The organism is Novosphingobium sp. 32-60-15, assembly GCF_002280675.1.
Classification (GTDB): Bacteria; Pseudomonadota; Alphaproteobacteria; order Sphingomonadales; family Sphingomonadaceae; genus Novosphingobium.
In genome coordinates this window covers 1-85,765 of record NZ_NCEN01000014.1, presented here as the reverse complement: position 1 = coordinate 85,765, position 85,765 = coordinate 1, and the positions used below count along the sequence as shown (strand labels likewise).

General features: G+C 57.6%; 59 protein-coding genes, 1 tRNA gene and 2 pseudogenes. 33 read left to right on the top strand and 29 right to left on the bottom strand.

Annotation, left to right across the window (positions count from 1 at the left end; genetic code table 11):
- Nucleotides 1-286, top strand: a 286-nt coding sequence (locus B7Y89_RS11705; protein ID WP_292938682.1) for a UDP binding domain-containing protein, incomplete at its 5' end; no start/stop codon positions are given.
- Here the strand turns inward: B7Y89_RS11705 and B7Y89_RS11700 are convergent.
- The 4 genes from B7Y89_RS11700 to B7Y89_RS11685 all read right to left on the bottom strand — a co-directional run bounded on the left by B7Y89_RS11700 (nucleotide 283) and on the right by B7Y89_RS11685 (nucleotide 9,398).
- On the bottom strand, nucleotides 283-3,186 hold the full coding sequence (locus B7Y89_RS11700; RefSeq protein ID WP_292938681.1) for a glycosyltransferase: 2,904 nt from the start codon (nucleotides 3,184-3,186) through the stop codon (nucleotides 283-285). The genes B7Y89_RS11705 and B7Y89_RS11700 overlap by 4 nt on opposite strands.
- 173 nt (nucleotides 3,187-3,359) lie before the next feature.
- On the bottom strand, nucleotides 3,360-4,493 hold the full coding sequence (locus tag B7Y89_RS11695; RefSeq protein WP_292938680.1) for an acyltransferase: 1,134 nt from the start codon (nucleotides 4,491-4,493) through the stop codon (nucleotides 3,360-3,362).
- Nucleotides 4,494-4,521: 28 nt separating this feature from the next.
- Nucleotides 4,522-6,342: an ABC transporter ATP-binding protein gene (locus tag B7Y89_RS11690; RefSeq protein WP_292938679.1), complete on the bottom strand. Its 1,821-nt coding sequence runs from the start codon at nucleotides 6,340-6,342 to the stop codon at nucleotides 4,522-4,524.
- Complete coding sequence (locus tag B7Y89_RS11685; protein WP_292938678.1) at nucleotides 6,321-9,398, bottom strand: trifunctional glycosyltransferase/class I SAM-dependent methyltransferase/polysaccharide deacetylase; 3,078 nt, start codon at nucleotides 9,396-9,398, stop codon at nucleotides 6,321-6,323. The genes B7Y89_RS11690 and B7Y89_RS11685 overlap by 22 nt, the downstream gene beginning before the upstream one ends.
- Before the next feature lie 361 nt (nucleotides 9,399-9,759).
- On the opposite strand from B7Y89_RS11685, the gene B7Y89_RS11680 reads away from it, so the two are divergent.
- Nucleotides 9,760-10,887: a glycosyltransferase gene (locus tag B7Y89_RS11680; RefSeq protein ID WP_292938677.1), complete on the top strand. Its 1,128-nt coding sequence runs from the start codon at nucleotides 9,760-9,762 to the stop codon at nucleotides 10,885-10,887.
- Here the strand turns inward: B7Y89_RS11680 and B7Y89_RS11675 are convergent.
- Complete coding sequence (locus B7Y89_RS11675; protein ID WP_292938676.1) at nucleotides 10,884-12,245, bottom strand: glycosyltransferase; 1,362 nt, start codon at nucleotides 12,243-12,245, stop codon at nucleotides 10,884-10,886. The genes B7Y89_RS11680 and B7Y89_RS11675 overlap by 4 nt on opposite strands.
- A 10-nt stretch (nucleotides 12,246-12,255) precedes the next feature.
- Between B7Y89_RS11675 and B7Y89_RS11670 the strand changes: the two genes are divergently transcribed.
- Together B7Y89_RS11670 and B7Y89_RS11665 are read left to right on the top strand one after the other, a co-directional pair.
- Nucleotides 12,256-13,518, top strand: coding sequence for a glycosyltransferase family 2 protein (locus B7Y89_RS11670; RefSeq protein WP_292938675.1), 1,263 nt, complete (start codon nucleotides 12,256-12,258; stop codon nucleotides 13,516-13,518).
- 23 nt (nucleotides 13,519-13,541) lie between these two features.
- The gene (locus B7Y89_RS11665; protein ID WP_292938674.1) at nucleotides 13,542-14,453 is read left to right on the top strand and encodes a glycoside hydrolase family 16 protein; all 912 of its coding nucleotides are present in this window, start codon (nucleotides 13,542-13,544) and stop codon (nucleotides 14,451-14,453) included.
- Here the strand turns inward: B7Y89_RS11665 and B7Y89_RS11660 are convergent.
- Nucleotides 14,405-16,639 (bottom strand): glycosyltransferase, encoded by a 2,235-nt coding sequence (locus tag B7Y89_RS11660; RefSeq protein ID WP_292938673.1) that lies wholly within the window; start codon nucleotides 16,637-16,639, stop codon nucleotides 14,405-14,407. The genes B7Y89_RS11665 and B7Y89_RS11660 overlap by 49 nt on opposite strands.
- A gap of 117 nt (nucleotides 16,640-16,756) precedes the next feature.
- Between B7Y89_RS11660 and B7Y89_RS11655 the strand changes: the two genes are divergently transcribed.
- The 9 genes from B7Y89_RS11655 to B7Y89_RS11615 all read left to right on the top strand — a co-directional run bounded on the left by B7Y89_RS11655 (nucleotide 16,757) and on the right by B7Y89_RS11615 (nucleotide 32,023).
- On the top strand, nucleotides 16,757-17,593 hold the full coding sequence (locus B7Y89_RS11655; protein WP_292938672.1) for a metallophosphoesterase family protein: 837 nt from the start codon (nucleotides 16,757-16,759) through the stop codon (nucleotides 17,591-17,593).
- A gap of 86 nt (nucleotides 17,594-17,679) precedes the next feature.
- Nucleotides 17,680-18,243, top strand: coding sequence for a polysaccharide biosynthesis/export family protein (locus B7Y89_RS11650; RefSeq protein WP_292938671.1), 564 nt, complete (start codon nucleotides 17,680-17,682; stop codon nucleotides 18,241-18,243).
- 156 nt (nucleotides 18,244-18,399) lie between these two features.
- Nucleotides 18,400-19,581 (top strand): O-antigen ligase family protein, encoded by a 1,182-nt coding sequence (locus B7Y89_RS11645; protein ID WP_292938670.1) that lies wholly within the window; start codon nucleotides 18,400-18,402, stop codon nucleotides 19,579-19,581.
- A gap of 162 nt (nucleotides 19,582-19,743) precedes the next feature.
- Nucleotides 19,744-21,966: a fused MFS/spermidine synthase gene (locus B7Y89_RS11640; RefSeq protein ID WP_292938669.1), complete on the top strand. Its 2,223-nt coding sequence runs from the start codon at nucleotides 19,744-19,746 to the stop codon at nucleotides 21,964-21,966.
- Nucleotides 21,967-22,513: 547 nt separating this feature from the next.
- Complete coding sequence (locus tag B7Y89_RS11635) at nucleotides 22,514-23,758, top strand: Calx-beta domain-containing protein (RefSeq protein WP_292938668.1); 1,245 nt, start codon at nucleotides 22,514-22,516, stop codon at nucleotides 23,756-23,758.
- A complete protein-coding gene (locus B7Y89_RS11630) occupies nucleotides 23,689-26,730 on the top strand; it encodes a Calx-beta domain-containing protein (RefSeq protein ID WP_292938685.1) in 3,042 nt (1,013 codons plus the stop codon). Before B7Y89_RS11635 ends, B7Y89_RS11630 begins: the two co-directional genes overlap by 70 nt.
- 183 nt (nucleotides 26,731-26,913) lie before the next feature.
- The gene (locus B7Y89_RS11625) at nucleotides 26,914-29,292 is read left to right on the top strand and encodes a M1 family metallopeptidase (protein ID WP_292938667.1); all 2,379 of its coding nucleotides are present in this window, start codon (nucleotides 26,914-26,916) and stop codon (nucleotides 29,290-29,292) included.
- Nucleotides 29,289-29,792 carry a DUF6702 family protein gene (locus tag B7Y89_RS11620; RefSeq protein WP_292938666.1) on the top strand — a complete coding sequence of 168 codons (504 nt, stop codon included), beginning with the start codon at nucleotides 29,289-29,291 and terminating at the stop codon, nucleotides 29,790-29,792. The genes B7Y89_RS11625 and B7Y89_RS11620 overlap by 4 nt, the downstream gene beginning before the upstream one ends.
- Before the next feature lie 131 nt (nucleotides 29,793-29,923).
- Entirely contained in the window at nucleotides 29,924-32,023 is a 2,100-nt protein-coding gene (locus B7Y89_RS11615; protein WP_292938665.1) for a TonB-dependent receptor, read from the top strand.
- 19 nt (nucleotides 32,024-32,042) lie between these two features.
- Here the strand turns inward: B7Y89_RS11615 and B7Y89_RS11610 are convergent, their stop codons facing one another.
- From B7Y89_RS11610 to B7Y89_RS11555, 12 genes are all read right to left on the bottom strand, one after another.
- Complete coding sequence (locus B7Y89_RS11610) at nucleotides 32,043-33,326, bottom strand: cation:proton antiporter (protein ID WP_292938664.1); 1,284 nt, start codon at nucleotides 33,324-33,326, stop codon at nucleotides 32,043-32,045.
- A complete protein-coding gene (locus B7Y89_RS11605) occupies nucleotides 33,323-34,627 on the bottom strand; it encodes a sugar MFS transporter (RefSeq protein WP_292938663.1) in 1,305 nt (434 codons plus the stop codon). The genes B7Y89_RS11610 and B7Y89_RS11605 overlap by 4 nt, the downstream gene beginning before the upstream one ends.
- An 18-nt stretch (nucleotides 34,628-34,645) precedes the next feature.
- Nucleotides 34,646-37,096: a glycoside hydrolase family 3 protein gene (locus B7Y89_RS11600; protein WP_292938662.1), complete on the bottom strand. Its 2,451-nt coding sequence runs from the start codon at nucleotides 37,094-37,096 to the stop codon at nucleotides 34,646-34,648.
- Between the two features lie 99 nt (nucleotides 37,097-37,195).
- Nucleotides 37,196-38,380, bottom strand: coding sequence for an MFS transporter (locus tag B7Y89_RS11595; protein WP_292938661.1), 1,185 nt, complete (start codon nucleotides 38,378-38,380; stop codon nucleotides 37,196-37,198).
- Nucleotides 38,370-39,428, bottom strand: coding sequence for a LacI family DNA-binding transcriptional regulator (locus B7Y89_RS11590; RefSeq protein WP_292938660.1), 1,059 nt, complete (start codon nucleotides 39,426-39,428; stop codon nucleotides 38,370-38,372). Before B7Y89_RS11590 ends, B7Y89_RS11595 begins: the two co-directional genes overlap by 11 nt.
- A 161-nt stretch (nucleotides 39,429-39,589) precedes the next feature.
- Entirely contained in the window at nucleotides 39,590-41,086 is a 1,497-nt protein-coding gene (locus tag B7Y89_RS11585) for a tryptophan halogenase family protein (protein WP_292938684.1), read from the bottom strand.
- A 20-nt stretch (nucleotides 41,087-41,106) separates the two neighbouring features.
- Nucleotides 41,107-42,117, bottom strand: a complete 1,011-nt coding sequence (locus B7Y89_RS11580; RefSeq protein WP_292938659.1) for a cupin-like domain-containing protein — start codon at nucleotides 42,115-42,117, stop codon at nucleotides 41,107-41,109.
- Entirely contained in the window at nucleotides 42,114-42,836 is a 723-nt protein-coding gene (locus B7Y89_RS11575) for a SapC family protein (RefSeq protein WP_292938658.1), read from the bottom strand. The genes B7Y89_RS11580 and B7Y89_RS11575 overlap by 4 nt, the downstream gene beginning before the upstream one ends.
- The gene (locus B7Y89_RS11570; protein WP_292938657.1) at nucleotides 42,833-44,380 is read right to left on the bottom strand and encodes a tryptophan halogenase family protein; all 1,548 of its coding nucleotides are present in this window, start codon (nucleotides 44,378-44,380) and stop codon (nucleotides 42,833-42,835) included. Before B7Y89_RS11570 ends, B7Y89_RS11575 begins: the two co-directional genes overlap by 4 nt.
- Nucleotides 44,381-44,499: 119 nt before the next feature.
- Nucleotides 44,500-47,445: a TonB-dependent receptor gene (locus B7Y89_RS11565; protein WP_292938656.1), complete on the bottom strand. Its 2,946-nt coding sequence runs from the start codon at nucleotides 47,443-47,445 to the stop codon at nucleotides 44,500-44,502.
- Nucleotides 47,446-47,767: 322 nt separating this feature from the next.
- Nucleotides 47,768-48,370, bottom strand: coding sequence for an HTTM domain-containing protein (locus B7Y89_RS11560; protein ID WP_292938655.1), 603 nt, complete (start codon nucleotides 48,368-48,370; stop codon nucleotides 47,768-47,770).
- A 131-nt stretch (nucleotides 48,371-48,501) separates the two neighbouring features.
- Complete coding sequence (locus B7Y89_RS11555; RefSeq protein ID WP_292938654.1) at nucleotides 48,502-48,924, bottom strand: hypothetical protein; 423 nt, start codon at nucleotides 48,922-48,924, stop codon at nucleotides 48,502-48,504.
- A 276-nt stretch (nucleotides 48,925-49,200) separates the two neighbouring features.
- On the opposite strand from B7Y89_RS11555, the gene B7Y89_RS11550 reads away from it, so the two are divergent.
- Nucleotides 49,201-52,662, top strand: a complete 3,462-nt coding sequence (locus tag B7Y89_RS11550) for a glycosyltransferase (RefSeq protein ID WP_292938653.1) — start codon at nucleotides 49,201-49,203, stop codon at nucleotides 52,660-52,662.
- A 119-nt stretch (nucleotides 52,663-52,781) separates the two neighbouring features.
- Here the strand turns inward: B7Y89_RS11550 and B7Y89_RS11545 are convergent, their stop codons facing one another.
- The gene (locus tag B7Y89_RS11545) at nucleotides 52,782-53,774 is read right to left on the bottom strand and encodes a glycosyltransferase family 2 protein (protein ID WP_292938652.1); all 993 of its coding nucleotides are present in this window, start codon (nucleotides 53,772-53,774) and stop codon (nucleotides 52,782-52,784) included.
- Between the two features lie 41 nt (nucleotides 53,775-53,815).
- On the opposite strand from B7Y89_RS11545, the gene B7Y89_RS11540 reads away from it, so the two are divergent.
- From B7Y89_RS11540 to B7Y89_RS11525, 4 genes are read left to right on the top strand one after another with little or no spacing between them, the layout of a single operon-like run.
- The gene (locus B7Y89_RS11540) at nucleotides 53,816-54,940 is read left to right on the top strand and encodes a glycosyltransferase (RefSeq protein ID WP_292938651.1); all 1,125 of its coding nucleotides are present in this window, start codon (nucleotides 53,816-53,818) and stop codon (nucleotides 54,938-54,940) included.
- Entirely contained in the window at nucleotides 54,940-56,196 is a 1,257-nt protein-coding gene (locus B7Y89_RS11535) for a glycosyltransferase (protein WP_292938650.1), read from the top strand. The genes B7Y89_RS11540 and B7Y89_RS11535 overlap by 1 nt, the downstream gene beginning before the upstream one ends.
- Nucleotides 56,197-56,253: 57 nt before the next feature.
- Nucleotides 56,254-57,471 (top strand): polysaccharide pyruvyl transferase family protein, encoded by a 1,218-nt coding sequence (locus B7Y89_RS11530; protein WP_292938649.1) that lies wholly within the window; start codon nucleotides 56,254-56,256, stop codon nucleotides 57,469-57,471.
- A gap of 50 nt (nucleotides 57,472-57,521) precedes the next feature.
- On the top strand, nucleotides 57,522-58,988 hold the full coding sequence (locus tag B7Y89_RS11525; protein WP_292938648.1) for an oligosaccharide flippase family protein: 1,467 nt from the start codon (nucleotides 57,522-57,524) through the stop codon (nucleotides 58,986-58,988).
- A 188-nt stretch (nucleotides 58,989-59,176) separates the two neighbouring features.
- Here the strand turns inward: B7Y89_RS11525 and B7Y89_RS11520 are convergent, their stop codons facing one another.
- The 3 genes from B7Y89_RS11520 to B7Y89_RS11510 form a co-directional block, all read right to left on the bottom strand.
- Nucleotides 59,177-59,839, bottom strand: coding sequence for an isochorismatase family protein (locus tag B7Y89_RS11520; protein ID WP_292938647.1), 663 nt, complete (start codon nucleotides 59,837-59,839; stop codon nucleotides 59,177-59,179).
- A gap of 513 nt (nucleotides 59,840-60,352) precedes the next feature.
- Nucleotides 60,353-60,517 carry a hypothetical protein gene (locus B7Y89_RS11515; RefSeq protein WP_292938646.1) on the bottom strand — a complete coding sequence of 55 codons (165 nt, stop codon included), beginning with the start codon at nucleotides 60,515-60,517 and terminating at the stop codon, nucleotides 60,353-60,355.
- 277 nt (nucleotides 60,518-60,794) lie between these two features.
- Nucleotides 60,795-60,887, bottom strand: a tRNA-Ser gene (locus B7Y89_RS11510).
- Between the two features lie 260 nt (nucleotides 60,888-61,147).
- Here B7Y89_RS11510 and B7Y89_RS11505 point away from each other — a divergent pair.
- Nucleotides 61,148-61,933: an EipA family protein gene (locus B7Y89_RS11505; RefSeq protein WP_292938645.1), complete on the top strand. Its 786-nt coding sequence runs from the start codon at nucleotides 61,148-61,150 to the stop codon at nucleotides 61,931-61,933.
- Between the two features lie 111 nt (nucleotides 61,934-62,044).
- Nucleotides 62,045-63,217: an amino acid aminotransferase gene (locus B7Y89_RS11500; RefSeq protein ID WP_292938644.1), complete on the top strand. Its 1,173-nt coding sequence runs from the start codon at nucleotides 62,045-62,047 to the stop codon at nucleotides 63,215-63,217.
- A 301-nt stretch (nucleotides 63,218-63,518) separates the two neighbouring features.
- On the opposite strand, the gene B7Y89_RS11495 is transcribed toward B7Y89_RS11500, so the two are convergent.
- Entirely contained in the window at nucleotides 63,519-64,439 is a 921-nt protein-coding gene (locus B7Y89_RS11495; protein WP_292938643.1) for an SDR family NAD(P)-dependent oxidoreductase, read from the bottom strand.
- On the bottom strand, nucleotides 64,436-65,368 hold the full coding sequence (locus B7Y89_RS11490) for an SDR family NAD(P)-dependent oxidoreductase (RefSeq protein ID WP_292938642.1): 933 nt from the start codon (nucleotides 65,366-65,368) through the stop codon (nucleotides 64,436-64,438). The genes B7Y89_RS11495 and B7Y89_RS11490 overlap by 4 nt, the downstream gene beginning before the upstream one ends.
- Before the next feature lie 164 nt (nucleotides 65,369-65,532).
- Here B7Y89_RS11490 and B7Y89_RS11485 point away from each other — a divergent pair, with 164 nt between their 5' ends.
- The 6 genes from B7Y89_RS11485 (at nucleotide 65,533) to B7Y89_RS11460 (ending at nucleotide 72,949) form a co-directional block, all read left to right on the top strand.
- Nucleotides 65,533-66,960, top strand: a complete 1,428-nt coding sequence (locus B7Y89_RS11485) for an MFS transporter (RefSeq protein ID WP_292938641.1) — start codon at nucleotides 65,533-65,535, stop codon at nucleotides 66,958-66,960.
- A gap of 88 nt (nucleotides 66,961-67,048) precedes the next feature.
- On the top strand, nucleotides 67,049-67,789 hold the full coding sequence (locus B7Y89_RS11480) for a nuclear transport factor 2 family protein (RefSeq protein WP_292938640.1): 741 nt from the start codon (nucleotides 67,049-67,051) through the stop codon (nucleotides 67,787-67,789).
- 59 nt (nucleotides 67,790-67,848) lie between these two features.
- Nucleotides 67,849-69,279, top strand: a complete 1,431-nt coding sequence (locus B7Y89_RS11475; RefSeq protein ID WP_292938639.1) for an NAD-dependent succinate-semialdehyde dehydrogenase — start codon at nucleotides 67,849-67,851, stop codon at nucleotides 69,277-69,279.
- A gap of 114 nt (nucleotides 69,280-69,393) precedes the next feature.
- Nucleotides 69,394-70,089: a DUF2490 domain-containing protein gene (locus tag B7Y89_RS11470; protein ID WP_292938638.1), complete on the top strand. Its 696-nt coding sequence runs from the start codon at nucleotides 69,394-69,396 to the stop codon at nucleotides 70,087-70,089.
- Between the two features lie 37 nt (nucleotides 70,090-70,126).
- Nucleotides 70,127-71,182, top strand: a complete 1,056-nt coding sequence (locus tag B7Y89_RS11465) for an amidohydrolase family protein (protein ID WP_292938637.1) — start codon at nucleotides 70,127-70,129, stop codon at nucleotides 71,180-71,182.
- Nucleotides 71,183-71,356: 174 nt separating this feature from the next.
- Nucleotides 71,357-72,949 (top strand): MFS transporter, encoded by a 1,593-nt coding sequence (locus B7Y89_RS11460; protein ID WP_292938636.1) that lies wholly within the window; start codon nucleotides 71,357-71,359, stop codon nucleotides 72,947-72,949.
- Between the two features lie 41 nt (nucleotides 72,950-72,990).
- On the opposite strand, the gene B7Y89_RS11455 is transcribed toward B7Y89_RS11460, so the two are convergent.
- Nucleotides 72,991-74,460, bottom strand: a complete 1,470-nt coding sequence (locus tag B7Y89_RS11455; protein WP_292938635.1) for a carotenoid oxygenase family protein — start codon at nucleotides 74,458-74,460, stop codon at nucleotides 72,991-72,993.
- Between the two features lie 65 nt (nucleotides 74,461-74,525).
- Here B7Y89_RS11455 and B7Y89_RS11450 point away from each other — a divergent pair, with 65 nt between their 5' ends.
- From B7Y89_RS11450 to B7Y89_RS11440, 3 genes and pseudogenes are all read left to right on the top strand, one after another.
- Nucleotides 74,526-74,999: a MarR family transcriptional regulator gene (locus tag B7Y89_RS11450; RefSeq protein ID WP_292938634.1), complete on the top strand. Its 474-nt coding sequence runs from the start codon at nucleotides 74,526-74,528 to the stop codon at nucleotides 74,997-74,999.
- A gap of 47 nt (nucleotides 75,000-75,046) precedes the next feature.
- Nucleotides 75,047-76,384 (top strand): MFS transporter, encoded by a 1,338-nt coding sequence (locus tag B7Y89_RS11445; protein ID WP_292938633.1) that lies wholly within the window; start codon nucleotides 75,047-75,049, stop codon nucleotides 76,382-76,384.
- Between the two features lie 27 nt (nucleotides 76,385-76,411).
- Nucleotides 76,412-76,525: pseudogene (locus B7Y89_RS11440) on the top strand (S-(hydroxymethyl)glutathione dehydrogenase); the annotation flags it as partial.
- Nucleotides 76,526-76,576: 51 nt separating this feature from the next.
- Here the strand turns inward: B7Y89_RS11440 and B7Y89_RS11435 are convergent.
- Entirely contained in the window at nucleotides 76,577-78,328 is a 1,752-nt protein-coding gene (locus tag B7Y89_RS11435; RefSeq protein ID WP_292938632.1) for a cation:proton antiporter, read from the bottom strand.
- A 102-nt stretch (nucleotides 78,329-78,430) separates the two neighbouring features.
- Between B7Y89_RS11435 and B7Y89_RS11430 the strand changes: the two genes are divergently transcribed.
- Together B7Y89_RS11430 and B7Y89_RS11425 are read left to right on the top strand one after the other, a co-directional pair.
- Nucleotides 78,431-79,891, top strand: coding sequence for a DUF4139 domain-containing protein (locus B7Y89_RS11430; RefSeq protein WP_292938631.1), 1,461 nt, complete (start codon nucleotides 78,431-78,433; stop codon nucleotides 79,889-79,891).
- 10 nt (nucleotides 79,892-79,901) lie between these two features.
- On the top strand, nucleotides 79,902-81,443 hold the full coding sequence (locus tag B7Y89_RS11425) for a hypothetical protein (protein ID WP_292938630.1): 1,542 nt from the start codon (nucleotides 79,902-79,904) through the stop codon (nucleotides 81,441-81,443).
- 38 nt (nucleotides 81,444-81,481) lie between these two features.
- Here B7Y89_RS11425 and B7Y89_RS11420 read toward each other — a convergent pair whose 3' ends face one another.
- The 3 genes from B7Y89_RS11420 to B7Y89_RS11410 all read right to left on the bottom strand — a co-directional run bounded on the left by B7Y89_RS11420 (nucleotide 81,482) and on the right by B7Y89_RS11410 (nucleotide 84,375).
- Nucleotides 81,482-82,462, bottom strand: a complete 981-nt coding sequence (locus tag B7Y89_RS11420) for a MarR family winged helix-turn-helix transcriptional regulator (RefSeq protein WP_292938629.1) — start codon at nucleotides 82,460-82,462, stop codon at nucleotides 81,482-81,484.
- An 85-nt stretch (nucleotides 82,463-82,547) separates the two neighbouring features.
- On the bottom strand, nucleotides 82,548-83,084 hold the full coding sequence (locus tag B7Y89_RS11415; protein ID WP_292938628.1) for a L,D-transpeptidase family protein: 537 nt from the start codon (nucleotides 83,082-83,084) through the stop codon (nucleotides 82,548-82,550).
- A 1-nt stretch (nucleotide 83,085) separates the two neighbouring features.
- Complete coding sequence (locus tag B7Y89_RS11410; protein ID WP_292938627.1) at nucleotides 83,086-84,375, bottom strand: adenylosuccinate synthase; 1,290 nt, start codon at nucleotides 84,373-84,375, stop codon at nucleotides 83,086-83,088.
- Between the two features lie 329 nt (nucleotides 84,376-84,704).
- Here B7Y89_RS11410 and B7Y89_RS11405 point away from each other — a divergent pair, with 329 nt between their 5' ends.
- Both B7Y89_RS11405 and B7Y89_RS11400 read left to right on the top strand, forming a co-directional pair.
- Complete coding sequence (locus B7Y89_RS11405) at nucleotides 84,705-85,520, top strand: alpha/beta hydrolase (RefSeq protein WP_292938683.1); 816 nt, start codon at nucleotides 84,705-84,707, stop codon at nucleotides 85,518-85,520.
- Between the two features lie 95 nt (nucleotides 85,521-85,615).
- Nucleotides 85,616-85,765: pseudogene (locus tag B7Y89_RS11400) on the top strand (GIY-YIG nuclease family protein); the annotation flags it as partial.

Sequence of the window (85,765 nt, the reverse complement as noted above, 5' to 3'; positions counted from 1 at the left end):
GACCCTGCTCGATGCAGGCGCTCAAGTCGTCGCCTATGACCCCGAAGGTATGGAAGCGGCCGCCGCGATCCTGCCGGGCGTGACGATGGTCGAAAACACTTATGACGCAATCGAAGGCGCCGATGCGGTCGTCCTCGTCACTGAATGGGACGCCTTCCGCGCGCTCGATTTCAACCGGGTCAAACGCTTGGCCAAAGCCCCGGTCATCGTCGACTTGCGCAACGTCTACGATCCCGCCGAACTGCGCGCCGCCGGCTTTGCATACACCAGCGTGGGCAGACCTTAACTTGGTGCGATGATGGTGAGCATGGCCTGTTGCACGTTTTCAGCAGCCATATCGATGCGGGGTGTTGCCGCTTCACGGCCGCTCAGTGTGGCAATGCCACCATCGTCAAGGAAGCAGCGGTAAAAGCCTGCGGCGTGTAGGATTTCAGCGATGCGATGGTCGATCATGCCCATGGGCGGTGCCACCGACCGGACGGTCAAGCCGGTCAAAGCCTCAAGCTTCAGGCGTGTTTCAATCGCAACCTGCAAAAGCTCGGGCGACAAGAGCGTGTCCGCCGCACGGCCATCCAGCCTGCTGCCGATGCTTAAACCAAGTGAGACCCATTCCTTGATGGTCGCTTCGGTTCCTGCAACATGCAACAGTTCATCAGGCGTAGCAAAGACGTGTGGCTGAAAGCCGTTGCGGCGCATGATTGGCCAACACTGGTCGATAAATGCGTGGTCCAAAGTATCAAAGGTAAGCATCAGCGGACGGCCATGCAGATTGCCGCTATAGCGGGCCGCACGCTCCCATTCATCCATGCGCAATGAGCGGAAGCCATGTCTGCGCAAAAGCCGCAAATGGGCATCAAACGCTTCGGCAGAGAGCCCGAAAACCTCGTCCGCTGCGGTCACCTCGCCAGTATTAAGGCCATGGAACAACAGCACAGGAATTTGGTTCGTGCGGAGCAGTTTGGAGTCGCTACGTGATAAGATTGCGCCATCCCAGACCACATCACCAGCGACGGGGTCTGTCAGTTCGCAGCCCAGCGGCATGGTTTCGATGACTGCCGCCGGGGCAATGGCACCGGCTACAGGTTCCTCTGCTTTTTCAAACAGATCGATCCGGTACAGGTCGGTGATTATAGCACGCACATGGCGCAGGCCGGGCGCTGCGTTAAAGATTTCGAAGATTTTATCGCCGCCAGCGGTGCCATCCCAATCGAACGCAGTTCGATCAGGCCTTTCCCCGATCAGAAAGGCGTGGGCGTGAACGAACTGGCCATTCTGGTTCAGGGCTGCTGCAATGTTGTCTGCAAGCTTTTCAAGCGCCGCAACCGAAGGCGCAAAGTACAGCATTTCAGAGCAAGTGATCAGGTCATAGCGCCCTGCGATGCCATCGCGGAAGACATCTGTCTGGACAAAATTGACGCTGCCTCGTCCGGCTACCCGCTGCTTTGCGCGTTCAATCGCGCGCTCTGAAATGTCCAACGCCGTGACCGAGCCGAAGTGGGATGCAAGATCGATGGTGAAATGGCCCTCAGCACAGGCGATCTCCAAGGCTTTGCCAGCTGCATTTGGCCTGATCAGCGACGACGTGCGCTGATATTTGACCTGCTCGTAGGCGCTATCATAGCGCCACGGATTGGCCTGTTCAAAGAACGCGTCCCACTCTTCCGGAGAGGAGCGGGAATCAGGATGGGCTGCTGCCGATAACGCAGGGCTGACTGGTGGCGGCGGAACATCGCGCGCTTGCAAGTCGGCCTCGATCTTGCGGACACTTGCCCCTAACGTCCCTGCAGGTCGGGCAGCGTCGTACGCCGGGAAAATGCGTTTCACCACGCGCCGCGCCAATGCCATGTACCGTGCAAGCGGCTTTGATATGCGGGGCGGGATCAATGGCGTTCGCGCAAGTTTGGCCAACAATCGGCGCTTGATGCTATGCCAGATGATCCTGCGCACATCCACGCCAGCAAGGCCGCCAAGAAGCGGGCCTTCAAAGCTGAACCATGTGATGGGTCGCAAATAGGGAACTTGGAAGACAATCATGTCGGCAAGGGTTTGTGGCTGGAAACCGCGCCACAACATGGCAGGGCTTAACGGCACACCCAGTACCAGGCCCAGATCGATTTGGCCTTTGAGGCGGCCATGACGTGCGGTTTGCAATTGCAAGTCGCGCGCAATCGGCACCACAACATCATCGTGGCCCACATGCCGGGCCAATTGCCCAAGCACTTGTTCAACGCGTTCGTGCAGTCCTTGCCAGCGCTGGACAAGGCCAGACAGCCCCGTGCCACTGCCAATGACCATACCGTTGAACAGCCGCAGCGCCAGTTCGTCCTTCTGGTACCGGCAATCGACTTCTGGGCCAAGGTCGTTGAAGGCGTTCGGCACATCGCGCCCTTGGCCAATCGCAACGCCTGCGCTCCACATCCAATTGCGCAAGGCAAGATCGGCAACGGGGAAAGAGCGCATATCAAAGTGTTCAAGTCCAAGGGCGGGGTTTGCCTGAACCGCACGCGCGCGCTCCAGCATGGTTCGCGCATCGCGCACCATCATGTGCGTGTCGCGGGTCAAAGAATCAGCCGACGACCAGTAGTCTGCCAGAACGCGCCGCGTTACGGCAAAACGGCTGCCGTCCTGCGCCAGCCTTAGCCACAGGTCCCAATCCTCGTTTGTCTGCAAGGTTTCGTCAAAGCCCCCACACTTCACCACACGCTCACGCCGGACAATGAAGCTGTGGATTGCGCCGGGCGGCCCCGCCGCGCACACAGCCAAGCTATCCTTATCAAGCGGAAGCGGCGCAAACCTGTCACAAACGCGGCCAAGTTCGTCCAACCGGCGGTAACCGCACGCGATAATGTCGGCTTCCGGATAGCGCGCCGCCACTCGTAACATATGCGATAGAAACGTCGGTGCAATCGTATCGTCCGCATCCAGAAACAGCAACCATTCGCCATCCGCCTTGGCCAGCGCGGCATTGCGCGCCTTTGATGGCCCACCGTGCGGAAGATCAAGCGCAACAACGCGGCTATCAGCAGCAGCGGCTTGGCAGGCGATTTCATATGTTCCGTCGGTCGCGCCATCGCATGCCACGATGATCCGCCAATTGGTGTGGTACTGCGCATAGACGCTGGCCAGCGTACGCGACAGGGTTGCTGCATTGCGAAATGCAGGGATGATGATGGTAACCGCGCTCATCCAGCACTGCGACCGGTGCGGTCACATCGCGGCGCGGAAGGCACAAACATTGTCATTAAACGTGGTGCCTCCCAAAATACGCGGTAACTGATTACTTGGACGTGGACGTCTTGCCCGGCGAATGTAGCATCTTTAGCAAGTAGGTCAGAAATTTCCGTTAATAAAACATATGGTTATGACGTGCCGCTGGTGATGTTTGTCTGCGTCACCGGTCTTTCCTTCTGCGGATAGGAATAACGCTGGCGCATGCGGTTGATGGGTTCTTCAAACCACTTCCACGAAAAGTGCGCGGCGATCCACGAAATGACAAGCAGCGAGACTGTCAAAAGCACGCCGTAATCAACTGGCATCCGGCCCCACAATCGTGCCGCCAATCCTTCGTATGCAGACAAAATATACTGGTGATACAGGTATATACCGTAGCTAATGACGCCCATGTAGCGGAGCGGTGCAAGGTTCAGGACATACCCTGTCATGCCAGTCCAGCCAGAGTAAGCGCGGTATACGACGAGCATGAAAAACACGTTGAGCATTTCGTGGGCATAGGGGGCCAGTTCCCATCCAAAGTCTGCTTGGCCGACCATTAACGGCACGGTCATGATGACAACGGCCAAGCCAACCCACCACACATGCCGCGCAAATCGCGCTATTGGCCAGCGGCGCTCTACACCTATCGCCAAAAGCGCGCCAAAGCCCAATGAATCGAGCGAGGCGGGAATTGAGGTCAATAAAATGGGTTGCGGCAGCGGCAAGACTTCAAGCCAGGCTGTGAACGAAAACGCAATCAACCCCAGCGTGATTGCCAGAAGGCTTCGGGGGCCGCACAGCAATATCACGAATGGCCACACCAGATAGAATTGCCACTCCATGCTCAGGCTCCACAGATGCCCGACCGGAGAGGTGTATTCAGCCTGCTGGTCGAACCCGAACAACACATTCGTCAATTGCGCCATATGCCACGGCATTTCCGCGCGGATCGTTCGCAGATCAATGATCCACGCTCCGAAAAGCGCCAGATAGTAAGCGGGCAGTAGCCGTAGCGCACGTTTGGCAAAAAAGCTCTTCAGCGGAGCCGCCAGCCCATCATCGCGCGCTTCACGCAGCTTCTTTATATCAAGCAACTGCCCCGTGATGAGGAAGCCGCTGATCACGAAGAAGATATAGACGCCGTATGCGCCAAATTCGAAGAACGCGAATTCGCCGATGGCATATTCCGGGGTGATGGTGTGTGAAAAGATCACAGCCATGACCGCAAAGGCACGAAGCGTATCGATCTGTCCGGCGCGGGCCGCTGGCGCCATGCTCATGGCTGATTACCCCTTTGAAACACCATGATCAGGCCAGTTCTATCCGGTGATGCGGCGGGATTGTGATGTCGATGCGGTGGCCAATCATGATCACGGTCCGGCCTGCCATCCGCCGCGCAATGCCAGCGATGATGGCTTCGCTTGACGCGATATCCAAGGCGCTGGTGGCTTCATCAAGGATCAGAATTTGCGGATCGGTGATCATGGCGCGGGCAATGCCGACGCGCTGGCGCTGACCACCAGACAGATTGAGGCCGCGTTCGCCCAAACGGGTCTGCACACCCTCGGTCAAAGCGGCGAGCACCGGGGTAAGGCCAGCCACGTCAATAGCCTCTGCCAGCTCCGCATCGCTGGCATCTGCCCGCCCGATCAGGATGTTTTCGGCAAGCGTGCCGTCAATCAGTTCAACGTCCTGGCCACTGACAGCAAGCGTGGCGCGCCACTCATCGATATCAATATCATCAAGCAGTTGGCCATCAACGGTAATCGTGCCCTGCGATGGCTGCAGGAAACCCAGCAGCAAGTTGACCAGCGTAGATTTGCCCGTGCCGCTGGGGCCATCAATCAAGGTCCAAGTCCCGGCGGGGATGATCGCGCTGATATTGTTCAGCGCCGGAGCAGGGCGATCAGGATAACGGAAGGTCACGCTGTTCAAGGCGATGCCCTTGCGCATTCCGGTAAACGGCGTGGACGATGCGTTTTGGCGTTTAGGCGGGGCCATGGCGACAAGTTCGGTCACTGCGCGAATGGGGGCGAGCATCACAGCCAGCCGCAAACGGTGCGTATCAAATGCCGCCACATAAGGCTGCATGCGATAGAGCAGCGCGACCGATGCCAGGATCACCGAAAAACCAAGGCCTTGATAAAGCGCCACCAGCGTGATCAGAACCAGCAGCAACAGAGACGTTACCTGATTGCCAGACTCCCCCACGCTCGCCAAAAGATCGCTGCGGTTTGAAGAGCGGTGCAGCTTTGCCGATTGCGCAGAAAACAGCTTCATCTGTGCCTTGGTGCCGCTGAAAGCCCGCACCGCGCGCATGGATTGCAGGGCGCGCAACGTCAGGACGCTTACTTGCCGTGATGCATCGGCGACTTCTTCTCCAGCTGCCTCGGCTGCCTTTTCAACAGGCTTTAGCGCTAGTGAAAGCAGGATCGTCCCGCAAATGGCAACAACGCCGATTGCAGGTGCTACCATCATCAACGCCAGTCCCATCAACAGTGCGATGACGCCGCTGAGCACCATGTTGGCCAGGGCATCGGTCGCCTCGGCAATGCGCCAGCTCTGGTGATTGACCACTACCAGCATATCGCCGAACGAACGCCGCTGCATTGCCTCCATTGGCATATGCAACAGGCTGCGAAACAGTGATGTGCGCACCTGATGCGATATGCGGCCCTCAACCAATGTGGTGACCACATCATTGGCCACGATCACGGAAATGCGCAGCGCCATCATTGCAGCGGCAAGCACCGCCAGAACCCAGATTTCACCACCGGTCCATTGCAGGATGGTATCTGCCATCCGGTCAAATGTGTCATCACCCAGAAAGCCGCGATTGGCCTCGCCCCTGAGCAAGCTGGAGAGCAGCAGCAAGACGACGCCAATGCCCATGCCCTCAGCTGCCGCCGCAAGCAGGCCCAAACCGACAATCGTCGGAAAGGCCCACAGCATGCCGTGCCAAAACGGCGCGACCAAGCGGAGGATGGCCAATACACCGCCAACACTGATCGAAGCGCTTTCCCGATCATCAAATTCATCGAATGCGTCAAAAGCGTCAAGTGTGGCCGCAGGGGCCACCGAGCCTTCGCCATTCAGCGCCACAGGCGTCATGCCAAGCTCGACTGCCACTTGCGCCCGGTTTGCAAATCCATCTGCGTGACGTTGGCGATGAATTCATCCAACCCTTCCAGCCCGTTAACATCAACCCGGGGCATGCGCATCGGATCGTCCAACATCGTGGCGACGCCCGATCTGGTACCGAAACCAATTTTGTAGCCAGCGTGTTCAAACGCGCGGCAAGCCGCCATGTCCTCAATGCCATAGGGATAAATCACCGTTTCCGGCAAAATCCCTGTCGCCTTTCTGATGGCCTCACGCGATTGGATGGCTTCGCGGTACAATTCATGGCCGGTCAGGGCATTGACCGGTGAATGGCTGGCGGAATGACTGGCAATAATCGCGCCTTCGCGGGCTACCTGGGCCACTTCATCCCAGTTCATCAGCGGCGCAGGCTCACCAAAGCGGCGATCCCATTGTGCGGCACCGCCGATATGGTCGGTGACAATCGCAACCGTTGCAGGGATGCCGAACTTGCCAAGGATCGGCCAGGCCGCCGTGGCAAAGTCACGATAGCCATCGTCGAAAGTCAGCATCACCGGGCGACCGGCAATCGCCCGCCGTTCACGGATTGCGCAAAGCCATTCGTCAGGCGTGATCCCGTGATAGCCATTTTGCCGCAGCCAGCGCATTTGCGCCTCAAACATGGCGGGAGCAACGCGGTATTGGGCAAGGCTTTGCGGCCCATCGTCGGCCTCGGCAATCCGGTGATACATCAGCACAGGCACGGCCAGCGCGCGCTCATGTTCAACTTCTGACCAGGTTGCTTTTGTCCCGCCCCAAACCACATGGAATGCATATTCGCGCGCAGGCGCGCTGCCCATTTCTTCCTGCCGGACGTCTTTGACCACCAGTGTTTGCGTTCGGCGGTAGCGTTGAACACGGTAAAGCTCGCACTCGATCTCAGCCTCAAGCTGAAGCTCGCCTGTAGCCAGCAACGCTTCGGTAATCGATTTCGCCCCGAAAACGCCGCCCCAATCGAATCCCGACCGGTCACGTTCTTCGGTCACTTCGATGATATGGGCGGTTACCAGAACGCCATCCGGCGTCAGATGTGTGGCGATATTGCGCGCGATCTGGTCCAGCTTCTCGCGGGTTCCGGCTTCGTACAAAACCTCGCTGCAGACGATCAGATCGAACATCCCGGGCAGGGGATTGTTGAAGAAATCCAGTTGATCAAACTTGACGTGTTCGTGCCCGGATGCGCGGCATCGCGCTGCGGCGCGGCCAATTGCGGTGCGCGAGATATCGGTCGCCAGCAGATCGTCTACAACAGCGGCTAGCTGCGCGGTGAAATGACCTTCGGCACAGGCAAGCTCAATTGCGCGCAGCGGCTTGTCACGCGGTATCAAATCCAGCGTCTGCTCATATTTGCGCTGCTCGTATGGGCTATCATAAGCCCAAGGGTTTTCGGTTTCAAAAACCTGATCCCAATAGGCGACAGAGTTCACCTCGACGTCATTGTTCCATTCCTGCGCCGGCCTTTCCACCGGCGCAGCTTCGGGAACATCGGCGATGGCGATCTTGGCCTCGGCCTCAAACTTGGAAAGCGCCAAATCCCATGCCGCTGTATCAGCAGGCGCATAAGACATCTGCGCGTCCACCATCTTGCCAAGGCCCAGCACCAACGCGGCGCGTGAACGTTGTTTCAGCGATCCTACGGTGGTCTGCGGACGGGCCGCCATCGTCTTGACGCCCCACCCGCGTGAACGGGCAAGCTCCCGGCCAGCATGCCATGCCAGGCCCGCAAGTTTTTTGGGCGCCATTGACCGGATAACTTGTCGGCGATGTTGCCAGTACGGCGCGGTTTTGCGAATGGCATCAGCGATGACCGATGGTGGAACGGTTGCTGCTGCAGGGATTGCGACCAGGCCAAGCGGTTGTGAACCATCGAAGACATCGGCCAGAACAATGTCACATGCGCCGGGATCAATCGCATACAAAGGCTCTGCAATATCGATCTTGCAGGCAAATATCGCGCTTGAATGGAATTGCGCCAGCCATTTGTCCGGGCCAAAAATCAGGCGCAATTGGCAGGCTTGCGCCATATCGACGGGACGTTCCCGCCCCAGTTTTTGCGCCAACCGTTCCCAGAACAGCTTCACACGCGGGCCAAGCTCGGCCCAGTCCTTGGCCAAAGCTGTGACTTCGACACATCGGGCAAACGCCATCGCGCCGCTCATCGAACCGGCGGCATCGTCAGGGTAAAGGAACGCATCGCCAATATCGGGGACCAGTTCAAGAAATGCGACCGGATCAAGGTCAAGCGCCACCGCATTGCCCGCGCACATGATGATCCAATCGAGCAGCATTGTCAGCCGGTCTTCCAGGGGTAAGCCGTTGGCATAGCGCAGGTCAGATGATGGAACGCGCGGATCGGCAGCAAACATGCGTTCAATAACGATCACGCCGTCGCTTGCCAAAGCCTCAACCTTGCGTCGCGACAGCGAATTGGGGCGGGTGACATAGAAGGCAAGAATTTCCCGGATGCCCCGAAACTGGGCGCCGGTGCGGGCGATACGCTGCCACAGGTCCCAGTCTTCGTTAATGACCAACGCTTCGTCAAATGTGCCTGCCGCCCGCAGGATATCGGCACGGGTCAAAGCGCAGTGGACAGACAGCACACAGTTCCGTGCAAGCGCGCCAAAAGGATCGCTAAGGTCTGGAACCCTTTGTTCTTCCTGTAGTTTATTATTGGCATCCACAAGCGCGAAATCGCAATATACCACGCCAACTTCGGGGTGCGCCGTACGGATGTCCAACAGCGATTGGAGGAATGACGGCGCAAACCAGTCATCAGCATCAAGGAAGCCGATCCAGTCGCCTTTCGCTTCACGCAATCCGGTGTTCCGGGCAGCCGAAGCACCAAGGTTCGCTTGGCTGAACACGCGAATCCGCGGGTCTTTGGCGGCGCATTCGTTAGCCAATGCAAGCGTCGCGTCGGTTGAGCCGTCGTTGACGACGACCAGTTCCCAATCAGCAAACGTCTGGTTGGACATGCTGGCGATTGCCGCGCGCAAAGATGCTTCTGCTTGGAACGCGGGCATGATTATCGAAACAGTCGGCATAAAGCCTTTCGCAACGCGCAGTGGCAAAGCCACGTTCAAAGAAGCCTAGACATGCACTTGCAGCTAAATATCGGTGATATTTAGCGGAAAAGCTGGATTTACCTTTGGCGCTATGCGGGCGTTCCCTCAAGATGCATGCAGGATTTAATGCGTCTGAATTGGGCGGTTCTTTGCCAATATAGGGGTCAAATCCGTTCCAATTTCGATGGATATGACTGCCATCTGTAGGCACCCGTTGTCCGGTGTATTCACAATCTGAAACAAAAAAGTCTCAAGGTCGGATTGTCGTCATGATCGGCGCGGTCGCAGATGGGACGTTTCCCCCCGCGCAATCCCATAATTTTCGCGTTCAGGAGGCTTTTTGAAGATCGTCTATTTCGTCCACGATGTTCATGACGCTGCGGTTGAGCGGCGGGTTCGCATGTTCAACGCTTCTGGTGCCACTACCACTGTGCTGGGATTTAGACGGCGTGATCAGCCACTTACGCAATTACTTGGCGCACAAGTGATTGATCTTGGCAAAACCGAAGACGGCAAAATGGCCCAACGTGTCGGCGCGGTTTTCGCCAACTTGCTGCGGCCAGGCCCGATCCTTGAAGCGGCAAAGGGGGCTGACGTCATCATCGGGCGCAATCTTGAAGCCTTTGCCTTGGCGGCGCGCGCCCGTGCAGCAGCACCGCAGGCCCGCCTGGTCTATGAGTGCCTCGACATTCACCGGTTGTTACTTGGCTCGTCACTACCGGCAAAAGCCGTTCAAGCAGTTCAGGCGCGATTGTTGAAGAACGCTGATCTGGTGCTGACATCCTCGCCCGCATTTGAGCGCGAGTACTTCCGGCCAAGCGTGCCCCGATTGCCGCCGGTCTATCTCATCGAAAACAAGGTTCTGGCTTTGGATGCATCGGCGGTTCCACCGTCAGGTCAGGGTACAGTAGCCAGTCCACCGGGGCCGCCATGGATAATCGGCTGGTTTGGCATGCTGCGCTGCAAGCGTACTTTTGATATCTTGGCAGATCTTGTCCGCCAAAATGAGGGCCGGATCAAAGTGGTGATTGCCGGTCGCCCGTCGCCCGCAGAATTCACAGATTTTGCAGCGATGGTTGCCAAAGTGCCGGGATTCACCTTCCTCGGGCCCTATGTCACATCCGACCTGCCGCACTTGTACGCACAATGCCACTTCGCGTGGGCCATCGACTTCTTCGAAGAGGGCCTCAATTCAAGCTGGCTCCTGCCCAACCGCATCTACGAAGCGATGGCATATGGCGCGGTGCCCATTGCTTTGCGCTCGGTTGAGACGGGGCGCTGGCTAGAGCGCCATCAATCCGGCGTTACTCTTGATGACGAGCTTAAGGAAATCACAAAGCAAGTCGTCATGTTGGAAGCCTCACAGTACCTAGCCCTTAAGGCATCAGTTGACAGCGTGCCGCGCGCGGCAATTTTTGCAACGCAAGTTGACTGTGATGCATTGCGCCAAGTGCTACTTGAACCTTAAACTGATCGAGCAAGAATGGAATCGGCAACAAGCGTGGTCCATCGCACAGCAAACGTTGTCGGGTCATGTTTCTCGCGAACAACTGCCGCACCATGCGTGGCAGCAGCGTCAATGATTTCGTTATAGTTTGAAGGATTTTGTAGAATCAGTACAAGTTCTGCTTCATTTTCGATTAATAATGGGTATTCACCAATATCAATCCCTTCGAACGTAACACTATTGCCTATTACAGCTGCGCCATTCGCAAATGCTTCCAGGACTTTTGTCTTTAGCCCACCGGCCAGGTATGATGGCGATAGCAGTATGCTACCATCCTGATAAATGTCATCGATGGTTTCGGCGTACCCGGGCATGGTAACGTGGGCAGGAAGGCTCAGTTTTCGTTGCTGATCTCCATAAATAACAAGGGGCGTAGTTATTTTATGGCGCTGCCAAATATCGATCAGCGCATCAATCGTAAGCTCATTTTGCCGCAGGGCATCACTTCCTACAAACACAAACCGAAGCTTGTCTTTTCCGATCGACCGCGGCTCTCTGGCAACCTTCACAGGAGGCGCAATTCCAACCACTTTTTTGCAATTTTTTATTCGAGCCGAAAGCACCGCTGCGTCGGCTGTGGATATCAGCACAACGACGTCGCTTGCGGTCACGATATCGCGCTCAATGACACGAAGAGCGTTGCGCTCGTATCGCAAGATGCTGCGCGCAACCGTCCGTGATTGAAGAAGCCATTCTACAATTCTTGGCATCTGCTTCTTCATATAGCCGGTTGACGGGGCCTGATTAAGTTCAAGCAAAAGCCCCATTCTGCGTGACATAAGATCATCTAGATCGGTCACAATTGCCAATTGTGGCCGGGCAGATTTCAAGCGATGCAGGAATGGCAGGCATCTGATGCCGTCGATATAAACAGCCTCGACGTCATGTTTAATCTCAGCAATGACCCGATCAATCTCTTGCCTATTAGAGTAGAGCAAGCATTGTAAGGGCAGTATTTGACCGCGAAAAGCGTGCCTTATGAATGCGGTTCCCGCTCTTGCGGCACGTCCAACCGTCATCTTTGATGTCAGCGATTGTAGGATGCTCTCTCTAACTTCGAAGCGGCTCTGCAAAGCCTGACGCACCGCCCGGGAAACCTGTATTCGGCCAAAAGATCGATCACCGTCAATTGGTCTGGTCCATATTGCATGGATTGCAGGTTTGCGGCCCAGCGGGGCAAAAGGTTCGCCACGTAAAAATGGCGTCATGTTTTGTTCGAAGAAAAAAAAGTTTGCACCATCCAGTGGTGTGTCGCGTAAAAATTCATAATCATCCCTGAATGGGTTTGTTAACTTTTGCGTGATAATTTTCCTTACCATTAATGTTGTTTTGGCAGGGTTTTTTTTGATCGAGAATGCACGTTGTCGCGGTCAAAAAATGATTAGACTTTCTGAGCCAAAAGCAGTGCATTCACGTCACTGCTTTCATGGCTTTTCAATGCACCGATGGTTGGTAAACGTGTTCACAGGTCTCATGCGAACTCTCCCGACAGTCCATCACCAAGGGCTTCACCAGCTTCAATTCGGGGTATCCTGCGTGCCCCGGACCGATATTACATCGGCCAATGTCACTTGCGGATGCTCTTTTGGCGGCGTTGATGGGGCAGGGGCGTTTGGCATGACCGGACAGGCTTTGATTGTCATTCCCTGCCTTAACGAGGCGGCACACCTTCCCGCGCTTTTGCAACAGTTTAGAACTGACAACCCCGGTGCTTTGATTGTCGTGGCCGATGGCGGCAGTACAGATGGTAGCCGCCAGATTGTTGCACAGCTTGGCGAAGTGGATGCACGGATCGTTCTGATGGATAATCCCGACCGCATTCAAAGTGCCGGGATCAATCGGGCAATTGCCCAGTTTGGCGATGGTCACATGTGGTTGGCCCGCATTGATGCCCACTGCGCCTACCCTCCCGGTTATGTGGAGCAATTGGTAGCAGCGGGGGTTTCGCGGAACGCGGTGTCGGTTGTCGTGCCGATGTTCACCACAGGCAAGAGCTGTTTCCAGAAAGCTGCCGCCGCTGCGCAAAATTCGGTCATCGGAACCGGAGGGTCAGCGCATCGATCGCAAGGGGGCGGGGCCTATGTCGATCACGGCCATCACGCGCTGATGCGGATTGACGCTTTTCGTGGTGCCGGCGGATACAATCTGGCGATGTCTCACAACGAAGATGCTGAATTGGATCACCGGCTGTCGCAGCTTGGCAAAATATGGTTGGAGCCGGGCTGCACGATAACCTATTATCCACGTGCAACACCAACTGCGCTTTGGCGGCAGTACCGAAACTACGGCAAGGGGCGCGCGCAGACGCTGCAACTGCACAAGATGCGCCCGAAATTGCGCCAAATGGTACCATTGTTGGTGCCAATAGCCCTCTTTGTGGCACTCGCCGCGCCCATATTTCCGCTCCTCGCATTGCCCTTGCTGGCTTGGGCGTTGCTAAGCATCATAGCGGGCGCGCTTATCGGATGGCGAAAGCGCTCCCGGTGCGCTGCTCTATCAGGATTGGCGGCAATGATTATGCATATGGCATGGGGACTTGGCTTCTTAGGGCAGACAGTAGTGGGCCAACCCCCAGCACCTGTAACGACCTAAAAGGCGTGACAAGGACACGAAAAATGCAACTGCTCATTTCAGCGTTTGTCGCAGGCGCGGCCGCTTTGGTGGTTGCCACCAACGCATTGGATTTAAGTGACAAACCGGAATCAGGGCCACCCAGAAGCCACGTTTTTACGCCTTCTTTTGAAGATGATTTCAACGGTGCGCAGGTTGATCAAAGCAAATGGATATTTGCGTTTTACGATCCCGCAAAGGAAACGCCAACCGTTGCAAAGCGCAACTTGTGGGGAAATAGTGAGCGGCAAGTCTATATGGACCGCGACTATCTCGGCCTCGGGATCGATCCCTTCAGCGTACAAGGCGGCGCGCTAACGATTTCAGCCAAGCCGCTTGCACCTGCACAACGGGCTCTGGTCGTCAGCGAAGTGGCGCGGCAACCCCGCGAAATTGCCAATTCGCCGCTCAAAAATGTCACGTACAGTTCCGGCATGATCTCGTCGCGTGGACGCTTTAGCCAGATGTATGGCTACTTTGAAGTTCGCGCGCGCTGGACAGGTGGGAAGGGCGTCTGGCCTGCGTTCTGGCTATTGCCGGAAAAGGGCGGCTGGCCGCCAGAAATTGACGTAATGGAAGCTCATGGTGACAAGCCGGGGGTCACGTTCCAGACCCTGCATTCGCGTTTCCCTACAAAGGAAACCCGAACAATCCGGCTGCCTGCTGATGATGGCGAATTCCATACATACGGCACGCTCTGGCTTGCAGATAAAATCAGCTTCTACGTCGACGACAAACTGACCGGGAGCGAGGCAACGCCGGCAGATATGCACCAGCCAATGTATGTCTTGGCAAACCTGGCGATTGGCGGGAATTGGCCGGGCGATCCTGACGCGGCCACTCCGTTTCCTGCCAAAATGGAAATCGATTACGTTAGAGCATGGTCGGTAAAAGGCACGCCCACATCGGTCCGCTGAGTGAGCCACTCGCTGAATTCGGCGAAGGCATTCTTGGGCCCAAAATTTTGCGAAGCGGCTTCCCAAGCCCTGGCTGCAAGATGCGCACGAGCTTTGTCATCTTGCAAAAGCGAGATGACGGATTTGGCGAATTGCTGAGGCTCATCTGCAAGCAGCACAGCGTTCTTAAGAAGGTTCGTCACACCTTGCAATGTTACGCTGGTGACGACAGTTGCCTTGCCATGAGCCAAGGCTTCTATCAATTTGATTTTAAGGCCAGATCCTTGCAATAATGGCGAAATCACGACGCCTGCTTCGGCGTAAAGCGGCGCCAGATCATCCACAAGGCCAAGGATACGTATGCCCGAGTTATGAACTGTGATGGCGTCGGCCACTTTTCCGGCAACGAGCAGAACCGCATCCGGGCAAGCTGTCTGGATAGATGGCCAGACGGTTTCAATAAACCAGTTCAGCCCGTGGACGTTTGGTGCGGTATTGCTGCCAACAAACAGAATGACATTTGACGTACCGGGCTGGGGAGCCATTACGATTTTGGCTGCCATCGGTGCAAGAATCGGAACGGTATCGGAGACATGCAAGCGAACGAAATCGGCCTCGTCCTGCTGAATGGCAATGACCGCGTTTGCCTTCATTAGTCCCGCGACTTCGGTGCTTTGATCAATAGCTGCTACGCTGTCCTTTTGTCCTGCTGCTGCAAATTGTTCGTCGCGTGCGCTGAACCTGTCATGCATGATTATGGCGCTACGCACCGCAGGTTCCATGACATAGGGCAAGGCTTCGGCTTGGAAAAAATAGTCGAGGAGCACAGCGCGCGGCGGTTCAGCGCCTCGGGCATATTGGGCCACATACAATCGATCTTGAAGTGTCCATGGTGTTGAAATGGCATAAGGCGCCTTTCGTTCTGTAAGCCATCCACGCTGTAGGCCTGCCCGCTTCGCAATACGCGAGGCGACGCCATGCAACGCGCGTAGCCAGATCGTCGGACTATATGCGACTCGCCAGGCACCAAACCTTAAAGATTCCCTAATATGGATTGACGAAAAAACATCCATTTCAGGTCTAAGTTTGATAAACGGCGTCCGGCCAAACAAGCTCGGGGATGGTTGGACCAAATGGGGTTCCAACCCGGCATCGCGCACTGCCTGGGCCAAGGCGAGCAAATAAGCAGAGCTGCCATTTGTGGCGCCAACCAATCGCTGGCGGCTAATAAATATAACGTCTGCTTTGCCGGAATGGCGTGGGTCCCTGCTGGGAAATTTCGGCGTAAATCGCTGCAACTTGGCCATAATGGGCTGGCGAAACAGCAGCAACGCTTGGGGCGTGGTGATTGCAGTTGTGAGAACGTCGCCATAGCGTTTGGCTTTGATTGCATCGATAATGTGGACGAAAGCTCGCGCCACGCGGATTGAACCGCTGCGTCGTACCCACGCGCTGCGCACTGCACCTGGTTGGCTGTCGAAGGCTGGCTCCACACGGTCAATCGCCTCCACCATTTTATCGGCGTTGGCAGGTGAAAGCCGATGTGAAATGGATGCGCCGTGTTTGCGGTAAAAGTAGAAAGGCTCGGGCAATAGCCGATACTTAGCGCCTGCAAGAAGAGCGCGCACGATCAGGTCATCATCCTCGGCAATGCGCAGATTAGCATCATATTGCAGACCGCTGTGAACGAGCCAATCGCGGCGCCAGATCGGCTTCAGGAAGCCCAGATTAGGCGCTCTGCCATGCATTCTGGTCTGTTCAAGATAGTCGATAAGGCCGATCCACTGGGGACATTCAAGGCGGTCGCCATCAAGGAAACTTTGAGGCGAAGCGATTGCCTCATCGTCAAACAGAACGAGATTGTCTGCGATGATGTCTGCTCCGCTGGCTTTGGCCTCGGCAATCAGAATTGCGGAACGATCAGGGTGGAGCAGGTCATCATTATCAAGCACGGCGATCCATTCGCCTTTGGCCGCGGCCAATGCAGCATTGCGCGCGCCCGCCGGGCCGCTGTTGGATGTCAGGGCAATAAACCGAACACGGGGGTCTGATTGTGCCAATGCTCTTGCGATTTGCGGGCTGTCGTCGGTTGAACAATCATCGACAATGATCACTTCAACGTCGACGTTGCGCTGCGCCAAAGCGGATGCGACGGCCTTACCCAAAAAGCTGCTGCCGTTGTAATTGGCGATAATGAAGCTGATCACACTTATGCCTTTGCAACACCTGAGGGCAGGGCGTAGCTTATTGCGTTGCAACATTCACAAGTGTTTCGTCCGTTCGGGAGCATTCCATCCGTGGCCGTGACCGCACAGAGAGCACAGATGCCGAACAAAAGCTCGACCGCAGTCCCGGTGAGCGCGGATAAGCTGGCTTTGCCCAAGCGGCAAATCGTCGGAATGGCGCGCGCATCATTACCAAAAGAATCGCGGGTGTTTGCGATTGGCGATGTTCATGGCCGGTGGGATTTGCTTGCGGCGCTCATTCGGGCGATCGATGAAAAAGCGGCAAACCTGCCGCTCATGCCGACAAAGTTCGTTATTCTGGGCGATTTCATTGATCGGGGGCCGGACAGCGCCAAGATCATGGATCTGCTGATGCGGGCTTGCCAAAGTTACGATGCGTTTGTGGTGTTGAAGGGCAATCACGAAGCGTCATTGATTGCCGCGGCTCATGGGGATGCAGACGCCCAGCATTTGTGGCTGAAGCATGGTGGCCTTGCCACTTTGGAAAGCTTTGGCATTGCGCCCCCGCAGTCTGGCGAGGACCGGTTCCGGTTTGCTGAACGTCTTCAAAAGGGTATTGGGGTGGAGGCCCTTGAATGGCTGATGGAGTTGCCAACCTTCTTGTCTGAGCCGCCATTTTTCTTTTGTCATGCCGGCGTTCGCCCGGGAAGGTCGCTGCACCGCCAAAGCGAAGAGGATTTGCTCTGGATCCGCTCGGCATTCATGGAAAGCACGCGCGATCATGGCGCAATCATCATTCACGGACACAACGTGGTCGATGATGTCGAGGTTTGCAGCAACCGCATCAGTCTGGATACCGGCGCATATTACACCGGGGTTCTTTCGGCGGTCATGCTTGATCCAAAACAGAGTTTTATTTTCCGCGCAGGATTGAAGCCCAGCAAAGAGCCAATGCTGTTTCGGACATCGGTTTGATCCATTTAGGGTTGATTCCCAAACCTTCTCTTCCTTCCCCAAGGCAGACAAGCTAAGGCTCCGGCGGGTGGCATATGGAGCAACACATGTTCGTTCGCACGATTTTGGCCGCTTTAGTTTTCATCGGCGTTTGCAGCGGGTGCGTTGCGCAAACAGCGGCAAGCCCGACATCGGAGGCCGTTGCCGCTCCGGTTTATAAGCTGGATTCGGGCGATAAGGTCCGCGTGACCGTATATGGCGAACAGTCTATCAATGGCGAGTATTCGGTTGGCCCCAATGGGGACATCGCCTTTCCGCTTATCGGAAATGTCATCGCGAAGGGACACACGATTGATGAACTGAACGGCATGATCAGCCAAAAGCTTGCATCTGGCTATCTGCTCGATCCGCGCGTCACGATTGAGGTGCTCAGCTACCGCCCTTATTACATCCTCGGTGAAGTAAGCCGTCCCGGCCAGTATCCTTATGCCAGCGCTTTGTCGGTTGATCAGGCTATCGCAACAGCGGGCGGCTACACTTACCGTGCAAGCAAATCGAAAGTGTTTGTGCGCCGGGCTGGCGGGGCTGAAGAAGAATACAAGCTGGAAAAGGGCCGGCCTGTCTGGGTCAACCCCGGCGATACGATCCGCATTGGCGAGCGTTACTTTTGATCAAGTCAGCATTGTGAGTACCGTGGCGGGCGACATTTTATGACGCGTGCAGCGCGGCCTGTCGAAAGCCTTCAAGGCAGCATCGCCCGGCCCAGCTATCTGGCTGCGCGCACGAACCGGCTGGCCAATTTTGACGGTATATGGGTCGCGTTTGTGATGACGGCTATGCTGTTTGAGCAATTGCTGCGGTCTGTCACTGCGTTGGCGCTTGTGGTTGCTTTGCCTATCTATTTCTTGTTGCGCCCTGAACAGTTATCCAAAATTGGCTTGGCGGCGGGGGTGTTGGGCCTACTCCCGGCCTTTGCATTGCTCTCGGCATTTTGGTCGGCAGTTCCGCAAACAACGATTTATTACGGAACCGAATATCTCATCACGGTGCTAATAGGCATCGTGATTGGCGTTGCGCTGAATTCCCATCAGGCGTTGTTGGGTTTGTTCGTGGCGTTTGCCGCCCATGCCGTCGCCTCAATGTTGATCGGTGGATATACACTGGTTGGACGGGCGGGCAGCAGCGTAGTCGAACTGGCCTTCATCGGTATAATGGCCAGCAAAAATCAGGCCGCTGATGCTTCAGGCGTTGGCATGCTCATCGCAAGCGCGGTCGCTGTTTTTGCGGTTGGCTTTCGCCGCTATTTTCTCGCCCTTTGTGCGCTGATCGTGCTTGTAATTGATGTCTGGATGGTCCTCCGTGCTGACTCAACCGGCGCGCTGGTCGCCGCAATGTTGGCCGCCATGGCCATGATCGCGATGCAGTTCGGCCGCGTTTTAAGCGTTCAGGCGCGAACCATGTTGTTCATCACGATCACCACGACATTGTCTTTGGCTTTTGCCCTACGATCTTTTTGGTTTGATGCGGTTATGGGCAGCATCCTTAAAAGCGCGGGTAAAGATGCGACGCTTACCGGACGGACGTATATCTGGGAGCAAGCTTCGCGGTTGATTGAAGCAAATCCAGCATTCGGATTGGGGTATAATGCATTCTGGAATGTAGGTAATCCCGATGCTGAATTGATCTGGAAGTTTGGCGGGATCGCTGAAAAGCGGGGCTTCAACTTTCACAACTCGGCGACAGAGATATTGGTCCATCTCGGCTATGTCGGGTTCACGCTTTTTGCTGTGGTCATTGGTGCATTGGCATTGATTTTGGCGATCCGCGTTACCCGCCGTCCTGAGGCGTTTGGCACCTTCGCGGTGGCCTATCTGTTTTTCATGGGCATTCGCACCCCCGTGGAATCTTTCGGCCTCAACCCGTTCTCTTACGCCACGGCTCTGATCTTTGCGATTTTAAGCTTTGGTTTGAGGAATGAGCATCGCCGACGGGCCACAAGGAATCGCTGAGTCCTTCGTGCTTGTCGCAATTCGAGACTGCATGTTCCGGCCGTACCCCGTTCTTCGTTGATTGCGTTTGGTTAACCATATTTGGTTACAGCGCTGCGCGAGGGGCGGCAAATGAGGTTGTTCAATGCAACACGCTTTGCGCCGGATACAAGTCTTGGAGAAATGATGACTGCTCCCAGCGCGCGCGCAGTGTTTTTTGCGACCATCATTACCGGCAGTTTCCTGCTGTTTCTTGTGCAGCCGATGGTTGCCAGATTGGCGCTGCCGCTGGTTGGCGGGGCGCCCAGTGTATGGAACAGCGCGATGCTGACCTATCAGACGCTGCTGCTTGGCGGGTATGGCTATGCCTTGTGGCTGTCAAACAAGCCCTTGAAGCGCCAAGCCATGATCCACATCACGCTGCTGCTGCTGGCGGTGCTAACATTGCCGATCACGCTGCGCGAATGGGTGCCGACGCGCCAAGGCCTCGAAGTCCTTTTGATCCCGCTGCTGCTACTCGTTTCCATCGGGCCGGTGTTCGGATTGGTTTCCGCCCAAGCCCCCCTGATGCAACGTTGGTATGTTGCAGATCCCAAAGCGGGCGAGCCTTGGTGGCTGTATTCGATTTCCAATTTCGGCAGTTTTGCAGGCTTGCTAGCCTATCCGTTGCTGGTTGAACCGTTGTTCAGCACGCGTGCGCAAGTGTGGGCGTGGTCCATCGGCTTTTGCGGTCTGATTGCCTTGGTGTGCCTTGCTGCGTGGACGCGGCGGGACATCGTGGCAGTATCGGTCGCGCCTGTGACCAATGGAGCAGAAGAACAGGCCCCGATTGCGCGAAGCCGGATCGCGCTCTGGCTGGCGTTATCGGCTGTGCCATCGGGCCTGATGCTTTCCACCACGACGCATCTGACGACCGATATTGTCGCCATGCCGTTGCTCTGGGTCATTCCGCTGGCGCTCTATCTGCTCAGTTTCATCGTGGCCTTCGCAAGCCGTCAAACGGTGGCCAAGCTGGTCATAATTGTGACCCCAGTTATTATGCTGGTTGGCGCGCGCGTGATGATGAGTTCGACGCAGCAATCGTCAATCTTCCTGCTGGCGCTGACACTGGTTTTGCTTTTTGTAATTTGCACCGCGCTTCACAGCCGCCTTTACAGCCTGAGACCGCATTATAGCGCGCTGACAAAGTTCTATTTCATCATGTCTCTGGGCGGGGCGCTGGGCGGCGCATTCACCGCGCTTGTCGCACCGCTCGTGTTCAGTTGGACATGGGAACACCCCTTGCTACTGCTTGCATCGGCGCTGCTGATACCTTTGCCGGTGCTGGTTGATTGGCCCAAGCGCTTTGGCATCGATGCCGCGCGCGCGCGCATGTTGGCGATTGCTTTGGCTACGACCGGCCTGATCCTGGCCTTCGCGCCATTGAGCGCGGCAGTCCGGGATGGCCAGCTTGGCTTGCAAGTCGCCTTGATCGCTGTGATTGTGGTGATCAGCATTGCGTGTCTGGCGTGGCGGGCGTTGTTTGTCATGCTGCTGTGCGGCCTGGTTCTGGTCCAAGGCGGCTTTGACACAATCGTGTTCATGGCGCGATCTGACACCGAGCGCAGCTACTTCGGCGTTTACCGCATTCGCGATGACGAGGTGACCAAGACGCGCAATCTGTTGCATGGCACCACCATTCATGGCGTCCAATCGCTTGATCCGGCCCGGCGCCGCACACCGCTATCGTATTATGGTGCCAATTCGGGGGCAGGATTGGTCCTGGCCAAGACCGAGGCGATGTTTGGCCAGAACGCGCGGGTGGGCGTTGTCGGTTTGGGCGGAGGCACTCTGGCCTGCTATAGCCGCCCCGGACAAGTATGGACGTTCTTCGAAATTGACCCGGTCGTGTGGGACTATTCGCGCGATGGCACGTTCACCTTCCTGCGCGATTGCACGCCAGACGCCAAAGTGATCATCGGCGATGCGCGGCTTGAACTGGCCAAGCTGCCAAAGGCCGGGTTTGATGTCTTGGCTGTCGATGCGTTCTCGTCCGATTCCATCCCGCTGCATCTGTTAACCGATGAAGCGCTCGGCATTTATACAAACTCTCTGGCCGATAACGGGGTGCTGCTGATCCACATTTCAAACCGTTTCATGAGGCTTGAACCAGCCATCGCGGCACTTGCGCAAAAGCGCGGGCTTTCAGCGCTTCACCTGATTGACCGGCCCGCCAAGGATGCGCTGACAAGGGCATCGCAATGGGTCGTTCTGGCGCGCGATCCGGCAACATTGGCCAAGCTGGGCGGAAGTAAGGGCGACAAACGCTGGCAACCGCTGATGAAGCCACAAGGTCCGGCATGGACTGACGATCACGCCTCAATCCTGCCTTACATACTGTGGCAACAACTGCTTGCGGCTCCTTAAGGCCAAAAGGACGCCGCAGTTTGTCATCAAGCTGTCAGCCGCCTTTGTGAGAACGCCGCAGCACATGATATTTCACCCTGGCGCTCTAAATGCCGCCACTACAGCCAGCGGTAAGGGTGCCATTCATTGCGCCGCCTGTGCAGCAAGATTTCGGCGGGGTGCTTCAAAAATACGCTGACTTTATAAACCGGTAAATCGCCGAAAACGGCGCCCCGCTTTGTCGGACTATTTGGTGGATTGTCCAAAATCGTCGAAGGTCAGCGTTTGAGCGTACGCATTTCGTTGCCGATGTGCATACTTCCTGCCGGGCTTTTGGGCTGCGTGGCAATGGCGGCCAACAAACTCACAATCCTCGGCGGCCCTTTGCGAGTCTAAACCCCATTCAGTATCAGCCTTCACGCTAATCCCTGCCTTAAAGGCTGGTTCCTTTTAATCAGCAATTCATCCGCGAGTCGAGCTGTGCTGATTCAAAATTGTATTCCTGTCAATAACTATGAAGAGGGTGAGGGCTGGATTCAGCTGAATATGGTTAACGCAAGGTTTTACATTGAATGAAGGAAGTTATAAGAGAAACTGCGTATCAGGCTGGCGAGAAGAGAGTGCAATGGCGAAGATATCTGTTTCTAGCGCGACTGCTATTGAAGGTAATTATCTTTCATTCACCGTTACGCTTGACGAGCCAGCGGCCGGCACAGAAATCGTTCGTTACCGGTTGCTTACGGGCAACGGGCTTGGCACCGCGGGTGTTGAAAATACCAGTTGGTCAGGGAATTTCGGTCAAATCTACCAACTCACCTTCGCGCCCGGCGAAACAACCAAAACAATCACAATATACATTCCATCAGATTCGATTGATGAATTTGATCAAAGTCTGACGCTTGAACTGTTTGATCCCATAAATGCAGAACTGGCTGGGGGAGGCCCCGTTTTGCGCACTACGGGTATCATCCTTGATAATGACGGAACGGGCTCAAACCTTGCCGTTCTGGTTGGCTCGCCGATTGTCTATGAAAATGACAGCGGTACGCAAATGGCGCGGTTCGAGGTGCGCCTCTCCCAGGCCCATACATCGTCACTTACGCTTAACTACTCGACAATCGACGGTTCTGCGGTCGCTGGTCAAGATTACATTGCAGCCATTGGGTCATTGACCATCGCTGCGGGCCAAGTCGTAGGCTATGTCGATGTGCCGGTCATTGGCGACCTTGCGATCGAGAACACCGAGACGTTCTTCCTCAAGGTTACCCCGCCAACCGCCGCGCCATCCGTCGCGGGCACCGTGGGCATCGCAACGATCCTGAACGACGATGCCACAATCGACCAACCATCCATCTCGGTCAGCAGTTATGCCGTGACCGAAGGCGATTACATGGCCTTCACGGTGACACTTGATCAGCCCTCGGCAGGCACAGTGTCTGTGCGGTTCCGGACGCTGACAGGCAACGGCTTGGGAACTGGCAGCGATGGCGACACCAATTGGTCTGGAGAGTTTGGAGAAATCTACCTCTTAACTTTTGCACCCGGCGAAACGACGAAGACGATCTCGCTCTACATCCCATCCGATTCTGTCGATGAAATCGATCAAAGCATAACGCTGGAACTCTTTGATCCCTCGCTGCTTTGCGGGCAATGGGCATCATTCTTGATAATGATGGCACGGGCTCAAACCTTGCCGTTCTGGTGGGCTCGCCGATTGTCTATGAAAATGACAGCGGCACGAAGATGGCGCGGTTCGAAGTGCGTTTGTCGCAACCGCACAGCGCTGCACTGGCGCTGGCTTACAATACGATAGATGGTACTGCCGCTGCCGGACAAGACTATACCGCGGTAACCGGCACACTGAATTTTGTAGCTGGCCAAGTGGTCGGCTATGTCGATGTGCCGGTACTTGGCGATACGGCGCTTGAGAATACCGAGACGTTTTTCCTGAAGGTGACCCCGCCCACCGCTGCACCATCCAACGCGGGCAGTGTGGGTATAGCAACGATCCTGAATGACGATGCCGCAATAGCCCAACCATCCATCTCGGTCAGCAGTTATGCCGTGACCGAAGGCGATTACATGGCCTTTACGGTGACACTCGATCAGCCTTCGGCAGGCGTGGTGTCGGTGCGTTTCCGGACGCTGACGGGCAATGGCTTGGGAACTGCTAGCGATTATGACACAAGTTACTACGGAGATATTGGTGACCTCTACGTTTTAACTTTTGCGCCCGGCGAAACGACAAAGACGATCTCGATTTATATCCCATCAGATTCGACTGACGAAATCGACCAAAGCATAACGCTTGAACTTTTTGACCCGTCGAACGCGGAACTGGCCGGGGGTGGCCCTGCTCTGCGGGCGATGGGCATTATCCTTGATAATGACGGTGTAGGCTCAAACCTTGCCGTGCTGGTGGGCTCGCCGATTGTCTATGAAAATGACAGTGGCACAAAGCTGGCGCGGTTCGAAGTGCGTTTGTCGCAACCGCACAGTGCTGCGCTCGCGCTGGCTTACAACACCATAAATGGCTCCGCCATTGCCGGACAAGACTATACCGCGGTAACGGGCACGTTGAATTTCGCGGCTGGCCAAGTGGTTGGCTATGTCGATGTGCCGGTACTTGGCGATACGGCGCTTGAGAATACCGAAACATTTTTGCTGAAGGTGACCCCGCCCACCGCAGCACCATCCAACGCGGGCAGTGTGGGCATCGCGACGATCCTGAATGACGATGCCACAATTGCTCAACCATCAATCTCGGTCAGCAGTTACGGCACGACCGAGGGTGATTACATGGCCTTCACCGTCACGTTGGATCAGCCTTCGTCAGGAACTGTTTCGGTCAATTACGGGCTATTGTCCGGGACCGGCTACGGCACGCTGAGCCAAACCGAAAGCGTCACCCTCTTCAATCGCACGGGTACGTTGGTCTTCGCACCGGGCGAAACCACTCTCACGCTTCAATTTAACACCAATAGTGACAATGTTGACGAGATTGACGAAAGCCTGACGCTGGTCTTGTTTGATCCCGTAAATGCTGAACTTGCTGGTGCTGCGCAGTCGCTGTCTGCCTCGGGCATTGTTTACGACAACGACGGCGTTGGCAACAACATTGCGATGGCCGGTGTTGCAACCGCCGTGCATGAATCGTTGTACCCTACAAACGAAGTTGTCTTCGAGATCAAGCTGTCGCAGCCATTCTCGTCACAGTTGCAAGTCAATTATACAACTGTAGATGGCACCGCGCTGGCAGGATCGGATTATGTTGGCGCAACCGGCACGGTGACGTTCGCGCCCGGCCAAACTGTTGCATATGTGCGGGTGACGGTGTTGGCAGACACTATTGTCGAGAGCGGCGAAACCTTCAGCCTATTGCTCACGCCGACCTCGCTTGCGCTTGGGCCTGCAAATCTGAGTGTGCAGGCGATCATCGCAGATAACGATTATTCAGGGTCTGATATTACCGGCACAGCGTTGAATGATTACATTGTTGGTACTGCGGGCAATGATATCCTCGCGGGTATTGGTGGCAACGACGTCCTGATTGGTGCGCAGGGCGGCGATATCCTTAACGGTGGCATTGGCAATGATCTGCTTGACGGCAGCGCAGGTGGCGATCGGGCGGTGTTTAGCGCGACACGCGCGCAGTCTACGGTAACCGTCGGATCTAGCGCGCTGACAGTCAGTTCGGCATTGGACGGCACTGATACGCTGGTCCGGGTTGAACAGATCCAGTTTGCTGACGGGCTCTATTCGTTCACCTTCAGGAACCCGGGCGCAGCAGTCGTCGCCAACTTCAATCCTGCCAACGGCTGGGCCTCGCAGGATCAGTTTCCGCGTCATATTGCAGATGTGAACGGCGATGGCTTTGCCGATGTCGTGGGCTTTGGTTTTTCCGGCGTGCTTGTCTCGTTCGGATCGGCAAACGGCAGCTTTTCCGGCACGAGCCTTGTTGTTGCCAACTTCGGGCAGACTGCCGGGTGGGCGTCTGACAACCAATTCCACCGCGAATTGGCGGATGTAAACGGCGATGGACGTCACGATATCCTGGGCTTCGGCTTTGCCGGCACGCTGGTCTCGCTCGCCCGCGCCGATGGCACTTTTGCCAATCCCACCACTGGCATCGCCAACTTCGGCACCAATCAAGGTTGGTCAAGCCAGAACGGCTTCGCGCGCACTGTGGGTGACGTCAACGGTGATGGCAAAGCTGACATCATCGGCTTCGGCTTTGCCGGTGCGCTGGTATCGCTTGGCAACGGCAATGGAACCTTCCAAGCCGTCCAGACCGGCGTTGCAAACTTCGGCGTGGCCCAAGGCTGGACCAACGACAACAATTTCCACCGCGCCGTAGCAGACGTGAACGGTGATGGCCGCGATGACATTGTTGGCTTCGGGATAGCTGGAACGCTGGTCGCGCTGTCCAACGGCAATGGCACTTTTGGCCCTGCACAACTGGTGTTGAGCGATTTCGGCGTCAATCAGGGCTGGGCGAACAACGACGCTTTTCCGCGCATGGTCACAGACGTAAACGGCGATGATATTGCCGATATCGTCGGTTTTGGAATAGCGGGCACACTGGTGTCCTACGGCAAGGGCGATGGAACGTTCACCACTGCCGGGTTTGATCTTGCCAACTTCGGCACCAACCAAGGCTGGAGCAGTAATAACACCTTCTACCGCGATGTCGCCGATGTCGACAACGATGGCCTTGCCGACATCATCGGCTTCGGCATATCGGGCGTCCTCATCGCTTACAACCAGGGTGACTTCTTGTTGTGAGGTCCACAGCCCGAATGCACTTCGGGGGAGCAAGCTAAGCCGTTGTCTTCAGTTCAGCCCCCTTGGACAGGGAGTGTTATAAGGCGTTGACGTAAATGATATGATGTAACAGCGTGCACCCAATTGCGGCCATCGGTGGATGATGGCCTGAAATAGGGGGCCGCTGTGCGTCGTTCGTTCTTTGTGTCTGCTTCGATGTTGGCGTTAATCGTGCCGGTGTTGACGCAGTCAGCCATCGCAAACCCCATCGAACAGACCAAGGGCGCCTTTGTTGACAAATTTCGCCAATTGGAAGGCGAAGATTGGCCCACGCCGACTGATTATCGCAATGCGTCGGGTGCACCCGGATATCGGTATTGGCAGCAAAAGGTCGATTATGACGTCAAGGCGCGGCTGGATGAGGCCAAGCGCCTCGTCACTGGCAGCCAGACTATCCGATATCGCAACAATTCGCCCGATGCCTTGCCCTATCTGTGGCTGCTGCTGGATCAGAACGACTACAAGCGCAATTCCATCGCCGAAATGACCAACACCGTCGCGGGCGATAAGATCAGCCTTGATGAAGTGCGCCGGGCCAAGCGGATGCAGGAATGGGAAGGTGGCTTTACAATCAGCGCCGTCCGCGATGCATCGGGAAAGGCGTTGCCGTTCACGGTGGTGGACAGCCTGTTGCGCATTGATCTGGAGCAGTCCGTAGCGGGCAATGGTGGCGAAACCAGCGTCTTTATCGAATGGTCTTTTCCGATGGCCGAAGCCAATGTCGTAGGCGGGCGTTCGGGTTATGAATGTTTCACCCAGCCCGGCGAGGATGGAAATTGCATTTTCGAAGGCGCGCAATGGTTTCCGCGCCTTGCCGTCTATTCCGACTATGAAGGCTGGCACAACAAGGCGTTTCTGGGTTCGGGCGAATTCACGCTGGAATTTGGTGACTACAAGGTCGCTTTGACGGTTCCGGCCGATCACGTTGTGGCGGCATCAGGCGTGTTGCAAAACCCCGAGACGGTGTTGACCGCCGCGCAGCGTCAACGGCTTGAACAGGCGCGCAGTGCGCAAAGCCCGGTCTATGTGGTGACTCCGGAAGAAGCGGTAGCCGCAGAGCGGGGCAAGGCTGCTGGCGAAAAGACGTGGGTCTTTGCCGCTGAAAACGTTCGCGATTTTGGCTGGGCGTCATCGCGCAAATTTGCCTGGGATGCCCTGGGTGTGAAGCAGGACTTTGCCGAACAACCGCTGGTGATGGCTATGAGCTTTTTCCCCAAAGAGGCACGGCCATTGTGGGATGCTTATTCCACCAAATCGATTGCGCATACACTTGATGTCTATGGCAAATTTGCCTTCCCTTACCCCTATCCCGTGGCACAGTCGGTCAATGGGCCGGTGGGCGGGATGGAATATCCCATGATTACCTTCAACGGCCCGCGCCCGGTGAAAGACAAGAAGACCGGGAACCTGACCTATACCGAGCGGGCAAAGTATGGCCTGATCGGTGTGGTCATCCACGAAATCGGCCACAACTGGTTCCCGATGATCGTCAATTCCGATGAGCGCCAGTGGACGTGGATGGATGAAGGCCTGAACACTTTCCTGCAATTCCAGGCCGAGAAATTGTGGGACAAGGATTTTCCGGCGAGGCGGGGCGAGCCGAAAGATATTGCCGAATATATGCTTTCGCAAAACCAGATGCCGTTGATGACGCAATCGGATTCGATCCTGCAGTTTGGCGCCAATGGCTATGGCAAACCCGCAACCGCGCTGACGATTTTGCGCGAAACCGTGCTGGGCCGCGAATTGTTTGATCGCGCTTTCCGCGAATATGCCGTGCGCTGGCGGTTCAAGCATCCGACGCCTTATGATTTCTTCCGGACGATGGAGGAGAGCAGCGGGGTTGATCTTGATTGGTTCTGGCGGGGCTGGTTCTATTCTACCGACCATGTTGATATCGCGCTGGATAAAGTGGTGCGGGCGCGGCTTGATGGGGGCGATGCCGATGCCGAAGCGATGGAACGCAAGCGCCGCCGTGAGGCTGAACCCAAATCGCTGACGGTCATGCGCAACACGGCCAAGACCGTTACCGAGCGCGATCCTGCCACCCGCGATTTCTACGACAGGATCGATCCGCTGGACGCGACCGCCGCCGAACGTCGTAAGGCGGCTGAAGCGTTGAAAGATCAGACGGCGGAGGAACGGGCGGCCCGCGCGGTAAAGGACAATTTCTATCGCTTCAGCTTTAGCAACCGCGGCGGATTGGTCATGCCGGTGATCCTGAAAATGGATTTTGCCGATGGATCGAGTGAGACTGCGCGTATCCCGGCAGAGATTTGGCGGACCAACCCCAAAGCCGTCACATGGCAGTACCTTTCCAGCAAAACGCTGGTGAAGGCCGAACTTGATCCGATGTGGGAAACCGCTGACGCTGATCGTTCCAACAACGTCTACGCCGGACAGATTGAACCGGTTACGCTGGGGATTGATAAGCCGGAAGATGCCAAGAACCGGATGAAGGATTCAGACATGACAGTGCTGCCGGATGGCCTGCGCACTTACGACGCGCCCGGCAGCAAGTGACTCTTATCCGATACTATGTCGCGCTGGGGATAGCGCTAAGCAGCCTCATACTGGCCAGCGCCCCTGCCGCGGCGCATCGCGGGCATGATGCGATGAGCATCGTGACACTGGCCGCTAGTGGCAAGCTAACGGTGTCTCACCGGTTTGAAGCACATGATCTGGAACCGGCTTTGGCGCAGATTGCACCCGATGCGCAAACGAGCCTTGATGATCCCGAGGCTATCGCGGCGCTAAAGACCTATTTGCTTCGCCGGTTCTCGGTTTCTTCGAATGGGAAGGCCGTGGCGCTGACTGTGACGGCGGTGGAGATTGATGCGGCGCAAGTTCGCGTAGAATGTGCCGCTACGATCCAAGGCAGGCCAAAAGCACTGGAAGTTCAGTCCACTATCTTGCGCGATGTTTACCCCACTCAAATCAATCAGGTTATTTTCCGGCACGGTAAAACTGTGCGCACCCTGCGCTTTGCGGGGAGTGAGGCTTATAGCGTGCCAGTGCGCTGACCTGCTTAAATTTTTCAAATTGAAGTTATGATATCTTGTATCATGGCTTGGATATGGCCTATAGCGAGCGTGAGCCAAAATGCGTTGTTGTTTCAAAACAGCCGCACGGATCGCTAAAAGGATTGATAGCAATGAAACTTGCTCGCTTACTGGCCAGTGGTACCGCAGTTGCTGCGCTTGCTCTTGCTGTTCCTGCTTTCGCGAATGACGGCGCTGCCGAGGATGGTGACCAAAGCAGTTCGCACAGCCAACCTTCGACCGAAATTATCGTAACCGCGCCATATGCGCGTGATCGTGACATGGTGGCGACTGCAGTTACCGTCCTGCAAGGCGATGCTCTGCAATTGCAGCAGCGGTCCACGATTGGTGAAACGCTTGCGCGGCAACCCGGCGTGTCTTCAAGCTTTTTTGGTCCGAACGCATCGCGTCCGATCTTGCGCGGGTTGGATAATGAACGCGTCCGGGTTCTGACGGATGGCATTGGCAGCTTTGACGTGTCCAATACCTCGGTCGATCATGCCGTGGCGATCAATCCACTGCTCGCGGACCGGATCGAAATTCTGCGCGGACCTGCGGCTTTGCTTTATGGTTCTGGCGCGATTGGCGGCGTGGTGAATATGCGCGATTTGCGTATCCCGCGTGAGGTTCCCGAAGGTGGCCCCCATGTTGACGCCGTGGCAGGCTATGCCTCTGCCGCGCACGAACGCAATATCGGGGCCTCGGTCAACGCACCGCTGGGTGGCGGGTTCGTTGCCCATGTCGATGGCAGCTTTTTTGAATCCGATGATTACCGCAGTGGTGGCTTCATCTTTAGCCGCAGTCAGCGTGATGCCGCTGTTGAAGAAGGTGGCGAACTGGCCGAAGACGCAAGTGCGTTCGGCCGGGTTGATAACACCGCGGCTCGTACATGGGATGTGGCCGGAGGACTTGCGTGGATTGGACAGGATGGGGCGAATTTTGGTTTGGCCGTTAGCCATCTCACCAACCGTTATGGCATTCCCAACGGCCTCGATATCGGCCACGAAGAAGAACTCACAAACGACGAAGGCCACGGCCACGCCGATATCATGCTCGATATGCGCCAGAACCGCGTCGATCTGCGCGGGGCAGTGCCGCTGAATGGTGCATTCAAGGAACTGAAGGTACGCGCCGGCTGGGCCGACTACCGTCACAATGAGATTGAATCTACCGGTGAAATTGGCACCCGCTTTTTCAACCGCAGTTGGGAAGCGCGCGCCGAATTGGTGCAGGCCAATCGCGGCGGCTGGCAAGGGGCAACCGGCATGCAAGTATTCAGCCGGAACTTCAGCGCAGTTGGGGAAGAGGCATATATTCCCGCCAACCAGACGCGCCAGTTCGGGCTATTTACGCTGCAAGAGTTTGATCTGGGTAATCTGCGCCTCGAAGCTTCTGGCCGCTATGAGCATAGCACGGTAAAGTCTGCCCCGGTTGGCCGGGAACGCCGGTTCGATGCTGTGTCACTGTCTGTCGGCGGTTCAGTAAAACTGGCAGAAGGTTGGCGTCTTGCCCTTAGTCTTGCACGTGCGGAGCGAGCGCCTGCCGCTGAAGAACTGTTCGCCAATGGTGCCCATGCCGCAACCCGTGCATTCGAGGTTGGCAATCCCGGTTTCGGGATTGAACGGCAATTGGGTGCAGAGGCCGTGCTGCGCGGTCGTGGAGAAGGTTGGCGGCTTGAACTTTCCGGCTTTTTCAACCGGTTTGACAACTTCATTTCGTTGAATGCCAGCGGCGATGAGGCAGACGGATTGCCGGTATTCCAGTATGCGCAAACAGACGCACGCTTTTATGGCTTTGAAGTTGAGGGAGCGGTGACTTTGGCGCAATTGGGGCGTACTCGCGTTGAGGCGACTGGCCTTGTTGATTATACGCGCGCCGACATTCTGGGCGGTGGCGGCGCCGTGCCGCGCATTCCCCCGCTGCGACTGATCGGCGGTTTAGAAGCTGCAGGCGATGTCGTGGGTGGCCGTCTGGAAGTGGAACACGCCACCGCGCAGCGCCGCATCGCAGCCTTTGAAACCACCACGCCTGCTTGGACAATGGTCAATGCCAGCGTGTCGTGGAAGCCGTTTGGTGCTGATGCTCAAACGACGTTGTTGCTTCAGGCCAACAATATCTTCGATGTTGAAGCGCGGCGGCACACCAGCTTTTTGAAAGATGTGGCACCCTTGTTTGGTCGCGACATCCGGGTAAGTGCCCGCGTCAGCTTCTGACACTGAACAGGGCGGTGTATCATGCGCCGCCCTGAACATCAGTCACAGCAGCCCTGGTATCACCGCGTGTGCGTGCTGCGCGGCCATAGACCAGTTCAAACAGAGGCGTTGCCATCAGCGTGGTAACGATAGCCATCAACACCAGAATGGCGAAGAGCGCCGGACCGATGATCCCGCGTGAAAGGCCGATGTTGATGATAATCAGTTCCATAAGACCCCGCGCGTTCATCAGTGCGCCGATGCCCATTGAAGTTGCATGGTCTTGGCCAGATAGGCGCGCCGCAAGATAGCAGGCACCGCCTTTGGCGAGGATCGAGGCGGCAAGGATCGCCAGAGTTACCGTGAGGAGCGATGCGCTGCCAAGCACTTGCAATTGGGTATTCAGGCCCGAGAACGTGAAAAACATCGGCAATAGAAAGACAACCGTGAACGGTTCAAGCCGTGATCGGAGGTCTTCGGCAAATTTGCCGCGCGGCATAGCGGTTCCCAGCAGAAAACCGCCGAACACAGCGTGAATGCCCGCGGCGTCCATCGCCCACGCACTGAGCAGAAACAGGATCAGGACAATCGCCAGAACACCGTCGTCCACCGCGCCGCTGCGTTCGGCCATTGTTGAAAGCCGTTTGAGCTGTGCCGGGGCGATCCAGATCATCACCACAGCAAAGGCCAATCCGCCGCCAATGGCCCAGATGGCCGTGGCAGCGCCTTCGCCCATGCTGGCGAGCACCAAGGCGATGACGGCCCAAGCCCCGGCATCACCGATGGCTCCGGCTGACAGCGACAGCAGCCCAAGCCGAGTACCGGCAATGCCGCGTTCGTGGATGATCCGCGCAAGCATCGGAAAGGCGGTAATGGCAATGGCTGAGCCGAGGAACAGCGCGGCCTGCCCTGAAGAGACTTTGGGTGAAAACAGGCCCGGATGTGTCAAAAGCCAAGGTATCATAAGCGCCGCAACAGCGAACGGCGCGATCATCCCACCAATGGATACGGCCGCAGAACTGCGTGCATGCAAACGAAATTCGGCGCGATCAAATGTCAGCCCGACAATGAACATGTACAGTCCGACCCCCAATTGGGCACCGACGTAAAGCACCTTACGCGATTCTGCGGGAAACAGCGCGGCCTCGATCTCGGGCAGAAGCATCCCCAGCAAGGATGGCCCAAGCACGATCCCGGCGATCATTTCGCCCACCACTTGCGGTTGGCCCATGAACCGTTGGGCAAACCAGCCGATAATACGGCACGTTGCCAGAATTGCCGCCATTTGCAGAAAAAACAGGATGCTGGCTTGGGCCGCGGTCATGCTTTCGCTGTGACAGTGTGCGGCTTTGCAGCAAACACACCGAATGCGGCGATCACAGCATAACAGAGCGCTGGCAGGATGAAGGCGATGGCGAGGCTTCCCGACATATCGGCCAGTGTTCCGGTCAGCGGTGGAATGACCGCGCCCCCCACAATGGCCACACAGATCACGCCCGAACCATCTGCCGTTCGTGGCCCCAGTCCTTCGCAAGCCAAGCTGAATATCGTGGGGAACATGATCGAATTCATCAAGCCGATCAGCAGCAGTGCATAACCCGCCACTGCTCCGGTGGTATTGGTGGAGATAATGATGAGGGCGATGGCGCCAATCGCATTGGCTGTCAGCACTTTTGCCGGGCTGAAAATACGCAACAGGCCCGAGCCGAGAAACCGCCCAACCAACGCGCCACCCCAGTACAGCGGGATCAACTTGCCTGCCGACTGTTCGTCAATGCCCAGCACGGAAGATTGCATCAGGTAATTGACGATGAACGAGCCAATCGCAACTTCTGCACCGACATACAGGAAAATGCATGCCGCGCCGAAGCCAAAGCGCTTCTGCTTCAGCAGATCGAAACTGCTGATGATCGATCCGCTGCTGTGTCGCTCACCTTTCAGGCGGTTGCGGTTGAACCACACGACTGCGGCCACCACGGCCAATGCAGCTGCAAGGCCAAGATAGGCCATCACCACCACCCGGGTGCCTTCAACGCGGTAAGCATCAAGTGCTGTGCCCGACAATTGCGCGGCTGAAACATCTGCTAGACCGCCAAGGATCAGGATCGAGCCGACATAAGGAAAAATCGTCGTGCCAAGCGAATTGAACGCTTGGGCAAAGGTTAACCGGCTGCTGGTGGTGTTGGCAGGGCCGAGCAGAGAAATCAGCGGGTTGGCCACCACTTGTACCACAGTGATCCCGGCTGCTAGCACGAACAGCGCCATCAGGAACACCGCGAATGTCGCGCTGGCCGATGCAGGGACGAACAGCAGGCAGCCGCCCATCATCGCCAGCAGCCCGACCACTGCGCTGCGCATATAGCCCAGCTTTTTGACCAGCGCTGCACCGGGGATCGATATTGCAAAATAGGCGGCAAAGAACGCCGACTGCACCAGCATGGCTTGCGTGTAATTGAGCGTGAACAGCTCTTTCAGCTTTGGAATGATCACATCGTTCAGTGATGTGATCCCGCCAAAGATGAAGAACAGCGCGAAGACAAACACTTGCAGGCCCGGCGCATCTATCGCCGTCCCGTTTGCATCGCCTGCGTTTGAATCACCCAACTGGCTTGGTGCAAGCGCCATGCTAACTCCCCTGATTTTCTATTTTTGGTGAACTGGTGGACATGGAACTATGTCCCCTGCTGCCTCAATTTTGGCATTGCGTAAAGTTGCAGTGAATCCAGCCGGTGCAGCAAGGCGGAGCGGCGCGCCCACTGCTGATAGATTCGCCCCGGCATCGTGGAAGCACCGCAGTGATATGCGGGTCTGCGTGATTGAACCGGCCGGTGCCGCTCGCACCAAATCGCCAATGTCAACGGTTGCATCGCCGAACGAAACTTTGACAGGACCTGCCACCGCGCGATCAATCCGCCAATCGAGGAGAAGCACGAACCCGCCACCAAGCTGGCGCATCAGATTGACTGGTGAACCTTCAATCGACAGAACGCCATCGGCATTCCAGGTGAACTGGCGGGCATCTTCCTGAGCGGATAAGTCTACAGACCGTACCGTAATTGCACCGTCCACCCCCAAATGCCAAGGCGCTGGTACATTGCCCCGTACGAAAAAGTTATCGGTGCTGGCTGCCGCCGACAGATCCATACGCGGGTCTTCGTTCAGCTTGGCAAGGCTGGACGGCTTCGCATAGCTCATGCCATAACCTGCAGGAAAGGCTGGCTTGTCGACAGGCGAGCGTGCATCGTCCGGCCATGCAAACGGCAGCTTTCCGGTAAAGTCTCGCGCTGCTTTGCCATTGGCCTTGGCGACCAGCACATCAGCTACGCCATTGCCTTGCGTACCGGGCAACCACGCGGCAACAAAGGCGTCGGACTGGTTGATCAGCTTGCTGGCAAACATCGGGCGACCGGATAAAAATACCGTAACGATGCGCGTGCCTTGCCCCTTCAGCCGGGCGATCAGCGCTTCTTCCTCAGCCGTTGTGCGGAAAGCGATGTCGGGCATATCGCCTTGAAATTCGGCATAGGGCCGTTCACCCAGCACGACCACAGCAACATCGGGCTTGGTCAAAACTGTGCCGTTGGCCGAAATCGCGGCTTGGCCGCCTGCGGCGATAACCTGGCTGGCGATGGCTTGTCCGATTGTCTGGCCATTGGGGAAATCGGCAGATTTCGTGTCGGTTCCTTGCCATGTAATTGTCCAGCCACCGGCCTGCATGGCCATATCATCGGCACCAGTCCCGGTGATCAGAACGTTTGCACCGGGCCGCAGCGGCAAAACACTGCCTTCGTTTTTAAGGAGGACCAGCGATTTGGCCACAGCCTCGCGCGCCAGGGCAAGGTGCGGGGCAGCCCCGACCATGGCCGGATTGCCGCGCTTCACAGGCTTTGCATCCAGCATGCCAAGCTTCAGTTTGACCCGCAAAATCCGCCTGACGGCATCATCAATCCGCGCTTGCGGGATCACGCCTTCGCGCGCTTCCCGCAAGGTATTGGCGAACAGCAGTTTCCAGCTGTCGGGGGCCATGAACAGATCCAGCCCAGCATTGATCGCCGCAGGGCAATCGGTAACGGTGCAACCGGGGATTTGACCATGGCCATTCCAATCTCCAACCACGATTCCCGCAAAGCCCATGCGGTTTTTCAGAACATCTGTCAGCAGGGATTTGTTGCCGTGGTTTTTCGCCCCGTTCCAGGTTGAAAAGCTGGCCATGACGGTCAAGGCACCGGCGTTGATGGCAGCGGGATAGCCCATGGCATGCTTTGCGATCAGTTCGCTTTCAGAGATTTTCGCATCGCCCTGGTCCTTTCCATCTGCCGTGCCGCCATCGGCAAGAAAATGCTTGGCGGTTGCAGCAACGCGGCTGGAGTGCAGCGGTTTGCCCGCCACCAATTTGCCTTGCAAGCCCACGACCATGGCCTTGCCATAAGCGGCCACCAAGGTAGGATCAGAGGCATAGCCTTCGTAACTGCGGCCCCAGCGCAGATCCTGCGGAACTGCAAGCGTCGGCGCGAATGTCCAATCAACTCCGGTCCCGGCAATCTCGGCGGCAGTTGCTGCCCCAATTCGCTGGATCAGCGCGGGATCACGTGCAGCACCAAGGCCGATGTTATGCGGAAAGATGGTTGCGCCGGGCAAATTCGAATGACCGTGCACGGCATCCACGCCGAACAGAATGGGCACGACTGCGCCAGACTTGCGCGATGCATCGTGGAAAGCCGAAACCAGCTTGTTCCAAGTTGCACCATCGGCGCGTTCATCGCCATATGGGCCGCTGTTTCCGCCCGCCAGGATTGACCCGAGCGGATATTGCGCCAGATCTTCAGGTGTGATCGCCGAAGTATCTGCCTGGATCAGTTGCCCCACTTTTTGTTCAAGCGTCATCCGCGCAATAATGGCGCTAATGCGGGCTTCATCCTTTGCCGTTGAAAAGGAAGAGGGGCTTTGGGCGGCAGGCCACAACGCCGGATTGGCTGTTGCATCGGGTGCGGTAGGCATCGTTGCAGCAGCAGGTGCCTGCGGCTGTTCTGCCCGACCAATCGCTGCCCAACTGCCGGACAAAAGGATCGCCGCCATCAATGCCGATTTGCGCATCGAATCTCCCGTTATTAATTTGTGAACGTTATCATTGCCGAATGACACGCTCGCTGAAAGAAATCAAGCGATCTCGATTATGCACCAAGCTTTGATGGATTATCTGCGACGTGCCGGAACAAGCAGGGCGGCCGCTCCGAATGCAAGGACCGCCAGCAGCACAAACAGCCCTCGATAGCCCAAAGTGGGAATCAAAAGGATGGTTAGGCCCGGCATGATCAGCGATGGCACCGTATTCGTCAGATTGAACACGCCAAGGTCCCTGCCGCGCCGGTTGCCACGCAGCAGCACGCGCAAGGTTTGGGCAGAGTGCAACGCCAGAAAAACGCTGCTGCACAAGTTGAACACGGCATAGCCGGCAATAGCAATGATGGGGCTTGGGCTCCCGCCCATCAGCAGCAACGCGGCAGCAGCAAGCGCTGCAGCAACGCGCAGCGGCAGCAGCGGCTTGCCATGGCGATCCGCCCAAGAACCAACGAAGAGCGTTACCGGCACGGACACCGCCAACATGCCCCCGAAAATCCGGGCGGTGGTGGCATCATTGAATGATGGGTCAAGCGATCGCAACCAAAAGTAAAGATAGGCAAAAAGTGTCGCTTCAGACACTTGCACCATCAGTCGTGCCAACCACATACGCAGCAGGACGGCGCGGCCCGGCATATCGGCTTGTGCAGACGGCGCATCCTGTTCCAGACTTTTTTCCGGCCTGGTTGATCCAATCAGGAGCAGTGGTGCAACGCAGCACACTTGAAGCAGCGCAACGATCAGCAAGCGTGCTTCGGGTCCGGCAAGTCCGGGCGGAGTGATCATCGCCCCTGTCAGCGCACCTGCGGCTGGCGCAAATGCCATCATCCCGCCCAATTTGCCTTTTTGCTTGTCCGGTACGCAATCTCCGGCCCACGCAGACAACGGGCCAATCATCATGTTGAGTGCCAATTGCCAGCAAACAAGCACTACTATGTGTGCAACGAATGTAGTGATCTGTGTGGTCAAAAGCAGCAATCCGGCTGACAGGATCAACCCGGCAGCCACCCATATCCGCCGGCCACCCACAAGATCACTTGCCCAACCAAAGGCGATGTTGCCAATGCTGGCCGCAACCGCTCCAGCAAATGCAATCGTGCCGATCCATGTCACGGCCAAATCATTTTGGCCCGGCGTTGCAGTAAGAACTTCAATCCTGACGGGAAGCAGGATCGTCAAAAATGGAATATAGGCGATTGCAGCACCCGCCCAAGCAAGCGCAAACAGAGGCAAAAAGCGAAACTGGCGGCTATCCCGCATTACGCGGCGCGGCGGTGGACTCGCGAATAACCAAGCTTGCCGGGACGACTACCGGCGTGGAAGCTGGACAATCACCACGCTGCGCGGCAATCAAAAGCTCTACCGCGCGCGCCGTAATCTCGGCTACCGGTTGGTCGACGGCAGTCAGAGGAGGGCGCGTAAAGCGCACGAGCGGAGTGTTGTCGAAACAAATCAACGATAAATCAGCGGGAATGGACAACCCCATTGCATGCGCCACTTCTATCGTAGCCAATGCCATCTGGTCGTTGCTGACGATAATGGCGGTGGGCGGGTGCGGCTGGGTTAGCAAAGTCTGTGCTGCAAATTCGCCTGAAGCATAGCTGAAATCGCCGGTGGCAAGCAGGCCTTCGGTACTAGCTCCGGCTTCGGCCATTGCCGCTTGCCAGCCATCGACGCGCCAACTGGAAAGCTGATAATCAGCAGGCCCGGCGATAAAGCCGATGGTGCGATGACCGAGCGCCAGCAGATGCCGCGTCGCTTGTTGCGCAGCGCCTTCGTCGTCCATGGTCAGCGCAATACCGTCGCTGTCGCTGCGTGAACCGATGCGGGCAAACGGGATCTGTCGTTGCGTCAAAAGCCCGGTGATCAGCGGATTGTCAGAGTGCGGCGGCGTAAGAATGACCCCATCGGGTTGGAGCGCTGCAATGGCAGCGGCCAGTTCGCGCTCGACATGGTCATTGTGCGTATCCACCAGTTCGATGATCAGGCGATAGCCATGGTCCGCGCAACTGAGCATGCCGCCAAGCAGCATCTGGTCGACCCAGTCCGTCCCTTGTCGCGCGCGCCAATCGGCAATCGTGCGGTCCCGGTCATTTAACGCCAGAATGATATAGGAACGCGATCCGCTCATCCGTTGCGCAGCAATCGAGGGCACATAGCCCAACTTATCAATGGCCGCCTGCACCCGAACCTTCATTTCAGGCCGGACGTTGGTTTCGTTATTGATTACGCGGCTGACCGTTTGCAGCGATACACCGGCCTCGGCCGCAACATGCTTGATCGTAACCGCCTGCTTACGCCGCGCCATTTTTGGATTTAGTCCCCACTCGCTTTGCAGCGATCACTGTTAGCCGGATCGTTGGCGCATTGCCAGACATGAACCCGATCAACCGCCATCTGTTTGGGTAAGCCCTTGTGTTTAACCCCGCCTTTGTTGCGGACTTCGGGCAAGCGCAATCAGTGCTGCGCTCATGCAACTTGCGCCTCACGCACACCGCAATAGTGCGAAACATAGGCAAAGTGTTCAGGCATACCGGCCACGGTGCGGGCAACGTTATCGCGCAAGGAAGCGAGCAGATAGGCCAGTTCGTCATTGCTCAGCTTGGCGGCTACGGGATGATAGCTTTGCGGCATGATCCCTTGGCCCATCATCACTTGCACCCAGCTGTTTTCGGCAAACAGTTCTTCGTTGCGCCGGAAGACACGGCCGGTTTCGCGAAACAGTTCGATCTTTTGTTCAAGACTGTCGGGCACTTCCAGCGATGCGCAGTGCCGCCAGAACGGGCTGTCAGTCCGCTCGGTCGCCTTGTAGTGCAGGATCAGGAAGTCGCGGATCTGCTCCATGTCGGTAAACTGCTGATCGTTGAATTCGGCGATGTCACGTTCGCTGGGGCGTCCTGCCGGAAGCATGCGCAACAGGCGCAAAACGGCGCGCTGGATAAGGTGGATGCTGGTGGATTCCAGCGGCTCCATGAACCCGCCTGACAGCCCCACCGCGATGCAGTTGCGGTGCCATTGCTTGCGCCGCGCGCCCGTTTTGAACGAAATGAAGTTCGGTTCGGTCAGCGTCTTGCCTTCAATCGTGCCCAGCAACCGCTCAAGTGCGGCATCGCGGTCCATGTAGCGGCTGCAATAGACGATGCCGTTGCCCGCACGGTGCTGAAGCGGGATGCGCCATTGCCAGCCTGCCTCATGCGCAATGGCGCGGGTATACGGCACTGGCGGGCGCACGCTGGCAGTTTGAATGGCCACTGCGCCATCGCAGGGCAGCCAGTGGCTCCAATCATCGTACCCGGCATGAAGCGCGCCTTCGATCAATAGCGCGCGGAAGCCAGTGCAGTCTACGAACAGGTCACCTTCGATGCGGCGCCCGCCATCCAGCAACAGCGCAGCGATATCGCCGGTCGCGCCGTCAAGTTCAACGTGGGCAATGCGGCCTTCAACCCTCTTGCAGCCGTCCGCTTCGGCCATTGTGCGCAAAAAGGCACCATAGAGCGATGAATCGAGCTGATAGGCGTAATTGATCCGGTCATCGGGCAAGTGTGCGAACTTACCCGCTTCGGCTGCTTTCAGTTCAAGGCAGTAATCGTCATAAGGCTCTGTGTGGCCCTGGGTCTTGCCGTGCATCCAGAAATGCTGGAACCCTGCTGACCAATGATCCTTGCCCGTGCCGCCGAACGAGTGGAAATAACGCTCCCCCACATCCTTCCAGTTTTCAAACATGATACCAAGTTTGAAGGTGGCCTGCGTCGCCTTCATGAACTCGGCCTCGCCAATGCCCAGCAGGCGGTTATAGGCAACCAGCGGCGGGATGGTGCTTTCACCCACGCCGATTGTGCCAATTGCATCGGATTCAACCAGCGTCACTTCGACCACCGGACCCAGCGTGCGGGCGATTGCCGCCGCAGCCATCCAGCCCGATGTACCGCCACCGGCAATTACGATCCGGCGAGGCAGAGTTGGCATTTCCATGGTCTGTCCTTTGGTCATTGGCTGAAACTGCGCAGGAGAAAGGCGTTCATGCGACCGGCACTTTGCGCATCAAATGGTGCAAGAACGCCTTGTGCGGGTGGCGGAATGTGGGCGGCAGCGTCTGCGCCGCCCGAAAAGACATAATGTTCGAACATTGCGCGCCAGACATCCCGCTGCGCTGGCGGCAGATCGCGGATCGCCAGAATGGCATGATTGAGCGCGTTCTGCGGCTGGCCCAGAAAGCGCGGCGTATCGCGCCACCAGTAATTGATCAGCACGTTGAATGGCGCGCTGGCCTCGACATGGTGGTACCACAGCGACGGGATATACAGTGCGTCGCCCGGTTCCAGATCGGCAACCATGGCACTGGCCATTGCATCGGCGAAGCGGGGATAAGTGGCAAGGTCCGGCGCAGCCAGATCCACCATGCTCACGGCGCGCCCGGCCGGAGTGTTGTCAATCGGGCCGAGATAGAGATTGCGGAACTGGTCGGGCGGGAACAGCGTGAACCGGCGTTGGCCCACTGCGCAACACGCCAGATTGTCGGGAAAATCGTTATGCGCCGCAATCTTTGTCGGTGTGCCGATCCATATGCTGGCCAGCGCATCGCGCGGTGACAGGGGCATCGGGTTGGCGCTGCCGAGCCCATCGAAAAACTGTTCGATATCAATCGATGCAAGGTACACGGTGGGCACAACAGGGTGTGCCTCGGCTGCATCGAAACCGGCAAATATCTTGTCGAGCCGGCCATGGGCCATGCGGAAATTCATCTGCATGTCGGCGTCATAGAACAGCCGCCCGCCCGCCTGCGGATCACCCATCGACACTGCAAAATCACGATCACGCGCATGGGCCAGCAAATGTGCGCGCGCCTCGCGGGCTGAGCGTTTTGCGGCTTGGACAAGCGGCCAATCAGCCACCAAACCGCGCACGACAAACGGCTGGTCTGCGCCTGCGATTGCCGCGTCAAGCGCTGCGGCATCTGCCACCGTCACTTCGGCAACAGGCGGCAAGTTTTGGATCACGCGCCGGAAATCCGTGCATTGCGGCGCGCCACCAGCCCGCCAAACTGGCTGACCGAAGCCAGTGCCATGAATAGCGGCATCAGATGTCCGTCGCGGTGCAGTTCAGCCAAGGCAGCGCCGTCCAATGCGCGCAATTTGTCCTCATTGATCGCCAAAAAGCCCACAAGTGTATGCTTTGATCCATCAACCAGCGGGACTTCAAGCGTGAATGGCTCCAGCAGATCATAGCGTTCAATCGCAGCAAAGAACGCTCCGCTGGCACGATAGGCACCATCCAGATCACCCAGCAATTGCGCGGCATTTTCCAATAGCGGGCTTGGCCGGCCGTCCTCGTCAAACAACCGTACGCCACCGCCGTTTGCCTGGCTGACGCGCGGATGATCCAGATCGATGTGCACTTGCCCCAAATCATCCGCGCCTTCTGCGCGCCCGATCAGGAACGGCTGGACCGCGTGCGCCAAAGGCTTGCAAGGCGCATCCCAGCGGTTGCCTTCAAGGAACAGGTTCTCGCCATTTTCAAACCCAAATAGGGCGAGGGCAGAGACTTGTCCGGTGGCCAGATCACGACGGAAAACAATGGGATAGTACGCCTGCAACGCACGGAATTCGTGCGGCGTGGCAAGGGCTGCCATCACATTATCGCCCAGCGCGGCTGACGCAGTATCAAGCACACGCAGATCGCGGTGGGTTACAGAATCGACAATGACATGCTGGCTCATGGCAGACTTTCCAAAACGGGTTCGACACAGGCCTTGGGCAACAAGGCGCTGTTCGTGGGCAAGGCTGATGCAAGCGCGCGCGAACGATGGGCCACTTCATCCAGCCGTTGCCGGGCTTCGGCAATGTTTCCGGCATTGGCTCCTGCAAAGGGCGGCGGAGAAAAGCCCATACCGTAAAGCACATAAGCATGGCTTTCGGCGGGAAAAATCTCGTGTGCCTGGGGGAAGTCCCAATCCGATGGCGGTTGATCGCGCCACAACTCCATCAACGCAGCAAGCCGGGGTGGCACATGTGCAGGATCACGCTGCGCCAGCCAGTATGGCTCACTGCGTTGGCTGGGCAGGTAATGCAGCTTGAGGAATTCGATGATCCGGTCCCAGCGATAGCGGAACAGCGCGTTGAAACGTTCGGCATGTATTGGCAGGACAGCGCGGCTTTGGGGAAAATTGGCGCACAGGGCCTGCAACGAAAGCTCTATCATCACGATGGCTGACGCTTCCAGCGGTTCAAGGAAACCCGCAGACAGACCAACGGCAACGCAATTTCCGCGCCAGAACTGTTCACGGTGCCCGGTCGGGAAGCTGATCTTGCGCGGGGAAAGCCCGGCTATATCTGCGCCCGGCACTGCCTTTGCGATATAGTCTGCCAGTACCGCGCGCGCTCCATTTTCATCCATAAAGCGCGAGGCATAAATGCAGCCGATGCCGCGCCGTCCGGGGAGCCCGATATCCCAGATCCATCCGGCCTCATGTGCCGTGGCGATTGTGGCAGAGGCAATCGCGCTATCGGGCAGCACCGGCACTTGCACCGCCAGCGCGGTGTCATTGAAAAGCACATCGCTGCGGTCGATCCAATCCACTCCGCAATGCTTGCCGATCAACAGGCCCGCCAGTCCGGTGCAATCGATGAAAAGATCGCCGGGGATTGTGCCTGCATCATCAGTGACAAGTACAGCAAGGTTGCCATTTGCCGATTTCGTCACATCGGTGACCCGCGTGGCGATGTGTGTCACGCCCAGCCGACGGGTTGCATGGCGCATCAGCAGTGCGGCAAATTTTCCGGCATCAAGATGGTAGGCGTAATTCAGCGCGCCTGCATATCCGGGCATAGCTGCCTGGCGCGGCGCAAGATTTCGCGCCACGGCGGCGGCTTGTGCGGTCATCGCATCGGCATAGGGCAGGGCGCATTCCGTGTTGCGCGCGGCCCATGCGGCCACCAAGGCTTCTGTGGCGTAAGGCGGCGGCGGGGTGAAGGGGTGCAGATAGCTATCGTCTGCGCCGCCGGTGACCCAGCCATCAAAGCGTGAGCCTTGTTTGAATGACGCATCGCAGCAGCTTATGAATTCGGCCTCATCAATGCCGATAGAAGCCAGCGTGCCGCGCATTGTCGGCCAAGTGCCTTCACCAACGCCGATGGTGGGGATATCGGGCGCCTCGACCAGCGTGACCGACAATTCAGGCCGCTTGGCCGCCAGCTGACACGCCGACAGCCATCCGGCGGTGCCGCCGCCAACAATGATAACCCGTTGGATTTCTGCGTTCATGTCGGTTCGATCATAGCGCACATTTGTCCGCTGCCATATGTGAAGCTTCCAAAGAACAAGAGCCGCACTGCAATGCGGTGCGGCTCTCATTCATGCGACCCTCAGGCTTTACTGATGGATCAGAACTTGAAGCGGGCTCCAGCAGCGTAGCGGGCGTAACCGGGTGCCGAGAAGAACACCGTCTGGCTATTGCGCATATGGCCACTGCGGTCAGCGTTTGTCACGTTGATACCTTCAACGAATACGGTCACGCCTTGATCGAACTCATAACTCGCGCTGACGTCAAACTGACCATACCCATTGGTGTAGAAGGGATCGAAGCCGTAGTCGCTCAGGAATGATCCGCGCCAGTTATAGGCAACACGCGCCTGCATTCCGTTCTTGTCGTAATACAATACCGCGTTGGCGCTATCGCTTACGCCCCGAACGGCGAACTGCGGCACAGTGTAACGCTGGGTATTATCGAACTGCGTATCGCTGTTCACAATCGTGTAGTTCAAGATCGTACCAAAGCCTGTTTCCCAGAAGGTGTGCTGGATGGCAAACTCCCAACCGGACAGCTTGGCCTTTTGATCGCTATTGGCGGGACGGGTGATGATGAAGTTCACCAGTGGATCTGTCGCTTGGCCGTTGATGCCATTGAATGCGCTGTTGAACGACGAAGGATTGCGCGCAGCAATGAAAGCAACAATGTCTGCCGCAGAAGCATTTGCCCCGAGTGCAGTCCGAGCAGCGGTCGCATCAGCACCGGCAGCAGCATTGGTCAGCGCGAATGCAGGCGTGTTGACCTGTGTCTGGCTGATAAAGTTGCCGACGTTTTTGTGGAAGTAGCCAACCGAGATGTAGCTGGTCGGGCCATAATACCATTCAGCCGACAGATCGATGTTCTTCGATTTGTAGGGCAACAAGCCGGGGTTGCCGCTGGCACCGGTGCTGCCACCGATACGGATCGGTGAATCCAGCGTGGTGCCGCCTTGCATGCTGCCATAATCGGGACGCGTGATGGTGTGGCTGTATGATGCACGCAGCTTCACGTTTCGGATCGGCGACATGTCGAAATCGATAGCTGGCAACCAGTTTTCATAGCGGCCGGAAAGCGAGGCTGCCGCTTGCGCAGTGCCATAGACAATGGCGGTTTCATTACCGCCGGTCCAAACCGTACCTGTCGGGATTGGAACAAGCGCTGTGGAATCGATGGTCGTTCGTTCATAACGCAGACCCAGACGCAGGTTCGCCACGTCTTCGCCCAGATCAAACTTGTGTGTTGACTGGATATATGGCGCCCAGGTCTTTTCACGCACGGTGCGGTCGGCGGTATACTTTGCCAGACACGTTCCTGCTGTCTGCGCCGATGCGCAAATGCCCAAGGAAGTATCGAGCAATTTGATCAGCCCGACGGTATCAACCTGGAAGTAGTTCGGGATGAGTGCGGGGTCGTTAGAACCTGCCATTCCCTTCAAGTCTGCTGACAGGTTGGTGATGCCGAACAGGCCATCAGGCGTGTCAGCGCTGGAAAGCGTGCCGCCCCACGTGTCATTCTGGATAACGCCGAATGCCGAGCGGACTTTGTTGTCGGTATAGGTTACGCCGAAATCGAGGCTGTCGATGATCGATGAATCAAAGTCATAGCCGCCCTTGAGCGACACTTCGTTGATTTCATCGCGCATATAGGCGTTGCGGAAAGCGTTGCCAGCCGGACGGATATTTGCAGCGTTGATTTCAGATCCGGGGAACATCGCGACCGAGATCACCGGCATGTCGCTGGTAAAATCAACCCGCTGTGATTGGACGCCAAAGATGGCGCTGCCCACCGCGATACCGCTGCCATAAGGCGATGTCGGCTTGCTTTCAGCAGTGGAGTGGTGTCCGTCCAGTTCAAGACGAAGACCGCCGGGGCCATCCCACTTCAGGTTGCCGCCGATTGAATTGTTTTCCGAACGGTTGGCCGCCACCGCACCGGTAATGGCCAGATCCTTGCCCGGACCAAATTGCTCTGCATAGAAGTTCGGGCCTGCCGCAGGGCCATCGGTCCAACTGCTGCTGGTGTCGCCGTGGTTGAACCATACGCCGATGCTGTTGGTGCGCGCATCGATCTTGTTCGATGAATAGGTGTAATCCACCGTTGCGACCAGCGTATCGGTTGGCTTGAACTGCAATACGGCTTGGCCGTTGATGCGTTCACGTGTGAACGAGGTGAAATCGTATCCGGCGTTTTGCGTGACCTGATAGGTATCTGTGGGGCCGGGGCGGTTGGTGATGTTGGCAAAGCCCGGGCTGCCCTCCATCGCCAGTGAACCCCAGTTGTTTTCGTTGCCCAGATAGCCTTCGCGCCAACCGGCATTGAATTGCGCCTGGCTGCCCTTGCGCAACTGGTATGAACCGCTCAACAGGATGCCGATGCGGCCATCGGCAAAGGTGTTGCTGATGATGCCCGAAACTTCGGGCGTGATCGGCTTGCTGTCAAAGCGTGACGTATCGTAAACGGCCTTTGCGCCGATGCTGCCCTGGAAACCTTCGCGGTCCAGCGGGCGGGCGGTCTTGATGTTGATGACCGAACCGATGCCACCCGAAGCCAGCGTGGCACGGCCCGACTTGTAAACTTCAACTCCGGAAATACCTTCGGAGGCAAGGTTGCCGAAGTCAAAGCTGCGCGAGGCAGGCGCGGCGTTGCTGCCGCCAAGGGTTGAAGTTGGCATTTGGCGGCCGTTGAGGACGACAAGGTTGAAGTCTGGACCGAAGCCGCGAACGGTTACGGTCGACCCTTCACCGCTGTTACGGTCAATCGACACACCGGTGATGCGCTGGAGCGATTCTGCAAGGTTGGTGTCCGGGAATTTGCCAATATCTTCTGCCGAGATCGCATCAACAACACCTTGTCCTGCACGCTTGATATCAAGCGATTGCTTAAGGCTGGCGCGAATGCCTGTAACCACAATGGCATTTTCGCTGTCGTTGGAAATTTCGTCGGCAGTTTGTGCAAAAACCGGCTGAGCACTGCTCAACAACGCCAGCGCCGAAACGCTGACGGCGCTGATGGAACGCGCGCGCCTTGCAAAACCCTTCATATCCTACTCCCCTGTTGCGAACCGACTCAAGTCGCCGCGTTGATAACGTTCATCTGAATGATAACGTTCACTTCGTCAAGGGTGCATAGTTTCATCCGCCATGCCCTTCGGGGCGGATTGCCGACTTATCAGTGCTTTCGGGACGGTGGTTTTGGTGAGATGTGAGCGAGATAGGGTTTATGCTGAATGTTCAATTTGCCCATCGAAGGCGTGCGGTCCCGGGACCTGGTTGGACCCGCGAATGCCGCCGGAGAATTGCCTATCATCTGCAGAAGCGTCCCATCAGGACGCTGCAGCAGTTGCCCAGGTATTTATGGAATAGCTATCCCAGTGGTGGACGGACAGCTGCCGTCATCACTCTTTCCTGCAGCCACAGGATTGACGGATAAGCGCAAATCCAGATCCAGAAAAAGCGGTTGAGGCCAAAAAGGCAGGCGTTTGCACCGTGGAACAAGGCCGCGATGGCCAGCCCTGCTATCAATGTTGGTGCAGACAGGAACGTGAGGGGGAAGGCGAGTTCAAATATCATCACGGCCCACCCCGCGCCGAACAGAATGCGCGGGCGATCTGCCCATTTGCGGATATTCTCTCCGGCGGGATATGCGGAAAAGAGGAAGACATCTCTCAGGGCTTTACCGCTCCGCCAATCGGGATTTTTGATTTTGACCCAGCCTGCGATCAGATAGCTCAGCAGCAATTGGATCCCCAGATAGCCGAAGGCGAGTTCCTGCCACGCGGGATTGGACAGGTTAAAAGTGCAGGTGAGGCAGAGCAGAACGAGCAGGCTCATGCGGTCTGCCCCGCCATTATAGGGGCCGTTGAAGAAGGAGAGAATGAAAAGGTGGTTCACCACCAGCGCAAGAGCAAGCAAAGACGGACCAATGCCCGGCAAGTGTATGCCCAAAGACGCTGCCAGCAGCAACACAGACAGGAGAAGGCGCGGGACAAACAGCAAGCGTTCCTGCAAGCGGACCGCAGGGCGCAAATGTTCGAGGCTTTGTTGAATAAACGCGGCGGCCATCATCCCCGATGTGAGGTTTACAGCGGTGTCCAGCGTCATCGCGTTATCAACCCTGCCATCAGGTGCGCGCCGGATAGATAGGCGATTTGGCTGGTAACCGCATGATCCGGGCCGCTGCGGCTGACGAAGCGCAACCGGATTTGCAGATAGGAGCCAGCATCAAAGGCCTCATGACGATCAAGGTGCCGGGCCACGCGGAGCAGCAGTTCGCGCTCGCTATGTGCGTCTGTTTCTGCCGTCGTGACTGTCATCAAGCGTTCGGCAAGGCTGACCAGAAACAGGTTCTCGTTCCACTGCGGATTCCACAACATACGGCGCAACGTTGTGGCGGGTTTGAGAACAGCCGGGCGTGGCCGAAATTCCTGCCAATGTTCAGCCACACTTTTGGGTGCTGACAACACGGCATAGTCCACACGCGGACTCTCGCTCACCGCATCGAAAAAGCGCCATGACGGCACGATCGCGGGAAGCAAAAGACGAAAGGCAGTGAACGGGAATATGATGCGCGCTGCCTTTTTTGCGTCCTGAAACCGGATTGCCCACCTTCAGGTATTGCCAGCCTCAGGTAAAGTCCAAGTTCCCCAATATCCGGCCGGTCCGCTGTTCGTCCCGACAGGTAGATTAATATAGCCTTTAGTCGAAGGAGGGCTTTGTGCACAGGTCCGACTTAAGCCCATCGTAGCGCGGCCAGACCTATTTGCGAGCCTCAAACGGGCAACCAGCAAGGCAGATGCGTGAACTTTCAGGTGTTCCATGATCCTACCGGAAGGCGCGGTCGCCGGATGCGATGGCTCGGGTCGGTGTTGCTGATCATTGCAATCCTTTGCGCCGCCCTGTTCGCATGGGCCATGACATCGCTGGAACGGCGATCTGCACCGTCACTGCCCACAACGCTTGCGGCTGCGCAAACGCATTCTGCATCGCTGGCTCTTTCCCCCGCCGGCGATGCCTCCAAAGCTTGGCTGCCAGCCCCTTCGCTATCGGGGCAGCCGCCATTGGCCGCCGAAACTCTCGGTTTCTATATGCCGTGGGACGAGGCCAGCCGCCGTTCCTTGCGTGCCAATGTCGGCCAGCTATCGTGGGTGGCTGCAGGGATGGTCTCGGTTCGCGGGCGCGATCATCAATGGATCGAGGCGGGTGATGCGTCGCTGCAGGAAATTCTGGCAGGCAGCGCCCGGACGAAGCTGCTGTTGATGATCCAGAACGATAGCGAGACCGGCTGGGACGGTGAAAACATGGCGCGGCTGCTGGCCAGTCCGCAAAAGCGCCGTGTCCTGCTCGAAAAGGTGGCGTTGGCCATGACCCGGCACAAAGCGGCCGGGGTTTTCTTCGACATCGAAAACCTGCCTGCGTCGGCGCATGAAGACTATCGCGCGCTTTTGAACGAGGCACGTTCGCGCCTTCCTTCATCGCGTAACGGCAATGCGGCAACGGTCATGCTCGCAGCCCCGGTTGCCGATGAAACCTGGGATCTGCGCGCCTATGCCCGCGCTGCCGACCGGGTCGTCCTGATGGCCTATGACGAACATTGGCAAACAGGATCGCCCGGTCCGATTGCTTCACAGGCCTGGTTTGCCAAGGTTGTCGAAAGCGCGGTGGCGCGCACCGGGGCCGACCGCGCGATTGTTGCTGTCGGCAGTTATGCGTTCGATTGGTCCGACGGGCAGGTGCTGGCTGATTCCATTACCGTCCAGCAAGCCTGGGCACGCGCGGCAAAGGCCGCCACTGTCCCGATCTTTGACCCCGCCAGCGGCACCACCGGCTTTGCCTACGTCGATGCGGGCATTCGTCGCGAAGTCTGGATGCTTGATGCGCTGAGCGCGTGGAACCAGCTGCTCGTGCTGCGTCAGGTTCGCCCGGCAGGTGTTGCGCTTTGGCGGCTTGGCAGTGAAGACCCCGGCTTCTGGTCTGTACTTTCAGCGTCCCGAGCAGGTGCCCTTCCTCCGGTCAACGCGCTGAAGCACTTGCCCCCCGAACAGGGGATCGAGCTTCGCGGTACGGGCGAGGTTCTGCGCATGGGGGCCCCGGCTGAGGGCGGCTCACGTACCATGCAGATCGGGGCTGAAGGCCTGATCCGCTCAGCCAGCTATGACAAGCTTTCGCATGGCCATATTGTCGAGCGCAGCGGCAACGCACCGCGTCAGATCGCGCTAAGCTTTGACGACGGGCCAGACCCGCGCTGGACGCCGCAGATACTTGACGTGTTGGCCAAACATGACGTGCCTGCAACCTTCTTCGTGACGGGGGCGCATGTGCTTGATCAGCCCGCGTTGGTGAAGCAAATCGTGGCGCAAGGTTCGGAACTGGCAAATCACTCGACCACGCACGCCAATCTTGATCGGGTATCCGATGCTGCGGTTGAACGGGAGATCAATGCCACACAGCGGCTGGTCGAAAGTTACACCGGTCATTCAATGCACTTGTTCCGAGCGCCATATCTGGGCGACGCAGATCCCGACACGGCAGCTGAATTGCGGGTCGCGCAAATCGCGGCGCAATTGGGCTATCTTACCGTTGGGCTCAATGTCGATCCGCTCGACTGGGAAACCACTGATGCTGCAACGATTGCGGCGCGCACGATTGATCAGGTTGAGGCTGGCACTGCAAACAATGCGCGCCGAATTGTGCTGTTGCACGATTCCGGCGGCGATCGCAGCGCAACTGTGGCAGCACTTCCGGTCATCATCCGCGAATTGCGCGCGCGCGGCTATGAATTCGTGCCTGTCTCTACGCTTGCCGGACTGACCCGCGACGAGGCGATGCCGCTGCTTGCCCGCAATAACGAAACATCTTCAGGCATTCGCGGCCTGTTTTTCGAGGTTTTGCGCGTCGGGCGCAAGGCCATCACCTGGCTGTTCGTTGCCGCAATTTCTCTGGGGATCATGCGTGTCCTGCTGCTTTCTGCACTGGCCGCATGGCAGACCCGCCGTGTTGCGCAAGGGCGGCACCGGATAGCCGCGCCCGAACACCTCGTGCCGCGCTTCGTGTCGGTGCTTATCCCGGCCTTCAACGAAGAGCGCGTTATCGAGGCATCGGTGCGCCGGGCTTTGGCCACGCAAGGGATGCGCGTCGAGATTATCGTGATCGACGACGGCTCGTCCGACCGCACAAGCGCGGTTGTTCAGGAGGCCTTTGGCCTCGATCCCCGCGTGCAACTCCTCACGCTCAAGAATGGAGGAAAGGCACGCGCGCTGAATCAGGGGCTGGCCATTGCCAAGGGCGATGTGATCGTCGCTCTTGATGCCGATACACGCTTTGAGCCGGACACGATCGCCAAGCTTGCCCGATGGTTTGCCGACCCTGCGATTGGCGCCGTGGCCGGTAATGCCAAGATCGGTAACCGGGTGAACTGGCTCACCAAATGGCAATCCATCGAATACATTACCGCGCAAAGTCTGGAGCGGCGCGCGCTGGAAGCCTTGGGCGCAGTGACAGTCGTACCCGGCGCCGTAGGAGCTTGGCGCCGTGCAGCGCTTGATGAGGTTGGCGGCTATCCGTCCGACACGCTGGCCGAGGATCAGGACCTCACCATCGCGGTTCAGCGGGCGGGGTGGCGCGTAGCCTGCGAAAACGATGCGATTGCCTGGACCGAGGCCCCCGAAACCGTGCGCGCATTGTTCCGCCAGCGCTATCGCTGGGCTTTCGGTACGCTACAGTGCCTCTGGAAGCATGCATCGGTCATTGGCCGGGGGCAGCCTCGCGGTCTTGCGTGGTTCGGGCTACCGCAAGCATGGCTTTTCCAGATCGGTCTCGGATTGCTCTCCCCCATGATTGACCTGGCACTTGTGATGGGTCTGGCCGATGCGGGCTTGCAGACAATCAACCACGGGTTGGGTGTTATGGCGCAGGATCTCATGTGGATGCTGGCATTCTGGTTGATTTTCTCCGCAGTGGAATCCGCTTGCGGTGCTTTGGCCTACCACATTGATGGCCGGGAAGGCCGTCTGCCGCTTCTGCGTATGTTGGCGATGCGTTTCGGGTATCGCCAGCTTCTGTATGCCGTTGTCGTGCATGCAGTTGCGTCCGCGCTTCACGGTATGAAGGTGCGATGGGGCGCTCAACAGCGAAGCGGGAACTATGTGAACAACCTTCAATCCCCGATTGCGCAAGCTATGCCGCATTCAAGCAGCGTTACTGCTAGATCGGGCTTGCATTATGGCGACGAGCACCTGCCGCCAATTCTAACGGCAGCTTGATATGCTGTAAACAGGATCACTAGCGCGTGTATTGGCCCATAAGCGGCCACCCGCTCTGCTTCTACAAATTGCCGTTGCGTCTTGCCGGGGATCCACAGATGATCCTGGCATCCAAATTTTTATTGCCTGAACTCAGCCCGCAATTTTCGGACGTATGCTGGAAGCCTTAATAAAGAAACCGGAACCATAGTCCAAAATGAAGGGCCTTGGCGCGTTAGCCGTAATAAAGCATCTTTTAACTGGCGAGGCTGCTTGCGGGCATTGCGCAATGCCAGAAAAACAAAGTGGTCACAAACCAGTTGAGCGTCATTTTTTAAAATCTTTACTTGTGCTCTTGTTAATGAAAAATGATGCCTAATAGTTGTTCTCATCAAAATTTCGTCCGCGACCCTACTGAGGCCGTTCTCAGAGTCCCATGCTAGTGATTCACGATAAATCGAAACACCCACGCCGCGGCGGCCATGAATCTCTGTCGAGTATGCAATGCGTGTTGAACGGCTAGCAAGGGTAAGCCAGAAAATCTGGTCTTCACCAGCACGCCGCATTTGCGTTTCAAACCTGACGCTGCTGTGGCGTTGGAAATTGTATACGACTTGTGATGTATGTGGCAAGCATTCATGAAGTATAGCATCAAAACCCGCTTTGCCGTCCAATATACCAACCAGAGGTTTTTCCAAATCTAATGAGCCGTAAGTCTTTTTCATAAAGGCAGAATGGCTGAATGCATCATAGCCTTCGTCGATAATATTATTGTCAAAATAAAAATCTGCACCAGCATTTAATTGCTCGACTGCACTTTTCAAATGGGAAGGACCCCACTCATCATCGGAATCTAAAAATGCAAGGTACGTTGTATCAGGCGCTGCGGCAACGATACCGGCGTTGCGCGCAGACCCCACACCACCATTCTGCTGCTCAACAATGCGGATGCTCATGTTATCAGGGATGCTGCTGAAAGTTTCAGCCTTCGCTGGCGATGGCGATCCGTCATCAACAACGATGATGTCCACACACCATTCGGGCAGACACGCTTGCGCAGTGATCGAATCTACGGCGCGTCTCAATAGCCCCAACTGCCGCTGGAAATAGGGGATCACAACGGTGATCTTCATTGCTCTGTCTGCTTTCTGCATGCCTATTTAGGGGGCGCAAAATGACCTACCCACAATTTCCCCTACCATTAGTTCATGCATCCGCGCTACCGTACAGTATGAGAATCGTCCTCGCGACTGCGCATCCTTACATTCCGCAAATTGCTGGCGGTGCACAGTCCAACATGCATGAGATTGCCCTGACTCTGCTCCAGCGCGGGCATCAGGTCAGCGTCGTCGCCGGTCTGACCGGAAGCGGACTTTTAGGCTTTGTGGCCAGGATCGCGCTAAAACTTGGCCGAGCATTTCATGTTGACCACAAACTGGGATATCCCGTGATCCGCACATGGTTTCCGTGGACCGCGGTTGATGCGATAGTGCGATACTCCAAGCCTGATGTAGTGATTGCGCAGTCGGGCTTTCCTGCCCGAATGGCAGATGCGTTTCGCCATAACGGCATCCCCACCGTGATACATCTCCATAATGTCGAAGACGACGATCTGGAGGGCATCACAGCGCATTCTGCAGATGCATTCGTCGCCAATTCGGAATTTACAGCGGCACGTGCTGCTGCAGACTATGGAATTCAATCGACTGTGATTGTCCCATCCTTCATCAGGGATCGATACATCACTGAACGAAGGGGTAATTTCGTAACGTTCATAAATCCACATTGGAAAAAGGGCGTCGCGAAAATGATTGAGATAGTGAGGAAAATGCCGAGCCAGCAGTTCCTCTTTGTAAAGGCTTGGACGTTGACCGCCGAAGAGGAAGCGGCGCTGCACCATGCCGATCAAGCGCTACCCAATCTGACAATAAGCGAACGAACGTCGGACATGCGCGACGTTTACGCCAAAACCAAAGTCTTGGCGGTACCAAGCGTATGGGAAGAAGCGTGGGGACGCGTCGCTACAGAAGCTCAATTCAGCGGTATTCCGGTGATAGGTTCTGACCGTGGCGGTATTCCCGAAGCCATCGGGCCGGGAGGCATCGTGCTATCTGCTGACGCCGACGCTGACCAGTGGGTGGCGGCATTGTCGTCGCTTTTGGACGATCCGGTTGCCTATGCAAAAACCTGCCAAAAAGCGCTCGATCACTCAAAACGCGATGAGATCAATCTAGACCACCAAATGGCAAGGCTTGAAAGTGTTTGCCAAGGCGTCTTGTTAACGCAACCTCACCCCTGATGACGGAACAAATCATTCGTACACTCATGGTTTGTCGTGAGTTACCTGATCCGAATGGAGTGGGGGTTGAGCGTCGGGCTGCACAGCATCTTGGGATGCTCGCAACGCTTGGTCCTGTAACCCTGGTTCTGCCGAAGTGGATTGGCATGTCCCGGTCCGATAGGATTCCTGGGCTTTCAGCGCTCGGCGCAAGCAAAGTAATCGTACGAGGCGAAGCTCCTCACCCTGAAGTTCTGCGCCAAAAGCATCATGCTACGAACTCAAGACCGCTGAGAATGTGGCGCGCACTGACCCGAGCACCAGAATTTGATGATCGTGTAAATAAGCAGTTGGCGCGCGACTATCGGCAGCGACTAGGCGGCCCGTATGACCTTCTTTTCGCTTTTCGGTTGACCAGTGCGGTTTGGGCCGATTCGGTCTATCCCACTAGCGTCGCGCGACCGCCGACGACGATTGTCGACCTTGACGACATTGAATCAATTACGTTTTGCAACAACCCGAGCGAGCCAACACCATCACGGTTGAGGCGCATATTGCTTCGTCGTGATCTTTTCGCACTGAAATCAACTGAGCGGCGTCTCGCACAACGTTGGTCTGCAACTTTATTGTGTTCGGCGTTGGACGCCGATAGATTTTTCAAATCCACTGGTGTGCGCCCCCGGATCGTCCCAAATGCTGTCCGGTTCGGAACAGTGGAGCCTGAGCAATTGGGCCCAAAGACCCAATTTTTGTTCGTCGGCGCGTTCGGTTATGCACCAAACGAGCACGGTGTCGGTTGGTTTGTCGAAAAGGTTTGGCCAGTCGTTCGCGCATCTTTGGGTGATCATGCCGAACTGACGTTGGCGGGCTATCGACCAACCCGAGCGATAAGCGCATTGGACGGCGTCAATGGTATTCGCGTGCTGGGCGATGTGGCCGATCTTGCCGAAGTTTATACCGCAGCCAACATCGTGATTGTGCCGTTATTTTCGGGGAGTGGCACGCGCATCAAAGTGATTGAAGCGGCCGCGATGCAACGCGCAATCATTTCGACTACGCTTGGATGCGAAGGTTTGGATATGGCCGCAGGCAAGCATATCGAGATTGCGAACGATCCAGCCACGTTCGCGACTGCGGCTATTGAACTGGCCAATAATCCAGCAAGGCGCAAGATGTTGGCTCTGGCAGCTTGCCAGCATGCAAAGTCACTGTTTTCGATCGAACAGGTAAACGCAGACCTGCAAAAGCGGATCACTGCAATGGTCGCAGAAAAGTAACTTTACATACAAAACCAACGCCTGGGCGTTGAATGCTTAAATCGGAGTTATGAAGACATGCAACGCAATTGGAAAAGGGCGGCAAGCCGCACCTTGCTGGGAGCAAGCCGGGTTGTTGCCGGAATGAACGCAAAATTGCGCGATCCAGCCAGTGCCCTTATTATTCCACCAGCTTCCCCCGGAAGCTTGGGCGATGCCGCGATGATAACATCTGCAATCGCGGGCCTGCGTCGCCACGGCATGACTCGCACAGATTTGTTAACTGCATCACCGTGGCCGATTGACCAACAGCCGGATGAGGCGGTTGACATGGAAGCATTTCTTGATCGTGGATCGCGAACAAGCTTAGCGCGAGGTCTGCCGCGGCTTTCACGTTACGGGCACGGTTATCTGATTGGCGCAGATATCCTTGACGGAGTGTACCACCCTGAACCCGTTTTGACGCGCCTGGCCGTTTTAAAGGAGATTCTGGCCGGTGGTGGAGAAGCGACGATCTTTGGTTCAAGTTTCAGCGAAACGCCCAACCCCACAGTGGTAGACGAACTGCGCGCTTTGCCGCAAAACATCGTGATCGCAGCTCGAGAGCCTTTGTCTCATGAGCGGATGGAGCGGTTGTTGGACCGTCCAATCCGGCTCGTCGCGGACTTGGCCTTCCTCGTGGAACCAGTTTCCGAACCCGAAGTCGTGAAAAATACCTTCGCTTGGATCAAACACCGTCGAACAAAGGGCCAACGGGTTATTGCGTTCAATATCAATTATCTACATGAGAAAAGCAATCCTGGACTGACTGCAGCGGCTACTTCCTTCTTATCAAAAATAGTGGACGCAGATGTGGCTGTTGTCCTTGTACCGCATGATACGCGGACGGACCGGTCAGATTACGTCCTAGCCAAAAGTGCGGCGGCTGGTTTATCAGACCTGCAGCGCGAAAGTATCCATCTGCTGAATGCGACGACACCGTGCGACGTCAAATCGGTGATGGCGTCGGTTGATTTATTGGTTACCGGCAGGATGCACCCTGCCATTCTGGCGATGGGAACCGGTACGCCAGCTTTTTCAATGGTTTATCAGGCAAAATTTGAAGGCTTGTATCGTCTGCTGGGGCTGCAAGACTGCGATCTTCTCATTGATCCGCAAGCTTTCTGCACCCGACCCGATCAGGCGGCAGCACGCACATTGACCCTGCTTGAAAATGGCGACGAAATCCGTGCGATCATTCAGAGTAATCTCCCCAATGTGCGGACTTTGGCCGAAGGTAACTTCACAAGCGCTTGAGGCTTTTCTCAGGAGTGTTTGTATCAATTTGAAACAGGATCAGTGGGCCGATGACGCAAGCATCACTCCGTGGGAGCCTGTATAAATCCTTTGCCGGACAATGGATTAGCGCACTCACGATGTTCGGCACGTCACTTATTGTGGCGCGCCTGCTGAAACCTGACGAGCTCGGCATTTATGCGGTCTCACTTGCTCTTGCTACAGTTATCCAGACACTGCAAAATGTTGGGAGCAGTGAGTTCGTCCTGTATTCAAAGGATCTGGATCTCAGTGATCGTCGCGCTGCATTTGGGCTTTCGCTCATGGCAGCTACGGCGGTAGCGTTCCTGCTAGTTGGTTTGGCAGTGCCAATTGCCGAATGGTATGCCGTCCCGCAGATGGCAGATCTGTTGTATATTTTTGCGCTTACCGTCCTGATAAATGCGCTAAGCAGTCCAGTATCAAGCATGTTCGCACGGCATGAGCGGTTTGCCGTAATCAGCGCTGCGAATGCCATAACGATCATCGTTCAGTCGGGGGCAGCCATTGCCTTGATACTGCTGGATTACAGTTTCTATGCGCTCGCTTTGTCGGGCACGGTCGCGGCCGTGGTGTCGGTTATATTTCATGCGCTTCTAGGCCGTGAATTCATCTTATACCGTCCAAGCCTGTCGGGTATGCGCCGCTTGACGAATTTTAGCGCAAAGATGTTTGCGCTCAATATTCTGGACCAGATTTACAATGCTTGCCCGCAGATCCTGATAGGCCGTTTGGCGGGGCTTAGCTCGGCAGCAATGTACAGTCGCGCCAGCATTGTAACGCAGATTTATAGCCAGGTTATTGCGCGAGCGGTTGATCCGGTAATTGTTGCACGCATCGCCTCGACTAATCGCGAAAGTGGGGACAGCTCGCAGGTTTACATCACTAGCAGCAGCATTCTGCTAGCAGTTTCTGCCCCGTTCTTTGGCTTCATCGCTATTTATGCCGGCACGATCGTTCCACTGTTATTCGGAGACCAGTGGGGTGATGCGATTTTGCCGATGCGAATCTTGTGCATCGGCTTCACAATCTGGCCGCTCACCTCGCCAACCAGTAGTCTTCTGATTGCGGCGGGAATGATCGACCTTCTGGTTAAGATCCGAACTGGCATGGTCATGACCAGAATTACATTACTGGCCTTGTTTGCCGCAGGTGGCTTGCCCATCGCGACAACTGCACTCACGTTCACGATCTTCGGCAATATGGTAATATCGATGCTGGCGATCCGTCATGTTACCGGGATGTCCATTCGGCACTATGTGCATCGGCTTCGTAGCAGTTTGGCAGCCACTTTCGTGGCCCTAGCTGCTGCAGGAGTTACAGCCGTCTTTGGCCAATTCGCGGGCCTTTCGGCAATTGGCACCCTCGCACTGGCCGTCGCCACTACGGGCGCATCCTGGTTTTTAGCCTTAAAGGTTGGTAAACACCCAATTTGGCTTGAAGGTGAGATTATTGTCCAAGCGATCCGTGCTCGCCGAACTGGTGCACGGGCGGATTAAAAAGATCTGCGAATTTTTAAGTGTTTAACCGTTGGCTTCAGTCATGGTGGCGGAACGTATCCGCACATATTCCTGAACGCGCGTTAGGCTTGTAACATCAATATATCGCGGGATTCTCTAACTACGGTTAGCCTTCAAACTCAAGCTTTTTGACACCCACCGGACCGTTTATGGGAAAGCCATTGCCTTTAGCGGGGCGTCGCGCAGTTCAGCGAATTACCCCCCAGTCCGCCAAAAAAGGCGACGGCTTCATCTTCGCTTACCACGTCGGCGTATTTGGCGTTCATGTCGAACAGGTTGGCTTCGTGAGGCGCGGGGTGGCGGTCGCCGCAGGCATCGGCGATGACGGCGCTGCGGAAGCCGTGGCTCATTGCATCGACGCAACTGGCGCGGACGCAGCCCGAGGTGGTGAGACCGGTGAGCAGGACGGAATCCACGCCCATTGCGGTGAGGGTTGAGGCGAGCGAGGTGCCGAAGAAGGCGCTGGGGTATTGCTTCGAAACGACGAGTTCATCGGCGAAGGGTTCAAGGCCCGGACCCCACGCGCCCATCGGGCTGCCTTCAAGGAAGTTTTTGAGCGGGGCGGCTTTTTCAAAGAAGCGGCCGCCGTTGATGGCGCTGGGGTGATAGACCACATTGGTGAGGATGACCGGAACGCCAGCGGCGCGCGCGGCGGCGCGGACGCGCAGGGCCGAGGCGAGGGCATCTTCCACGCCTGCGTAAAGATCGCAGGATTCATCGAAATAGCCCATGCAGAAATCGATCAGGATCAGGGCGGGCCGACTGCCGAAGCCGACGCGGCGATCATAGGCTTTCTTGTAATTGGCGAGCTTGTCAGCGTCGTCGCTCATGCAGCGGTCCTTTTTGGGTCATGTGGCTCTGGTGTCAGCGAATTGAAGTTCATTACACTATCGGCATCCCGGGCTTTCCTGTGCCACGTTGCAAAGAAGCGGGACCCCGGGTCAAGCAGGGAGTGATGTACATGACAAAGCGACTTGACGGCATGCAGCTCCTCGCTACTGCAAAGGGCGATGCACGCAAAGAAATTCGTTATAGTCCCAAAGAATACAACCCAGGCAGGTGTTTGGCGCTGCGGGGCGACCGCTTCGAAGGGGAGAATGGGAAAGAAGCTTTCCCATTGGCGCGAGGCAGGCCATTCCAACTTGGAAACCAATGGAATTGGCGCTTAGATCAATGGGCCGCGGGATCAGCATAGGGGTGGCTCCTAATCGTGTTTAACCTCGGCAAGGAGAGACATAGGTCTTGAGTGTGTTCGACCACTGCTGGATGTGCTTGTCATTGCTCCAACTAGGCAAGTGATTGGCAATGTGATTCTCCGCTGCCGCACGGAATGTTTGTTGAAGCTACTCTTGGTCTGCCTGTTGTGCCTGCGCCAATGCTTTAACTTCAAGCAGTTTGGTCGCACGCTCGGCCAGCCGGTCAATGCCATTGGCGACCTGTAGCTTGAGCTGTGCGACCTTGGCGCGCGCTTGAGGAGCAGATAGACCAACGAGCGAACCAAGTCCCATTTTGCAACGCTTGCCACTTATCTAGTAGCGGAAGATCCAGCTTTTGGCGCTATTCGCCGTAACGTTGAGGTAGAAACCGTTGCCGCCAACATGCACGCCGGGGGCTGCGGAAAGGATCTGGGTATTTTTCAGGGTCATATTGCTTCCCACCACCGGGAGGCTGATTGCTCGGACCCGGCGACGGAAGTTTACCATCAGTGGTGGACATAATGCCTAGCAATATCAGGCTATTACCAGATTATCAGCGGACATTGACGGACGTCGGCGAATGTTATGGTGGCGGAGACGGAGGGATTCGAACCCTCGGTACCGGATTTACCAGTACGACGGTTTAGCAAACCGTTGGTTTCAGCCACTCACCCACGTCTCCGGATTGCAGTAGCGAGCGCGGGCTATAGCGGGGGTTATTGAGGGCGGCAAGAGGGTGTTCGGGAAAATTGCCGGAGAGTTTTTCCGTGCGTTTTGGTGGCATTTTGGCGGCGATTAAGGGACTTTGGGTGCAATCTGACGCGTTTTGGCGTGTTTTTGATTCCACTCATCGCCGGTTCATTGTCGTGACGCCACGCTTCGATTCTGGTGTGATCGACAGGTGCTTGCCTGCGGCGCGTGATTGGGACGGGGTTTACGGAAATGACCATGATTCGAACGAAGATCAGGACGCTGGCTGCCGGGCTCGTGTGCGCACTTGCGCTGGGTGCTGCTTCCGTTTCGGCGCAAGTCCAGTCGATCGATCCCAATTCGGCAATTGATAGCGATTTGGCACCTTTGGCAACGCCGGTTGGCAGTGAAGCGGGGACGACACCTGCGCTTCCTGCTGCGCCATTGCCGACAACGGTTGAGTCTCCCGCAACGCTACCGAACACGGCGAGCTCTGCAGGCGAACTGCCCACTGCCCCTTCCACCGCGCCAAGCGGTGCAGCCCCTGCATCCGTGAGCAGCTATCGCGAGGATGACCTGATTGGTGCGGCAGAGGGCGTGTTTGGCAAAGGCGCGTCCGGCCTTGCTGATTTGATCAAGGATTTGCTGAAAAAGCAGGGGCAGCCTAACGCCTATATCAAAGGGCGCGAGGTGAGTGCGGCTTTGGTGGTCGGTCTTCGTTATGGCTCGGGCACTTTGCATCACAAGATTGAAGGCGAGCGTCCCGTTTACTGGACCGGACCGTCAATCGGTTTTGATGTAGGAGCCAATGCGGCCAGTACCTTTGTGCTTGTCTATAATCTGTACGACAGTGAAGAGCTTTATGCGCGGTTCCCGGCAGGTGAGGGGCAAGCCTATCTGGTTGGCGGTTTCCATGTCAGCTATCTGCGCAAGGGTGACAAAGTTCTCATCCCCGTGCGTTCCGGCGCTGGTTTGCGGTTGGGCATCAACGGCGGATATATGAAGTTCTCGCGCAAGCAGCGGTGGTCACCGTTCTAACGGCAGACCAATTAAGTCTCGCATAATTGCGGCGTAGGGGTTGCCCATCGGGCGTTCCGGTTGCATGGAGCCGCCGCGTTTGAAGCCCTTTGCGCAAAGGATAGCCGGACCATGCTCGAAAACCTTGCCTCTCAGCCCGCCGATGCACTGCTGGCGCTGATCAAGCTCCATAATGCTGATCCGCGTGAGACCAAGATTGATCTTGGAGTGGGCGTTTACCGCACATCTGACGGCGCAACGCCGGTGTTCAAGGCGATCAAGGCCGCCGAAGCCAGGCTGCTCGAAACCCAGGCCTCGAAAGCCTATCTGGGGCCTGAAGGCGATATGGGCTTTGTTCACGCGTTGATTCCTTATGTGTTCGGCAAGGGCTTTGACCGGTCGAAGGTTGAAGGCATGCAGGCACCCGGCGGCACCGGCGCGGTACGGCTGGCGGTTGAAGTCGCCAAGCGTTCAGGCGTGAAGCGCTTATGGATGGGCACGCCTTCTTGGCCCAACCATGCGCAGATCATTGCTGCGGTGGGTGTCGAGCTCAAGACGTTTTGCCACATGACGGCCGATGGCTTTGCCGATCTGGGCGCGTTGAAGGCCGCGCTGGCCAGTGCCGAAGCCGGTGATGCAGTGCTGCTGCATGGCTGCTGCCACAACCCGACGGGTGTGGATTACACGCCGGCACAGTGGGACGAGATTGCCGCGCTGGTGGTGGAACGCAATGTTCTGCCGATCCTTGATCTTGCCTATCAGGGCCTTGGCGCGGGCATGGAAGATGATGCTTATGGCTTGCGCAAGGTGCTTTCGGTCGTGCCGGAAGCGCTGGTAGCCTATTCGTGCGACAAGAACTTCGGTCTTTATCGTGACCGTGTCGGTGCGTTTTACGCCGTCACTTCGGATGCCACGGCACTGGCCAATGCGATGGCCAATGGCGCAACGATTGCGCGTGCTTCGTGGTCCATGCCGCCAGATCATGGTGCGGCGGCGGTGCGTTTGATCCTTGAAGATGCAGAACTGACCGCGATGTGGCTGGCTGAGCTTGACGACATGCGCGACCGCATGCGTTGGGTGCGCGATCGTCTGGCGGCGGCAGAGCAGGTCGGGTCGGTGAACATGGCGCCGCTGGGCGTGCAGAACGGATTGTTTTCGATGCTGCCGCTGAACGGCGAGCAGATTCTGGCGATCCGCGAAAAGCACGGCGTATACATGGCCGGATCGGGACGCATCAACATTGCCGGTCTGACCGATGGCAACATTGACCAGTTCATTGCTGCGCTGGGTGATGTGGCCGGGTAAACGGCGAATGTGAGTGATTGAAAGAGGGCGGGGCCAAGTCGCTCCGCCTTCTTCGTTTGGGGATTGCGGCGTTTGCAATCGCCTCCAGTGTTTGGTTGTCCATCTTCGGCAATGTAAGCCCCAACTCTGTCATGCTGAACTTGTTTCAGCATCCATTTCTCCCCGCGCACAACAGTATGGGTCGATGGATGGATCCTGAAACAAGTTCAGGATGACGAAAAATAGGCAAATTATGTAAACGGACAATTGCTCAATAAGTGCGGTGTCGTCCCTCTTCCCGCCTGAGAGGGACGACGTGTCCTCAAAAATCGGCAGCGCGGGATTTCGCGCGGGCCGCTGCGAAGTTGTCGTAGCGGAACTTTTCGAAGGCAACGCGCTGATCAAAGCCAGGGTCTTTCGGATAGTCTTGATATTCGGCGATTATCTCGTCGAATATCTCGCGCATTTCCTGTTTGTGGTCGGGGTGAGAGAAGATGTGCAGGCGGTTGGCCTTCATCGCTTCAATTACCCGCGCGCCGATGACGTCCGGTTCCATGCCGAATTCGTGGACGCCTGCGAGCCGTTCAACGGCTGCGCTATCAACCGGTTTCATTGCGCCTTTCAATGCATCGGGGCGGATATCGTCGCTGGCATAAATGTAGCTTTTGACCAGACCGGGGCAGAGCACCGACACGCCGATTTCGTATTGCAGCAAGGAATAGTGCAGCGATTCCGAAAGTCCGCGCACGGCAAACTTGGTGGTGTTGTAAATTCCCGGCGTTCCGGCAGCGAGGAAGGCGGCCATGGATGCAGTATTGACCACATGCCCGCCCTTTTGCTCACCCGCTTTGACGCGCGCAACCATGCGGGGAACGAAAGTCATCACGCCGTTGATGACGCCGTGCAGGTTTACGCCCATCAGCCAGTCCCAATCGTCGAACGAGCTTTCTTCGATCGGCTGGAACAGGTTGACGCCGGCGTTGTTGCACAGGATCGAAACGGGGCCGAATTTGGCCTCGACTTCGTCCGCAGCGGCTTTGAAACCATCGCGGCTGGCAACGTCGAGCTGGACGCCCATGACTTCGCGATTGTCCAATGCGGCCAATGCCTTGTCGATGGAATCCTGCCGGATATCGGCAATGGCAACCTTGCACCCTTCGTTCAGCAATTGACGGACAAGGCCGATGCCGACGCCATTGGCGCCGCCGGTGACAAATGCGGTGCGTCCTGCAAAATCCTTCATGCGGCGTCTCCTGCGGTGCGGGCTGCTTGCAGCTTTTGCTGCCGCGCAATTTCCTGGGTGATGGCCGGGTTGCGAAACAGCATGGCAAAGGTTTCTTTGTATTCAGGGTTTTCGGGCAAGTGTGTTTGCACCGCAGCGGTTGTGGCTTCGCCGCGCTCCTTCACGCCGGTCAGGAATTCGGAGTGGGTGAGGATGTAGAGTTCATCATTGAGGATGCCTTCGAGGACGCGCTGCCCGACTTGCTCTTTCGTCTGGTACAAGTGCATGAAATTGCCGCCGGATGCACGGCGCTTATCAGCTTCGGCATAGCCGGTGTCAGCAAGATCGGCAGGGCGGGTTTTGGCAGCATCGGCGATGTTGGATTGCACCGCGCCGGGACAAAAGGCTGAGCAAATTACGCCGCGTGATTCATATTCGGGCCGCATGCATTCCATCATCGCCGTAACGGCGGCTTTGCCCGATGAATAGATCGTCGTCCCGCCAACAGGCACGAGCGCAGACATTGATGCCGTGCAAACGATGTGCCCGCCTTCGCCATGGGCAAGGATGCGCGGCAGCACGGTCACGATGCCGTTGACGGTGCCGCCCAGATTGACTCCCATCACCCAGTCCCAATCAGCAAATGTTGCAAGATCGGTTGGGCCAACAACAGCAACGCCTGCGTTGTTCACCAGAATATGCAACTTGCCGAACTTGGCTTCTGCCGCATCGGCAGCCTGAGCAAACTGCGCGCGATTGGTGACGTCAAGCTGCACTGCCAGCACACGGTCACCGCCTTCCAGTTCGGCCACAGCCGAATCGAGGTGATCTTGCCTGATATCGGCGATGGTCACTTTCATGCCAGCGCCTAGCAAGGCTTTGGCGATGCCAAGGCCGATGCCGCTTGCGCCTCCGGTTATGAAAGCCGTCTTGTCGGCCAGGTTTTGCATCAATCCTCTCCTCTATCGGGTGCCCCGTGAACCGGTCTTTCGGCTTCGGGAATCATTTTTCGCCTTTTCTATTCACCAGTCGAGAATTGTATGCAAGACTAACAATATCAGCGCTGCAACAAGGCCATGGAAAAAGAGGCCGGTGCTGGGCAAGAGGAGAAGGTATGGCAGGTGTCGTCATTGCGCCAGGGGCTGAAGTTGATGGGCCCGGGCAAACGAATGCGAACGGAGCGCCAGCTACTGTAGAGCGCCAGTGGCCGTCCACAGGCGCCGCTTATTGGGCGCTGTTCGTCATCATTCTGGCGACGTTCCTCAACTTTTTCGATGCGACGGTGTTTGGCATGCTGGCGCAACGTATCAAGGTTGATTTCGGGCTGACGGATGAACAACTGGGCTTTCTGGGCGGGCCTGCCACAGTGATCTTTTTCGTGTTCGCAGGCATTCCGCTGGCGCGCCTAGCCGACATCTATCCGCGCAAATTTGTGTTGGCGGGCGGCATGTCAGCGACGGCATTGGTGATGGCCTTTGGCGGCATGGCGCAAGGCTTTGCCCAATTTGTTGGCAGCCGGATGTTTCTGGGCGCAGGCGGATCGGCCCATGCGCCCGCAGCCTATTCGATGATCGCCGACTATTTCCCCCCCAAAAAGATCACACGCGCCTTTTCGTTATTGCAACTGGGGTTCATCGGGGGGACCACAATTGGCGTTCTGGCCGGTGGGCAATTGATTGTCGCGCTGGCGGGGTGGCCTGACCAGACGGTGTTGGGTTTCCGCCTGTTCAATTGGCAATTGATCCTGCTTGGACAAGCCGTGCTAGGCCTTATGGCGGCGGCGCTGCTGTTGACGGTGAAAGAGCCGCCCCGGCTGATCAACCCAGTCCCGGCAACCGCAGAAACCCCTTTGCGCCCGGGTTTCGGGCAGCGCGTAATCGCATTCACCGGCCTTGACGCGGCCAAGGCGATCCATGCGCGCGGGCGGGTTTATTATCCGCTGTTCATCGGCCTTGCGCTTTCAGCCATCGAAACCTTTGGCCTCGCCTTCTGGCGGGTCCCGTTCATGATACGCACGTATGGCTGGGACGAGGCGCAGATCGGCATGGTCATGGCCCCTATGCTGCTCGTCTCACAATTGGCGGGCGTGTTCTTTGGCGGGTTCTTTGTCGAATGGCTGGCCAAGAGTTATGCCGATGCAAACGTGCGCGCCGCAACGATTCTGTTTGCGCTGGTCACCGTTTGCGCGATCACGGCACCGATGATGCCAACGGGCGAAGCCAGCCTTGCCATAATGGCGCTGGGTGGGATGTTCGGGTTGGCCGGTGCAGTGCCCCAAAACGCCGCAGTGCAGCGTATCGCGCCCAATGAAATGCGCGGCCAGGTGACGGCGATCTATTTGTTCATGTTCACGTTTTTTGGCGCGATGGGTAGCTTTGTGGTCGGCAGTGTGGCGCAGCGCGTGGTCGGTGTTGAGGCGGACTTGTGGAAGGCGCTGGTAATAACTGCAGCCGTGCTTTTGCCCATTGCTACAGTGGCGATGTTCCTTGGCATTCGTCCTTATCGCGAAGAAGTTGCGCGGCTCGAAGCCGCAGGGCTCTAAAACGTGGGCTGCATTGCAACGAGCGTTGACAGCCGCGCCCGAGTCACGCAATTGTTAGGTACGCAAACTAAAATGATGGGAGTTGGACATGTCTGATACTAATCAGATCGCCGCGCTGGAAAACCGCCTGGCAGACCTTGAACAGCGTCTGACGGTGCGCGAGGATGAACTTGACATCCGCAAATTGCAGTATCTTTACGGCTACTTGATCGACAAGTGCCTCTATAACGAGACGGTCGACCTGTTTACCGATGACGGCGAAGTGCGCTTCTTCGGCGGCATCTGGAAGGGCAAGGAAGGCGTGCGCCGCCTCTATGTCGAACGCTTCCAGAAGCGATTCACCTATGGCAACAACGGCCCGATCGACGGCTTCCTGCTGGATCATCCGCAAATACAGGACATCATCAACGTCCAGCCCGACGGCGTAACCGCCTTTGGTCGCGCGCGCTCGATGATGCAGGCAGGACGCCACAAGGATTACGAAGGTGATGCCCCGCACCTCAAGGCGCGCCAGTGGTGGGAAGGCGGCATCTACGAGAACACTTACAAGAAGGTGGACGGCGTCTGGCGGATGCACAGCCTGAACTACATGCCAATCTGGCACGGCCATTATGAATCCGGCTGGGCCCACACGCCGCCTGAATTCGTGCCGTTCCCCAAGGTCACGTATCCTGAAGACCCAACCGGTCCGGACGTGCTGATCGAAGACAACTGGCTCTGGCCGACGCACAAGATCACGCCGTTCCACATGAAGCACCCAGTCACGGGCGAAGAAATTGTCGCACAGCGGTGGCAGGGCGATATCGACCGCGAGAACGCCAAGAAGTAAGAGATTGCGGGCGGGGGCAAGGTTCCTCCCCGCTCCCGCTCGCAACACATGGATTTGCAATGACTCAGTACCCCTCGCTTCACATGATCATTGATGGCGCACCGGTTTCAGGCGGCGGACGCCGCACGCATGCAGTCGTCAATCCCGCCACGGGCGAAACTATCGGCGAGTTGCCCTTGGCCGATGCGGCAGACCTCGACCGCGCGCTTGAAGTTGCCGATGAAGGCTTCCGCATCTGGCGTAACTCTACGCCGCAGCAACGCGCTGCCGTCTTGCAAGGGGCCGCGCGCCTCATGGTAGAGCGGCAGGAGGACCTTGCCCGCATCGCCACGATGGAAGAGGGCAAGACGCTTCCCGAAGCGCGCATCGAAGTGATGATGAACGTGGGCCTGTTCAATTTCTATGCTGGCGAAGTGTTCCGGCTGTATGGCCGCACACTGGTTCGTCCGGCAGGGCAGCGCAGTACGGTGACGCATGAGCCGGTTGGCCCGGTGGCTGCATTTGCGCCGTGGAACTTCCCGCTGGGCAATCCTGGACGCAAGCTGGGCGCCCCTATTGCAGCAGGCTGTTCGGTGATCTTGAAAGCGGCAGAAGAAACCCCGGCTTCAGCGCTGGGCGTATTGCAGTGCCTGCTTGATGCAGGCTTGCCCAAGCAAGTAGCGCAAGCGGTTTTCGGCGTGCCTGATGAAGTCAGCCGCCACCTGCTCGGCTCACCCATCATCCGCAAGCTGTCGTTCACCGGATCGACCGTGATCGGTAAACACCTTGCCCGGCTGGCCACCGACAATATGCTGCGAACCACAATGGAACTGGGCGGTCACGGACCGGTCCTGGTCTTTGCCGATGCGGATATCGATCGCGTCCTTGATACGGTGGTCCCGCATAAATTCCGCAATGCAGGCCAAGTCTGCGTTTCGCCGACCCGTTTCATCGTGGAAGAAGGCGTGTTCGAACGCTTCCGCGAAGGGTTTGTGGAACGGACCAAAGCGATCAAGGTTGGCAACGGTCTGGATGACGGCTCGCAAATGGGGCCGATGGCCAATGCCCGGCGGCCAGAAGCGATGGACCGCTTGATTGGCGATGCCACTGCGCGCGGTGCAAAGCTGCACACCGGCGGTGAGCGCGTCGGCAATGCCGGATATTTCTATGCGCCCACGGTGCTGTCCGATATCCCGCTGGACGCCCTGATTATGAACGAAGAGCCATTCGGCCCGGTAGCGCTGCTGAACGCTTACAGCGGCGAAGATGCGATGATCGCCGAGGCCAACCGCTTGCCTTACGGGCTGGCGGCCTACGCTTGGACCGACAGCGCTGCACGTCAGAAGCGCCTTGCCCGCGAAATCGAAACCGGCATGCTGGGGTTGAACACCACCATGATCGGCGGGTCTGATGCGCCGTTTGGCGGGGTCAAGTGGTCGGGCCATGGGGCAGAAGATGGGCCGGAAGGTGTCATGGCCTGCATGGTTACGAAGGCTGTGCACGAAGGGTAGTGCTTCGGGTGCAAGGGCGCATGGTGAAACACAACGGCGATAGCTATGGGGCAGGCGGGTTTTTGGCCCACTGCGCCAACCGATTCGGCGCGATCGGAGTTATGCATGTTGCCAATGTCATCTGTTTCGCGTGTGCTGGCCAAAGGGTTCGGCACGCTTGGTTTGCTGGCTTTGACCACGCTGACTCCGGCTTATGCCACCGAAACGGACGAGCAGATCTGGCTTGCCCAGTTTTCGACCTTTTCAGTGGGCAACCGCTGGCTGGTTTTCACCGAAGCGCAAGCGCGGCAGACCGATGGGGCAGAACGGTTGAGCCAGATCATTCTGCGACCGGCGGTGGGTTATCAAGTCAGCGATACGGTAAGCGTGTACGCAGGCTATGCTTGGGTGCGCACCGAACCGAAGGGCCGCGTAGCGAATACCGAACACCGCGCCTATCAGCAGCTTTCGTTGCGGCTGACAGGCGGCCCCGGCAAAGTGACCGTGGCCAGCCGTACGCGGTTGGAGCAGCGCTTCATCGTGGGCCGGTCCGATATGGGCTGGCGGATGCGCAATCTGGTGCGGCTCGATGTGCCGCTGGGCAAAGGTTACAGCGCGATTGTTTCAGGCGAACCTTTCGTCAATCTCGACACGACCACATGGGGCCAGCGCGCCGGTTTCGATCAGATGCGCGGCTTTGCCGGCATCGGCGTGCCGTTGGCGCGCGGGATTGCGTTGGAGGCGGGCTATGCCGGCCAATACGTCAACCGCACTGGCATCCCAGATCGCATGAATCACATTGGCAGCCTGTCGCTCAACATTCGGCGATAATACAAAGCAGGCTGCCCTTCCCGGGAAGGAAGCTTGCATGACTCAAGACCTCAAAACTGGCGGCTCTCAAGGTTACTTGCGCATTGCCACCGAAGAAGCGTTCGCCACACGCGAATTGGTTGATATCTATTTACGCATGATCCGTGATGGATCGGCGGACAAGGGCATGGTCTCGCTATGGGGCTTTTACGCGCAATCCCCGTCTGAACGCGCCACGCTGATCATGGATCGCCTGCTTGATCTGGATGAGCGGCGCATTGCCGATATGGATGCAACCGGTATCGACAAGGCCATCCTGGCGCTTACGTCACCGGGCGTGCAGCCGCTGCTCGACGTGGAAGAAGCCAAAGGCGTTGCCGCGCGCGCAAATGATTATTTGGCACAAGCTTGCGAAAAGCACCCGGACCGTTTCATCGGCATGGGCGCGGTCGCGCCGCAAGACCCGGAATGGTCAGCGCGCGAAATCCATCGCGGGGCCAAGGAACTGGGCTTCAAAGGCATCCAGATCAACAGCCATACCCAAGGCCGCTATCTGGACGAGGAATTCTTTGATCCGATCTTCCGCGCTCTGGTCGAGGTGGATCAGCCGCTTTACATTCACCCCGCCACGTCGCCGGATTCAATGATCGGGCCGATGGTTGAAGCGGGGCTTGACGGGGCGATTTTCGGGTTCGGGGTTGAAACCGGCATGCATTTGCTGCGCCTGATCACCATCGGTATTTTCGATAAATATCCCACCTTGCAAATTATGGTCGGCCACATGGGTGAGGCCTTGCCCTATTGGCTCTACCGTCTTGACTATATGCATCAGGCAGGCGTCCGTTCGCAGCGCTATGAACGGATGAAGCCGCTGAAAAAGACGATTGCAGCATATCTTAAGTCAAACGTGCTGGTCACCAATTCGGGCGTGGCGTGGGAACCTGCAGTCAAGTTTTGCCAACAAGTGATGGGCGAAGACCGCGTCATGTACGCGATGGATTATCCCTATCAATATGTGCCGCAAGAAGTGCGCGACATGGATGCGATGGACATGAGCGCGGAAACAAAGAAGAAGTTCTTCCAGACGAATGCGGAGCGGTGGTTCAATTTGTAGGTTGTGCTCGTGCCCACCCCTGTCCCCTCCCGTAAGCGGGAGGGGGGAAGAAGTGCCAGAGCTTCCCTCCCGTAAACGGAAGGAAGGGAAACAGCGCCATAACTCCCCTGCCGTTTACGGGAGGGGTCGGGGCTGGGCCTGATTGCGCTGAATGATAAGTAAACGGGAGAGCCAATGACCACTGAAACCCGCCGCAGCCTTGCCCCCGGAGCATGGTACGCGCTTGTTCTTGTTGCGTTGACCAATGCGATGAGCCTGCTTGACCGTCAGATCCTTGCCATTCTTGCACCTGCGATCAAAGCGGACCTGAAGATTGGCGATGCCGAGATGGGGCTGCTTTACGGCACCGTGTTTGCGCTGTTCTATGCGTTGTTCTCGTTACCGGTGGGCCGCTTGGCCGATGGTTGGGTGCGCACGCGCTTGTTGGCGATCAGCTTGCTGTTCTGGTCGGCCGCGACGGGCCTGGCGGGGCTTGCCAGCAGCTTTTCGCTGCTGGCCCTGTCGCGGCTTGGCGTTGGTATTGGCGAGGCGGCGACGCAGCCTGCGGGCACGTCGCTGATCTATGATTTCTGGCCCAAGCACCGGCGCGGGTTTGTGATGTCCATCATGGCCTCGGCGATTGCGTTGGGGTTGGGCGGGTCGCTGGTTCTGGGCGGGGTTGCTGCACATTGGTGGGATGCCAGCTATGCCGCACGTGCTGCACCGATGGGGCTGAAAGGCTGGCAGTTTGCGTTTCTTGTGGCGGCAGCGCCCGGCTTTGTCCTTGCGGCATTCCTTTGGAAGTTGGCTGAACCTGCGCGCGGGCAGATGGATGGTATTGCCACCGCGCCCGATCCACACCCCTTCCGTGCTGCCTTCGCATTGCTGGGGTCTGTCACCCCCGGCTTCCATTGGCTGGGTATGAAAGGCAGGGGCGCAAGTGCAGCAATGGTGCGCGGCAATCTGGCAGCGCTGGCTTTGATTCTTGGTGCGGCGGTTTTGCTCACGGTTATCAGCAGCGCCGTCAGCCCTAAACCGCAGATGCTGCTGGGCGGCGTTTCGCTCAATCCCCACGCCCTGCAATGGACCGTGATTGGTCTTGGCGTATTCGTCATCGTCAATTTGATGCAAGGAATGAAACTGGGCGATGCCCAAGCGTTTCGCGTGATCACCCGCTCGCCCACGCTGATGATGTGTATTGCGGTAGGGACGCTGCAATGTTCGATCAATTACGGGATGATGGCATTCAATCCGAGCTTCCTGATCCGCTCATACGGCCTCACGATGCAGGAAACCGCACTGCAATTCGGTCTGCTGTCTGCCGCGATGGGCATCATTGGTCCGCTGGTATGGGGTCCCTTGTCAGACTGGCTGAACCAGCGCTTCCCCGGCGGGGGCCGTGCATGGGTGGCGCTGTTTGCGATGGGTGTTTCGCCGATCCTGTCGTTCTGGGTCTATTACGCGGGTGATCCCGGCAGCTTCTACACGCGCTTTCTGCTTTACAGTTTCATCCTGACCGGCTGGATGCCGCCACTTTACGCGATCATCTATGACCAGGTACTGCCCCGCATGCGCGGTTTGACAGCCAGCCTTTATCTGCTGGTAATGACCATCCTCGGCATGGGCATCGGCCCTTATGTTGTGGGTCTTTTGTCAGATGCGACAGGTTCCCTGCGTACGGCGATGCTTTCGATCAACGCAGTGGCGATCCCGATTGTCGTGCTGATGGTGTTGATCGCACGGCGGGCTGACCGCGATGAGGCGGCGCTGCTGGAGCGGGCGGGGTGATTGCCTCCCCCTCCTTTTTAGAGGAGGGGGATTCAGTCTGGTTACGCTGCAAGCCCTATCTGGTCGGCGTTTGCCCAATTGCCGTGCAGGCCAAAGCGCAAGCGGATCGGGACATTGACCGTCGCCACAGGTCCTTTCTCGATGTCGAGCGCATCGAAGATCAGCAGGTCGCTGCGCTGGTCTTCCAGCCGGTTGCACACTTGCACGATCCAGCCATCGCCTTCGGGGGCATCGGCAGCGCGCGGGACGAAGCAAGGCTCTTGCAACGAGGATACCGGCCCGCACCACCAGTGCTGTTCGCGGCCTGTTTGGAAGTCTTTGAGGAACAGGCAGTTCATCAGCAACCCGCCCGCACTGCCGCCGCGCAATTCCACGGTGCGTTTCATGTCCATTTCAAGGAACCAGCCATAGCGGTTCTTCTGTCCGGCAAAGCGATCATCGATGCGCGGGAATTCGGCTGCGGTATCTGACAGTTTGACGATTTGGGCGAAGTCTTCGCCATTGCTGGCCATGTCGACTACCCATTCGGTGGGATAGCTCATCGCCTCGCGTCCGTTGAAGGGCGCGCCGTGCACGTCGGGGAAGAACGGGAACATGTTGTTCTTGGCCTCGCACGTCACGAAGTGGACTTTGGTGCCCTCTTGCCACGCGTTAAGCACGTGGGAGGCAAAGCAATTGGGCCTCGTGAACCAGCGGATATCGGCATCGGTCACGCCATCGCGGCGCGGGATGATGCCCAGATGTACCGGCATTGTCGTATCAAAGCCGAAGTGGGGCAGGCCCTTTTCCAGCCGTTCCCAACTGCCGATCGATGGCACGATGTGCAGGACAAGGTAATCCTCGGTCATGCCGAAATCGTGCATCATGCAATAGTAGGGCACCTTGAACCATACTTCGCGAATCATTTCGCCGTCGGGGCCGATTTCCATGTACGTCACGTCATCGGTGCAAAGGCCGCTGGCGGCGTAGCCGATGGCTACCATGTTGCCGGTCTTGGGATCGATCTTGGGGTGCGCGGTAAAGGTTTGCCCGGTCATCTTTCCGCCAAACTTTTCGAACCCGAAAGTTTCCATCGTCGCCGGGTCCATGGTTAGCGCGGGACTGTCTTCCTTCATCGCCCAGAGCTTCCCGGCGAATATGAAAGCATTGGTATTGGCGGTTGATCGAAATTCGCCCTTCACGCTCTCATCGTCGGTCAAGGGGTTGCGATAATTGCCGAAAAGGGCTTTTCCAGCCGCATTTTCCAGCTTCCATTTATCGGTTTTCGCCCAGCGCTGGCGAAAATCTACCTGGCCATCATGGATGTGGAACCGCGTAATCATGCCATCGCCATTAAACGCAATATCATCACCCATTCTGGGAGGAAACTGCGGGTCGGGCTGGACGCGATAGAATGCGCCGTTTAACGCTGCGGGAATCGTGCCTTCGTGGGCCAGATCGGCGATGTCTGCCTCTATCCGCGATGGTGTGTTAAAACCCGTAAAGCTTGGGGTGTCTGGAAATTGTGCCATGTCATCCTCCTCGTGATATTGTATGTAATACTAACAATTAAACAAGCGCATTCAGGGACAGGTCATTGATCAGAGACAAATTCCCCGACGCGATTGCACCGCTCGGCCACACCGATGAAGAGGCCATTGGTGCAATCAACGATATTCTGGGCTTCCACATCCGTCTGGCGCACGGGGCGTGCCTGCGCCACTTCACCGAAACGTTCACCGATCTGGATTTGACGCAGAAGCAGGTGTCGGTGTTGTGGCTGGTCGATGATCATCCCGGCATTGCGCAGACCGATCTGGCGCAGCGTTTGCGGATGGACCGCGCCACGACGATGGCGATCATTAACCGCTTGCAAGCCAAGCATTTCTTGCGACGCGACCGGTCTGACAAAGACGGGCGCAAACAAGCGCTGCATTTGCAGCCTGATGGCATTGCAATGCTGGCCAAGGCCAAGCGCGCGATTGGCGAGCATGAGGCATGGGTCAAAAGCCGCTTTTCCGACAAGGAAGTGCGGCAGTTGATTGAACTGCTTTCCAGAATCCATGAATGAGTTATAAGTAATAGCAATTAACAGTTTGGACGAGGACCAAGGGCCGCATGACACAGACCCCGCGCGAGGTGATCGAGCAGACGCCGATGGGCGTGCGCCAATGGATCGTGGTGATCCTGATGGTGCTGTTGAACGCGCTTGATGGGTTTGACGTCCTGTCGAGCGCCTTTGCCGCGCCGGGGATCACCGCCGATTGGGGCATTGCCCGCCCGGCGCTGGGCGTGGTGCTTTCTGCCGAATTGCTCGGTATGGGCTTCGGTTCCGTGCTGCTGGGCGGGGCGGCAGACCGGTATGGCCGCAAATTTACCATGATTGCCTGCCTCGTACTGATGGCGATTGGCATGTATCTGGCGAGCATTGCGGCGGCGGTTCAGCCGATGGTTGCCTACCGGTTCCTCACCGGCATCGGCATCGGCGGGATGCTCACCACCACTAACGCGGTCGTTGCCGAAAGCACCAACAGCCGTTGGCGCTCTGTTGCGATTGCGGTTTATGTGGCGGGCTATCCGCTGGGCGCGATCATTGGCGGAATTGCGGCATCGGAATGGCTGCTGCCGACCTACAGCTGGCACGCGGTGTTTGTGTTCGGCGCGGTCGTGACCGCAGTTCTGATCCCCGTCATTCTGGTGCTGGTGCCCGAAACAGCGGCCTATCTGGCGACGAAGCGCAATCTGGCGGGCGTGAACCGCACGCTCGCCGCTTTCGGCAAGCCTGCTATCAGCGATCTGCCGGTAATCGTGGCGGGCACCGTCAAGCCGCGCGTAACCGATATTCTGTCTAACCCCAAACTGCGCCCGGTGACCCTGCTGCTGGCGTTCGGCTACACATTCCACTGCATCACTTTCTATTACATCCTGAAGTTCGGCGTGCAGATCGTATCCGATTATCCGCCCGGCTATCCTCCATCGCAGGCGGCCACGGTGCTGACATACGCCAACATCGGCGGGTTCATGGGCAGTGCGCTGTTCGGCTTCGTGATGGCGCGGCTGGGGGTCAGGTGGCCGACCGCGCTGATGTTGCTGATCGGCGCGATGATGGTGGCCTATTTCGGCACCGGGCGAGATACGCTGAAAGCGTGGCAAATGGCGACGATGATCGCCGGTTTCTTCACCAATGCGGCGATCAGCGGGTTTTATGCCGCCTTTGCGCGCGGCTTCCCGGCTTATGCGCGGGCCACCGGCACGGGTTTCGCGCTGGGCGTGGGGCGGCTGGGCGCTGCGGGCAGTCCGTTGCTGGCGGGCACCCTGTTTGGCTGGTTGGGAGACGACCAACTGTTGACGGTGTCGATCATCATGGCGATGGGCTCGGTTGTCAGCCTCGCGCTGTTTTTGATGCTGCCCGAGCGCGATGGCGACGACGTGATGGCGGAAAAGCTTGCCGACTAAGATCACTTCATCAGATGCCGTTACCGCATGAAGACCCGCGCCGCTGTGGCATTTGCGTCCAAGACCTTGCTGGAAATCGTCGAGCTTGATCTCGAAGGCCCCAATGCGGGCGAAGTGCTGGTTGAAATCATGGCGACGGGGTCGCTGGTTGCCGCGCTGTTGTTGCTGATGCTGCGCAAGGAATTGTAAGAGCTACACGCGCGGGGCCTGTGGCTGGGTAATGATCTGGTCGCGGGCCACGCGCACGTCGCCTGCCTCGATCTGGAGCTTCAGGCGTTCGCGGTCATTGGCGCGGAACATGTCTTCGGAGCGGTTGATCGCCTCTTCCGAAACGCCCGCATCGCCCAAGGCGATACGCGCCATGCGCACAGCTGATTCCAGCACTTCGCGCACAACCGCATTGGCAGGGGTGGTTTTCAGGCGGATCAGCGCGCGCCTGTCAAATGCGCGGACATAGATGGCTGCTTGCGGGAAAGCTTCGTGCACCGCTTCGACAAATTCGGGCGAGATCTGATCACCGTCGATGCAGAAGAAGATCATCTCGGCATCGCCAGCGCCCGCTTGCCTGAGCAGATCGAGCCGCGTGCCATCGCCAAAATAGACTTTCGCGCCGAAACTGGCCGCGATGTCGATCATTTCGATATCGGTATCGACCATCGTAACGGGGATATTGCTGGCAAGCAGCATCTGGCTGACGCCCTGGCCGAACCGCCCGAAACCCACGATGATCGCGTTTGCACCATCGGCTTGCGGGCCTGCGCGGGTGCCTTGGACCACTTCGGCCTCGCGCCGGAAGCGGCTGGTAGCCATCATCAGGAACGGCGTGGTCGCCATTGATAGCGTGACGACAGCGCCAAACAGGCTGGCGGCATCCGGCGCGATCAGCAGCGCCTGCTGGGCCTGGGCAAACAGCACAAAGCCGAATTCGCCACCCTGGCTGAGCAGCAGGCCGAGCGCCAAAGCGCCACGCCACGGCATGCGGAATACCAGCGCGATCAGGAAGATGATCCCGGCCTTGATCGTGATCAGGCCGATGGCCATCGAGATGACGAAGAGTGGCCGGTCAGCAATGGCCTGAAGATTGAGCATCATGCCGACGGCGAGGAAAAACAGGCCGAGCAAAATGGAGCGGAACGGTTCGACATCGGCTTCGAGTTCGTGCCGATAGGGGCTGTCGGCCAGCATCACACCGGCGACAAATGCGCCCAATGCGGTTGATAGGCCGAGCACTTCCATGACCGCAGCAGATGCCATGACCGTGAACAGCGCGGCCACGACGAACATTTCGCGTTCGCCCAGATTGCCGATCAGGCGGAACAGCGGGCGAATGATGAACCGGCCAGCAGCAATCAGGCCAACCAGCGCGCCCACCGTATAAAGCGCCAGCAGCCAGCCCGGAGGTCCGCCTGCGTATGCCGGATTGCGGCTCATCGCTGCGATGATCGTGATCAGCGGGATGATCGACAGGTCCTGAAACAGCAGGATGGCAAAGGCGCGTTCGCCAAAGGGGGTGCGCAAGCGGCCCGATGATTGCAACATGGGCAGGACTTGCGCGGTGGACGACAGCGCAAGCGGCAGGCCGAGCGCCAGAGCCGCTGCCCAGCTGAACTCGGTGGTCAATCCCACCATCGCCGCCACCGCAAGTCCGCAGGCCGTTACCTGCAGCAGGCCAAGCCCCAGAATGTCGCGCTTCATTCGCCACAGCCGCGCCGGGTTCAGTTCCAGCCCGACGAGGAACAGCAGAAGGGTGATGCCAAGTTCAGCGGTGACGAGCTTTTGCTCAGCCCCGCCGACCAGCCCCAACACTTGCGGGCCGACCACCGCGCCTGTCACCAGATAACCCAAAGTTGCGCCAAGGCCGAGCCGCCGGAAAAGCAGCACGAAAACAAGCGCAAAGCCGAGCAGGAGAAATCCATCGTGAAGCAGGGATGCATGTTCGGCCATGACTGTTGTCTAGCTTTATCTGTCCGGGCCGCAATACTTGTTCAGCTTGCGTTGATCTGCGGACGGGAAAACACTAGCCTGTCGGGAAACGGGGAGAGGTCTATGCGCGGCGTTGGATATTTGGCGGCAGTGGCATTGCCGGTTGTGGCACTTGCGCAGACCGCGCCATCTGCGCAGGGCGATGTATCGCTGACGATTTACAACAACGATCTGGCGCTGGTGCAGGACGTACGCCAGATGGCTTTGCCTTTGGGGCGCACGCGGCAGGAATTTCCCGATGTGTCCGCTGCGATCCGGCCGGAAACGGTAACGCTGAATGCGGGTGGCACCGGCATTGTCGAGCAGAACTTCGATTATGATCTGCTGACGCCCGACAAGCTGATGGACAAGGCGGTAGGGCAGGTGGTGACGCTGGTGCGCACCAATCCGGCCACCGGCGCCGAAACGCGAGAGACAGCCACGATCCTTGCCAACAATGGCGGCACCGTGGTGCGCATTGGTGACCGGATCGAAGTGCTGAACACTTATGCCGCGCGGGTGGTGTTCCCCAGTCTGCCAGCAGGATTGCGCGCGCGGCCAACGCTTTCGGTAACGCTCGATACGACCAGCCCGGGCGCGCGTCCGGTATCGCTGAATTACCTGTCGCGCGGGTTTGGCTGGAAGGCCGATTATGTGGCGCTGTTTGATGAAGCGGCGGGGAAGATCGATGTGCAGGGCTGGATCACGCTAACCAACAACAGCGGCACGACGTTCGACAAGGCCAAGGTTTTGCTGGTGGCAGGATCGGTGGGCGATGGCGTGAAAGATTATCGTGGGCGACGCCAAGTCATGCCCGGTAACCGCATGGGTACGCAGAGCGCCAATCGCGAAAGCTTGGGTGATTTCTACCTCTACCCCATCGCGGGCCGCACGACTGTGGCCAATGCCCAGCAAAAGCAGGTGAGCTTTCTGGATGTGGCCGGCGCGCCTGCATCAAAGGCCTATCACTTCCGCAACGGCTGGCTTTCCAGCCAGACCGAGCCGCAAAGCGCTGATACGGTGCTGCGGTTTTCCTCATCGAAAGAGGCGGGCCTTGGCGATGCGCTGCCTGCGGGCACGGTGCGCGTTTACATGCGCGATGCGCGCGGACAGCCGCAGTTCATTGGCGAGAACTCCATCGGCCATACCCCGATGGGGTCAAGTCTTGCGCTGAAAACGGGCGAGGCGTTCGATGTGAAAGTGCAGCCGGTGCTGGAAAAACGCGACCGGATTGATAGCGGCGAATGGGAGCGCACCGTGCGCTATCGCGTGAGCACACCGGGCAAAGCGCCAACCGAGGTGACGGTCGATACTGAAAAGGTTTTCTGGCGCACAACGATGACGTACAAGGTGACCAACGCCAAGGCCGTGCCGGTGACAGTGGAAGTGGTGCAGGGCGGGTTGGACAATTGGTGGCATGATACGCGGGTTCCGGTGGAGAGCATTAAGGGTGAACAACGCTCTGCCGATGAGCGTGCGTGGGCGGTGCCGATTCCCGCCAATGGCGAGACGACGCTGACTGTCCAGTTTGACTCGCGTTACTAAGGCACGGGGCATGCGCCGCTGGCTGTTTCTTGCGCTGGTGTTAAGCGCGCCTGCCTTTGCGCAAGGTGTGGTGACATCCGCTGCGCCTGATAGCGTGTCAGTAAGCGTTTATCGCGCGCCTGACCGCAGCAGCGATACCGCGATGAACCTGGACTGGTTGGAGGGTTATGCGCTGATCACCGAAAAGCGCACGGTGGATATTCCGGCGGGCAAGGCGACGATCCGGTTTGAGGGCGTGGCGGCAGGGCTATTTCCTGAAAGCGCCATTGTGACTGGCCTGCCTTCGGGCGTGCGTGAAAAGAACCTCGATGCCGATTTGCTATCGCCGCGCAGCCTGTATGCGCGGATGTTCGGGCGGCCTGTGACATTGCGCCGCACTTTGCCGGGTTCGGGCGAGGTGCGCGAAGAGCGCGCGGTGATCCGATCCGGCGTGAATGGCGCGGCGATTTTGCAGACGGCGGCGGGTTTTGAAGTGGCCACGTGCGGTGGGCTTCGGGATGAACTGATCTATCCAGAAGCGCCCAAGGATTTGTCCGTGCGGCCCACACTTTCGATTGAGACGGAGGCGGCTGAGGGGCATCGGGCGACGGTGTCGTTATCGTACCTTGCGTGGGGATTTGATTGGCAGACCAATTATGTGGTCACCATGAATGCAGATGGCCGCACGGCGGATGTATCGGCCTGGGTAACGCTGGCGAGCAGTGATTCCACCAGTTTTTCCGATGCCGAAACGGCAGTGATTGCGGGCGAGGTGAACCGCGAGGATGCGAGCAGGGGCGCTGTGCCAACGCGTGGGACTTTGGTGTTGCAGTGTTCGCTATCATCACTTGCCCCTCCGCCCGCGCCGCCACCTGCCCCTGTGCCATCAATCGTTTTTTCTCCGGCATTGATGGAGTCAGATGCACAAATCATGATGTCTGCCCGCGCCATGCCGATGAAGATGAACGCGGCTGTTACAGTGCAGCAGGAAGGCTTGGGCGATTTGAAGCTGTACCGCGTGCCGGTGCCGGTGACGGTTGCGGCCAATGCGCAGAAGCAGGTGGCACTGGCGCAGAAAAAGGGTGTGAAGATGGAGGCGCTTTACCGCGCCGAGGTATGGGAGGACAGCGCCGATGCCGTCCGCCAGATGCTGCGCACCCGCAACCGCAAGGAAGAAGGCCTTGGCCTGCCGCTGCCGGGCGGGCCGGTGACGGTGTTCGAGCCGCAGGGCGATGCAGTGGTGCTATCGGGTGAGGGAGGCCTTGCCGACCGCGCGGTGGGCGAGGATGTGGAAATCATGCTGGCCAATGCCACGCAAGTGACGCTTGAGGCCGAGACTCTCAACAACACCGAACGCGCGAAAACGGTGCGGTTGACCGCGCGCAATGCCCGCGCGGTGCCGGTGCAGTTTGAAGCACGGGTTGCGAGCAATGTTGGCACGCAGATCAATGGTGCCAAGCCTGCGCGCGCCGGGGGCAAAGTGCTACGCAAGGATGGCCGGACAATCTGGGAGGTGACTGTCCCCGCCAATGGTACGGTAACGTGGGGTTATACGCTGGTGAAGCCGCGATAAGCGGGCCTGTACCTTAGAGGAAATAGCGGAAACGCAAATCAGACTATCACGGCAGTGCCCTCAATTTCGGCGAAATAGTGTGCCATCGCATCACTGGCCTTGTCAGACATGGTAACAAAAGCGCGGCGACGGTCAGCCTCATCTTCGGCACGGCAGAACAGGCCCATATCCGTCATCTGGCTGATCCAGCGCAGCGCGGTGGTGGGGGGGACGCCCGAAGCAAGGCACAGCGAGGTGACCGACACCCGTTTATGCTCCACCCGCGCGGCGGTGAGATCGAGCAGCATGTCCCAAGCAGGATCGGCAAACAGGTCACTTTGGAAAAAGCGACCGCGCAATTGGCGCTGGCGGATGATCTTGCGGACCAGGCGCGGATCGGGAAGTGCAGGGCGGGTTTTGCGCTTTTGCCGCGGTGCTGCCAGATCACGCGAGCCGTCGCCATCGAAGCTGAAGGCCGATGCCTTTACAACGGCACCGTCATCAGAAGGGCCGGACAGCGTTTCCAACTGCTGCGCGATTTGCGAGACCTGTTCGGTCAACCGGAGCAAGGACATGCGGTCATAATCTGACAATTCACGCACACGCGCGCCTTCTGCGGTGAGCAAGCGGCCCAGCGCCACCACCCTGTCTGCGCGGCTGGGACTGATAAGGATTTGCGCTGCAGACTGATCAAGGCAGCCAAACACATCGTCAAGCGAACCGATGCTGGTAGATACAACCAGTTGCGTTCCTGACCGTGCTGCGCGCATATCCAATTGCGAAAGCGCGGCCAATTCTGCCCCTTCGATTACCGGGCAATCGACCAGCACCAAATCGCCCAGCGGCTGTTCCACTTCGCCAAGCAGCGATTGCAGTTCCGATGTTCGGGTGACACGCAAGCCCGCAGCCGCCGCGTCTTCCGCCATTTCGGTGCGCAAATAGGCGCGGTCAGAAAAGATCGCGACGGCCAGCGGCGAAAGCGGGTGCAACAGTGCCACATCATCTGCCGGGTAATCGAACTGTCTTGCGTCCTGCCCCATCGCCTTGCTCCTAAGTATCACCACGTATGTGAACATGTGTGGAACAAAGTGAGATCAGGTCAAGAATAGTTACTTCTATATTGGTTTAATTGACGATCTCGATGGGCGTGCCATCGCCAATAAGTGACCACAATTCTTCGATTTCCTGATTGGATAGCGCGATGCATCCATCAGTCCAATCCTTGGCCATGCGCCCGATTGGCAGGGCATTTGGCTGGCCATGGATGAAGATATCGCCGCCCGGTGACCGTCCCTGCGATTCGGCAAAGGCGCGGTCTTGGGCGTTGGGATAAGAGATATGGAGCGACAAATGATACGCGCTGTCGGGATTGCCATAGTCGATCACATAGCGACCCTCTGGCGTGCGTTCATCGCCCTCGAACTGCTTGTGCCCGACTGGTGCATCGCCCAACTGGATGCCATCGTATGTCCGCAACGCCTCGCCACTATGGCCCAGCAGCATAAGGCGGCGCGCGGCTTTCTCCACGCGGACGCTGGCAATATCTTCAGCGCGCACATCGCTTGCCCGCGCGGGGGCTGCACTTTTTGGCCATAGTCCCACGGCCAGAAACGCCGCTGCGCCGCCTCCCACCATCAAAAGCAGACGGCGGCGCGCGATCATGTCAGTCTACGAACGGATCGCGGACGAGGATCGTGTCTTCACGTTCGGGGCTGGTGGATACCAGCGCGACGGGCGTCTCGATCAATTCCTGTACGCGCTGGATATATTTGATCGCTTGGGCTGGCAGGTCTGCCCACGAGCGCGCGCCCGCCGTCGTGCCTTCCCAGCCGTCCATTTCTTCGTAAATCGGCTCAACCTCGGCCTGATCGGCTGCGTGGCTGGGGAAGTAATCAAGCACTTTTCCGCGCAGACGGTATCCGGTGCAGATCTTTACCTTTTCCATGCCGTCCAGCACGTCAACCTTGGTCAGTGCGATGCCGGTAACGCCCGAAATGGCGCAGGATTGGCGCACTAGCACGGCATCGAACCAGCCGCAGCGGCGCTTGCGGCCTGTCACGGTGCCAAATTCATGGCCGCGTTCACCAAGGCGCTGTCCGACCGCGTCTTCCAACTCGGTGGGGAAGGGACCGGAGCCGACGCGGGTGGTGTAGGCCTTCACAATGCCCAGCACAAAGCCGGTAGCGTTGGGGCCAAGGCCCGAGCCGGATGCGGCGGTGCCCGATACGGTGTTGGACGAGGTGACGAACGGGTAGGTGCCGTGATCGACATCAAGCAGCACGCCCTGCGCGCCTTCAAACAGGATGCGCGCGCCAGCCTTGCGCACCTGGTTCAGGCGCTTCCACACGGGTTGCGCAAATTGCAGCACGTAAGGGGCGATTTCGCGCAATTCGGCGATCAGGGCCGCACGATCAACCGGCGGTTGGCCAAAGCCCGCGCGCAGGGCATCGTGATGGGCACACAGGCGGTCAAGCTGGGCGTCCATCTTGTCCAGATGCGCCAGATCGCACACGCGGATGGCGCGGCGGCCGACTTTGTCTTCGTAAGCAGGGCCGATGCCGCGACCCGTGGTGCCGATCTTGCCCGAGCCGGCGGCGGTTTCACGCAGGCCATCCAGATCGCGGTGCAGCGGCAGGATCAGCGGGCAATTGTCGGCAATCGCAAAGTTATCGGCGTTGATTTCCACGCCTTGCGCGGTCAGCTTTTCAATCTCGGCCTTCAAGGCCCAGGGATCAAGCACCACGCCATTGCCGATGATCGAAAGCGTGCCGGTGACGATGCCCGATGGCAAAAGCGACAGCTTATAGACCTGTTCGCCCACCACCAGCGTGTGGCCGGCGTTGTGGCCGCCCTGAAAACGCACGACGGCATCAGCGCGGCTGGCAAGCCAGTCCACGATCTTGCCTTTGCCTTCATCGCCCCACTGGGCACCGATTACGGTTACATTGGCCATGCTTAAGCTCCTCCACCCTGCCAAGGTGGATCCAAAAACGCCCTTCGACAGGACTCGGCGGAATGGATGATTCAGACGGGCGGCAGGCACCCTGATTTCGGAGGGCGCGTTAGGGGCGAAAGGCTCTCCAAGTCAAGGGTGTGACACCGCGCAAAGCAATTCATCGGGCGTAAACCGGACAAGGCGCAACTTTCGCAAAGTCAGGGACGGCGAGGGAATCGATCATGCGGAAATTCTGGATTGCAGGCGCGCTGGGTGTGGCGGTTGTTTCGGCCAGTGTGGCTCAGGCGCAAATGGGTGAGCGTTTGCGCGAACGGCGTGCGCAGCGGATGGAGCAAAAGGCGGGGCAGGGCCGCGTTTTGGGCGCACAGACAATCGCTTATGGCAAGGACCCGCTGCAAGTACTGGATTTGTGGCTGCCCAAGGCATGGGCCGGAAAAGCGCCGCTGGTGCTCTATGTCCACGGCGGCGGATGGAAGCGCGGCAGCAAGGACAGCGCAACTGGCCGCGCCAAGCCGGTGCACTATCCAGAGCAAGGCTATGCTTTTGCATCAATCAATTACCGGCTGGTGCCAGCGGCCACGGTTGAACAGCAAGCTGCTGATGTCGTTTCGGCACTGGCGGCCGTGCTGGCAAAGGCGGACGCATTGGGCATTGACCGCACAAGGGTTGTGCTGATGGGCCACAGCGCGGGCGCGCATCTGGTGGCTCTGGTGTGTACAGACGAGCGCTATCTGCGCGGGGCGGGGCTATCCTTCGCCGATGTGGACGGCGTGATCCCCAATGACGGCGCGGCCTATGACGTGCCCGCGCAAATGCAGGACGGCGGGCGGTTCATGCAATCAACCTATGTTCAGGCATTCGGCACCGATCCGGTGCGGCAACGCGCGCTATCGCCGACGTTGCAAGCGGCTGCGCCCAATGCGCCAAAGTTTCTGCTGCTGCATGTGCAGCGTTCGGACGGGGTGAAGCAGGCGGAAGGCCTGGCCGCTGCGTTGCGCAAGGCGGGGACGGGCGTTGAGGTTGCAGGTTTTCCGGGCGATGGCTTGAAGGGCCACGCAGAGATCAACCGCAAGCTGGGCGAGGCGGACTATCCGGCGACGGCGGTGGTGGATCGGTGGTTGAAGGGGGTATTCGGAGGGTAGGTTGGTTCGCCAATCATCCAACACCCTGCCCGTCTCCCCGTGCTTGACACGGGGCTTGGCTTCCCTTGCAACCTCACCTTTGGCATGACGGTCCGATGGAAAAGGGTGGCTGGGTCACCATCATGGCAAACCGCTATCGTGGCGGAATGTACGTTGGCGTCACATCCGATCTGACCCGCCGCGTGTGGCAACATCGTGAGGGCGACGGTTCGATCCACGTTCAGGACTTTGGCAAGACAAGGCTG

Coding starts and splice junctions, on each gene's coding strand:
- B7Y89_RS11700 (WP_292938681.1), bottom strand. CDS start 3,186: ATGAGCGCGGTTACCATCATCATCCCTGCATTTCGCAATGCAGCAACC.
- B7Y89_RS11695 (WP_292938680.1), bottom strand. CDS start 4,493: ATGAGCATGGCGCCAGCGGCCCGCGCCGGACAGATCGATACGCTTCGT.
- B7Y89_RS11685 (WP_292938678.1), bottom strand. CDS start 9,398: ATGCCGACTGTTTCGATAATCATGCCCGCGTTCCAAGCAGAAGCATCT.
- B7Y89_RS11675 (WP_292938676.1), bottom strand. CDS start 12,245: ATGGTAAGGAAAATTATCACGCAAAAGTTAACAAACCCATTCAGGGAT.
- B7Y89_RS11665 (WP_292938674.1), top strand. CDS start 13,542: ATGCAACTGCTCATTTCAGCGTTTGTCGCAGGCGCGGCCGCTTTGGTG.
- B7Y89_RS11655 (WP_292938672.1), top strand. CDS start 16,757: ATGCCGAACAAAAGCTCGACCGCAGTCCCGGTGAGCGCGGATAAGCTG.
- B7Y89_RS11650 (WP_292938671.1), top strand. CDS start 17,680: ATGTTCGTTCGCACGATTTTGGCCGCTTTAGTTTTCATCGGCGTTTGC.
- B7Y89_RS11645 (WP_292938670.1), top strand. CDS start 18,400: ATGACGGCTATGCTGTTTGAGCAATTGCTGCGGTCTGTCACTGCGTTG.
- B7Y89_RS11640 (WP_292938669.1), top strand. CDS start 19,744: ATGATGACTGCTCCCAGCGCGCGCGCAGTGTTTTTTGCGACCATCATT.
- B7Y89_RS11630 (WP_292938685.1), top strand. CDS start 23,689: ATGGCGCGGTTCGAAGTGCGTTTGTCGCAACCGCACAGCGCTGCACTG.
- B7Y89_RS11615 (WP_292938665.1), top strand. CDS start 29,924: ATGAAACTTGCTCGCTTACTGGCCAGTGGTACCGCAGTTGCTGCGCTT.
- B7Y89_RS11610 (WP_292938664.1), bottom strand. CDS start 33,326: ATGACCGCGGCCCAAGCCAGCATCCTGTTTTTTCTGCAAATGGCGGCA.
- B7Y89_RS11605 (WP_292938663.1), bottom strand. CDS start 34,627: ATGGCGCTTGCACCAAGCCAGTTGGGTGATTCAAACGCAGGCGATGCA.
- B7Y89_RS11600 (WP_292938662.1), bottom strand. CDS start 37,096: ATGCGCAAATCGGCATTGATGGCGGCGATCCTTTTGTCCGGCAGTTGG.
- B7Y89_RS11595 (WP_292938661.1), bottom strand. CDS start 38,380: ATGCGGGATAGCCGCCAGTTTCGCTTTTTGCCTCTGTTTGCGCTTGCT.
- B7Y89_RS11590 (WP_292938660.1), bottom strand. CDS start 39,428: ATGGCGCGGCGTAAGCAGGCGGTTACGATCAAGCATGTTGCGGCCGAG.
- B7Y89_RS11585 (WP_292938684.1), bottom strand. CDS start 41,086: ATGCCAACTCTGCCTCGCCGGATCGTAATTGCCGGTGGCGGTACATCG.
- B7Y89_RS11575 (WP_292938658.1), bottom strand. CDS start 42,836: ATGAGCCAGCATGTCATTGTCGATTCTGTAACCCACCGCGATCTGCGT.
- B7Y89_RS11570 (WP_292938657.1), bottom strand. CDS start 44,380: ATGAACGCAGAAATCCAACGGGTTATCATTGTTGGCGGCGGCACCGCC.
- B7Y89_RS11565 (WP_292938656.1), bottom strand. CDS start 47,445: ATGAAGGGTTTTGCAAGGCGCGCGCGTTCCATCAGCGCCGTCAGCGTT.
- B7Y89_RS11545 (WP_292938652.1), bottom strand. CDS start 53,774: ATGAAGATCACCGTTGTGATCCCCTATTTCCAGCGGCAGTTGGGGCTA.
- B7Y89_RS11540 (WP_292938651.1), top strand. CDS start 53,816: ATGACCTACCCACAATTTCCCCTACCATTAGTTCATGCATCCGCGCTA.
- B7Y89_RS11535 (WP_292938650.1), top strand. CDS start 54,940: ATGACGGAACAAATCATTCGTACACTCATGGTTTGTCGTGAGTTACCT.
- B7Y89_RS11530 (WP_292938649.1), top strand. CDS start 56,254: ATGCAACGCAATTGGAAAAGGGCGGCAAGCCGCACCTTGCTGGGAGCA.
- B7Y89_RS11525 (WP_292938648.1), top strand. CDS start 57,522: ATGACGCAAGCATCACTCCGTGGGAGCCTGTATAAATCCTTTGCCGGA.
- B7Y89_RS11520 (WP_292938647.1), bottom strand. CDS start 59,839: ATGAGCGACGACGCTGACAAGCTCGCCAATTACAAGAAAGCCTATGAT.
- B7Y89_RS11515 (WP_292938646.1), bottom strand. CDS start 60,517: ATGGGACTTGGTTCGCTCGTTGGTCTATCTGCTCCTCAAGCGCGCGCC.
- B7Y89_RS11505 (WP_292938645.1), top strand. CDS start 61,148: ATGACCATGATTCGAACGAAGATCAGGACGCTGGCTGCCGGGCTCGTG.
- B7Y89_RS11500 (WP_292938644.1), top strand. CDS start 62,045: ATGCTCGAAAACCTTGCCTCTCAGCCCGCCGATGCACTGCTGGCGCTG.
- B7Y89_RS11495 (WP_292938643.1), bottom strand. CDS start 64,439: ATGAAGGATTTTGCAGGACGCACCGCATTTGTCACCGGCGGCGCCAAT.
- B7Y89_RS11490 (WP_292938642.1), bottom strand. CDS start 65,368: ATGCAAAACCTGGCCGACAAGACGGCTTTCATAACCGGAGGCGCAAGC.
- B7Y89_RS11485 (WP_292938641.1), top strand. CDS start 65,533: ATGGCAGGTGTCGTCATTGCGCCAGGGGCTGAAGTTGATGGGCCCGGG.
- B7Y89_RS11480 (WP_292938640.1), top strand. CDS start 67,049: ATGTCTGATACTAATCAGATCGCCGCGCTGGAAAACCGCCTGGCAGAC.
- B7Y89_RS11475 (WP_292938639.1), top strand. CDS start 67,849: ATGACTCAGTACCCCTCGCTTCACATGATCATTGATGGCGCACCGGTT.
- B7Y89_RS11470 (WP_292938638.1), top strand. CDS start 69,394: ATGTCATCTGTTTCGCGTGTGCTGGCCAAAGGGTTCGGCACGCTTGGT.
- B7Y89_RS11465 (WP_292938637.1), top strand. CDS start 70,127: ATGACTCAAGACCTCAAAACTGGCGGCTCTCAAGGTTACTTGCGCATT.
- B7Y89_RS11460 (WP_292938636.1), top strand. CDS start 71,357: ATGACCACTGAAACCCGCCGCAGCCTTGCCCCCGGAGCATGGTACGCG.
- B7Y89_RS11455 (WP_292938635.1), bottom strand. CDS start 74,460: ATGGCACAATTTCCAGACACCCCAAGCTTTACGGGTTTTAACACACCA.
- B7Y89_RS11445 (WP_292938633.1), top strand. CDS start 75,047: ATGACACAGACCCCGCGCGAGGTGATCGAGCAGACGCCGATGGGCGTG.
- B7Y89_RS11435 (WP_292938632.1), bottom strand. CDS start 78,328: ATGGCCGAACATGCATCCCTGCTTCACGATGGATTTCTCCTGCTCGGC.
- B7Y89_RS11430 (WP_292938631.1), top strand. CDS start 78,431: ATGCGCGGCGTTGGATATTTGGCGGCAGTGGCATTGCCGGTTGTGGCA.
- B7Y89_RS11425 (WP_292938630.1), top strand. CDS start 79,902: ATGCGCCGCTGGCTGTTTCTTGCGCTGGTGTTAAGCGCGCCTGCCTTT.
- B7Y89_RS11420 (WP_292938629.1), bottom strand. CDS start 82,462: ATGGGGCAGGACGCAAGACAGTTCGATTACCCGGCAGATGATGTGGCA.
- B7Y89_RS11415 (WP_292938628.1), bottom strand. CDS start 83,084: ATGATCGCGCGCCGCCGTCTGCTTTTGATGGTGGGAGGCGGCGCAGCG.
- B7Y89_RS11410 (WP_292938627.1), bottom strand. CDS start 84,375: ATGGCCAATGTAACCGTAATCGGTGCCCAGTGGGGCGATGAAGGCAAA.
- B7Y89_RS11405 (WP_292938683.1), top strand. CDS start 84,705: ATGGAGCAAAAGGCGGGGCAGGGCCGCGTTTTGGGCGCACAGACAATC.